Origin of the sequence: Nocardioides sp. Root140 (genome assembly GCF_001426745.1) — a bacterium.
Lineage (GTDB): Bacteria > Actinomycetota > Actinomycetes > Propionibacteriales > Nocardioidaceae > Nocardioides.
The window spans coordinates 227,236-319,203 of the sequence record NZ_LMFI01000011.1; the positions used below are offsets into that span (position 1 = coordinate 227,236).

82 protein-coding genes and 1 tRNA gene (1 of these 83 only partly in view) are annotated in these 91,968 nt (G+C 69.9%); 52 read left to right on the plus strand and 31 right to left on the minus strand.

Annotation, left to right across the window (positions count from 1 at the left end):
• On the plus strand, positions 1-509 hold the 3' portion of the coding sequence (locus tag ASD30_RS19645; protein WP_056685826.1) for an aldo/keto reductase. It extends 355 nt beyond the left edge of the window; the window shows 509 of its 864 coding nt (coding positions 356-864); its start codon lies off the left edge, out of view; its stop codon occupies positions 507-509.
• Positions 510-523: 14 nt separating this feature from the next.
• Here ASD30_RS19645 and ASD30_RS19650 read toward each other — a convergent pair whose 3' ends face one another.
• Positions 524-1,309: a hypothetical protein gene (locus ASD30_RS19650; protein WP_156393724.1), complete on the minus strand. Its 786-nt coding sequence runs from the start codon at positions 1,307-1,309 to the stop codon at positions 524-526.
• A 100-nt stretch (positions 1,310-1,409) separates the two neighbouring features.
• Between ASD30_RS19650 and ASD30_RS19655 the strand changes: the two genes are divergently transcribed.
• A complete protein-coding gene (locus ASD30_RS19655; RefSeq protein ID WP_156393725.1) occupies positions 1,410-2,741 on the plus strand; it encodes an ABC transporter substrate-binding protein in 1,332 nt (443 codons plus the stop codon).
• 60 nt (positions 2,742-2,801) lie between these two features.
• On the opposite strand, the gene ASD30_RS19660 is transcribed toward ASD30_RS19655, so the two are convergent.
• Together ASD30_RS19660 and ASD30_RS19665 are read right to left on the minus strand one after the other, a co-directional pair.
• Positions 2,802-4,139, minus strand: a complete 1,338-nt coding sequence (locus ASD30_RS19660) for an HRDC domain-containing protein (protein WP_056685835.1) — start codon at positions 4,137-4,139, stop codon at positions 2,802-2,804.
• Positions 4,136-4,762 (minus strand): DUF3000 domain-containing protein, encoded by a 627-nt coding sequence (locus ASD30_RS19665; RefSeq protein WP_056685838.1) that lies wholly within the window; start codon positions 4,760-4,762, stop codon positions 4,136-4,138. The genes ASD30_RS19660 and ASD30_RS19665 overlap by 4 nt, the downstream gene beginning before the upstream one ends.
• A gap of 71 nt (positions 4,763-4,833) precedes the next feature.
• On the opposite strand from ASD30_RS19665, the gene hemE reads away from it, so the two are divergent.
• Positions 4,834-5,871, plus strand: a complete 1,038-nt coding sequence (gene hemE, locus ASD30_RS19670) for a uroporphyrinogen decarboxylase (protein ID WP_235532638.1) — start codon at positions 4,834-4,836, stop codon at positions 5,869-5,871.
• Position 5,872: 1 nt separating this feature from the next.
• On the opposite strand, the gene ASD30_RS19675 is transcribed toward hemE, so the two are convergent.
• Positions 5,873-6,850: a DUF4349 domain-containing protein gene (locus ASD30_RS19675; RefSeq protein WP_082564014.1), complete on the minus strand. Its 978-nt coding sequence runs from the start codon at positions 6,848-6,850 to the stop codon at positions 5,873-5,875.
• Positions 6,851-6,900: 50 nt separating this feature from the next.
• Positions 6,901-7,809, minus strand: coding sequence for a LysR family transcriptional regulator (locus tag ASD30_RS19680; RefSeq protein ID WP_056685843.1), 909 nt, complete (start codon positions 7,807-7,809; stop codon positions 6,901-6,903).
• 158 nt (positions 7,810-7,967) lie between these two features.
• Here ASD30_RS19680 and ASD30_RS19685 point away from each other — a divergent pair, with 158 nt between their 5' ends.
• The 11 genes from ASD30_RS19685 to ASD30_RS26165 all read left to right on the plus strand — a co-directional run bounded on the left by ASD30_RS19685 (position 7,968) and on the right by ASD30_RS26165 (position 19,278).
• A complete protein-coding gene (locus tag ASD30_RS19685; protein WP_056685846.1) occupies positions 7,968-9,194 on the plus strand; it encodes an acyl-CoA dehydrogenase family protein in 1,227 nt (408 codons plus the stop codon).
• Between the two features lie 120 nt (positions 9,195-9,314).
• A complete protein-coding gene (locus tag ASD30_RS19690) occupies positions 9,315-10,580 on the plus strand; it encodes an acyl-CoA dehydrogenase family protein (RefSeq protein ID WP_082564015.1) in 1,266 nt (421 codons plus the stop codon).
• Between the two features lie 126 nt (positions 10,581-10,706).
• Complete coding sequence (sfnG, locus tag ASD30_RS19695) at positions 10,707-11,819, plus strand: dimethylsulfone monooxygenase SfnG (protein WP_056685849.1); 1,113 nt, start codon at positions 10,707-10,709, stop codon at positions 11,817-11,819.
• A gap of 38 nt (positions 11,820-11,857) precedes the next feature.
• The gene (locus tag ASD30_RS19700; RefSeq protein WP_056686108.1) at positions 11,858-13,081 is read left to right on the plus strand and encodes an SfnB family sulfur acquisition oxidoreductase; all 1,224 of its coding nucleotides are present in this window, start codon (positions 11,858-11,860) and stop codon (positions 13,079-13,081) included.
• Between the two features lie 16 nt (positions 13,082-13,097).
• The gene (locus ASD30_RS19705; protein ID WP_056685852.1) at positions 13,098-14,261 is read left to right on the plus strand and encodes an LLM class flavin-dependent oxidoreductase; all 1,164 of its coding nucleotides are present in this window, start codon (positions 13,098-13,100) and stop codon (positions 14,259-14,261) included.
• Positions 14,258-14,767, plus strand: a complete 510-nt coding sequence (locus ASD30_RS19710; protein WP_056685855.1) for an NAD(P)H-dependent oxidoreductase — start codon at positions 14,258-14,260, stop codon at positions 14,765-14,767. Before ASD30_RS19705 ends, ASD30_RS19710 begins: the two co-directional genes overlap by 4 nt.
• Positions 14,764-15,285, plus strand: coding sequence for a flavin reductase family protein (locus ASD30_RS19715; protein ID WP_056685858.1), 522 nt, complete (start codon positions 14,764-14,766; stop codon positions 15,283-15,285). Before ASD30_RS19710 ends, ASD30_RS19715 begins: the two co-directional genes overlap by 4 nt.
• 359 nt (positions 15,286-15,644) lie before the next feature.
• On the plus strand, positions 15,645-17,024 hold the full coding sequence (gene hemG / locus ASD30_RS19720) for a protoporphyrinogen oxidase (RefSeq protein ID WP_056685860.1): 1,380 nt from the start codon (positions 15,645-15,647) through the stop codon (positions 17,022-17,024).
• 123 nt (positions 17,025-17,147) lie between these two features.
• Positions 17,148-17,864 (plus strand): hydrogen peroxide-dependent heme synthase, encoded by a 717-nt coding sequence (gene hemQ, locus ASD30_RS19725; RefSeq protein WP_056685863.1) that lies wholly within the window; start codon positions 17,148-17,150, stop codon positions 17,862-17,864.
• 479 nt (positions 17,865-18,343) lie between these two features.
• Positions 18,344-18,823 carry a hypothetical protein gene (locus tag ASD30_RS19730; RefSeq protein ID WP_056685866.1) on the plus strand — a complete coding sequence of 160 codons (480 nt, stop codon included), beginning with the start codon at positions 18,344-18,346 and terminating at the stop codon, positions 18,821-18,823.
• The gene (locus ASD30_RS26165; protein WP_235530176.1) at positions 18,820-19,278 is read left to right on the plus strand and encodes a rhodanese-like domain-containing protein; all 459 of its coding nucleotides are present in this window, start codon (positions 18,820-18,822) and stop codon (positions 19,276-19,278) included. The genes ASD30_RS19730 and ASD30_RS26165 overlap by 4 nt, the downstream gene beginning before the upstream one ends.
• Before the next feature lie 1,298 nt (positions 19,279-20,576).
• On the opposite strand, the gene ASD30_RS19740 is transcribed toward ASD30_RS26165, so the two are convergent.
• A complete protein-coding gene (locus ASD30_RS19740) occupies positions 20,577-21,890 on the minus strand; it encodes a lipopolysaccharide biosynthesis protein (RefSeq protein WP_056685872.1) in 1,314 nt (437 codons plus the stop codon).
• Positions 21,891-21,957: 67 nt separating this feature from the next.
• Between ASD30_RS19740 and ASD30_RS26735 the strand changes: the two genes are divergently transcribed.
• Positions 21,958-23,676 carry a polysaccharide biosynthesis tyrosine autokinase gene (locus ASD30_RS26735; protein WP_162251025.1) on the plus strand — a complete coding sequence of 573 codons (1,719 nt, stop codon included), beginning with the start codon at positions 21,958-21,960 and terminating at the stop codon, positions 23,674-23,676.
• On the opposite strand, the gene ASD30_RS19750 is transcribed toward ASD30_RS26735, so the two are convergent.
• Positions 23,582-24,466 (minus strand): hypothetical protein, encoded by an 885-nt coding sequence (locus tag ASD30_RS19750; RefSeq protein ID WP_056685878.1) that lies wholly within the window; start codon positions 24,464-24,466, stop codon positions 23,582-23,584. The genes ASD30_RS26735 and ASD30_RS19750 overlap by 95 nt on opposite strands.
• Positions 24,467-24,603: 137 nt before the next feature.
• On the opposite strand from ASD30_RS19750, the gene ASD30_RS19755 reads away from it, so the two are divergent.
• From ASD30_RS19755 to ASD30_RS19765, 3 genes are all read left to right on the plus strand, one after another.
• The gene (locus tag ASD30_RS19755; protein WP_056685881.1) at positions 24,604-25,803 is read left to right on the plus strand and encodes a hypothetical protein; all 1,200 of its coding nucleotides are present in this window, start codon (positions 24,604-24,606) and stop codon (positions 25,801-25,803) included.
• 62 nt (positions 25,804-25,865) lie between these two features.
• The gene (locus tag ASD30_RS19760; RefSeq protein WP_162251027.1) at positions 25,866-26,804 is read left to right on the plus strand and encodes a sulfotransferase; all 939 of its coding nucleotides are present in this window, start codon (positions 25,866-25,868) and stop codon (positions 26,802-26,804) included.
• Positions 26,805-26,823: 19 nt separating this feature from the next.
• Positions 26,824-27,990 (plus strand): glycosyltransferase family 4 protein, encoded by a 1,167-nt coding sequence (locus tag ASD30_RS19765; protein WP_056685887.1) that lies wholly within the window; start codon positions 26,824-26,826, stop codon positions 27,988-27,990.
• Here ASD30_RS19765 and ASD30_RS19770 read toward each other — a convergent pair.
• From ASD30_RS19770 to msrB, 6 genes are all read right to left on the minus strand, one after another.
• The gene (locus tag ASD30_RS19770) at positions 27,973-28,896 is read right to left on the minus strand and encodes an NAD-dependent epimerase/dehydratase family protein (protein WP_056685890.1); all 924 of its coding nucleotides are present in this window, start codon (positions 28,894-28,896) and stop codon (positions 27,973-27,975) included. The two genes, ASD30_RS19765 and ASD30_RS19770, sit on opposite strands and share 18 nt — an antisense overlap.
• Entirely contained in the window at positions 28,896-29,891 is a 996-nt protein-coding gene (locus ASD30_RS19775) for a GDP-mannose 4,6-dehydratase (protein WP_056685893.1), read from the minus strand. Before ASD30_RS19775 ends, ASD30_RS19770 begins: the two co-directional genes overlap by 1 nt.
• Entirely contained in the window at positions 29,888-31,048 is a 1,161-nt protein-coding gene (locus ASD30_RS19780) for a glycosyltransferase (protein WP_056685896.1), read from the minus strand. The genes ASD30_RS19775 and ASD30_RS19780 overlap by 4 nt, the downstream gene beginning before the upstream one ends.
• Before the next feature lies 1 nt (position 31,049).
• On the minus strand, positions 31,050-31,964 hold the full coding sequence (locus ASD30_RS19785; RefSeq protein ID WP_162251028.1) for a sulfotransferase domain-containing protein: 915 nt from the start codon (positions 31,962-31,964) through the stop codon (positions 31,050-31,052).
• A 22-nt stretch (positions 31,965-31,986) separates the two neighbouring features.
• Positions 31,987-34,464 carry a malectin domain-containing carbohydrate-binding protein gene (locus tag ASD30_RS19790; RefSeq protein WP_056685902.1) on the minus strand — a complete coding sequence of 826 codons (2,478 nt, stop codon included), beginning with the start codon at positions 34,462-34,464 and terminating at the stop codon, positions 31,987-31,989.
• A 387-nt stretch (positions 34,465-34,851) separates the two neighbouring features.
• Positions 34,852-35,256 (minus strand): peptide-methionine (R)-S-oxide reductase MsrB, encoded by a 405-nt coding sequence (msrB, locus tag ASD30_RS19795; RefSeq protein ID WP_056685905.1) that lies wholly within the window; start codon positions 35,254-35,256, stop codon positions 34,852-34,854.
• A 52-nt stretch (positions 35,257-35,308) separates the two neighbouring features.
• Between msrB and ASD30_RS19800 the strand changes: the two genes are divergently transcribed.
• Positions 35,309-36,388, plus strand: coding sequence for a DNA polymerase domain-containing protein (locus ASD30_RS19800; RefSeq protein WP_056685908.1), 1,080 nt, complete (start codon positions 35,309-35,311; stop codon positions 36,386-36,388).
• 117 nt (positions 36,389-36,505) lie between these two features.
• Here the strand turns inward: ASD30_RS19800 and ASD30_RS19805 are convergent, their stop codons facing one another.
• From ASD30_RS19805 to ASD30_RS19815, 3 genes are all read right to left on the minus strand, one after another.
• Positions 36,506-36,766: a GlsB/YeaQ/YmgE family stress response membrane protein gene (locus ASD30_RS19805; protein ID WP_235530178.1), complete on the minus strand. Its 261-nt coding sequence runs from the start codon at positions 36,764-36,766 to the stop codon at positions 36,506-36,508.
• A 108-nt stretch (positions 36,767-36,874) separates the two neighbouring features.
• Positions 36,875-37,417: a hypothetical protein gene (locus tag ASD30_RS19810; RefSeq protein WP_056686115.1), complete on the minus strand. Its 543-nt coding sequence runs from the start codon at positions 37,415-37,417 to the stop codon at positions 36,875-36,877.
• Between the two features lie 18 nt (positions 37,418-37,435).
• Positions 37,436-38,521, minus strand: a complete 1,086-nt coding sequence (locus ASD30_RS19815) for an ATP-dependent DNA ligase (RefSeq protein ID WP_056685911.1) — start codon at positions 38,519-38,521, stop codon at positions 37,436-37,438.
• Positions 38,522-38,714: 193 nt separating this feature from the next.
• On the opposite strand from ASD30_RS19815, the gene ASD30_RS19820 reads away from it, so the two are divergent.
• Positions 38,715-38,793 (plus strand) — tRNA-Gln (locus ASD30_RS19820).
• Between the two features lie 45 nt (positions 38,794-38,838).
• Positions 38,839-39,540: a VOC family protein gene (locus ASD30_RS19825; RefSeq protein WP_056685915.1), complete on the plus strand. Its 702-nt coding sequence runs from the start codon at positions 38,839-38,841 to the stop codon at positions 39,538-39,540.
• On the opposite strand, the gene ASD30_RS19830 is transcribed toward ASD30_RS19825, so the two are convergent.
• Positions 39,537-40,046, minus strand: coding sequence for a polyketide cyclase (locus ASD30_RS19830; protein ID WP_056685917.1), 510 nt, complete (start codon positions 40,044-40,046; stop codon positions 39,537-39,539). The genes ASD30_RS19825 and ASD30_RS19830 overlap by 4 nt on opposite strands.
• Before the next feature lie 131 nt (positions 40,047-40,177).
• On the opposite strand from ASD30_RS19830, the gene glmU reads away from it, so the two are divergent.
• Positions 40,178-41,590 carry a bifunctional UDP-N-acetylglucosamine diphosphorylase/glucosamine-1-phosphate N-acetyltransferase GlmU gene (gene glmU, locus ASD30_RS19835; RefSeq protein ID WP_200950135.1) on the plus strand — a complete coding sequence of 471 codons (1,413 nt, stop codon included), beginning with the start codon at positions 40,178-40,180 and terminating at the stop codon, positions 41,588-41,590.
• Between the two features lie 90 nt (positions 41,591-41,680).
• A complete protein-coding gene (locus tag ASD30_RS19840; RefSeq protein ID WP_056685920.1) occupies positions 41,681-42,652 on the plus strand; it encodes a ribose-phosphate diphosphokinase in 972 nt (323 codons plus the stop codon).
• A gap of 270 nt (positions 42,653-42,922) precedes the next feature.
• Here the strand turns inward: ASD30_RS19840 and ASD30_RS19845 are convergent, their stop codons facing one another.
• Entirely contained in the window at positions 42,923-43,549 is a 627-nt protein-coding gene (locus ASD30_RS19845) for a maleylpyruvate isomerase family mycothiol-dependent enzyme (RefSeq protein WP_056685923.1), read from the minus strand.
• Between the two features lie 37 nt (positions 43,550-43,586).
• On the opposite strand from ASD30_RS19845, the gene ASD30_RS19850 reads away from it, so the two are divergent.
• The gene (locus tag ASD30_RS19850) at positions 43,587-44,081 is read left to right on the plus strand and encodes a MarR family winged helix-turn-helix transcriptional regulator (RefSeq protein WP_235530180.1); all 495 of its coding nucleotides are present in this window, start codon (positions 43,587-43,589) and stop codon (positions 44,079-44,081) included.
• 58 nt (positions 44,082-44,139) lie between these two features.
• Here the strand turns inward: ASD30_RS19850 and pepN are convergent, their stop codons facing one another.
• Positions 44,140-46,641 (minus strand): aminopeptidase N, encoded by a 2,502-nt coding sequence (pepN, locus tag ASD30_RS19855; RefSeq protein WP_056685929.1) that lies wholly within the window; start codon positions 46,639-46,641, stop codon positions 44,140-44,142.
• A 241-nt stretch (positions 46,642-46,882) separates the two neighbouring features.
• Here pepN and ASD30_RS19865 point away from each other — a divergent pair, with 241 nt between their 5' ends.
• The 5 genes from ASD30_RS19865 (at position 46,883) to ASD30_RS19885 (ending at position 54,884) form a co-directional block, all read left to right on the plus strand.
• Entirely contained in the window at positions 46,883-47,542 is a 660-nt protein-coding gene (locus ASD30_RS19865; RefSeq protein ID WP_056685935.1) for a 50S ribosomal protein L25/general stress protein Ctc, read from the plus strand.
• Between the two features lie 53 nt (positions 47,543-47,595).
• A complete protein-coding gene (pth, locus tag ASD30_RS19870) occupies positions 47,596-48,192 on the plus strand; it encodes an aminoacyl-tRNA hydrolase (protein ID WP_056685938.1) in 597 nt (198 codons plus the stop codon).
• A gap of 179 nt (positions 48,193-48,371) precedes the next feature.
• Complete coding sequence (locus ASD30_RS19875) at positions 48,372-51,878, plus strand: CBM96 family carbohydrate-binding protein (RefSeq protein WP_156409803.1); 3,507 nt, start codon at positions 48,372-48,374, stop codon at positions 51,876-51,878.
• A gap of 235 nt (positions 51,879-52,113) precedes the next feature.
• The gene (locus ASD30_RS19880) at positions 52,114-53,751 is read left to right on the plus strand and encodes a CBM96 family carbohydrate-binding protein (RefSeq protein WP_056685944.1); all 1,638 of its coding nucleotides are present in this window, start codon (positions 52,114-52,116) and stop codon (positions 53,749-53,751) included.
• A complete protein-coding gene (locus ASD30_RS19885) occupies positions 53,748-54,884 on the plus strand; it encodes a hypothetical protein (RefSeq protein ID WP_056685947.1) in 1,137 nt (378 codons plus the stop codon). The genes ASD30_RS19880 and ASD30_RS19885 overlap by 4 nt, the downstream gene beginning before the upstream one ends.
• A 13-nt stretch (positions 54,885-54,897) precedes the next feature.
• Here ASD30_RS19885 and ASD30_RS19890 read toward each other — a convergent pair whose 3' ends face one another.
• Positions 54,898-55,764 (minus strand): hypothetical protein, encoded by an 867-nt coding sequence (locus tag ASD30_RS19890; protein WP_056685950.1) that lies wholly within the window; start codon positions 55,762-55,764, stop codon positions 54,898-54,900.
• A gap of 209 nt (positions 55,765-55,973) precedes the next feature.
• On the opposite strand from ASD30_RS19890, the gene ASD30_RS19895 reads away from it, so the two are divergent.
• Both ASD30_RS19895 and ASD30_RS26740 read left to right on the plus strand, forming a co-directional pair.
• Complete coding sequence (locus ASD30_RS19895; protein WP_235530181.1) at positions 55,974-56,744, plus strand: 3'(2'),5'-bisphosphate nucleotidase CysQ; 771 nt, start codon at positions 55,974-55,976, stop codon at positions 56,742-56,744.
• A gap of 379 nt (positions 56,745-57,123) precedes the next feature.
• Positions 57,124-57,261: a hypothetical protein gene (locus tag ASD30_RS26740; RefSeq protein WP_156388819.1), complete on the plus strand. Its 138-nt coding sequence runs from the start codon at positions 57,124-57,126 to the stop codon at positions 57,259-57,261.
• Between the two features lie 44 nt (positions 57,262-57,305).
• Here the strand turns inward: ASD30_RS26740 and ASD30_RS19900 are convergent, their stop codons facing one another.
• Entirely contained in the window at positions 57,306-58,670 is a 1,365-nt protein-coding gene (locus ASD30_RS19900; protein WP_056685953.1) for a helix-turn-helix domain-containing protein, read from the minus strand.
• A gap of 164 nt (positions 58,671-58,834) precedes the next feature.
• Between ASD30_RS19900 and ASD30_RS19905 the strand changes: the two genes are divergently transcribed.
• Positions 58,835-59,233, plus strand: coding sequence for a VOC family protein (locus ASD30_RS19905; protein WP_056685956.1), 399 nt, complete (start codon positions 58,835-58,837; stop codon positions 59,231-59,233).
• A gap of 81 nt (positions 59,234-59,314) precedes the next feature.
• Here ASD30_RS19905 and ASD30_RS19910 read toward each other — a convergent pair whose 3' ends face one another.
• Both ASD30_RS19910 and ASD30_RS19915 read right to left on the minus strand, forming a co-directional pair.
• Entirely contained in the window at positions 59,315-61,930 is a 2,616-nt protein-coding gene (locus ASD30_RS19910; protein ID WP_082564021.1) for a DUF4153 domain-containing protein, read from the minus strand.
• Positions 61,927-62,622, minus strand: a complete 696-nt coding sequence (locus ASD30_RS19915; protein WP_056685959.1) for a response regulator transcription factor — start codon at positions 62,620-62,622, stop codon at positions 61,927-61,929. Before ASD30_RS19915 ends, ASD30_RS19910 begins: the two co-directional genes overlap by 4 nt.
• 166 nt (positions 62,623-62,788) lie before the next feature.
• On the opposite strand from ASD30_RS19915, the gene ASD30_RS19920 reads away from it, so the two are divergent.
• From ASD30_RS19920 to ASD30_RS19930, 3 genes are all read left to right on the plus strand, one after another.
• The gene (locus ASD30_RS19920; RefSeq protein ID WP_156388820.1) at positions 62,789-63,235 is read left to right on the plus strand and encodes a Zn-ribbon domain-containing OB-fold protein; all 447 of its coding nucleotides are present in this window, start codon (positions 62,789-62,791) and stop codon (positions 63,233-63,235) included.
• Between the two features lie 29 nt (positions 63,236-63,264).
• A partial coding sequence (locus ASD30_RS19925; protein ID WP_268788301.1) for a beta-ketoacyl synthase N-terminal-like domain-containing protein occupies positions 63,265-63,677 on the plus strand: 413 nt, incomplete at its 3' end.
• A 32-nt stretch (positions 63,678-63,709) separates the two neighbouring features.
• Positions 63,710-64,588, plus strand: coding sequence for a lipid-transfer protein (locus ASD30_RS19930; protein ID WP_268788302.1), 879 nt, complete (start codon positions 63,710-63,712; stop codon positions 64,586-64,588).
• Between the two features lie 156 nt (positions 64,589-64,744).
• Here ASD30_RS19930 and ASD30_RS19935 read toward each other — a convergent pair whose 3' ends face one another.
• Positions 64,745-65,656 (minus strand): EamA family transporter, encoded by a 912-nt coding sequence (locus ASD30_RS19935; RefSeq protein WP_056685965.1) that lies wholly within the window; start codon positions 65,654-65,656, stop codon positions 64,745-64,747.
• Between the two features lie 72 nt (positions 65,657-65,728).
• Between ASD30_RS19935 and ASD30_RS19940 the strand changes: the two genes are divergently transcribed.
• The 4 genes from ASD30_RS19940 to ASD30_RS19955 all read left to right on the plus strand — a co-directional run bounded on the left by ASD30_RS19940 (position 65,729) and on the right by ASD30_RS19955 (position 67,923).
• Positions 65,729-66,637: a LysR family transcriptional regulator gene (locus tag ASD30_RS19940; RefSeq protein ID WP_056685968.1), complete on the plus strand. Its 909-nt coding sequence runs from the start codon at positions 65,729-65,731 to the stop codon at positions 66,635-66,637.
• A gap of 93 nt (positions 66,638-66,730) precedes the next feature.
• Positions 66,731-66,937 carry a (2Fe-2S)-binding protein gene (locus ASD30_RS19945; protein ID WP_056685971.1) on the plus strand — a complete coding sequence of 69 codons (207 nt, stop codon included), beginning with the start codon at positions 66,731-66,733 and terminating at the stop codon, positions 66,935-66,937.
• Between the two features lie 10 nt (positions 66,938-66,947).
• On the plus strand, positions 66,948-67,406 hold the full coding sequence (gene bfr / locus ASD30_RS19950) for a bacterioferritin (protein WP_235532640.1): 459 nt from the start codon (positions 66,948-66,950) through the stop codon (positions 67,404-67,406).
• Between the two features lie 58 nt (positions 67,407-67,464).
• Entirely contained in the window at positions 67,465-67,923 is a 459-nt protein-coding gene (locus tag ASD30_RS19955; RefSeq protein ID WP_056685977.1) for a hypothetical protein, read from the plus strand.
• A gap of 12 nt (positions 67,924-67,935) precedes the next feature.
• Here the strand turns inward: ASD30_RS19955 and ASD30_RS19960 are convergent, their stop codons facing one another.
• Positions 67,936-68,502, minus strand: a complete 567-nt coding sequence (locus ASD30_RS19960) for a TerD family protein (protein ID WP_056685980.1) — start codon at positions 68,500-68,502, stop codon at positions 67,936-67,938.
• 136 nt (positions 68,503-68,638) lie between these two features.
• On the opposite strand from ASD30_RS19960, the gene lon reads away from it, so the two are divergent.
• The 7 genes from lon to ASD30_RS19995 all read left to right on the plus strand — a co-directional run bounded on the left by lon (position 68,639) and on the right by ASD30_RS19995 (position 79,504).
• Positions 68,639-70,975, plus strand: a complete 2,337-nt coding sequence (gene lon / locus ASD30_RS19965; RefSeq protein ID WP_056685983.1) for an endopeptidase La — start codon at positions 68,639-68,641, stop codon at positions 70,973-70,975.
• Between the two features lie 71 nt (positions 70,976-71,046).
• Positions 71,047-72,204, plus strand: coding sequence for a low temperature requirement protein A (locus ASD30_RS19970; protein ID WP_056685987.1), 1,158 nt, complete (start codon positions 71,047-71,049; stop codon positions 72,202-72,204).
• A 61-nt stretch (positions 72,205-72,265) separates the two neighbouring features.
• Positions 72,266-75,919, plus strand: a complete 3,654-nt coding sequence (mfd, locus tag ASD30_RS19975) for a transcription-repair coupling factor (protein ID WP_056685990.1) — start codon at positions 72,266-72,268, stop codon at positions 75,917-75,919.
• A 67-nt stretch (positions 75,920-75,986) separates the two neighbouring features.
• Positions 75,987-76,688, plus strand: coding sequence for a hypothetical protein (locus tag ASD30_RS19980; protein WP_156388821.1), 702 nt, complete (start codon positions 75,987-75,989; stop codon positions 76,686-76,688).
• A gap of 13 nt (positions 76,689-76,701) precedes the next feature.
• Positions 76,702-77,364 carry a MazG family protein gene (locus ASD30_RS19985; RefSeq protein ID WP_056685997.1) on the plus strand — a complete coding sequence of 221 codons (663 nt, stop codon included), beginning with the start codon at positions 76,702-76,704 and terminating at the stop codon, positions 77,362-77,364.
• Between the two features lie 74 nt (positions 77,365-77,438).
• Entirely contained in the window at positions 77,439-78,800 is a 1,362-nt protein-coding gene (locus ASD30_RS19990) for a TrpB-like pyridoxal phosphate-dependent enzyme (RefSeq protein WP_056685999.1), read from the plus strand.
• A 236-nt stretch (positions 78,801-79,036) separates the two neighbouring features.
• Positions 79,037-79,504 (plus strand): hypothetical protein, encoded by a 468-nt coding sequence (locus ASD30_RS19995; protein WP_156393727.1) that lies wholly within the window; start codon positions 79,037-79,039, stop codon positions 79,502-79,504.
• A gap of 77 nt (positions 79,505-79,581) precedes the next feature.
• Here the strand turns inward: ASD30_RS19995 and ASD30_RS20000 are convergent, their stop codons facing one another.
• The 6 genes from ASD30_RS20000 to ASD30_RS20025 form a co-directional block, all read right to left on the minus strand.
• Positions 79,582-80,859, minus strand: a complete 1,278-nt coding sequence (locus ASD30_RS20000; RefSeq protein WP_056686006.1) for a hypothetical protein — start codon at positions 80,857-80,859, stop codon at positions 79,582-79,584.
• A 232-nt stretch (positions 80,860-81,091) separates the two neighbouring features.
• Positions 81,092-82,141, minus strand: coding sequence for a FlgD immunoglobulin-like domain containing protein (locus tag ASD30_RS20005; protein ID WP_056686009.1), 1,050 nt, complete (start codon positions 82,139-82,141; stop codon positions 81,092-81,094).
• 161 nt (positions 82,142-82,302) lie between these two features.
• Positions 82,303-82,962, minus strand: coding sequence for a methionine ABC transporter permease (locus ASD30_RS20010; RefSeq protein WP_056686012.1), 660 nt, complete (start codon positions 82,960-82,962; stop codon positions 82,303-82,305).
• The gene (locus ASD30_RS20015; RefSeq protein ID WP_056686015.1) at positions 82,962-83,984 is read right to left on the minus strand and encodes a methionine ABC transporter ATP-binding protein; all 1,023 of its coding nucleotides are present in this window, start codon (positions 83,982-83,984) and stop codon (positions 82,962-82,964) included. The genes ASD30_RS20010 and ASD30_RS20015 overlap by 1 nt, the downstream gene beginning before the upstream one ends.
• 2 nt (positions 83,985-83,986) lie before the next feature.
• Positions 83,987-84,910, minus strand: coding sequence for a MetQ/NlpA family ABC transporter substrate-binding protein (locus ASD30_RS20020; protein ID WP_056686018.1), 924 nt, complete (start codon positions 84,908-84,910; stop codon positions 83,987-83,989).
• Positions 84,911-85,142: 232 nt separating this feature from the next.
• On the minus strand, positions 85,143-87,452 hold the full coding sequence (locus ASD30_RS20025) for an esterase-like activity of phytase family protein (RefSeq protein ID WP_056686021.1): 2,310 nt from the start codon (positions 87,450-87,452) through the stop codon (positions 85,143-85,145).
• A gap of 209 nt (positions 87,453-87,661) precedes the next feature.
• On the opposite strand from ASD30_RS20025, the gene eno reads away from it, so the two are divergent.
• From eno to ASD30_RS20055, 6 genes are all read left to right on the plus strand, one after another.
• The gene (eno, locus tag ASD30_RS20030) at positions 87,662-88,942 is read left to right on the plus strand and encodes a phosphopyruvate hydratase (RefSeq protein WP_056686024.1); all 1,281 of its coding nucleotides are present in this window, start codon (positions 87,662-87,664) and stop codon (positions 88,940-88,942) included.
• 7 nt (positions 88,943-88,949) lie between these two features.
• The gene (locus tag ASD30_RS20035) at positions 88,950-89,528 is read left to right on the plus strand and encodes an FtsB family cell division protein (RefSeq protein ID WP_056686027.1); all 579 of its coding nucleotides are present in this window, start codon (positions 88,950-88,952) and stop codon (positions 89,526-89,528) included.
• A complete protein-coding gene (locus ASD30_RS20040) occupies positions 89,525-90,046 on the plus strand; it encodes a DUF501 domain-containing protein (protein ID WP_056686030.1) in 522 nt (173 codons plus the stop codon). Before ASD30_RS20035 ends, ASD30_RS20040 begins: the two co-directional genes overlap by 4 nt.
• A gap of 211 nt (positions 90,047-90,257) precedes the next feature.
• Positions 90,258-90,494: a type II toxin-antitoxin system VapB family antitoxin gene (locus ASD30_RS20045; protein ID WP_056686033.1), complete on the plus strand. Its 237-nt coding sequence runs from the start codon at positions 90,258-90,260 to the stop codon at positions 90,492-90,494.
• Positions 90,491-90,925, plus strand: a complete 435-nt coding sequence (locus ASD30_RS20050; RefSeq protein WP_056686036.1) for a type II toxin-antitoxin system VapC family toxin — start codon at positions 90,491-90,493, stop codon at positions 90,923-90,925. The genes ASD30_RS20045 and ASD30_RS20050 overlap by 4 nt, the downstream gene beginning before the upstream one ends.
• A 19-nt stretch (positions 90,926-90,944) precedes the next feature.
• Positions 90,945-91,874, plus strand: a complete 930-nt coding sequence (locus tag ASD30_RS20055; protein WP_327152748.1) for a Ppx/GppA phosphatase family protein — start codon at positions 90,945-90,947, stop codon at positions 91,872-91,874.
• Positions 91,875-91,968: the final 94 nt, after the last annotated feature.

Below are 91,968 nucleotides of genomic sequence, written 5' to 3' on the forward strand. Positions count from 1 at the left end.
TCGGCGTCGAGTCGATCGACCTCTACCAGCACCACCGCCCCGACCCGGCGGTGCCGTACGCCGAGACCATCGGCGCCTTCAAGGAGTTGTACGACGACGGGCTGGTGCAGCGCGTCGGGCTGTCCAACGCCGACCCCGACCAGATCAGGGAGGCGCACGGCATCCTCGGTGACGCGCTGGTCAGCGTGCAGAACCAGTTCAGCCCCAGCTTCCGCAGCAGCGAGCCGGAGCTGGAGCTCTGCGAGGAGCTCGGGCTGGCGTTCCTGCCGTGGAGCCCGATGGGCGGCATGCGCCACGCGGCCGACCTGGCCGACGACTTCAAGGCCTTCGCCGAGGTGGGGGAGGCCCACGGCGTGAGCCCGCAGCAGGCCTGCATCGCCTGGCTGCTGGCCCGCTCGCCGAGCATCATCCCGATCCCCGGGGCCAGCCGCCCCGCGTCGATCCGCGACACGGCGGAGGCCACCCACCTCGAGCTCAGCGCCGACGAGCTGGCCCGCCTGAACGCCTGACCCGCTCGTGGACGTCAGCCGAGCTTCTCCGCGACCGCGCGGGCGGCCTGCTGGGCCGGCTCCTGGCCGGGCTCGTAGTTGTAGTCCTGGCCCTGGTTGTCGATCAGCACGATCGAGAGGCGTGAGCCGACCCGGTTCACCGCGACGCCGTTGAAGTGGTGGTCCTGGGCGTCCTTCTGACCGAACTGGAGCAGGTAGGTGAACGACTTGCCGGCCGACACCTGCGCGGCCTGCAGCGGGTTGACCTGCTCGACGTCGGCGTTCAGCTGGGCGGCGCAGTCACGGTGCCACCCGCGTAGCACCTGCTCCACCCGCCAGGCCGACTTGTCGTCGGCGAAGGTGGCGATCAGCTGGGCGGCGCGCTGGTTGCCGTCGGCCTCGAAGGTGCGGATCCAGGCCTCGTCGGCACCCGAGTCGACCAGCGAGAACTTCGCGCAGTCGCCGAACGGGTCACTGCCTTCGGGCTTCGTGCCGGCATCGGTCCAGACGGTGATGTCGTTGAGCCCGGGCATCTCGTCGGCGGTGAGGAACAGGTCGTCGACGGGAGAGGTCACCGGAGCCTCGGTCGTCGTACTCGGTGCGGACGACGCACTCGACGAGCTCGGAGGTGGGGAGGTCTCGGTCTCGGTCTCGGTCGGGGCACTCTCACTGGGCACGTCGGAGGCCTCGGCCGATGCGGTGTCGGAGGGATCCGCACCCGACGTGTCGTCGGGGCCCGATTCGCTGCCGCAGGCGGTCAGCACCAGCGCGGCGAAGAGACCGACTGCCATGCGCAAGAAGGGACGGGGAAGGGTTGCCATGCGGTCAGCGTAGGGGTGATTGCGTGTGCTGCAGGTCGACGCTTCGGTGTGTCCCGATATCGTGTCGGGACATGATGCAGCGAGGAAAGGGCGTTCGGGCGTGAAGACTCGTGCGGCAATGGTGTGTGGAGCGGTTCTGTTGGCGATGCTGGCGGGAGCGTGCGACACCGAGACGGGTGAGCCCCAGCAGGACCCGGTCGGGACCGTGAAGAACCCGGTCAAGCTGAGCTTCATGGCCTATGGAGCCGACGAAGAGGTCGAGGCGATGCAGTCGACCGTCGACCAGTTCAACGTCGACCACCCGACCATGAAGGTGACCCTGCAGCACGCCGCGGACGCCGACGAGGTCATCGACCGACTCAACGCGAAGAACCCTCCGGACGTCTACCTGCTCTCCCAGCGAGACCTGGCCGAGGTGGCCAAGCAGGGCCTCAACCAGCCCCTCGAGGAGCTGCTCGACTCGCGCGGCGTCGACTTCGGCGACTACTACAAGCGCGACGCGATCGACTCGTTCTCCCTCGACAGTCGCCTGCAGTGCATGCCGTACGGCGTCTCGCCGATGGTCATCTACTACAACACCAACCTGATCGACTGGGATGCGATGAAGGAGCAGGGCCTCGACTCCCCGGCCTCGCACGCCGCCTGGACCCTCGACCAGTTCAACGCCGCGGCCGAGTTCGCCGCCAGCCGCCCCGGCGCGAAGGGTGTCTACATCGACCCGACGCTCGAGGGCCTGGCCCCGTTCGTCTACTCCGGTGACGGCCAGCTGTTCGACGACCCGGCCGACCCCACCACGCTGACCCTCTCCGACGACGCGAGCCGTGACGCGCTGTCGCGCACGCTGCGGGTGCTGCGCCCGTCGAAGGTGAACCTGACCCCGCGCCAGCTGCGCAAGGAGTCGGCGCTCGACCGCTTCAAGACCGGCAAGCTCGGCATGATCGCCGGCTACCGCAACATGGTGCCCGAGCTGCGCAAGACGCCGAGCCTCAGCTTCGACGTGATGCCGATGCCGGTGCTCGACAGCCAGACCACGGTGGGCGATGTGAGCGGTCTCTGCATCAGCGCTGAACCCTCCAGCGTCTCCGCGGCGGCCGACTTCATCGTCGACATCATCTCGACCGAGGCGGTCGAGCGGGTCGCCGAGGCCGGCTACCTCGTGCCGTCGAACAACGAGGTCGCCGAGGGCGAGGCGTTCCTCCAGCCCGACCAGCTGCCGGCCCACGCCGCGGTCTTCAACCAGACCGTCCGCAACATCGTCCAGCCGCCGCTGCTCGACTCGTGGGACGACCTCGAAGAGGCCGTGCACGCCCCGATCTACAAGCTGTTCTTCAACCGGGTGCTCAACCTCGAGGAGCTGACCGAGGCGATCGACGAGGCCTCCAAGTCGATCCTGGAGAACCAGGACGAACCCTCCGAGACCGCCACCAACTGACCGACAGTCCCCAACGTCTGACCCCTCCCGGGAGCGATCCAGGGAGCCAGGCGTTGGGGACTATCCGTCGGAGGACGGGGCGTCGGATGGCGTGTCTGCGTCCTCGGGTTCCTCGTCGGCAGCCAGGATGGCGGCGGTGAGCACCGGCTCGACGAGCCCGATCTGCCACGGCCGCGCGCCGTGACCGGCGAGCTGTTCCTGCACGGCCTGCGCCAGCGCAGCCGGCTCGCGGGTCCCTGGCGGGGTCCAGAGCACGCGTCGCAGCGTGTCGGGGGTGAGCAGGTTCTCCACCGGCAGGTTGTTGGTCTCCGCCAGCGTGGCCATCCCGGCGCGTGCCGCGGTGAGCCGGCGTGCGGCCACCGGGTCCTTGTCGATCCAGGTGCGCGGCACCGGCGGCCCGTCGCCGCGCGGTCCGCGTTGCGGCAGCTCGCTCTCGGACAGCCCGCGGGCCTCGGCCAGCGCGGCCACCCACTGTGAGGAGTAGCGGTCGGCGCCGCGGCCGTGGAAGCCGCTGGTGCCCAGCAGGGCGGCCTTGTCGACGGGCAGTGCCAGCGCGGCGGCGATGATCGCCGAGTCGGGCAGGATGCGGCCGGGCGTGACGTCGCGCTGCTCGGCGATGCGGTTGCGGGTCTCCCAGAGCGCGCGTACGGCGGCCAGCGCGCGACGTCCACGCACCCGGTGCAGCTGCGACGTACGGCGCCAGGGTTCGGCGCGCACGGCCGGGGTGAAGTCGAGCAGGTGGTCGAACTCCTCGCGGGCCCAGCCGGCCTTGCCCGACTCGTCGAGCTCGGAGGCCATCACGGCCCGCAGCTCGATGAGCGGCTCGACGTCGAGTGCGGCGTACTCGAGCCACGACTCGGGCAGCGGGCGCCTCGACCAGTCGGCCGCGGAGTGCTCCTTGCGCAGGTGCATGCCGAGCGTGGTCTCGACGAGGGTGGCCAGCCCGACGCGGGGGTAGCCGAGCAGTCGGCCGGCGAGCTCGGTGTCGAAGAGCGACGATGGGCGCAGGCCGACCTCGGCCAGGCAGGCGAGGTCCTGTGTGGCGGCGTGCAGGATCCACTCCACGCCCTCGAGGGCTACCTGCAGGTCGTCGAGGTTGTCGAACGCGATCGGGTCGACCAGTGCGGTGCCCGAGCCCTCGCGCCGCAGCTGGATCAGGTAGGCGCGGGCGGAGTAGCGGTAGCCGGAGGCCCGCTCGGCGTCGATCGCCACCGGCCCGGTGCCTGCGGCGAAGCGGGCCACCACGTCGGCCAGCCCGGCGTCGGTGTCGATCACCGGAGGAAGTCCGTCACGCAGGGTCAGCAGGGGAGCCGGCTCGGGCTCCGGGGCCGCGTCGGTGGTGCCCTCCGGAGCCGCCTCGGCGGAGGCCTCGTCAGGTGTGTCGCCCGGATCGCTCACTGGGCGGGACCGCGCTGGCCGCGACGGCTCGGGATGGCGGTCACTCCCTCGGGCACGGGCTCGAGCCCGACCGCCGTGCAGAGCAGCTCGCCCCACGCCTCGACGTGGGCCGAGACGTCGAAGTTGCCGTTGTCGGGACCGGCCGGCGTCCATGAGGCGCGCACCTCGAGCTGTGCGGTGGCGTCCTCGTCGGCCATCGAGCCGAAGCTCTCGGTCGCGACGCGGGTGACGGTGCCGGAGGGGGCGAGGAACTCGGCGCCGTGGGCCTCGAGGGCCTCGGTCAGCCAGGACCAGCCGACTGCTCCGAGCATCGGGTCGGTGACCATCTCGGGGTCGATCTCGGCGCGGGCGTAGGCCACGAAGCGGAACGTGCCCGCCCAGGCGTCATTGCCGGCCGGGTCGTGCAACAAGATGATGCGCCCGGTGCCGATGTCGGCGTCGTCGACGGTGACGTCTGCGGAGAGTGCGCTGGCGTAGGGAGCGATGCGTTGGGGCGCGGGCATTGACTCACACAGCACCTCGGGACGCAGCCGGGCTGCTCGCATGCTCTCGACCGCAACCCGGAAATCCTCGGGGGGTAGGCCCGCACCCGACCCGGGGTGCGCCTCTTGACGGACCACCATGCCCTCCACAGTAGGGCGAGTCCGAAGGGTCCGTTGTGTGCCACGCCGCCTGACCTGCGAAGATTCGCGGTGTGACTGCCTCCACCGACCTGCACGACTCCGCCTTCCTCCGGGCCGCCCGCGGCGAGCCCGTTCCGCACACCCCGGTGTGGTTCATGCGGCAGGCCGGGCGCTCCCTGCCGGAGTACCTCAAGGTCCGCGAGGGCATCGGCATGCTCGAGTCGTGCATGGACGCCGACCTGGTCACCGAGATCACCCTCCAGCCGGTCCGCCGGTACGGCGTCGACGCGGCCATCTTCTTCTCCGACATCGTGCTGCCGCTCAAGGCGGTGGGTGTCGACCTCGACATCTTGCCCGGCATCGGCCCGGTGGTCGCGAAGCCGGTCGAGACGCTGGCCGACGTGGCCGCGATCCCCGACCTCACTCCCGAGCACGTCCCCTTCATCACCAAGGCCGTGCAGAACCTGGTCGCCGAGCTCGGCGCCACTCCACTGATCGGCTTCGCCGGCGCCCCGTTCACGGTGGCGTCCTACTTGGTCGAGGGCGGTCCGTCGAAGGAGCACGCGAAGACCAAGGCGATGATGTTCGGCGCCCCCGACGTGTGGGACGCGCTGATGCGCAAGATCGGTGGCATCGCCGCGGCCTACCTCGAGGTGCAGGTCGCGGCCGGTGCGTCCGCCGTACAGCTCTTCGACTCGTGGGCCGGCGCGCTCACCCCGGGCGACTACCGCGAGCACGTCATGCCGCACTCCGCGAAGGTGCTCGCCGCTGCCGGCGAGCTCGGCGTGCCGCGCATCCACTTCGGCGTCGGTACGTCGAACCTGCTGCCGCTGATGGGTGAGGCCGGCGCCGACGTGGTCGGTGTCGACTGGCGTACGCCGCTCGCGGACGGCATCAGGGCGGTCGGTGACCGGGCTGTCCAGGGCAACCTCGACCCGACCCTGGTCTTCGCACCGACCGACGTGATGACCGCGCGTGCCGCCGAGATCATCGAGGCCGGCCGGGCCGCCAAGGGCCACATCTTCAACCTCGGCCACGGGGTCATCCCCTCGACGAACCCCGACCAGCTGAAGGCGCTGACGGAGTTCGTCCAGGCGTACCCGCTCTGACCTACTCGGCGTTCGCGACCTGCGGGGCGACCCGCTGACGAGTGCGCAGCCGGCGTGCCAGCACCAGCACCGGGTAGCCCAGGATGCCGAGCACCACGGCGAAGGGCAGTAGCGCCCCGACCACCGTGGCGAGGCCGGCACCGACGCCGGTGAGCGCGTGCCACCCGTCGAGCAGGCCGCCGACGAACGCGTTGTGCTCGTCGTCCTTCTTCTCCTTGGCCGCCGCCGCGGTCTGGTGCTCGAGGTGGACCGTGATCGTGGAGAGGCTGGTCTGGTCCTCGAGGTAGGCCTGCTGTGACTTGAGGGAGTCGAGCTCGGCCTGGCGTGAGGTCAGCTGGGCCTCGATCGAGACGATGTCGGCGATGCTCTCGGCCCGGGCCAGCAACAGCTCGATGCGCTTGAGACTCTTCTCCTGGGCGCGGACCCGCACCTCGGTGTCGATCACCTGGGTGGTGACGTCCTCCGAGCCCTGGCTGGAACCGGTGAGCTCGGCGACCTTCTTCAACTCCTTCATTGCGTCGGCGAACTCCCTCGCCGGCACGCGAACGACCACGCGTGAGCGACGGATGGTGCCGTCGTCCTCGGTCGAGGTCTCCTCCTCGGCGATGGTGCCGCCATGGCTGTCGACCACCTTCTGGAGGTCGAAGCGCGCCTTCTCGGTGTCGGGGCTGACCAGCGAGACGGTGCCGGTGTTGATCATGGCCTTGGTGGCCGGCGCCGGTCGGTTGGCGCCGCCGTTGTCGCGGGTGCCGCCGGCGTCCGAGCCGGAATCGGACTGGGTCTTCAGGGTCGCCTCGCCGTCGCCCTCGCTCGGCGCGTCCTCGGCGGCCAGGCCATCGGCCGCGACCGCATTCCGGCTGGTGTCGCCGGAGGAGCCGGAGTCGTCGGAGGAGTCGGAGTCGCCCGAGGAGCACCCCGTGAGTGCAATCAGTCCGGCGGCCAGCAGGGCCACCGCAAACTTCGTGGGAGAGGTCTTCATGAGGATGGGACGCCCGCGGCGTACCACCGGTTCCCTCGGGCAGGGTGGGCTCAGCTGGCGCGGTGGTACCCGCGGGAGTGCGCGACCAGGCTGGCCTGCAGGTCGCGCACGGCCTGGGGCAGATGCTCGCCCCGGCGCTGCAGCATCATCAGGGCGACACCGGTGGAGTCGCCGGTGATCGGCCGGTGGGTGATCAGGCCGGCACGTTCCATCGGGTCGCCGATCACGCTGTAGTCGGGCAGCACGGTGACGCCGAGCCCCTCGGCGACCATCACCTTGCCCATCTCGGCCCCGTCGGTGCTGAACGCCACCGGCGGCATGTCGCTGCCGAAGAGCCGGTGCACGAACCGGTGCATCAGGTAACCGGCGCGCATCACGACGAACTGGTGCTCGCGCAGCTGGCCGACGGTGACTTCGTCGTACGCCGCCAACGGGTGGTCGTGGCGACAGATCAGGACCGGTCGGCCGTGGATCAGCCGGGTGCCGTCGAGGTCGACCGGAACGTCGTCGCCCTCGAGCACGTTGATCAGGCCGAGGTCGAGCGCGCCCTCGGCGAGGCCTTGGTGGATCTCGGCCTGTTGGGTGTTGACCACCTCGACGGTGGTGGTCGGGTTGGCCTGCTGGAAGTCGCGGACGGCCGGCACGAGCAGGGTGGACGTGGCGGCGTTGACCGTGCCCATGCGCACCATCCGGGTGGTGAGGTTCTGGTCGCCGGCGGCGGTGCGCAGGCGGCCGACCGCCTCGAGCACCTCGACCATGTTCTGCAGGAGGTCGCGTCCCTGGCGACTGATCTTCGAGCCCGAGCGGCGTCGGTCGAGGAGGGTGACGCCGAGCTCGCGTTCCAGCTTGCTCACGGCCTCGCTGAGGGCCGGCTGGGAGAGGTGCAATGACTCACTGGCCTTGCGGAGGGACCCGTGCTGGGTCACTGCCGCGATGTACTGCAGCTGTTCGATCCGCACCCTGTGACTCCTTCTGGACAACCGACCGGTGGAAGGCCGCGCCGCTCACCCCCTCGGAGATTCGCTGACCGGCCGTGCGTGCCTTTTCCTTGCATTCAGAATTGTAGACTAGTTCACTAGACATAATTCAAATTGCGTACCTTCTGAGAGGCGAACACATGTCGATCACCACACCGGCCACCGCCACCTGGGCCGACCCGCTGCCCAGCAGCCCCGCGGAGTGGGTGGCTCGTGCCGAAGCCGTGGCCACTCAACTGGCCATCGACGCCGTGGAGCGTGACCGCGCGAACGCCACGCCGCACGCCGAGGTCCAACTGCTGAAGGACTCGGGTCTGGTCACCCTCCTCGGACCGGTCGAGCACGGCGGAGGCGGGCAGGACTGGACCACGGCGAATCGGGTGATTCGGGCGATCTCCGCCGGGGACGGCTCCATCGGCCAGCTGATCGGGTACCACTACCTGTGGTTCTGGGCGGTCCGTCTGGTCGGCACCCCCGAGCAGGTCGCGGCCGTCGAGCAGCAGGCCGTCGAGAACCGGTGGTTCTTCGGTGGTGCGGTCAACCCGCGCGACAGTGACCTGGTCATCACGGAAGTCGACGGCGAGCTCGTCTACAACGGCAAGAAGTCCTTCTCGACCGGTGGGCAGGTCTCTGACGTCACCGTGCTCGAAGGCGTGCTGGACGGCACCGACAACCACGTCTTCGCGATCGTGCCCACCGACCAGGACGGCATCCGCTTCCTGGGCGACTGGGACAACCTCGGCCAACGCCTCACCGAGAGCGGCGGTGTCGAGATCGTCGACGTCCACGTGCCGTGGGAGGCCGCTGCGGGCTACGTCGACCGGGTGTTCCGGCCGAGGGTCTACAACACCTTGAACGTGCCGCTGATCCAGCTGATCTTCGCCAACATCTATGTCGGCATCGCCCAGGGCGCGTTGTCGACCGCGACGACCTACACCCGGGACAAGACTCGCGCCTGGCCCTACGCGACGGACGTGAAGGCCAGTGCTCACGAGGAGTTCTACATCCTCGAGACGTACGGCGACCTGCAGTCCAAGCTGTGGGCCGCGGAGGCGATCACCGAGCGTGCCGCCGTGCTGATCGAGCGGATCAACGCCCACGCCGACACGGTGACTGAGCAGGAGCGCGGTGAGGCGGCCGTCGTGATCGCCGCCGCGAAGCAGGTGGCGATCGACACCGGCCTCGAGGTCACGAACCGCATCTTCGAGGTCACCGGGGCCCGGGCGACCGCGAACTCGGTCGGCCTCGACGTGTTCTGGCGCAACATCCGCACCCACAGCCTCCACGACCCGGTCGCCCACAAGCGCGCCGAGGTCGGACGTCACGCGTTGCTCGGCGAGATCCCCGAGCCCACTTGGTACACGTGATCGGACCGTCCTCCTGAGCTGCGGCCGGACGATCGGCGGGTGCGCTCCCGGCGGTCGTCCGGCCGTTCTCCGTCTCCCGTCCCACCACTACTTCCCTTCACTACCTCCGAGGTGAACCGCATGACCCTGAATGAAACGGCCCTGAACGAAACGACTCCGCATGAAGGCGCGCTGAACGCGCCGGCGCTGAACACGAAGCTCGCCGAGGTGCGGACGTCGTACCAGCCGCTGTTCGAGAAGATCTCCGCCGGGGTGATCGAGCGCGAGCGCGACGGCACCTTGCCGAGCGAACAGGTCGACTGGCTGAAGGAGGCCGGGTACGGCGCACTGCGCGTGCCGGTCGAGCATGGCGGGGCCGGGTTGGGCTGGCCCGAGCTCACCCAGCTGTGGATCGACCTGGCCGCGGTCGACAACAACCTGCCGCAGGCCCTGCGAGGTCACTTCGCGTTGGCCGAGGACCGGCTCCACCAGCACGTGATCGGTGTCGACCAGACGACCTGGTTCGCCCGCTTCGTGGCCGGTGAGATCGGTGGGAATGCCTGGTCGGAGGTCGGGTCGACGGCGATCGACACCCAGCAGACCGTGCTCAGCGCCGACGGCGAGGGCTTCCGGCTGAACGGCACGAAGTACTACACGACCGGCACGATCTTCGCCGAGTGGGCCGATGTCTATGCCCTGCGCGAGGACGGCACCTTCGTGATCGCGCTGGTGCGCACCGACGAGCCGGGTTTCAGCGTCACTGACGACTGGGACGGCTTCGGGCAGCGGGGGACCGGCAGTGGCACGGCCACCTTCGACAACGTGTGGGTCGAGGCGGCAAACGTGCTGGTCTTCTCCGAGCGCTTCCCCTACCAGACCGCGGTCTATCAGCTGAACCTCCTTGCCACGCTGAGCGGCATCGGTCGGGCGGCGCTCCGCGACGCGGTCGCCGAGGTACGCCGACGCGAGCGCAACTACTCCCACGCGAACGCGGCCCGCGTGCGTGACGACGCCCAGGTGCTGGCCCGCATCGGTGAGATCTCTGCGGCGGTCTACGCCGCCGAGGCGACCACCCTGCGAGTGGCCGATGCGGTGCAGGCGGCCTTCGAGGCGGCGGGGGCCGAGCATGACCGGGTGCTGGCGATCAACGAGGCGGCCGAGATCGAGTCCGCTGCGGCCCAGGTCGTGGTGACCGACCTGATCCTCAAGGCCACCAGTGACCTCTTCGACACGCTGGGCGCCTCGGCCACCTCTCGGGCCAAGGCGCTCGATCGGCACTGGCGCAACGCTCGGACCGTGTCGTCGCACAACCCGCGCATCCTCAAGGCGCGTGTGGTCGGGGCCTACGAGGTCAACGGCACGCCGCCGCCGTACGCCTGGGCGATCGGGACGACCAAGCGCGACTGACCCACCCGTGCAAGGCGTGACCGATCACCACATAGCGAGACGCGTCCGCGTGGTGGGCGGCCCCGCCTTGATCTCGCCTCGTAAATCAAGCAATCTAATAGACATAAACATCATTAAGGAGTTTCGATGAGCGCGATCGCACCAAGCACCGACCCCCTCAAGTTCGCCTACTGGGTGCCCAACGTCAGTGGCGGCCTGGTCGTCAGCAAGATCGAGCAGCGCACCGACTGGGGTTTCGAGTACAACAAGAAGCTGGCCCAGCTGGCCGAGAACAACGGCTTCGACTACGCGCTCTCGCAGGTCCGCTACATGGCGTCGTACGGCGCGGCGTACCAGCACGAGTCGACCAGCTTCAGCCTGGCGCTGCTGTTGGCGACCGAGCGACTGAAGGTGATCGCGGCCGTCCATCCCGGCATGTGGCAGCCCGGCGTGCTGGCCAAGTACATCGCCACCGCCGACCACCTCTCCGGCGGCCGGGCCGCGATCAACGTGGTCAGCGGCTGGTTCAAGGACGAGTTCACCAAGATGGGCGAGCCGTGGCTCGAGCACGGTGAGCGCTACCGCCGCTCAGAGGAGTTCATCCGCTACGTGCGCGAGATCTGGACCTCCGAGCACGCCGAGTTCAACGGCGACTTCTACCGCCTGCACGACTTCGACCTGAAGCCGAAGCCGCTCGCCAGTGAGGGCCGCCCGCACCCCGAGATCTTCCAGGGCGGCAACTCCGCCGACGCCCGCAAGATGGCCGGCCGGGTCTCGGACTGGTACTTCTCCAACGGCAACAACCCCGACGGCATCTCGGAGCAGATCGCCGACGTCTCGGGTGAGGCCCGGGAGCACGGCCGCTCGGTGCGGTTCGGCCTCAACGGCTTCATGATCGCCCGCGACTCCGAGAAGGAGGCCCGCGAGACCCTGCGCGAGATCGTCGCCAAGGCCGACACCGAGGCCGTCGAGGGCTTCGGCTCCGCGGTCAAGCAGGCCGGGCAGTCGACGTCGGACAAGAAGGGCATGTGGCAGGACTCCTCCTTCGAGGACCTCGTGCAGTACAACGACGGCTTCCGCACCAACCTGATCGGCACCCCCGAGCAGATCGCCGAGCGGATGATCGAGTTCAAGCGCCGTGGGGTCAACCTGTTCCTCCTCGGCTACCTGCACTTCCATGAAGAGGTGGAGTACTTCGGCCAGCACGTGCTCCCGATCGTGCGCGAGATGGAGCAGGCCGAGGCGGAGCGTGCCGCATGACCACCTCGTCCGTCGCGCAGTCGCAAGGGCCCTGGTCGCTGGTTGAGGAAGGCGCGCCAGCGCCTGTCTCGAAACCAAGGGCGAAACCACCCGTCCTCACCGCCGACCGGGCCATCCCCGTGGCACGAGAGATCGGCATCGACCTCGCCGAGGGTGCGGCGCAGCGCGATGCCGAGCGCATCCTGCCGACCGCCGAGCTCGATCGGCTCTCGGCCAGCGGACTCCTGGCGATCACCGTTCCGGCGGAGTACGGCGGCGCGGACCTCTCCACCGAGACCGTCGTCGAGGTCTTCCGGGCGCTCGCCCAGGGCGACCCGTCGGTGGCCCAGATACCGCACAGCCACTTCGTCTACGTCAACGCACTGCGCCACCACGCGACGGCTTCGCAGAAGGAGTTCTTCTTCGGCGAGGTGTTGCGCGGCAAGCGCTTCGGCAACGCCCAGTCCGAGATCGGCACCAAGCACGTGCGCGACATCCGCACCACCCTCACGACGTACGACGGCGGCTACCGCCTCGACGGGAAGAAGGGCTACTGCACGGGCGCGCTGTTCGCCGACTGGATCCCGGTGCTGACCCATCTCGGCGTCGACGGCCCGCTCCATGTCGCGTGGGTGGAACGCCACGCACCCGGAGTCACCGTGACCGACGACTGGGACGGACTCGGCCAACGGACCACGGCCAGCGGCACTGTCGAGCTCGAGGGGGTCGACGTACGCCACGAGCGCATCACGCCGTTCCACCTCACCTTCGAGGCGCCCCAGACGTACGGCGCGTTCGCGCAGGTGCTCCATGCCGCCATCGACGCCGGCATCGCGCGGGCCGCACTGGTCGAGGCCGCCTCGTTCGTGCGCACCAAGAGCCGGCCCTACCCGGACGCCGGGGTCGAGCGCGCAGCCGACGACCCGTTGGTCGTGCACGCCTTCGGCGAGCTCGAGCTGCAGGTGCGCGGCGCGGAGGCGTTGGTCGCCGAGGCCGGTCGTGCGATCGACCGGGCGAACGCCGTACTCACCGCGGAGTCGGCGGGTGCGGCGAGTCTCGCCGTCGCTGCGGCCCGGGCCTCGACCACCGCGGCCTCCGTCGACGTGGCGAGCCGGCTCTTCGAGGTCTCCGGCACCCGCTCCGCGCTGGCCGGCCTCAACCTCGACCGGCACTGGCGCAACGCCCGCACGCACACGCTGCACGACCCCGCGGCGTGGAAGGTGCAGCACCTCGGCCACTTCGCGGTCGACGGCACCCTCCCGCCCAACCACGGACAGATCTAACCGACATAGGAGCGACATGACCGACCTCAAGTTCCACTGGTTCCTGCCGACCAACGGCGGCGACAGCCGCTACGTGCTCAGTGGTGGCCACGGCGTCTCGGCCGACGCGGGTCCGCAAGGGCGGCCGGCCTCGGTGCCGTACCTGGGCCAGATCGCGCGCAGTGCCGAGCAGCTCGGCTTCGAGGCGGCGCTGACCCCGACCGGCGCGTGGTGCGAGGACGCGTGGATCTCCACCGCGATGCTCGCGTCGCTGTCGGAGCGCCTGAAGTTCCTCGTCGCCTTCCGCCCGGGGCTGCTCTCGCCGACGCTGGCCGCGCAGATGGCCACCACCTTCACCAACATGTCCGGCGGACGCCTGCTGCTCAACGTGGTGACCGGGGGTGAGAGTGCGGAGCAGCGCGGGTTCGGTGACTTCCTCGACAAGGAGGCGCGCTACGCCAGGTGCGGTGAGTTCCTCGAGGTCGTCACCCGGCTCTGGACCGGTGAGACCGTCGACTTCGAGGGCGAGCACCTCAAGGTCGAGGGCGCCCAGCTGGCCGCGCTGCCGCACGAGACTCCGGAGATCTACTTCGGCGGATCCTCGCCGGCGGCGGGTGACGTGGCCGCGAAGTACGCCGACGTCTACCTGACCTGGGGCGAGCCGCCGGCCGCCGTGGCGGAGAAGATCGCCTGGATCCGTGGCCTGGCGCAGGCGCAGGGTCGCGAGATCCGCTTCGGCATCCGCATGCACGTGATCGCCCGCGACACCTCCGAGCTGGCCTGGGCCGAGGCGCAGCGCCTGCTCGACTCGATCGACGACGAGACCATCGAGCGCGTGCAGTCCGGGCTCAAGCAGAGCGAGTCCGAGGGGCAGCGCCGCATGCTCGAGCTCAACCAGGGCAACCGCGACGACCTCGAGATCCACCCCAACGTCTGGGCCGGCGTCGGCCTGGTTCGTGGTGGCGCCGGCACCGCCCTCGTCGGCAGTCACGCGGAGGTCGCCGACCGCATCGAGGAGTACGCCGACCTCGGCATCAGCGAGTTCGTGCTCTCCGGCTACCCGCACCTCGAGGAGGCCTACTCGTTCGGCGAGGGTGTGCTGCCGGTGCTGGCCGAACGCGGCCGCTGGACCAACCCGGCCCCCGCAGCGGTCTCGTCCGTGGCGAGTGTTCCGTTCGGTGCCCGCAGGGCCGCCTCATGACCCGCGTCGCCGTGGTCGTGGGCAATCCCAAGCCGCGTTCGCGCACGTACGACGCGGCGGTGCGCCTGGCCGGCGAGCTGGGCGCCGTCGACCTGCTGGTCGTCGACCTCGCCACGCTCGGGCCGGTGCTCCTCGACTGGTCGGACTCCACCGTCTCCGGCCTGGTCGACGAGGTGTCGTCCGCGGACGTGGTGGTCGTCGCCAGCCCGACGTACAAGGCGACCTACACCGGCCTGCTCAAGGTGTTCCTCGACCGCTTCGCGCCCGACGCGCTGCGGGGGACCGTCGCCGTACCCCTGATGCTCGGGGCCGGTCCCGGCCACGCGCTGGCGCCCGAGCTGACGCTGCGACCGGTGCTCGTCGAGATCGGCGCCTCGGTCCCCACCTCGGCGCTCTACCTGCTCGACGGTGCGTACGACGACCCCGACGCGTTCACCGACTGGCTCGCCGTGAACCGTCCGCTGGTCGCAGCCCTGCTCGCCTCCACGGAAGGAGCCTCCGCATGACCACGCTCACCACCAACCAGGACCTCGACCCCGCCGCGCTGCGCGAGGCGTTCGGCGTCTTCCCGAGCGGAGTCGTCGCCGTCGCCGCCGAGGTCGACGGACAGCTCACCGGCCTGGCCGCGAGCTCGTTCACCTCGGTCAGCCTCGACCCGCCGCTGGTGTCGTTCTCGATCGCGAACACGTCGAAGACCTGGCCCGACCTGCGACGTGCGCGACACCTGGGCGTGAGCATCCTCGCCGAGCACCACGGCTCCGTGTGCCGCCAGCTCGCCGGGCCCGTCGAGAGCCGCTTCGACGGCCTGTCGGTCTCGGTGACCGCCGACGAGGCGGCCACCCTCGACGACGGGCTGGCCCGCTTCGACTGCACGATCCACCGGGAGGTCGAGGCCGGCGACCACACCATCGTGCTGCTGCGCCTGCACGCCGTCGACGGCGCCGGCTTCGGTGACCCGCTGGTCTTCCACCGCAGCGGTTTCCGCCGGATGGAGATCGAGGCCCGCCTCCGCGCCGCCGTGTGACCCCTCCCGCGGCCAACGTGGTGGACTTGCCACCCGGTGACCGCCCTGCGGTGCACAAGTCCCGTGATGCCGCCTGACAACGTCCAGTGAGACGGCGTCTGCTCATTTCGACATACAGTTCACGCCACGGGTGCGCTTCTTGAGCGTGACGTGAGCGTGACGTGAGCGTCGCGGCGAGCGAACTGCATGTTGAAATGAGCGCCTTGGCCGGGTGGCCGGCATGTCGTACGGTCCGCCGGCTCCGTCGCGCTGATCCGTGAGGGCGTGTCGGAGGGTGCTGGCCTTGTGAAACCGCAACACCCACCAGGTGCAGGCGATCCACCACGTTGACGCGATCACGGATCTGGCAGGCTGGCCGGGTGACTCGAACCGTCGTTGTCGGCGCAGGCATTGCCGGCCTCACCGCAGCCCGCAGGCTGGCCGCCACCGGACGCGACGTGACCGTGCTCGAGTCGTCGCCGCAGGTGGGTGGCAAGCTCCGGCTGGCCGAGGTCGGGGGAGTGCAGGTCGACGTCGGTGCCGAGGCGATGCTGAACCGCCGGCCCGAGGCGACCGGCCTGGCCCGCGAGCTCGGACTCGACCTCGTGCACCCCGGCACTCTCTCCTCACGGCTCTGGACGCGTGACGCGCTGCGCCCCCTGCCGCGTTCGGTGATGGGGGTCCCGGCAGACCTCGAACAATTGGCCGCGTCCGGAGTGCTCTCCGACGACGGCGTGGCCCGGGCGCGTGCCGAGCAGGTCCTGGCGCCGGAGGCCGACGACGTGTCGGTGGCCGACTTCGTGGCCCGGCGCCTCGGCGTCGAGGTCGTCGATCGTCTGGTCGAGCCGCTGCTCGGCGGGGTCTACGCCGGACACGCCACCGAGCTCTCCGCGCGGGCCACGATCCCGCAGGTGGTGGGGCTCCTGGCTCGCTCGCCGTCGTTGCTCGAGGCCGCGCGGGCCACGCCGGCCCCGTCCGACGTGCCGGTCTTCGCCGGTCTCGTGGGCGGCGTGGGTCGGCTGCCGCTCGAGGTGGTCGCTGCAGGCGGCTTCGAGGTGCGTACGTCGACCACCGTGCGCGCACTACGCAGCCGGCCGGTGGGCGAGGCGCGAGGAGCCATCTCTCGCTTCGAGGTGACCGTCGGCCCGACGACACACCCGGAGCTGATCGAGGCGGACGAGGTGGTGCTCGCCCTCCCGGGCACCCCCGCTGGTCGGCTGCTCGGCGACCTTGCTCCGAACGCCGCGCGTGCCCTGGCCGAGATCGACTACGCGTCGATGGCGATCGTCACCCTCGCCTTCCGCGCCGCCGACCTGGCCGGCCTCGAGGGCTCCGGCTTCCTCGTGCCGCCGGTCGACGGGCGCCGGATCAAGGCGGCCACGTTCAGCTTCAACAAGTGGGACTGGGTCCGCGAGGCCGGCGACGACCTGTTGCTGCTGCGCACCTCGATCGGGCGTCACCACGAGGAGGCGGCGTTGCAGTTCCCCGACGAGGAGCTGGTCGAACAGTCACTGGCGGACCTGGCGCTGGCCACCGGGATCCGTGCCCGGCCGGTCGACTCCCTCGTGCAGCGCTGGGGCGGCGGCTTGCCGCAGTACACCGTCGGCCACCTCGACCGGGTCGCGCGGATCAGGGCCGCCGTGGCCGAGGTGCCCGGCCTGGCCGTGTGCGGTGCGGCGTACGACGGCATCGGGATCCCGGCCGTGATCGCCTCGGCCGAGCGCGCCGTGGCTGACCTCCTCCACCTGGATACTCCCTGACGTTCGCGCCCCGAATCGCCGTACCGAAGGACCGAAACGTCAGGGACTATCCCAACTGGAGGACCGAAACGTCAGGGACTACCCGGGGGAGGGGGCGGGGCAACGGCGCGGCACAATGGGGGCATGTCCAACCCTGCTCCCACGAACGCTGCGCAGATCCGCGAGCTGAACGACAAGATCCGCTACACGATGTGGTCGGTCTTCAGGCTCGACACGACCTTCGGCGACGCCACCGCTGAAGACCGGGCCGCCGAGGCGCAGGAGCTCGAGGCGTTCTACGAGAAGCTCGCCGCCGACGACGTGGTCGTGCGCGGCACCTACGACGTGTCCGGCTTCCGGGCCGACGCCGACGTGATGATCTGGTGGCACGCGGAGGAGTCCGAGAAGCTCCAGGCCGCCTACAACGCGTTCCGGCGTACGGCGTTCGGGCGGCGCGTCGCACCGGTCTGGTCGCAGATGGCGTTGCACCGTCCGGCCGAGTTCAACAAGAGCCACCTGCCGGCCTTCCTGTCCGAGGAGCCCCGCACGCACGTCGCGGTCTACCCGTTCGTGCGCTCCTTCGAGTGGTACCTCCTCGAGGACGCCGAGCGCCGCCGCCTGCTCGCCGAGCACGGCGGCATGGCCCGCGACTTCCCCGACGTGCGGGCCAACACGGTGCCGTCGTTCGCGCTCGGCGACTACGAGTGGATCCTCGCCTTCGAGGGTGACGAGATGTACCGCATCGTCGACCTGATGCGTCACCTGCGCGGCTCCGAGACCCGCCGCCACGTGCGCGAGGAGGTGCCGTTCTACACCGGCACCCGGGCCACCCCGACGGACCTGCTCGACCGCCTGCCCTGATCGCCGCGCCGTGGGCGCACCCCGGACGAGCAACGCAACCGATCCGGCCGCTCGTGCGTCTATAGGGGTATGAAGCTGTCGCTTGCCCGCTTCACGGGCTCGGCCAATGCCTGGCCGCTGCTGAGCGTCCTCGCCGTCCTGGCGCTCCTGCTGTTGTTCATGGGTCGCACCTGACCACACCGTGAGACCAGCCTTGATCCGCTGGGCCCCACCCCGCACACTTGATTCATGACCTCGGTACTCGACATTCACGGAATGCGCTGCGGCGCGTCCGTCGAGTGTTGTCGTTTCGCCTGACACTCGCTCAGCCGAAACCCCGCGCACCGTCTCCGTGCGCCCTCCGAGAGAAGTCCCCATGTCCTACCCGGCGTACCGCCGTCTGCACGTCGACCTGCTCCGCACGGCCAGTGACCTGTGTCCGTGGATGTCCTCCCGCGCCCCGACATCCACCCAGATCCACCTCCGACACAGGAGAAGCCATGACCGTCCTGACCGTCCTGCCCCTGCTGCAGACCCTGCGTGACTACGCAGACGACCCCGACCTGCTCCACCTGCACGACCCGAACGCGACCGAGCGCCAGTGGACCGAGCTGGTCTCCACCGACGACTTCCAGCTCTGGCTGATCTCGTGGCCACCCGGTTCCCGCACCGGCTGGCACGACCACGGTGACGCCTCCGGCGCCTTCACCACGATCTCCGGCGAACTCACCGAGCACAGCGTCATCGAGCACAGCGTCACCGAGCACAGCCTCGGCAAGAGCGGCCAGGAGGTACGGCGACTCGGCATCGGCGAGGCCTGGGCCTTCTCGGCCAACCACGTCCACGACGTCGTCAACCTCGGCGACCGTCCGGCGCTCTCGGTGCACGCCTACTCGCCCCGGTTGGCGGCGATGACCCGCTACGTCCTGGTCGACGGCCGACTCGAGGCCACCGGTGTGGAAGGACGTGAGCAGTGGTGACCGCCGAGGCAGTGACGGCCCCGCGCTTCGAGGAGATCTACTTCAACGGCATCGACGACATGCTCGCCGAGGCCCGTTCGCACCTGGACCGGGCCAGCGCGCGTGCGGCGTACCAGGAGCTGATCGGCGGTCGGGCGATCCTGGTCGACATCCGCCCCGACGCACAGCGCGCCGCCGAGGGCGAGGTCGAACCGCTCCCGGGTGTGCTGGTCATCGATCGCAACGTGCTCGAGTGGCGTCTCGACCCGCGTAGCGAGACCCGCCTGCCGCTGGCGTCGTACGACGCACGCGTGCTGGTGCTGTGCCAGGAGGGCTACACGTCGTCCTTGGCCGCCGACTCGTTGCGCCAGCTGGGAGTCCACCGGGCCACGGACGTGGTCGGTGGGTTCGCGGCCTGGCGCGCGGCGGGGATGCCGGTCACCAGGGACCTGCGGGCTCGTCGAGGGGCGATGTAGCGCGCGAGCACCCACATCGGCACCAACCAGATGATGAACTTCATCAGGGTCTGGTTGTCCCAGCCCAGGGGCAGCACGAACACGGCGGCGATCACCGCGACACCCGTGTTGAAGCCGCTCCTGGGCCGGCGCCGCTGGGCCGCGGCCACGAGACCGACGATCAACCCGGAGATGAGCCCACCCAACGGCAGGCCGAGCCACCCGAAGTTGAGGTACCACAGGGCGCCCGCGCCCATGGGCCAGCCGTTGATCTTGCGGGGCTCGTAGACCTGTCGGAACCACTTTCCGGGTGGGATGCCGACCGGCTTGTCGCGCCAGACCGCTCGTGGGACGACGCCGACCAGGCCCTTGTAGAAGTCGTCACCGCCGCGGAACTGCTGGCGGCTCGGCCAGTCCCGGAAGGACAGCATGGCGGCGTCGAAGTAGATCGAGTTGGTGCCGACCGAGGCCTGGCGCCAGGCGCTCGAGGAGGCGTAGCCGGCCTGCACCTCGCCGTGGGTCAGGGTGTCGCGGGCCATCCGCATCCCGCTCGCCCCGACGATCACCAGGACGACCGCGATCAGCAGCCGAACCAGCACGCGCTGCCGGTGGACCGGCCTGTCCCGGCGACGCCGGGCCTGCATGCCCAGCACAAGGGTCGCGCCGACCACGATCAGCGTGCTCCGGCCGCCCCAGATGAACACGAAGAACGCGTTCGCGAACGCGCAGACCAGGGGAACCGTCGTGAGCAGCCTCGAGCTGGAGCCCTGTCGGCGGAAGTCGATGAACGTCGTCGCGGCCACCACCGCACCGACCGCCGAGAACGAGCGGAGGACGTAGAGGCCGGCCAGCTCCTTGTCGTACTTGCCGGCGCGGATCACGCCGCCCACCCCGCCGTACCGTGCGACCAGGTACGCCGAGATGACCAGGCCGAGTGCGGTCAGGATCAGGGTGACGTTGAGCGAGCGGCGCAGGTCGACCTCGTGGTCGGCGAAGAACGGGCCCCAGCCACGCACCCCCGACCGGAGTACGGCGGCGATGCCGACGAGGACGAAGAAGAGATAGAGGGTCAGGCCCAGCAGCGTTCTGGTGAGGACGTGCGAGAACCCGGCCGGTGGGAACAGCTCTCCCGGGTGGGGACCGTCGAGTCCCAGGACGAAGAGGAGTGGGCGGAACCCGTAGAAGAGGCAGAACACCAGGACGAACAGCAGCACCACGTCGCTCGGCCCGGAGGTGAAGAGGGCGGCGCAGGTGACCAGCAGGCCGAAGAACAGGAACGTGGCCAGCAGCACGGACAGGGTGATCTCCACGTGTCCCTCCTAGCCCGGAGTCCTGCGGAGCAGGGACATCTCTGGACGAAGCGTGGCATGGGTGAACAAGCCGACCGCCTGGTGAGCCCGCCACCACATCACCGTGAACACGAAGATCGAGACGGCCAGGGCGGAGAGGGTGAGGCCCATCAGACCGCCGAACAGGGCCGCCGGCACCCCGAGCCCGATCCGGAGCAGCGCGCCCGACCACTGGACCTGTGCCGACACCCCCTCGCGTCCGAGCATCGACAAGGTGGTGCCCGCCGTACCCGTGGCCACGTTCCCGATGGACCCCAGGGCCAGCAGCAACAGCACGGGGACGGACTCCTCGAAACCGGACCCGTAGACGAGGTCGACCACGCGGCCCGGGGCGACCAGGAACGGCAGCGCGAGCACGACGCTCAACCCGGTGGCCACGGTGGCGGCGGTGCGGAGCAGGGGCTCGAGGGACTGGTCCTCACGCCCGGCGTTGGCGGCGCGGGCGATCACCGGAGCCAGCACGACCTGGAGTGCGGTCAGCGGCAGCACGAGGAGCAGGGCCAGGCGTTGACCGGCGGAGAACATCGAGGCGTCGACCTTGGCGAGCAGCAGCGCCCCGATCCAGATCTCGGTGCTGACATTGAGGTACGTCGCCACCTGGGCGCTGAGGAACCGCCAGTCCCGGCGGATGGTCAGTCGGAGGTCACGCCACAGCTGGGGTTGCGGATCGGTCACCCCGCGCCACCGCCGATGGACGGTCCACCGGGCCGCGACGACGGGGATGAGGAATCCTGCGGCGACCGCCATCAGCGCGCCGGCCAGGCCGGCCCCCGACCAGAGCAGCCACGCGATGAGCACGAAGACGGCCTGCAGTGCCGCGACGAGTGCGCCGCCGGATCGTCCCTCCAGCAGGCTGGCGAAGCGGACGTGGCCGAGCCCGCGCACGTAGTTCGCCCACAGCTGCTGCTGGCCGCACAGGACGACGAGGGCGACGACGGTGAAGGCCAGCAGGGCACGCGTGGTCGCACTCTCGTCGGAGGCGAGGACCCAGGTCGCTGCTCCACCGAGCAGCCCGAGGGCGGGCAACGTGGTCAGGTTCACCGCGCGGACGCCGTTGCGCAGGGCGCCCATGGCCAGGGGGTCATCGACGTCCCGGAGCCGGGCCACCTCGCGCAGGCCCGACCGGTGGGAACCCACGAGTCCGATCTGTCCGAGCAGTCCGGTCGCCGCGATGGCCGCCACGAACAGGCCGAAGTCGGCAGGTCCGAGCCACCGTGCGGCGACCGCATTCACACCCAGGAATCCGAGCACCGCGCCGGCGTAGGAGACAGCGAACCAGACCATGGCTCCGCTGACAGACATTCCCGACCCAGATTGCTTCACTCGCTCTAGACTGCATGAAAAAGGACCGATGGGGGCCGTTTTGCTGATGACCGAAGATGTCGCGGACGTGCCGGACCGAAAGAACTTCAGCGACTACGCCCGGGCACTGCGCCGGCGGTGGCGTCTGGTGCTGGTCGTTCTCGTGGCCGCGGTGGCGCTGGCCCTCGCCTATTCGCTGGCCGCGACTCCGCAGTACGTCTCCACCGCCGACGTCCTCATCGAACCCTCGGGCACCGAGCTGGCCACTGACATCGCCGCCGAGGAGGTGGCCACGCAGACTCAGGTGGTCACCTCGCTGCCCGTCGCACGCCTGGTGCAGACACAGCTCTCCCTGGACAAGACGCCTGACCTGACGAAGCTGGTGACCGTGCAGGCGCTCAACACGAGCCGCATCCTGCGGGTCACCGCCGAGGACACCTCTCCCGACCGGGCCGCCGACACCGCGAACACCGTGGCCACGGCCTACCTGCAGTTCCGCCAGCAGGAGTCGATCTCCCGCTACGAACGCGCCCGGGACCGCCTCACGCAGGAGGAGACGGAGGTCGACCGCCGGCTCAAGGAGATCGACCGGCTGCTCGCCAAGGACGGCTCGGGCAAGGCGGAGCTCCAGGCGGAGCGGCGCAACGTGCTCACCAAGCTCGGCCAGATCGCCACCCAGATGGAGTCCCTGACCGACCAGTTGACCTCGGTCGGATCGGGTGGCGAGCTGCTGCGCTCCGCCGAGGCCGACCACGATCCGGTCTCACCGCAGACCCTGCTCAACGTGATCCTCGGAGCCCTCTTCGGGCTGCTGCTGGGCATGGGTGCGGCCATCCTGCGGGACCGGTTCGACGACGCCGTGCACGGTGAGGAGTCGGTCCGCCAGGCGGTCGGCTCGGTGGTCGTCGGCAGAGTCCCGGCCTGGCCCGAGCGTGCCTACCGCAATGCCCTCGTGACGGTGGAGAACCCGCACGCGCCACCGAGCGAGGAGTACCAACGCCTCGCCGTCAACGTGCGGTTCATGGCCGCGACCTCGCGCGCCGACGACACCCACGGAGCGGTCGTGCTGATCACGTCGGGGCAGGAGGGCGAGGGCAAGACCATCACGAGCTGCAACCTCGCGGTCGCCGCGGCCCGCCTCGGACTCCGCGTGGTCATGGTCGACGGCGACCTGCGCCGAGGAGCCGTGGCGGGGCGCTTCGGCCTCGAGGACCCGCCCGGCCTGTCCGACCTGCTGGTCAGCGAGGACAAGGCCTCGTCCTACCTGATCGACGTCGGGGTGGACAACCTCGACGTGCTCGCCGCCGGAACGGCGCCGCCGAACCCCGCGGCGCTGCTCAGCTCCGTCCGGATGCGCGTGGTGCTGTCGGAGCTCGCCGCCGAGGCCGACCTGGTCATCCTTGACAGCCCCCCGGTGCTGACCGGGGCCGACTCGCTCGAGCTGGCGACCCTGGCCGACGTGGTGATCGTGGTGACCCGTGACCGGGTGTCCCGACGCCGGCAGCTGGTCGCCGTGCGGGAGACCCTGCGCCACCTCAAGGTCGGTGCCGTGGGCATCGTGTGCAACGCACTCGGTGACTCGCCGCGCGCGGCGTACGCCCATGACGTGCGCGAGCGCGCGGTCAGGGAACCGGCCGAGAAGGCTGAGGAGTCGGCCGTCGCCGACCCGGCGGTCAGCTCGGCAGGGTCGGAACCGTCAACCGGAGGATCTGGCTCTGCGGCCCCTCGCTCCCCAGGAGCACGTGGGCGCCGTCAGCCTCGAAGGTGATCGCCTCGCCCTGGGGTTGCTTCGGCAGGGTGACGCCCACCGGTTGGCCCTCGAAGCCGCGGTAGAAGTACGCGCGACCCTGGGTGCGCAGGACCAGCATCGAGCCGTCCGGGGAGAAGTCGCCGGCCGTCACGTTCGCGGGGGCCTCGGCCAACGGCTCGAGGACGTTGACGCCTTCCGGGTCGAGCTCACTCGGCGCCACGAAGACCGTGCCTCCGACGGGGTCCTTCGTCACGAGGTAGAGGCGGTGCGTGGTCGGGTGGACGAGGAGCGCCTCCGCGTTGTGCGACCCGTCCGGGTAGGTGAAGCGGTACGTCGTGGTGGCCAGCGTGCTGCTGGTGAGCACGGACGGCTCGGTCACGACGTACACCGCGATCGACGAGCGAGCGCCGTCGTTGTCACCGGTGTCGGCCACCCAGACCCGACCGTCGGGTGTGCTGGCGATGTCCTCCCAGTCGACCGCCGGTGCCTCGAGAGTGAGGACGGCGCGGGTGCCACTGGCGTCGATGGCGAAGATCTGGGGCGCCGACGTGCTCCGGTCGTTGTGCGTGTAGAGCACACCGGGGTGGAGGTAGCTGCGGGCCAGGCCGCTCGACTGAGCCACGCGCGGGTCGTCGATCGAGGTGGCCTCTTGGCTGGCGTCGGGCGGGTGTGTCTGCGAGGTGGTCGACGAGGCCGAGGACGTGTCGTTCATCTCGAGTGGATGCTTCGCCGGCTCCGCGTCCTGACAGGCCGTCGTCACGCCGAGCACCAGCAGGCCGACTGCACATGAGAGCCGGATCCTGACCATTCATCCAGCATCGCACAGGCTCGGCGGTCCCCGTTTCGGATTGGAGAATGTCCCCAGTTCTGGTGTCGAGCGACCTGCGATCACCTAGCCTGCCAAGGAAGCCGACGGCCAGACCGAGTCTCCGGGAGGGGTGCCTGATGGGGCGAGCGTCCGAGTCCGCGCTCCTGCTGGACACGGCCAGGGCGATCTGGCCGGACGCCGTGCGCATCGACCTCACCCGGGCGATGCGTGCCGATCCCGGACAGAGGTTGTACGCCGTGCTGCCGCACGTGCGCTCTCCCCACTGGCTGCTGCCCACCGACGCGCCGTCGACCGCGGTCGCGCTGGGAGCCGGGGAGTCCCGTGGGCTCACGTCCGCCGGACGACGTCTCCTGGCCCTGGCGCACACCTCCGGCCTCACCCGTCTGGTGCCGGTGCCGCGCCTCCGGGTCGAGCCGGGGGAGGCCGAGTCGCTGATCACCGTGCTCGAAGGTGTGGTCGGGCGGGAGACCGGCATCGCGATCAGGATCGGCAACTGGACACACGCCCGCAGCTTCGTCGTCCGGGTCCTCGACCGTCGTGGCACCACCGTGGCCTTCGGCAAGGTCGGGATCGACGCCCACGGTCGCGCAGCCGTGCACGCCGAGTCTGCCGCGTTGGAGCGGGTGTCGCGGTTCGGCCTGCAGGAGGTCGTCCTGCCGGGGCTGCTGCACCAGGGTTCCTGGCACGGCCTGGAGATGCTGCTGGTCTCACCGCTGGTCGCGCCGGCGCGATCGTCGTCGGGGGTGGGGATGCCGCTGACCGCCATGGCGGAGCTCGCCCACGCCGACTCGCCTCGTGTCGACCGGCTGGCCGACAGCCGCTGGATGGACAGCGTCCGGCAACGGGTCGGTGAGGTCGACGACGCCGGTCGGCGGTCGCGTCTCGGAGCGAGCCTGCACACCCTGGAGGCCCGTGCCGGCGACGTCAGCCTGCCGCTGGGATGCTGGCACGGAGACTGGACCGCCTGGAACATGGCGTGGGACGGCGGTCGCGTCCTGCTGTGGGACTGGGAGCACTTCGCCGAGGACGTCCCGGTGGGCTTCGACCAGATCCACTACCTCGCCCAGCAGCTCCGGGTGGAGTCTGGCGTCGGTCGGGCCGAGGAGCAAGCCTGGCAGGCGCAAGCGGCCGCCCTGCTCTCCGGCGAGATCGGGCTCGGCCGGGCCCAGGCCGACGCGGTGGCCGTGGCCTACCTGCTCGAGGTCAACCTGCGGTTCGTCCTGGACCGGCAGGCCACCCCGGCGAGCGCGACCGAGCGTTCCGGCTGGGGGCTGGACCTGCTCGCCCGGGCCACGGAGGCTCTGCCGGTCCCGTGACCCGCATCCTTTGACCAATTGAGGTGATGAAACCGGTCGGGCACCGGGAGAGCATCGACCACATGACCCCAACCGGCCCTGACTTCGTTGTCGCGGGTTCGGCACGGGCAGGGACCACCGCCCTGATCGAGGGACTGCGCGCCCATCCTCGGGTCTTCGTCACCGATCCCAAGGAACCCCACTACTTCGCGATGCACGGCACCCGGCCCGACTTCCGTGGGCCGGGCGACCAGCTCTCCATCAACCGGGCCGCGGTCACGGACCGTGACGACTACCTTGCGCTCTACCCGCGGGACTCGGGTCTCGCCCTGGGCGAGGGCTCCGTGTCGACGTTGTACTACTACCAGCACGCCCTGCCCGAGCTGCTGCGGATGAACCCGGACGTCCGGGTCGTCGTCCTCCTGCGCGACCCGGTCGCGCGGGCGTACTCGAGCTTCCAGTACCTGCGCTCCCAGGGCCGTGAGCCGGAGGAGGACTTCCTCGCGGCGGTCCGGGCCGAGCCCGAGCGACGGGCCGCGAACTGGCACCACCTGTGGCATTACACCGCGATGAGCATGTACGCCGACGCGATCGGCGCCTTCCGGGAGCTGCTGCCGCGCGACAACCTGGGGATCTGGTTCTACGACGACCTCGAACGCGACTACGCCGCGACGCTGGCCGAGGTGCTCCGCTTCCTCGAGCTCCCCGAGGTGCCCGGGCTGGGGGAGCGGATGCCGCGGGTGAACATCTCCGGGACACCGCGCTTCCGACACGTCCAGCAGGCACTCTGGAAGGCATCGGCCAGTCCCGGACTCCGTCGTACCGCCCGACTTCTGACCAGCTGGCGGTTCCGGGAAGCGGTCAAGAGCCGGATCATCCGCCGGGACCCGTTGCCCGCCGAGATCACGCGCAGCCTGGCCCCGCTCTTCGAAGCGGATCTCCTGCGCCTGCACGACTTCCTCGCCGACGACGTCGACCTGCCCGCGTGGCTGGAGCCGAGGAGCCGGGCCCACCTCCGTTGAGGACGCGGACCGGGGGGCGATGACGATGCGACTGGCGATCAACGGACGATTCCTGCTGCAGGACGTCACCGGCGTGCAGAAGGTGGCCATCGAGTTCGTGCAGGCTCTGGACGCCATGCTGGACGAGGGTCTCCTCCCCGGCCTGGAGGTGGAGCTGCTGGCGCCGGCGAGGGGGTCGCTCGTGACCACGCCGGACTTCAAGGCGATCCGGCTCCGGAGAGCGGGAAGGTTGAACTCGCACGCCTGGGAGCAGCTGGAGCTGCCCCGGCTGGCGGGTTCGGATCCCTTGCTCTGCCTGGGAAATCTCGCCCCGCTCGCCCTGTTGCTGCGTCGTCGGCGCCGGGTCCACACGATGGTCCACGACCTGTCCTACAAGTACTTCCCCAGCGCCTACAGCCGCGGCTTCCGGCTCCTCTACAGCCTCGTCATCCCGGTCGTGCTGGCCCGGTCCGAGCGGGTCTACACCGTGTCCCGGAGCGAGGCCGCGGCCATCCGCCACCACTACCGGCGCCTCGTCCCCGCTCATCGCCTGGTCGCCGTGCAGAACGGCGGCGGCGAGGGCGCCGTCGAGGCCCACCCCAGTGACCGGCCGGCTTCCCTGGAGCCCGGGGCGCCGGAGGTGCCGACCCTCCGGGCACGCGAGCGTCGCTGCCTGTACGTCGGCTCGCTGACCAAGCGCAAGAACGCCGAGGGGCTGGCCCGTGTCGCCGTCGACCTGGTCCGCACCACCGACCTGGACTTCGTGTTCGTCGGGGCCGGCGGAGCGAGCTTCGAGCAGATCGGCTTCGCGATCCCACCCGAGCTCGAGGGGCGCATCCACTTCCTCGGCCAGATCAACCAGCCCGAGCTGATCGAGGCCGAGTACAGGCGCGCCAGCGTCTTCGTGTTCCCGTCCTTCTACGAGGCGTCGCCGCTCCCTCCGGTCGAGGCAATGCGGTTCGGCACTCCGGTCGTGGCGGCCGACATCCCGAGTCTTCGCGAACGCTGCGGCGAAGCGGTGCTCTACTGCGACCCGGCCGACGTCGGCTCGATCAGCGCCCAGGTGCGACGCGTGGTCGAGGACGACGCACTGTGGGCCGAGCTCCAGGCCGCCGGTCTGGACAACGCAGCGCGGTTCTCGTGGCGGGCACAAGTACAGGGCGTGCTCGAGCACGTCCTGGCCCAGTCGTCATCCGTCCGACCGTGAGACCAGGATGTCGGCGAGGGTCGACTCCAGCGAGCGCGTCGCCGTCCAGCCGGTGGCCCGGCGCAGGGCCGAGGGATCGCCCTCGACCAGCGGCGGATCGTTGGGACGGACCCGGTCGGTGTCGAGCTCGACGCGCACCGAGGGGCTGCCCAGCAGCTCGGTGACCAGCTTGAGCAGGATCTCGCCCGACACTGCCCGGCCACTGCAGACGTTGAAGACGCTGCCCGGCTCGACGTCGGCCTCCAGGAGCAGGCGGTACGCCGCGGCGACGTCCCGGACGTCGGTGTAGTCACGGCTCGTGGCGAGGTTGCCCACAGGCACCGCGGCTCCCGTGTCCCTGGCGTGTGCGACCGCGGTGAACAGGTCCGGCACCAGGAAGCCACTGCCTTGTCCCGGACCGACGTGGTTGAACGGGCGGCCGACGACCGTGGAGAGCCCACGGCGGGCGTAGTACGCCGCGATCGACTCGACGGCCAGCTTGCTCACGACGTACGGCGACGTCGGGGTGGTGCGGCCACGTTCATCGATCGGCATCGACTGTGCGGGGTCGTAGACGGCCCCGGTGCTCACGACCAGCACGCGGGCCCGGCTGCCACGCTCCTGCAGTGCGGCGCACAGTGACGTGGTCATCGCGGTGTTGGCCGTGATGTAGCCCTGCGGATCCTCGAAGGACGGCCCCACGGCGGACAGGCCCGCGAGGTGCACGACGGCGTCGACGTCCGGCAGCGACGGCGGGCCCGCGACCAGGTCGACGGCAAGGTAGTCGGCGAGGTCCGTCGCGAGCTCTGTCCGGGGCCCGGGCTCCTGCGACAGGCCGACGACGTCGTAGCCGTGCGCGCGCAGCTCGCGCACGAGGTGGGGCCCGACGAATCCGTTGACCCCGGTGACCAGCGCCGTGTCGTTCATCAGGCGCGCGGTGCGGTCAGCCTGATGTCGTGCTGCACCATGCGGCTGACCAGCGCGGGGAAGTCCACCTCGCGCTTCCAGCCGAGGACCTCCTCGGCCTTCGAGGGGTCGCCGAGGAGGATGTCGACCTCGGCAGGCCGCATGAACTCAGGGTCCTGACGGACGTAGGGCCGCCAGTCCTCGATGCCGATCTCGAGGAAGGCCAACGCGAGGAAGTCCTCGATCGAGTGGGTCTCGCCGGTGGCGAGGACGAAGTCGTCCGGCGCGTCGTGCTGGAGCATCTGCCACATGCCGCGCACGTAGTCGCCGGCGTAGCCCCAGTCCCGCTTCGGCCAGAGGTCGCCGAGCACGATGTCGGCCTGCAGTCCGTGATGGATCCTCGCGACGCCGTCGCTGATCTTGCGGGTGACGAACTCACGCCCACGCCGCTCGCCCTCGTGGTTGAAGAGGATCCCGCAGGTCACGAACATGCCGTAGCTCTCGCGGTACGTCTTCGCGATCCAGTGGGCGTAGAGCTTGGCGACGCCGTACGGGCTGCGCGGGTGGAACAGCGAGTTCTCGTTGTAGCCGGTGCCCGGACGGTTGTAGTCCAGTCCGCCGAACATCTCCGAGGTGGAGGCCTGGTAGATGCGGATCTCGTCCGCACGCCCCGAGGTGCGCACCGCCTCGAGGAGGTTGAGCACGCCCTTGGCCGTCACGTCGGCGGTCAGCTGCGGGTTGCGGAACGAGTAGCCCACGTGGCTGATTGCGCCCAGGTTGTAGATCTCGTCCGCCTCGGAGGTGAGGACCGACGCGAGCATCGAGGTCGGATCGATCAGGTCGGCCTCGAGCAGCCGGACGTAGGGGAACTCGGCCACGAACTCCTCCCGCCGGGCGTTCCGCTGGCCGCGGATCAGCCCGAACACCTCGTAGCCCTGGTCGTGCAGGTGCTCCGAGAGGTGTTGCCCGTCCTGGCCGGTGATGCCGGTGATGAGTGCCTTCCGCGGCTCGGTCATGCGATCCCCCTGATGTGTCGACCCGCGGTGCGGGTGTGCTCTGCCGGTCGTGCGAGGTCGAGCACGTGCTGCTCGATGGTGGAGAGGAACTCCGACTCCGAGAACCGCTCGCCGTGGGCCATGATCTCGCCGGTCGACCACGTGCGTGCGAACAGCCGCCGGATGCCGTCGGCGATCCTGGCCGGCTCGGGGGCGTCGAAGAAGACCGCCGTCCGGTCCTCGACCATGGTGTCCAGGAAGCCTCCCGCGGCCAGCACGACGCTCGGCTTGCCGAACGCCGCGGCCTCCAGCGGGGTGAGCCCGAAGTCCTCGTGGCTGGCCGCGACCAGGGCCGCGGACCGCTCGTAGACCGTGCGCATCTGGCCGTCGGTGAGGTCGCGGAGGAAGGTGACGTTGGCGGGCAGGTCGCGGGTGAGGTTGTCCCACTCCGGACCGCGCCCGACCACGACGAGGTGGCGGTCGGGGAGCTCCCGGAAGGCCGCCACCACCTTGTCGACGTTCTTGTAGGGCAGCAGCCGGGACACGCACAGGACGTAGCTGCCCCGGTCGACCGCCGGTTCGTCGATCGCCTCGGCGGCGACGTCGAGCAGGGGCGCGCACGAGGGCGCCGGGACGATGGTCGAGTCGAGTCCGTAGGCGTCGCGGATCCGCGCCTGCACGACGGTGGAGATCGCGAGGTACCGGTCCGCGGCGCGTGCGTGGCGCCGGTCCCACTCCCTCAGCGGCGTGGAGACCGCGCGCAGCCCCAGCCGGGTGAGCACGGCCGACTCGCCCGAGAGGTAGACGCCGGACTGGTAGAGCCAACGTGCGGGGGAGTAGCAGTAGACCAGCTTCTTGTGGTCGCCACCGACCCCGTGGGCCCACCCGCTGCTGCTGGCGATCACGACGTCCGCGTCGATGGTCATCTGGGACATCGCATGGGCCAGGAACGGCAGCGCCTTGCGGTGGTCGGAGCGGAAGGCCCTGACCCGGTTCAGCGACGAGGTGCGGATGTCCAGTCCCTTGAACTCGGGGAAGGTGGTCTCCGGCTCGTAGAGCGACGTGTAGATCGGCGCGTCCGGGAACCCCTTGGCCAGGGAGAGCACGACGCGCTCGGCGCCGCCCCGCTGGGTGAGGTAGTCGTGGGCGATCGCCACCCGAGGTCTGGTGATTCGCATGTCAGCTCCAGTGCAGGTCGCGGCCGAGCCGCTCGTAGAGGGCCTGGTTCCAGGGCCGGTAGTACTCCCGCAACCGGTCGCGGGTGCGTGGGTCGATCGGCGGCTTGGAACGCTCGTTGTAGGTCTTGAGATCGATGTCCGGGCACACCCGCAGGCCCAGGAACTCCTGGACCCGGGCGAAGACGCCTGCCGGGTCGTCGTACATGTCCTCGGCCCGCAGGACCAGGGTCTGCTCCTCCGGATACACGTCGAGCCAGGTCGGCAGGTGCTCGACGTACCGGCCCCGGGCCAGGTAGGTGAACTGGTCGTGCTCGAGGGAGTAGTACGCCGGGTCGCCCCGCAGGCGATCGTGGTCGACCCCGGCCAGGCGGCCCTCCTCCGCGTCGATCGCCGCCTCGAACGTGGGCAGGGTCTCGGTGCCGGCCGCGACCCTGTCCCAGTAGTTCGAGTAGGCCCGGCTCACCGGGTTGCGCAGGACGGCGATGATCTTCGCGTCCGGCACGACCGAGTGGGCCCGGCCCGCTGCCGCGGGGTGGAACATGTAGTAGGGACTGGCCTCGCCCACGACGGCCCCGGGGTGCCCGGCCCGGAACCGTTCGGTCGGGAAGTGGCCCCGGTACCAGTCGACGCCCTCGTGGAAGCTGATGTCGAAGAAGTGGGCGCTCTTCAACGGCTGGAAGGAGGGGAACATCCTGAGGTTGTCGGGGTGCTGGATGAGCCAGTTCGTCAACGACGACGTTCCCCCCTTCTTGGACCCGATGATCAGGTAGTCCGGCAGCGGACGGCGAGCAGCGGTCTGCTCGCCGTACCGCCGGACCAGGGAACGAACAGCCAGTTGGGCGGGCCGAGGAGTCCTGCGGCGCAGGACCTGGAGAGCCCGAGGCATCTCCACGCCGCGTACGGGTTGTGACGTCATGGTCATGACCGTGTGCGTCCTCTCACGGAGCCCTGAGGAACAGGGCCCCAGTGCTCCAGTCGTGGCCGTCGACGGAAGGACCGCTGAGGGTCTGGACCGTTCCCGGCACCGCCCCGCTCTGCCACTGCACGGTCTGCAGCGTTCCGTCGCTGTTGCTGAAGTGGAGCTTGCCGTTGGCCAGGAATCCGCCCCTGACGGTGCTCCAGTTGATGCCCGATCCGGTGTTCGGTGCGGTGAACCGCACACCTCCGACGACCAGGCTCTCCGGGGTGAAGTACCGGTAGTAGAGCGTGTTCTGGCCGTTGAGCGTGAAGTAGAGACGGCCGGTGGTCCGGTCGAACCACATCGCCCGCATCTGCGTCAGCTCGGAGGCGAACGCGGTCAGCCCGTTGAGGTTGATGTCCCTCGGCGTGCCGAACGTGGTGCCGTTGAACGGGCGCCAGGTGAAGGTGCCGTCGGTCCAGCCGTTGTAGAGCCTGCCGTCGGCCATGAACGCACCGTGCGCGCTGCTCCAGTCGACGTTGCCGTTGCCGACCTGGGTGGTCGTGCCGGCCGCGGTCTCGGTCAGTCCCGTCCGGTAGACGTCGTCGTCACCCACGGGAGGCGGCGGGACGATGTCGGGCCGGACGATCTCGATGGCACTGATCAGCGGGTTCTCCACCACGTGGCCCAGGTCGATGTCGACGTTGCCGTCGTTGGCCGCGGCAGAGATGTTGAAGGACTTCATCGTCCCCGTCGAGTGGCCGACGTCGGCCGCGATGTCGTAGTTGTCGAGCACCGTCTGGCCCTCGACGCTGACGTCGAAGACCCGCTGTCCCGGGAACTGCGTGCCGTCGTACCCGTTGGCGAAGTAGAGGCGCACCTGCAGCGGCACACCCGTGGTGACCGGGAAGTTCCACTGCATCTCCGGGTCCCCGTTGGGGTCCCAGCGCTCGTCCGCGAAGACCTCGGTCGGCGTGGCCGTGGGAACGCTGGCGTTGCGGCCGAAGCCCTGCGTCCAGCTGGCCGCGTTGCTGCCACTGTTGCGGTACGCCGAGTTGGCGTCCTGGTCGGCTGCCCAGTTGGCGTAGCCGTCCGTGGAGGGAACCTCGGGGCCGCCCGCGTTGACGCGGTAGACGATCGGACTGGGACCGGTGGGTGCGACGACCCGGCCCAGCTGGAAGGCATCACCGGGAAGGCTGCCGGTGTCGTCGTCGGGGAGGATCTTCCCGTCGACGAGCGGCATCAGCCCGACTCGGCCGGCCGGCTGTCCACCGAGGGTGGTGCCGTCGTGGCCGATCCAGAGGCCTTCGGCTGTGGAGTTGAAGCGCATGACTCCCCAGCGGAGCGGCAGCTTGCCGGCGTTCCAGGTCAGCGGGAGCCCGTTGCGCACGTCGAGTGCGGCCATGCCCGAGCGCTTGACCGTGCCGGGACCGATGCAGTCACCGCAGTAGGCGTTGTTCGTCCACCGGAAGTGGCCGCCGATGTAGACCGCGGAGCCGGTGATGTGGACGGCCGTGCCGGAGTCACCGCCGAGGTAGTCGACCCAGGTCGGCTGCTGGCCGGCGCCGCTGCGGGCGGTCTCCCATCGTGCGATCGAGTCGCAGAGGGTGCCGGAGTTCGCCCCGCCGTTGAAGGCACCGCCCGTGGAGATGGCGAAGTAGCTGCCGTCCGGGGAGGTGTCGACGCCGGTCGTGTACGTCGGGAAGTTGCCGGAGCACGTCGTCGAGTAGCGCGTGGTCGACCAGTCGGTCAGCGCCGCCGTGGCGCCGCTGGTGTCGACCATCGCGACCTGGATCCGGCTCTGGCCGTTGACGTTGCGGAAGTTGCCGACCGCGATCAGCCGCGAGCCGTCCGGAGTCATCGCGAAGCGCTCGATGCCGACGCCGGAGAAGCCGGACGGGATGGTCGCCGTCGTGGAGCTCCGGAAGACGTCCGTGAAGGTCAGGTCGACGTGGTTGGTGAGGGCGCCGGTGTTGGGGTCGAGGGCGACCAGCGCCGTGTGCGGCTGGCCTCCGACCACGCTGAAGTAGCCACCGACGTAGAGCCGGCCGTTCTTCAGCTCCACGTCCATGACCTTGCCGTCGAACCCGGGCGACCGGAAGGTGGTCATCACCGCGCCGGTGTTGACGTTGATGCGGGCGATCCGGTTGGTCCGGGAGACCCGGTTCACCGAGCCGAACTGGCCGGCGACGAACACGCTCACCCCGTCGCCGGCGGGGACGATGTCCCAGACCCGGGAGCCGATGGTCGGCACGAAGGTGTTGCTGATGGTGCCGTTGGAGTTGAAGGCGAAGATGTTGTTGCGGGTGACGGCGTTTGCCGCGCCCCGTGCCCGGACCCTGGTGAAGGATCCACCGACGACCGTGACGTTGCCTACCGTGGCCGTTCCCCACACTCCACCACCGTCCTCGACGATGGGAGTCCAGGTCGCGGGCACCCTGGCGACCACCCTGTCGTGGTCCTCACCCGCCGTACTCGGGCTCGTGGCGGACAACGCCGTGAGCACGAGGGCAGCCACCCCCAACCCCACACCAAACCTTGCAGACCTTCGCATCTCTACACCCCTTGGCTCGAGGGGGTACGAGATGCACCCCCCATGACGTAAGCCCGCCTGTAGCCGCGTCCCTGAGCCGTCGGCGTCTACGGATGAGTGCAACTCTGCTGAGATCTGGGCGTCGGCGCCTGCCCAACGTTGATGAAAATTGGGCCGGCGCGCTGAGATCGGCCCGTGGCCGAGCGGTCCCTCGGCGTGGTCGGGCGCGCAGGTGGCCCGTTCGGGGGGTGTGGGTGTGGCGCCGTGGGGGATGCGGAACGCCTCGCAGGACGAGTATGCCGTGCGAGTGGGTGCGGTCAGGCCCGGCCAGGCCCGGCCTCGGGCTGGGTCAGACCTGGGCCTCGGGCTGGGTCAGGCCTGGGCCTTGGGCTCCAGCGTGAGGGAGATCGAGTTGATGCAGTAGCGGTCACCCGTGGGGGTGCCGAACCCGTCGGGGAAGACGTGGCCGAGGTGCGAGCCGCAGTTGGCGCAGCGCACCTCGGTGCGCTTCATGCCGAGGGAGGAGTCGTCGATGTATTCCACCGTGTCGGTCATCGGCTGGTAGAACGACGGCCAGCCGCAGCCGGAGTGGAACTTGGTGTCGCTGGTGAACAGCTCGGCCCGGCACGCCTTGCAGCGGTAGACACCGGTGTCCTCGGTGTCGGTGTACTTGCCGACGAACGGGCGCTCGGTGCCGGCCTGCCGGAGCACGGCGTACTCCTCGGGGGTCAGCTCTTCACGCCACTGCTCGTCCGTCTTCTCGACCTGGTAACCCATGGCGCCGAGTCTATTCCGGTGCCTCAACTCCCCGGGCGGTAGCGTGACGGCCATGGCGAAGGCAACAGCCGCAGAGGTCGACGTGGACGGGCGCGCGGTGCGCGTCTCGAGCCCGGACCGGGTGATCTACGAGGCCACCGAGCACACCCCCGAGGTCACCAAGCTGATGGTCGCGGAGTTCTTCGCGTCCGCCGGAGACGGGCTGATGCGGGCGTTGCGGGACCGGCCGACCGCGCTGGAGCGCTGGCCCTCCGGCGTGCGTGAGGGCATGAAGCTGGCGACCGGTCCGCAGGACAGGAACGCCGACGCGTTCTACCAGAAGCGGGTGCCCAAGGGGGCTCCCGACTACCTCGAGACCGTGCAGGTCACGTTCCCGTCCGGCCGCACCGCCGACGAGATCTGCCCGACCGAGCCGGCGGTCCCGGTCTGGTGTGCGCACATGGGCACGCTGACCTTCCACCCCTGGCCGGTTCGCCGCACCGACGTCGACCACCCCGACGAGCTGCGCATCGACCTCGACCCCCAGCCCGGTACGACGTTCGCCGACGCCGTGCGAGTCGCGGGGGTGGCCCGCGAGCTGCTCGAGGACGTCGGCATCACGGGCTTCGTGAAGACCAGCGGCAACCGTGGCGTGCACATCTTCGTGCGCATCGAGCCGCGCTGGGACTTCGTCGACGTACGCCATGCCGCGATCGGCTTCGGGCGCGAGCTGGAGAAGCGCGACGACGGCGTCACCACCGCGTGGTGGAAGGAGGAGCGGGGCGAGCGGATCTTCGTCGACTTCAACCAGAACTGTCGCGACCGCACGATCGCCTCGGCGTACTCCCTGCGGCCGTTGCCCGGTGCAACCGTCTCGACACCGGTGACCTGGTCGGAGCTGGCCGACCTGAGGGACCCGCGGGCGTTCAACCTGTTCACCGTGCCGGACCGGCTCGCCGACGGTGACCCCTGGGCGACGATCGACGACGTGCACCACGACCTGACCCCGCTGATCGACTTCTACGAGAGCTCGGGGCTGGGCGAGATGAACTATCCGCCCGACCACCCGAAGATGCCGGGAGAGCCGCCGCGGGTGCAGCCGTCGAAGAAGGTCGCCGAGCACTGGGACGAGGACGGCAACCGCATCGAGTGACCGTGCGCCTCCCTCGTCGGTTTCCCCGGTGCACCGGGGAAACATGAACTCCCCGGCCGAAATTTCGCCCGGGGAGTTCATGTTTCGGCCGGGAGGTCCTCCCGGCAAGGTCGTTGCTCAGACCTTCTTCTTGCCCATCGTTCCTTCGGCCACGCCGATCAGCACGATGGCCGCGATGACGCCGACGATGGTGCCGATCACGTTCAGCTCGAAGATCTCTCCGGTGCCGATCAGCGAGGCGATGATGCCGCCGATCAGGGCGCCGGCGATGCCGAGCACGAAGGTCATCACGAGGCTGATGTTCTGCCGGCCGGGCTTGAGAAGGCGGGCCACGACGCCGATGATGATGCCGATGACGATGAGTCCGAGGATCTGCATGCTCACTCCTACCGGTTCATGCCGCGCGACGTTGCACGGCGTACCACTCGAATGTAGACGCAACCGGGCCGAAATGGTGGGACGCTGTGGCCGGTCAGCTCGTTCGGCTCAGACGCCCGTGATGCCCTCGCCGTAGCCCTCGGCCTGCTCGTCGAAGGTCTCGCGCTCGAGCAGGTGGAGCACCGGAACGCCGATCTTGCGGCGGGCACGTGAGGTCCAGTCGACGTGGAAGAACTCGGCCACCACGTGCGGCCGGGTCAGGATGATCGCCTCGCGACCGTCGTGCTCGGTGACCGCCGCGGAGAGCGCGTCGATCGGGTGCTCGTGGACGACCTTGCCGTCGGCCGTGGCTCCGGCCTTCTTCAGCGCAGCCAGGGTGAGGGCGAGCTCGCGCTCGGAGTGGTCGAGGCACTCCTTGCGGACCTCGGCCAGGTCGACCTCGCCGATTGCCATCGCCGGGGCAGCCATCACCTCGCCCGCGGCCAGTGAGCCCATCGCCGCTTCGACCCGGGCCGCGGCGTCCTCGACGGGCATCAGCACGTGGTAGACGACCGGCTCCTCGAGCTCGTTGTGCAGTGAGGTGACCTGCGTTGCGTCTTCGTCGGAGAGCGCCTGTTCGCACAGGAGAACGACGTCGTAATGAGTAGCCATGATCATGCCTCCGGATCGTCAGCTGATAGAGAGAATTCTACCCAGGTCGTAGGAAACCGGCTCCTCGAGCTGGTCATATCCGCACGACTCCGGATCACGGTCCGGACGCCATCTCTTGAACTGTGCCGTGTGCCGGAAACGACGGCCCTCCATGTGGTCGTAGCCGACCTCCAGGACCCGCTCCGGACGCAGGGGAGTGAAGGACAGGTCCTTGCCTGCACTCCATCTCGACTGGGTGCCCGGCACCCGATCCGGGTTGGCGGTGAGGAACTCGTTCCAGCGCCCCCACGGGTGGTCGGCGATGTCGCAGACCAGCGGCTGCAGCTCGGCGATCAGCTGGGCGCGACGGGCCGCGGTGAACGAGGCGGAGACCCCGATGTGCTGCAGCTCGCCGTCGGCGTACAGCCCGAGGAGGAGGGAGCCGAGCAGCGGTGCCTCGGGGGTCGACGTCTTGTGCTCGCGGTAGCCGGCCAGCACCACGTCGGCGGTGCGGGAGTGCTTGATCTTGAGCATGGCGCGCGCGTTCGGCTGGTACGTCGCACCGAGTGGCTTGGCGATCACGCCGTCGAGTCCGGCACCCTCGAACTGCTCGAACCAGTCTTCGGCCTCGGTCGGATCGGTCGTGGTGCGGGTGAGGTAGCACGGCCCGGCCAGGCCGACGAGTGCTTCCTCGAGGGCGGTACGTCGCTCGGCGAACGCGCGGTCGACGTACGACGTGTCGCCGAGGGCAAGCAGGTCGAAGGCGACGAAGCCGGCCGGTGTCTTCTCCGACAGCATCTCGATGCGCGAGGCGGCTGGATGGATGCGTTCCTGGAGGACCTCGAACTCCAGCCGGTCGCCCACCGCGACGAAGAGCTCGCCGTCGAGCACGCAGCGGTCGGGCAGCTGCTGGCGCGCGGCGGCCACCACCTCGGGGAAGTAGCGGGTCAGCGGCTTCGTGTTGCGTGAGGCGAGCTCGACCTCGTCGCCGTCCTTGAAGACCAGGCAGCGGAAGCCGTCCCACTTGGGCTCGAACGAGAGGCCGTCGTGCTTCGCCGGGTCGGGGATGCCCTTGACCGGCTTGGCCAGCATCGGTTGCACGGGTGGCATGACGGGCAGGTCCATGGCTCGACACTAGGGCAGATTGTCGCCCGCCCGCAGGAGGCCAGTAACCTGTGGCCACACCTCGCCCAGAGCGAGGGCGTTCCCCGGTTGGTCTGCCGGGCGTGGCTGCCAGCCCCGCCAGGCGGGACGGGGATCGATCCCCGGTTGGTCTGCCGGGCGTGGCCTCCAGCCCCGCCAGGCGGGACGGGGGCATTCCCCGGTTGGTCTGCCGGCAGGGCCCGCCTGACTTTGAATCAGGACTAGCGACGTAGGTTCGACTCCTACCCGGGGAGCAAATTCCGTTGCGGCGCAACGGTCACCGTCCTAGCGTCGGTGCAATGACCGCACGTCTGCACGCGCTGACCTTCGATGCCAACGACCCCGTCGGGCTGGCCCGCTTCTGGGGCGAAGTCCTGGGCTGGGAGAGTGTCGACGGCGGGCTCACCCTGTTGCCGGACGACGAGCCGGGAGTCAGGCTCCGGTTCGTCGCGACGGAGGAGAAGAAGGTCGGCCAGGGCCGGATCCACTTCGACCTGACCAGCGCTTCTGACGACGCCATGCAGCAGACGGTGGCCCGGGCCCTCGAGCTGGGCGGGCAGCACATCGACATCGGCCAGACCCCCGACGACGGGCACGTCGTGCTCGCCGATCCCGAGGGCAACGAGTTCTGCGTCATCGAGCCGGGCAACAACTTCCTGGCCGACACCGGTTTCATCGGCGCGATCAACTGCGACGGCTCGCAGCAGGTCGGCTACTTCTGGAGCGAGGCGCTGGGCTGGCCGCTGGTCTGGGACCAGGACGAGGAGACCGCGATCCAGTCGCCCCGAGGTGGCTCGAAGGTGACGTGGAGCGGTCCGCCACTGATGCCCAGGCACGGCCGGGACCGCATGCGCTTCGAGCTCGTGGCCGACGGTGACCAGCGGGCCGAGGTCGACCGCCTGGTCGCCCTCGGTGCTGCCCGGGGCGCAGATGTCGGTGATGGCTCCGTGGCGATGACCGACCCCGACGGCAACGAGTTCGCCGTCATCGCAGCGCCCTAGACGCGACCTCGTCGCTTGACGGTGCGGGCCAGGATGCCGAGCGTCCCCTTCAGGTTCGCCTCGGAGATCACCGGGAAGATCGCCTTCCACTCAGGTAGCGCGGTCGACCAGTCGTAGTAGCTGGTCACCAGCGTGCGCACGGTGCCGTCCTCGGCCGGCTCGGTGGGGTCGAGCCGGTAGCCGTAGACGTGGCCGATCGGCGGCTTGATCGTGCCGACGATGCTCCACCCGATCTCACGGCCCGCGTCGAAGCGCTCGATGACCACCTCGACGTCGTACTCACCCATCGGGACGTCGCCCAGCGCCTCACGGTCCATGTGTACGACGAACCGGTCGCCGACGCTCGTCACCGGATCGCCGGTGGCGTCCATCAACATGCCGGAGGAGTCGATGTCGACGTGGCCGAGCGGGTCGCACAGCACGGCGAAGATGTCTTCCGGCGTGGCTGCGACGGTGCGCTGCACCTCGATGCGTTCGTCCGTCCGGGTTCCCGAATCTGAGGGCATGTCGCGAGAGTAGCGAGTCCTCGAAGGGCCGGCGAAGCGATTTCCCGGGGCGGCCCGAGCGCGCCTGACATGGCACACTCGGAGGCCGACGCTGCCCAGCGCACCAGCAGTCACACAACGGAGGAGCACCTGTGCCGCACAACCTGACCGTCGTCGTCCTCGCTGCCGGCGGGGGCACCCGCATGAAGTCGAAGACCATGAAGGTGCTCCACGAGGTGGGCGGGCGCAGCATGATCGGCCACGTGCTCAACGCCGTACAGGCGATGGAGCCGCAGCGGATCGTCGCGGTCATCGGCACCCAGCGTGAGCAGGTCGGGCCGCACATCCAGCAGCTGGTGCCGGAGGCGATCCTCGCCGTCCAGGAGTCCCAGGACGGCACCGGCCACGCGGTGCGCGTGGCGATCGACGCCCTCGACGGCCCGCTCGAGGGCACCGTCGTGGTGGTCACCGGCGACACCCCGCTGCTGCGCGGCGACAGCCTCCGCGCCTTCGCCGAGGAGCACGAAGCCGCGGAGCGCGCGGTCAGCATCCTGTCCGGCATCGTGCCCAACCCCTTCGGCTACGGCCGCATCGTGCGCAACAAGGAAGGCGACGTCGAGGCGATCGTCGAGGAGAAGGACGCGACGCCGCTTCAGCGCGACATCGGCGAGATCAACTCCGGCATCCTGGCCTTCGACGCGTCCTTCCTGGCGGAGGCGCTGACCAAGATCGGCAACAACAACGCGAACGCCGAGTTCTACCTGACCGACACGGTCGGCATCGCGCGTGAGGCCGGCCTGACCGTCGGCGCCTACGCGATCGACGACGTCAGCCAGACCGAGGGCGCCAACGACCGCGCCCAGCTGGCCGCCCTGGGCCGCGAGCTCAACCGGCGCATCGTCACGCAGTGGATGAAGGACGGCGTGACGGTGATGGACCCCGAGACCACGTGGATCGACGCCGACGTGGTGCTCAACCGCGACGTGACGATCCTGCCCGGCACCCAGCTGCTGGGTGCCACCGTGATCGGTGAGGACGCCGTCGTCGGTCCGGACACGACCCTCAAGGACTGCGAGATCGGCCAGGGTGCCCGCGTCGTACGCACGCACGGCGAGCTCGCCGTCATCGGCGACGAGGCCAATGTCGGCCCGTTCTCCTACCTGCGTCCCGGCACCAACCTCGGCGCGCGCGGCAAGATCGGGGCGTTCGTCGAGACCAAGAACGCGCAGATCGGCAACGGGTCGAAGGTGCCGCACCTGTCGTACGTCGGGGACGCCGAGATCGGCGAGGAGTCCAACATCGGGGCCGGCACGATCTTCGCCAACTACGACGGCACCAACAAGCACCGCACCAAGATCGGCAACCGCACCAAGACCGGTTCCAACAACACGTTCGTGGCTCCGATCGAGATCGGCGACGACGCGATGACGGGCGGCGGGACCACCGTGCGACGTGATGTTCCTGACGGTGCCCTGGCGGTGTCGGCGGGTCCGCAGCGCAATCTGGAGCGGTGGAAGGAACGTCGCGCCGCCGTACAGGACGCCGCGGGGTCATCCGAGGACTGAGCCGGATTAGCGGCGAGTGAAATCTGGGGGCAGAATCAGGAACACCGGCGCACAACCACGCGAACTTGAGGAGCCCCCGGCGTGAGCGGAATGAAGCGGACCACCGAGAAGAACCTGATGGTGTTCAGCGGAAGGGCCCACCCGGATCTCGCGCAGGCGGTCGCCGAGCACCTCGGCACCGGCCTCGTGCCGACCCAGGCGTACGAGTTCGCCAACTCCGAGATCTACGTCCGCTACGAGGAGTCCGTCCGCGGGTGTGACGCCTTCGTGATCCAGAGCCACACGGCTCCGATCAACGAGTGGATCATGGAGCACCTGATCATGGTCGACGCGCTCAAGCGCGCCTCCGCCAAGCGCATCACGGTGGTCATGCCGTTCTACGGCTACAGCCGCCAGGACAAGAAGCACCGCGGCCGCGAGCCGATCTCGGCCCGCCTGATCGCCGACCTCTTCAAGACCGCCGGCGCCGACCGCCTCATCACCGTCGACCTGCACGCCGACCAGCTGCAGGGCTTCTTCGACGGCCCGGTCGACCACCTGATGGCGCTGCCGATCCTGGCCGACTACGTCAAGGAGAAGTACGGCGACCAGCCGCTCGCCGTGGTCTCGCCCGACGCCGGCCGGATCAAGGTCGCCGAGCGCTGGTCCGCCCGCCTCGGCGGTGTGCCGCTGGCCTTCATCCACAAGACCCGCCGCACCGACCGGCCCAACGAGACCGTCGCCAACCGCGTCGTCGGTGACGTCAAGGGCCGCTACTGCGTGCTGACCGACGACATCATCGACACCGGCGGCACGATCGTGAAGGCCGCCGAGGCCCTCATGGAGGAGGGCGCGGCCGGCGTGATCATCGCGGCCACCCACCCGATCCTCTCCGGCCCGGCGGTCGACCGGCTGAAGAACTGCTCGGCGACCGAGGTCGTGGTGACCAACACGCTGCCGCTCTCCGACGAGCAGAAGTTCGACAAGCTGACCGAGCTCTCGATCGCCCCGCTGCTCTCCAGTGCGATCCGCGCGGTCTTCGAGGATGGTTCCGTCACCTCCATGTTCGACGGTCACGCGTAGGAGCCTGGCGAGGAACGAGCCAGGGTCCGTGACGCGGGAGGTCGAGCAGGCCCGCCGCTGAGCTTGCGAAGCGGCGTCGGCCGTGTCGAGACCCACGTCATGCGGGGAGGTCGAGCAGTGTCGACGCCCGCGTGAACGAGAACCGCCCGGCACGCACGCCCGGCACGCACGCTGGCGGACCGTAGAACATGCAGTTCGGCTCATGGTCGCGACGGTTCACGCTCAGCGTCCGGGCCGTCGGCGCGAACTGCATGTCGAACGGTCCGCTCGTCACCCCACCAGCGCCAGCCCCTCGCCGCTGAGCCCGGTCGCGACGCGGGCCCGCCCGGCGCAGACCATCAGCAGCTCCTGCATCGGGCCGCGCACCGTCGGCCCGGACCCGCGCACCCAGTCGACGTCGGTCGCCTCCATTCGCACGCTGCGGACCACCTTGCGGGTGCCCATCAGGAAGGCCAGTCTGCGGACCCGGTCGGCCGCGAGCGACGCGGCCTCGGGGTCCATTGTGTGGGAGAGGCCCAGCGGACGCACGATGTCCTGGTGGTGCACAAGTGCGTCGATCAGCGGCTCGACGGTCGTCGTGACCGGCACGTGCCGGCGTGAGTCGGCGTACGTCGTGAAGTCGGCGAGCACCTCGTCGGGGGACCGGGCGGCGGAGAGCCTCCTGACCTCGCGGAAGATCATCGCGTTGTAGCCGCGGCCGAGGTTGCGCAGCGTCATGCCCGGCATGGCGCGCCAGCCGATCTGTGGGTTCGAGATGACATGGGCGGCGACGTCCTTGACGGTCCAGCCCGGGCACAGTGACTCGGTCTGCCACTCGGCGGCGGAGAGACCGGCCAAGGTCGCCGCGAGTGAGCGGCGTTCCGCGTGGATGTGGCTCCACAACGTGTCGAGGTCCATCACGCCCACCGATAAGTAGTAAGATTGCCTGACCAATATGGTCAGCCTGCCTGACCAGTTCTGTCAAGGGTCAATCCTCAAGGGGGAGCAGATGGTCGACGAGGAGCCGATGAACCCGGCGCTGCTGATGTTCGTGTCGTCCCGGTACGCCGAGACGCGCATCCTCGAGCACCTGGCCGCAGAGGGGTTCGGCGACCTGACCCTGGCGCAGGCGAGGGTGGCCGCCCGCATCGGTCCGGACGGGACCCGCCTCACCGACCTCGCCGAGCAGGCGCAGGTCACCAAGCAGAGCGCCGGGTCGCTGGTCGACCAGCTCGAGAAGGCCGGCTATGTCACTCGCGAACCCGACCCGACCGACGCCCGGGCCCGGCTGGTCAGCCTGGCCGAGCGAGGTCGGCGTGCGCAGCAGGCTGCCCGCGAGACGGAGCACCTGATCGAGTCGGAGTGGGAGCAGCACCTGGGCGCCGCGAAGATGCGCCAGCTACGCCGGGCGCTCGAGGACCTGCGCGAGATCACCGACCCCTGGGCGTGAGCACAGACCGGGGCGCAAAAATCCCCGGTTCGCGCATCGAAAGCACGCGGTTCGCGCATCAAGAATCCACGGTTCGCGACCTGACGTGGAGGGCGAGGGTGAGGTCGTCGAGGCGGTCGGACCACTCGCGGTGCAGCACGGTCGGGACGCCGGCAGCGGTGGGGACGCCGGCAGCGGTGGGGACACCGTCGGTGGAGTCGGCCAAGGCGCCCGTCACGCCGTCGCGCAGGCGCTCCATCGCCGGCAGCGGCAGCGGCAGCACGGGGAACGAGTGGCCGACGCCCTTCGAGAAGGCCTGGCCCCGACGGCGGGCCACCTTGGGCCCGGCTTCCACGTAGCGGTCGAGGTAGGCGTCGACGAGATCGTGCTGCCCGGCGGTCCAGAAGCCGTCGTTGACCGCGCGGAACTCGCGGTTCGACGGCTCGCCCTCGTAGGCCAGCGCCCAGGCCGCGGCCTTCGCCTCGGGCGTGGGTACGGCGGCGCGGGCTCGGAGCGCACCGATCTCCCCGCTCGCCGAGGAGTCCTGCTCCAGCGTGTGGTCGATCACCGAGGGGTCGGCGCCGAGCTCGACGAGTCGGCGTACGGCGGACCACCGCAGGTCGGGGTCGAGCGGGTGGCCCGGAGCTGTCTGGCCGGAGGACAACCACTCCTCGAGCAGGGCGACGTCGGTCGTCGTGGCGGCCAGGGCCTGAGCGGCGGCGACCGCACGGGGCCCGTCCCAGCCGTCGGCCAGCACCAGGGTCGCGACCGCGGAGACGACCCCGGCCGCCTCCTCCAGTTGCGCGGGTGCGACGAGACGCGCGAGCACCTGCTCGCGCACGAGAACCAGCGCGCCCTCGAAGACCATCGGGTGCGGCTCCGCGGCCAGGTGGGCCGCGACCAGGGCGAACAGGTCGGGCACCCGGAGGTCGCCCGTGCGCGTCATGTCGACCGCGGTGTGCCAGAGCACGGCCCGGGTCAGCGGGTCCTCGAGATGGCTCAGCCGGTCGACCACGAACGCCCACGACTGCGGGTCGGGCCGCACCCGGGCGAAGGTCTCGTCGCCGCTGTTGGCGACCACGGCCAGACCGGCGAACTCGGGCAGCGGTACGGGCTCGTCGGCGAGATCGACGAGTCGCGAGCCGACCACCTCGCCGGAGTCGGCGTACCCGGTGACGGTGAGGCGGTGCGGCCGCCCGCCCTCACAGGTGAGCACCGGCACGCCGCCGTCGCGGCTGACGAGGATCGTGTCGAACCCGCTCTGCCGCAGCCACACCTGCGCCCAGGCTCGGACGTCGCGATCGCTGACCGAGTCCAGGGCCTCGAGGAAGTCGGCGAGCTCCGCGTTCCCGAAGCCGTGGCGGGTCAGGTAGGCGTTGGCCCCGGCCACGAACGTGTCCTCGCCGAGCCAGGTGACCAGCTGGCGCAGCACGGCGTTGCCCTTGGCGTAGGTGATCATGTCGAAGTTCCCGAAGGCGGTGTCGACGTCGACCATCGCCTCGGCGTCCTCGGCCACCGGGTGGGTGGAACGACGCTCGTCGGCGCGGTAGCCGCTCGGCTTGCTGTTGACCGCACACGCGATCCAGCCGTCGGTGAAGCCGGCGGCGGCACCGGCCACCTGGTAGCCCATGTAGTCGGCGAACGACTCGGAGAGCCAGGAGTCCTCCCACCACTTCATGGTGACCAGGTCGCCGAACCACATGTGTGCCATCTCGTGCGCGATCACCATGGCGCGGTGCTGCGCCTGCATGGCGCTCGGAGTGCCGCGGAAGAGCAGTCCGTCGTCGAAGGTGATGCAGCCGGGCATCTCCATGGCGCCCCAGTTCAGGCCCGGGACCATCACCTGGTCGTAGGAGTCGAACGCGTAGGGCTCGTCGAAGGTCGCGGTGAGGTGGTCGAAGCAGGAGGTGGTGATCCGGCGCAGCTCGTCGGCGTCCCGCTCGAGCTCGGTGGCCAGCGACTGGCGCGCGTGCCAGCCGAAGGGCAGGCCGCGGTGCTCGAACGTCACCGAGTGCCAGGGGCCGGCGCACACCACGAAGAGGTACGGCGAGATGGGCGGCGTGGTGGCGAAGGACCAGTGGCCCTCGCCCGAGAGCGTGCACTGACCGTTGGCCAGCACGGTCCACCGCGGGTCGGCGTCCACGGTCAGCGTGACCGTCGCCTTCAGGTCGGGCTGGTCGAAGCAGGCGAAGACCCGCGAGGCGATGTCCATCCCGCAGTACGCCGACACGTAGGTCTCCCCGTCGGCCGGGTCGACGAACCGGTGCATGCCGTCGCCGTTGGTGACGTAGGGCAGCGTCGCGTCGACCACCAGCTCGTTGTGCTCGGCGAGATCCGTGAGTGTGATGCGGCCGTCGGCCCACGCGCCCGCCGGCAGCTCCACGCCGTTGAGGGTGGCCCGCACCGAGAGTGCGTCGGCGATCTCGACGAACGTCTCCGCCCCGGTCTCCCGTGCGGCGAACCGGATCGTGGAGCGTGAGCCGAAGTGCTCCACGCCGGTCAGGTCGAGGTGTACGTCGTACGACGTGACGTCGAGGACGGTGGCGCGCTGACGGGAGTCGGAGAGCGAGAGGGAGGTCACGCGTCGACGTTACTGGGCGGCGGGAAGGCGTGAATTGGTCAACCGGGGGGACCCGGCCGTAAGATCGTACAGTTGCCTCGGCGAGGGAGCGCTGCACATCCGCAGGGACTCCGTGATCGACAGGGCCGGTAGATCCATCACGCCGCGCTTTCCGATCCGGAAGACGCGGCGTTTCTCGTCTCCGGCATCCACTGCCCTCATCTGAGAAGCACGCATCCGCGAACCACGCCAGGAGAAGAACATGTCAGCCGAGAAGATCAAGGCCGAGACCCGCACCGAGTTCGGCAAGGGCGCCGCCCGTCGGGCCCGTCGTGCCAACCAGATCCCCGCGGTCATCTACGGCCACGGCAACGACCCGATCCACGTGACCGTGCCGACGCACGCCACCACCATGGCGCTGCGCCACGGTGGCGCCAACGCGCTGCTCGAGCTCGACATCGACGGCAAGACCCAGCTCGCGCTGACCAAGGCCGTCCAGGTCGACTCGGTCCGCCGCCTGATCGAGCACATCGACTTCGTCGCCGTCCGCAAGGGCGAGAAGGTCACCGTCGACGTCCCCGTGCACCTGGTCGGCGAGGCCGCCAAGGAGACCCTGGTGATGACCGAGAACACCACCCTCCAGGTCGAGGCCGAGGCGACGCACATCCCCGAGTACTTCGAGGTCTCCATCGAGGGACTCGAGGCGGGCACCCAGATCCTGGCCAACGCGATCACGCTCCCCTCGGGCAGCACGCTGCTCTCCGACGACGAGCTCCTCATCGTCAACATCGTCGAGGCGCCCACGACCGAAGAGGTCGAGGCCGAGCTCGAAGAGGCCGAGGCCGAGGCCGGCATCGAGAAGGACGAGCCCGAGGTGCCCGAGGTCGGCGAAGAGGCTGCCGAGGGTTCCTCCGAGGAGTGATCTTCCGCCGAACCCGTTTGATCGTTTCGCGCAAGGACCGGGATACTTCAGGCATGACCGAACCACAGGACGTGTGGCTCGTCGTCGGCCTGGGGAATCCCGGTCCTTCGTATTCCGGGCACCGGCACAACGTCGGCTACCTCGTCACGGACGAGCTGGCCGCGCGGATGAGTGCGTCCTGGCGTGCGCACAAGACCGGGCGCGCCGACGTGGTCGAGGGCAGGCTGACCCCTGCCGGCACGCCCGGACCCCGCGTCGTGCTGATGCGCGGGCGCGGCTACATGAACGAGTCCGGCGGGCCGGTCTCGGCAGTGGCCAAGTTCTACAAGGTGCCGCCCGAGCGCATCATCGCCGTGCACGACGAGCTCGACATCGGCTTCGGAACCCTGCGGGTCAAGCTCGGCGGTGGCGACAACGGTCACAACGGCCTGCGCTCGATGCGCTCCTCGCTCGGCACCGGCGACTTCTACCGGGTGCGGGCCGGCATCGGCCGCCCCCCGGGCCGCCAGGACGTCGCCGACTTCGTGCTCTCGAACTACTCCGCGAAGGAGAAGAAGGAGCTCCCGTTCCAGGTCTTCGACGCCGCAGACGCGATCGAGTGCCTGACCACCGAGGGCCTCGCGAAGACGCAGTCGCGCTTCAACAGCTGAGCGTCGTACGACGGCTCGCCGGGACCATCTCCACGGACCATCTCCGCGGACCATCTCCAAAATGGGCGATAGACCCACTCGACCCGGGTCCGCGCGCGTTCTGGTGGCACGATGGGCGGGTCTGCTCAGTTCGTCCCGGGGAGGGGCATCCCGGGATGAGCGGTCAGGTGGGTGGCGTGATGAGGAGCGACAGCGGGAACTGTCCAGGGCTCGTGCGGTTGCTGCTGGCCGCGCTCGTCGGCCTGGCGCTGAGCCTGGCGGGCCAGGGTGTCCTGGCCCCGGTCATGGCGGACGTCCACGTCGACGACACCCCGGCGCCCTCCTGGCGGCTGAACGGACGCACCTACGCCACCAAGATCGTGGGCGACACAGTCTTCGTCGGAGGCACGTTCACTGCCGCCGTCAGCCCCACCGGACAGTCCGTGCCACGACGCAACCTGGCCGCCTTCGACCTGACCACTGGTGCCCTCCTGACCGACTGGCGGGCCGACGTCGATTCCACGGTGCAGGCCCTCGACTCCGACGGCTCCTGGCTGTACGTGGGCGGCTCCTTCACCAACGTGGACGGACAGACCCGGCGGCGTCTGGCCAAGGTGGGCGTCGGGAGCGGTGACCTGGACCCGGGCTTCGCGCCGAACGTCAACTCGACCGTCCGCGCGCTGGTCCTCGACGGGTCGTCGCTCTACGCCGGTGGCCACTTCACCAGCGTGGACGGGGCCTCCCGGCTCCGGGTGGCGCGCCTGTCGACGACCGGTCAGCTGGACGGCCAGTTCACGCCGGAGGCCAACGGCAACGTCTTCGGCATCACCAAGGCGCCTTCGTCCCCCGTGGTCTACGTGTCAGGCCCGTTCGGCCAGCTGAACGGCGTCAACCGCAACGGTGTGGGTGGCCTGAACGCCGTCACAGGCGCCACCACGGGTCCGTCGTTCGGCTCCTCGGCCCGCCCCACCCTCGGCCTGACGGTCAACGAGGACGGGACGATGCTGTACGGCGCTGGTGGCAGCGGGCTCAACGCCGTCTCCGCATGGAACTCGAGCACGGGCGTCCGGGTCTGGACCCATCGCGCCATGGGGGACATCCAGGCGATCGAGCACTACGATGGCACGGTCTACTTCGGCTTCCACGAGGGGTTTCAGGGCAACACCGGGCTGAGGATCCTCGCGGCCGACGACCTGACCGGGGCCCTCGACCCCGACTTCCGCCCGACGTTCAACCTCTTCTGGGGCGTGGACGCCATCGACGTGACCGCCGACGGCGTGGTGGTCGGCGGTGACTTCACCCAGGTCTCCGGGGTCGCGGCGCAGGGGTGGGCCAGGTTCCCGGGCTCGGGGACGCCCGACGAGACGGCACCGTCGCCTCCGACCGGCCTGCACACGACGTCCGTCCAGCCGACCTCGGTCGCCCTGTCCTGGAGCGCCGCGAGCGACGATCGGGGCGTCGCGGGCTACGACGTGACTCGCGACGGTGTGCCCGTCGCTGCGGTGGGTGGCACCACCCTCACGTTCAACGACACGGCACTCCAGCCGGAGAGCACCTACCGGTACGCCGTCCGAGCGCGCGACGCCGCCGGCAACGAGTCGGCGTACTCCGCGGAGCTGTTGGTCACCACGCCGGAGCTGGGGCCTGAGCCCGAGGAGCTGGTCTTCGGCCCGTCCGACGACGCCACGGTCCGGCAGGACCAACCGCAGGGGAACTTCGGCGGCACCCAGCGGCTGTCGGTCGACCTCAGCCCCGCCGTCCAGCACAGCCTGATCCGTTTCGAGGTCGACGGAGTCGCCGGCCGTGACGTGGAGCGGGCGGTGCTGTCGCTGGCCGCCGTCGACCAGTCCGAGGCGGGCGGCACCGTGGCGCCCACGGGCGAGGCCTCCTGGGACGAGGACACCGTCACCTGGAACACGGCCCCTGCTGCCGCGGCACCTGTCGCCACGCTGCCCCGGGTCAACGCTGGGGTGCGCTACGACGTGGACGTGACCAGCCTGGTCACGGCGGACGGTGACGTGAGTCTGCGCCTCCAGCCGCAGTCCGCGAACGGCGCCGACTACGGGTCCAAGGAGGCCGGTGCTGCCCTTGCGCCTCGTCTCGAGGTGACCGTCGCCGGGGAGCCGGATCCGCCCGACCCGCCGACCGACGACCCGGTGCTGGTGGGTGCCGGGGACATCGCCGCGTGCGAGACCACGGACGACGAAGCCACTGCTGCGTTGCTCGATGACGTCGAAGGGACGGTCATGGCGCTCGGCGACACCGTCTACCCCGACGCCACGGCACAGCAGTTCGCCGATTGCTACGGCCCCAGCTGGGGTCGGCACCTGGACCGCACCAGACCCGCCGTCGGCAACCACGAGTACCAGTCGCCCGACGCGGCGCCCTACTTCGCGTACTTCGGGTCGGCGGCAGGCCAGCCGGACCAGGGCTGGTACAGCTACGACGTCGGGACCTGGCACATCGTGGTGCTCAACAGCAACTGTGCCCGCGTCGGTGGCTGCGGGACAGGGTCGCCGCAGGAGCAGTGGCTGCGTGCCGACCTGGAGCAGACCACCCGGGACAACATCGCCGCCTATTGGCATCATCCCTGGCAGGTCTCGGGAACGCGCCAGGACGGGACTGAGATGGGAGACCTCTGGGGCGTCCTCCACCAGCACGGCGCGGAGTTCGTGGTGGCCGGGCACGAGCATTTCTATGAACGGTTCGCGCCCCTCGACGCACTCGCCCAACCGGACCCGTCGTTCGGAATGCGCAGCTTCGTGGTCGGCACCGGCGGGCGAAGCCTGTATCCGCTCCCGACGCCGGCCACCCACAGCGTGGTCCAGGGCCAGGCCTTCGGTGTCCTGAAGGTGACCCTGCACGAGGACAGCTATGAATGGGAGTTCCTCCCGGTGCCGGGATCGGGCTTCACCGACTCGGGCATCAGCGCGGTGCACCCGGCGCCACCGGAAGACACCGAGCCGCCGACCGCCCCCACGGGCCTGATCGCCACGCAGGCGGGCCAGGACCGGATCGACCTGGCATGGGCCGCGGCGAGCGACAACCAGGCCGTGCTCGGCTACCAGATCGAGCGGGACGCCACGGCTGTCGCGACGGTGGGCGACCTGCTGGCCTACAGCGACACGGGGCTGGTCGCTGGTCGCGCCTACACGTATCGCGTGCGGGCCCGCGATGGCGGAGGCAACTGGTCGGCCTGGAGCGAACCGGCGACCGCCACGACGTCGGTGCCCTCCGACACGATCGTCATCCCGCTCGAGCAGGACTCCACCGCCCGTGCAGACCTGCCGACACGCAACTTCGGCGCCGCCGCAACCTGGCTGGTCGACGGCAACACCGTCAAGGACGGGCTCCTCCGGGTCGACGTGGCCGGGGTCGGCGATCGCCAGGTGCTCTCCGCGACCCTCCACGTCCACTGCGTCGACCCCTCCAACAACGGCGGGTCCTTCTTCGCCATGGGCACCGGATGGGACGAGGGTTCGGTCACCTGGAACACCGCGCCGCCTGCCACCGGTCCGGCGCTGGACACGCTCGGCAGGGTGACGGTGGGTCAGGACTACGACGTCGACCTCACCGGCTACGTCACGGGTGACGGCAGCTACGCGTTGAGGGTGGCGTCGTCGGCACCCGACGGCGCGGACTACGCATCATCGGAGTCCACGACCGCACCCGGCCCCGTCCTCGAGCTCACGCTCGGTCCGCCGTGAGACGGGGTGCCGGGCGAACAGTCGGCCGCGAGGTTCACCAAGTTGCGGTATATCCCGGCGCACTCGGCCATCGCCGACCCTCCTGCGTCCAGAGTTGAGGGGAAGTTCTCGGGGGCCGCCCGGTCGAGCGTGCTCGACCAGTGGGGCGCCTTGGGGGGCAGTGGCGACGACCTCGCCTGCCGCGACCCCTCGAACCGAGTCAATGGCAACGGACGCGGATGCAGGGGAGCAGGACATGAAGGGGAAGGTGTGGTCCCTCGGCGGTGCACGGCGCCTGCTGGTGGGTGGCCTGCTCGGCGCCTCCTTGAGCATCGTGGCGCAGGGAAGCTTGTCCACCGCGTCGGCGGACGTGTTCGTGGACCAGAGGCCAGCGGCGTCATGGCGGGTCAACGGAGTCGTGCGGGCCACGGTCATCGTCGGAGACACGGTGGTCGTGGGCGGGTCGTTCACCACGGCGGTCAGCCCCAACGGCCAGTCGGTGGCGAGGCGGAACCTGGCCGCCTTCAGCCTGACCACGGGAGCCCTGCGCACGGACTGGCGGGCTGACGCGAGCGCTGACGTCCGGGCCCTCGAGACGGACGGCAGTTCCATCTATGTGGGTGGAAGCTTCACCACGATCGCCGGGCAGGCCCGTCAGCGGATCGCGAAACTCGGTGTGGCCACCGGCGCCGTGGACGCGCAGTTCCGGCCCAATCTCAACAGCACGGTCAGGGCGATCGAGACCGACGCGTCCGCCGTCTACGTGGGCGGTCAGTTCACCACCGTGAACGGCGCGACCAGGCAGCGCATCGCCAAGCTCACCTTCAACGGGGCACTCGACCCGGACTTCCGTCCCAACGCCAACGGCTACGTGTGGGGGATCGTGAAGACGCCGACCTCGTCGGTGGTGTACGTGTCCGGCCTGTTCACCCAGCTGAACGGGGTGAACCGGAACGGGGTGGGCGCCCTGAGCGCCACCAACGGGTCGACCACCGGACCGTCGTTCGGGTCCTCCGCCCGGCCCACCCTGGGTCTGGCGATCAATCCTGACGGGACCCGGCTGTACGGCGCCGGCGCCAACAACACGGCAGCGGCGTGGAGCACGACGACCGGGACCCGGGTGTGGCGTGTCGTCACGATGGGCGACATCCAGGCGATCGTGTACTACCAGGGCACCGTGTACTTCGGCTTCCACGACGGCTACCAGACCGACCAGGGGATCAAGCTGCTCGCCGCCGATGCGGTGACCGGCGCGCTCGATCCGGACTTCCGGCCCCGGTTCAACCGGTTCATGGGCGTGATGGCGCTCGACATCTCGCCCCTCGGCCTGGTGGCCGGCGGAGACTTCACCAGCGTCACCGGAGTGGCCGCCCAGGGGTGGGTCAGGTTTCCACCGGAGGGCCCGCCCGACCCGGGCACCGAGGAGGTGACGTTCGCAGCCACGGACGACGCCACCATCCACCAGGGCCAGCCGACGACGAACTTCGGCGGGGCCGACCGGCTCCTGGTCGACTCGTCACCTGCCGTGCTCAACAGCCTGGTGCGGTTCTCGGTCACGGGCGTCGCAGGTCGCCAGGTGCAGCGGGCGACGCTTCGCCTCTACGTTCTGGACCCGACCGAGATGGGTGGCGCGGTGTCCGGGACGAGTGACACGACGTGGAGCGAGCAGACAGTCACCTGGAACACCGCGCCGGCGGCCGGACCCACGGTCGGCACTCTGCCCGGCGTCCAGGCGGGCAGCTGGTACGAGGTGGACGTGACCGATCTCGTCACCGGCGACGGTGCGGTGAGCCTACGCATCACGCCGATGTCGACGAACGGCGCCGACTACGCGTCCTCGGAGTACCCCGGCGGTCTCGGACCCGCACTCGTGCTCCGTGTGGAGGACCAGTGACCGGGTGCAGGGCCGTGATCCGGCTGCTCGTGGCCGGTGCGGTCGCAGCGGCGATCAGCCTGGTGTCGGTGGGCAGCCCGGCAGTCGCGTCGGCCGAAGCGGTGCCGTACCGGGTTCCCGAGGGCTCGTGGCAGGTGAACGGTCCCGTGTTCGCCACTGCCATCGTCGGTGACACCGTCATCGTCGGAGGAGCCTTCCGCACGGCGATCAGCCCCACGGGTGCGGTGTATCCCCGCCGCAACCTTGCCGGGTTCAGCATGACCACCGGTGCCCTGCGGATGAACTGGTCCGCCGACACGGTGGGCACCGTGCGCGCCCTCGAGGCCGACGGAAGCTACGTCTACGTGGGTGGCTCCTTCACCCAGGTCGCGGGCCGTGCCCGGCTGCGGATGGCCAAGGTCTCGGTCACCTCGGGACGGCTGGACTCCGGCTTCCGGCCCCGTTTCAACAACACCGTCAGGGCCATCGCGGTGGACCGCACCTCGGTGTACGTCGGTGGCAAGTTCACCGACGTCAACGGGAAGACCCGGTGGCGCCTCGCCAAGTTCTCGAGGCGAGGCGCCCTCGACGGTCGCTTCCGGCCCCGCGTCAACAATGTCGTCTGGGGACTGGCCAAGGCCCGCTCCTCGTCGACGGTCTACGTGGCCGGCCCGTTCAGCAAGGTCAACCGTGCGTGGCGCAACGGTGTCGGTGCGGTGCGGTCGACCACCGGTGCCACGACCGGGCCGGCCTTCGCCCGCGCCACCAAGCCCACGCTCGGCCTCGCGGTCAACGCCACCGGCTCGCGGCTGTACGGCGCCGGAGGGTCCGGGGCGAACACTGCCTCGGCGTGGAGCACCCGCTCCGGAACTAGGCTCTGGCGCGTCGCCGCGATGGGCGACATCCAGGCGATCGAGTACTACCGGGGCCGGGTCTACTTCGGCTTCCACGACGGGTTCCGGGGCAACAAGCGGATCAAGATGCTGGCGGCGTCGGCGGTCACCGGGGCCCTCGACCGCAACTTCCGCCCCCGGTTCGACGGGTTCTGGGGGGTGAAGGCGATCTCCGTGTCGCGTCTGGGTGTGGTCGCCGGCGGTGACTTCAACACCGTCGACGGTGAGCAGGTCAGGGGCTGGGTCAGGTTCCGCCCCTGAGCCTTGTCGCGCGCTAGCGCACCGCGACCTGGTAGACGGGGCTCCGGACGCCTTCGCTCCCGGCGAACAGGCGTCCGCCGGCGCGGTTGAACTCGATCGACTCGCCCTGCTGGCGCGAGGGCAGCAACACCCGGTGGGCCCCGGCACTGAGCGAGGAATAGGTGTACGCCGACCCGTAGGTGCCGAGCACGTAGCCCCACCCGCCGGGCCGGAACGACGCACTCGTCACCGTCGACGGTGCGCCGCGCAGCTTCCGCAGCCGGTTCACCGACGTGGCGGAGAGGGTCCGGGGGCCGACGTACACGGCGCCCCTCACCTGCTTGGACACGATGAACACGCGACCCGTGCGGGGGTTGACCATCATCCCCTCGGAGTCGTGGGCACCGTCGGGGTAGGCGAAGGTGAACCTGGTCGCCCTCACCGTGCGGCTGTAGAGCCGTGCGGGCTCCCGGAACCGGTAGACCTGGATGCGCGAGCGGGACCGGCTGTTGTCGCCCGTGTCGCCGACCCAGAGCGTGTGGTTCGGGCCCGACGACATGTCCTCCCAGTCGTAGGACTTGGCACCGCGCAGGGTCAGGACGGCGCGGGTCCTGCCGTTCGCGCCGACGGCGAACACCCGGGGGCGGTCGCCGCTGTCGTTGTGGGTGAACAGCGTGTCGCGGGCGTAGGTGCTGCGGGCCAGCCCGCTCGACTCCGTGACGCGGGTGTCGAGGATGTGCCGGTTCACGGGGGTCAGGGCGGTGGCGGTGGTGGCCGTGGTCGCGCTCGAGGCGAGGGGGACCGGCGATCCCGAGGCGGGGGACCAGGCCATGGTGGTGGCCGCGAGGGCCAGCCCGGTCGTGGCCGCGGTCAGGGCGAGGCGCGTGCGGACGTGTGACATGAGGAGCTCTCTCCGGTTGTCGAGACTGGGCCGGCTTGCTTCCCGAGGCCGCCGCAACGCTACGGCGATTTTCTTGACGAGTGTCCAGCTCATCCCCAGATTTGGGGATGAGCTGGGGCGTGTGAGAACCAGAGTGGCGGATGGGCACCGAAAAGTCAGCCACTAGGACAAGCAATGTTGACCGCCTGTGACTTCAGTAGGCTCTGCCCGTGACTACAGAGATCCCCGCCGCAGCGGCCACCGACGACCACATCTTCGCCACCTGGCTGGCCACCGTTGCCGGTGAGCGACTCCTCGAGGTGCGCACCCAAGGCCTCGAGGGCCGCGAGCTCAAGGACGCCGGTGACGCGGCCGCCCAGGCGTTGATCGCCGAGCTGCTCGCCGAGCACCGGCCCGACGACGCGGTGCTCTCCGAGGAGGCCGCAGACGACAAGTCCCGCCTCGACGCCTCGCGGGTCTGGATCATCGACCCGCTCGACGGCACCCGCGAGTTCTCCGAGCCCCCGCGCGACGACTGGGCGGTCCATGTCGCGCTCTGGCAGGACGGCGACCTCACCGTCGGTGCGGTCGCGCAGCCCGCCCTTGGCGAGACCTTCAACACCGGCACTCCTTCCGTGGTTCCGGCCCGTACGTCGACCCGGCCCCGCATCGCCGTCTCGCGCACCCGTCCGCCGGCGTTCGTGCAGGCACTGGCCGAGGAGATCGACGCCGAGCTCGTGCCGATGGGCTCGGCCGGCGTGAAGGTGATGTCCGTCGTACGCGACCTCGCCGACGCCTACGTGCACGCCGGCGGACAGTACGAATGGGACAACGCGGCACCGGTCGCCGTGGCGCGGGCAGCCGGCCTCTTCTGCTCGCGGGTCGACGGGTCCGAGCTGGCCTACAACCAGGACGACGTCTCCCTGCCCGACCTGATCGTCTGCCGCCCCGAGCTTGCCTCGCAGATCGTCGACTTCGTCAAGCGCCACGGCACCGAGTGACATCGGCCCTCCGGGGCGGATGAGCGGCCGGAAATGAAGAAACCCCCCGACGGGAATCGGGGGGTTTCGCAGCGCAGGGGGGGACCTGAACGCTATTTCCGCCGAGCCCGTGGGGGTGGGCCGGGGTGTTCCTTCCAGTTGGCGCCGGGGGGATTGTTGCCAACTGGACTTGACTGAAATTTACCCATAAGTCCCCGAAGTTGTCTTCCTTTTGCGAGAATTCGAAGGAAGTCGTGCTGAGAACGTCACGCACGACGAATTCGGGAGCAAGATCAGGCTCAAAGAGCCGGATCTCGCCGGCGCTGGTCTGGACCAGTGGCGGCTCAGTCTTCGGGGGAGACTGATCAATCAGGGAATCACTTCTGGGAGGAAGAGCATCATGAAGAAGGCACTCATCACACTGGTCGTCACCGCTGTCGCAGCACTCGGCGTGGCAGGTCCGTCGATGGCCAAGTCCGACAACGACGCAAGGGGCGGCAACACCACCATGCGCATCGGCGACGGTTGGTGCTGCTGAACGCTCTCCGCCTCGGGTGAGCCAGGGCGCGGCGTTCACGTAGGTCAGGAATCCACGCGGACCTTGACCTGGACGCTGCGTGCCCGGCTGCGCAAGCCCGTGGATGCCGCCGCACTCCGGTAGGCATCGCGGGCTGCATCCGTGTCCCCGATGTCCTCCAGCTGACAGGCCAGCTCGAACCAGAGCTGGGCTGCGCTGCGGTCTGCACCGAGGCCGGTCAGGATCTGCACGGCCTCGAGGTAGCGTGCCTTGGCGGCCTCGGGCTCACCCAGTGCTGCCATCGCCTGTCCTTCGACGGACTTCGCGTCGGCTGCGATGAGCGGTGCGGTCTCGAGCGCCGTCGCGTGGACGTGCGCGCTCAGCTGTCGCGCCTCGGTGACGTCGCCGGCCAGCAGCAGGGCGCGCGCCATGGTGAGGTCGTTGCGGGCCAGGTCGACCGGGGCCGCACTCGACCACGAGAACTCCAGGGCGGCCTGCTCGAGGTTCAGCCGGACCTTCTCCAGGTCGGGACTTTCCTCGGTCAACCGCATGGACTCCAGCTGCGTACGCAGCCGCGCCAGGTTGCGGGTGTCCTGCCCTTCTCCGAGCAGGGCGAGGGCGCGTTCGGCCAGCGGGATGGCCGAGCTCACGTTGCCGCGGTGCGCCTCCATCATCGAGGCGTTCCAGTACGCCGACGCGCGGGCGGTCGGCGAACCGAGCAGCTCGGCCTTCGACACGGCGGTGCGGCAGACCCGGATCGCGTGACCGGTGTCGCCGCGCTCGAAGTACGCCGAGGCGAGGGTCACCGCCAGCTGCACGGCCTCGTCGGACTTGTCGAGCCCGGCTTCGGTGATCTGGTCGAGCAGGCCCTGGCCGGTCTCGATCGCGGTGGTGAGGTCGCCCGAGTCGCGGTAGCCGCGGGTCAGCGCGATGCCGGCCTTGATGCGCAGTAGGGTGCCGCCGTCCTGGGCGACCAGTGACTCGAGCTCGAGGATCGAGTCGTCGAGCTCGCCGGTCGCCTCGAGTGCCCGGGCCCGCAGGTAGCGAGCCCGCTCGGCGTGCTCGGCGAGCGAGTTCGCCTCCGCCCGGGCGAGGGCGTTCTCGGCCTGGTCGCGGGCCTCGCTGGCCTGGCCCGACTCCAGTGACAGCTCAGCGAAGTCGAGGGTCAGCCGGATCTCGTCGTACTCCGCGGGTGCGACCCCCCCGAGCAGCTGCTCGAGGCCGATGCCCATGCGGGCGGCCAGATCGGTCAGGACCGAGCCGTTGGGACGCCGCTGACCCGATTCGATGCGCGAGATGTAGCCGGTCGAGACGTTGCCACCGGCCAGATCGGACTGGGTCATTCCCTTCGCCACCCGAGCGGCGCGGAGCCGCTTCCCGAGGACGTGGGGGTCGAGTCGTCCGAGAAGCGCGGCCTGGTGAGCGTCCATCTGATGATTGTGACTCGTCGGAGGCAATCGCGGGCAACTTTCACGGCATTCCTCGGGATGAAGGCACGTTCTCAGGAAAATTTCTCCGGAATCCGCCGGAGGGCCTCCTGCCGGGCGGCCCAAAACGGGTCGACCGGCGGGTGCGCGAGCGCGAGACTGCCCCCATGACGTCCTACATCTCGCACACGACGATCGACTGCCACAACGCCTACGAGCTCTCCGAGTGGTGGAAACCCCTCCTCGGGTACGTCGACCTGGACGGCGACCCCAACCTGCCCGGTCACGAGGAGTGCATGATCCGGCACCCCGAGACCGGTCACCTGCTGCTGTTCATCGAGGTGCCCGACGAGAAGCAGGTCAAGAACCGGATCCACTTCGACCTGCGGCCGGTCGAGGGCACCCGCGACGACGAGGTCGTGCGGGTGCTGGGCCTCGGCGCCACGCAGGTCGACGACCAGCGTGGGAAGTACGGCCCCGGCACCGGATGGGTCGTCCTGGCCGATCCCGAGGGGAACGAGTTCTGCATCCTCCGATCGGAGGCCGAGGCCGCCTCCGACAGCTGATCAGCGCCGAACTCACGACGGGTCAGCCAGAACTGGCGACGGGTCAACGAGAACTGGCGACGGGTCGGCATCCACGATGGATCAGTCGGGTTGGGCGCTGCGGCAGAGCGCGTCGTCGTAGGACCAGTCGGCCTCGGCCTCGTGCCACACCGGCGCCGCGCGGTGACGGCCGAGGTTCCACTCCAGCCAGTCGTCGTCGCTCCCGAAGCCGTGACCCATCAGTGCGCACTCGACGACGTCGTCGGGGAGCGTGGCGAGCACGGGTACGGCGTCGTCCGAGAGCCCCTCCAGGTAGAACCAGTCGACCTTGCCGGTCTCCTCGTAGCGGTCGATGTTCTGCTGCGCGATCCACGCGTCGGGGTTGATCGCTGCGAGGCCGAGAATCAGCGTGGCGCCGCTGAGCAGCGCCGCCCGCGGCAGCCAGGTGGCCCGGAGCGTCACGCCGGCGACCATCACGCCGAGGACCAGAAGGCCGAGCCAGCCCTCGAAGACGTCGACCAGCAGGCGGAGCTCGGTGAAGCCGTAGGCCTCCTGGTAGACGTGCATCCGGTAGAGCGCGGAGGCGACCACGACCAGGGTCAGCGCACAGAGCAGTCCGAGTGATCCGCGTAGCCAGGCCAGGTCCGCGGTCGTCGTACGACGTGCCTTTCGCGCGGCGGCCCACACCACCAACAGCGTCAGGGCAGTGGCGACGGTGAGCTGGCCGAAGCCCTGGTGGACGTAGTCGGCGTAGGTCAGGCCGGTGGTGCGCTCGAGGTAGTCGTGGCCGCCGAAGATGACGGTGGCCTGCGCGACCAGGAAGGCGACGAACACGGCGTCGACGAGGAGGACCGGCGCCAGCCACTCGTAGCGGTTCGCGACCGGGCGGGCCGGGGCACCGCTCGCGGCGACGTCGGGAGGGTTGAGGCCGAGGTACGTCGCCGCCAGCACCACGCCGCCGACGGCCACGGTGAGGAACGCGCGCAGCACGAACGAGTCGAGCTCGAGGTCGGGCACCAGCGCGCCGACCCACTCCGCGAACAGCGCATCGGCGGAGGCGAAGAGCAGTCCGAAGACCAGCACGCCGGCCAGGGACAGGACGACCGTGCGGATCGCCGCGGCACTGGTGGCTCGACCGGTGATGCCGCGGGCCGAACGGCCCAGCCAGGGCAGGCCGCGCAGCCCGGCCAGCGGCCACGCGAGACCGGCGATCACGAACGCGGGCAGCGTGCGTCCGTTGACCAGTCCGGCCACGCACAGGGCGCCGCCGGTGAGGAGGCTCAGGACGGCGATCCACTCCGCGTCGCGGAGGACGACGGTGCTGGCGAGCAGCGCGCAGAGGGCCGCGCAGGCCAGGGTGAACGGTGAGCGGCGGTTGACGCTGAACCCGAGGATCACCCCGCCGGCGGCCAGCAGCACCACGAACGTGCCCAGGCCGAGGTCGCGGAACGGGAGCACGATCGCGGCGAGGAGGCCGACCCCCAGGCAGGCCAGCAGGGCACGGAGGTTGCCGGGCAGGTCGTCGGGCCAGAACCTGCCGAACAGGCCGTCGAGCACCGGCTCGGGAGTGACAGTCGGTGCCGCCTTCGGCACGGGGTACGGCGTGGGCGGTGTCGGCACGGTGTTCTCCTGGCTGGTCGCGGTCGCGGTCGCGGTCGTGGAGGTGTCGGCCGGGGCGGCCACGGGTCGGGTGGGCAGTGGCGGTGGGACGGTGGTCCCCGGACTGCGGGGAAGCTCGACGCGCACCCGCGCGCCGCGGGTGCCCGGCTCGGGATCGACGAAGGCGATCCGGCCGCCGTGGAGGTCGGTCACCCAGCGGGCGATGGCGAGCCCGAGCCCGGTGCCGCCACCTCCCTCGGTCTCGGTGAGCGTGCCGAATCGTTCGAAGACGCGCTCCCGGTCGGCGGCCGGGATGCCCGGGCCGCGGTCGGCCACCTCGAGGCGCCAACCGCTGGTCGTCGACCTCGCCGAGATGTCGACGACTCCGCCTGCCGGGCTGTGTCGCGAGGCGTTGTCGAGCAGGTTGGCCACGAGCTGCTGGAGCCGCGCGGGGTCGGCCTCGACCGTGAGCGCTCGGTCGACCGAGACGTCGTACGAGACCTGACGGCCGGTGGCGCCGGCCTCGGCGACTGAGCGTTCGAGGAGGTCCCGCACGTCGACCCGCGTGGTGGAGAGGCTGGCCTCCCCAGCGTCGACGCGGGCCAGGTCGAGCAGGTCCGTGGCGAGGGCAGACAGTCGTTCTGCCTGGGCCAACGCGCTGCGCAACGTCGACGGGTCGGGCTCGGCGACCCCGTCGACCAGGTTCTCGAGCACGGCGCACAGTGCGGCCAGCGGCGTACGTATCTCGTGGCTGACGTTGGCGACCAGGTCGCGACGCTCGCGGTCGACGCCGGCGAGATCCTGGGCCATGGTGTTGAACGCGCGGCCCAGCTCGCCGACCTCGTCGCGGGAGGTGGCGGTGACCCGCATGGTGTAGTCGCCGGTGGCCATCCGTCGTGCGGCGGCGGTCATCTCGCGCAGGGGAGAGGTCATGCCGGAGGCGAGCAGCTGGGTCACGCCCAGGGCGAGGGCGACGGTGACCGGGATGCCGAGCCAGAGCGGGACGCCGCCGCCGGAGCCGATGGAGGCGACCACCGCGGCGACGATCGCGCTGGCCGCGACCAGCAGGCCGAGCTTGACCTTGATCGACGGGACGACGTCGAGCAGCGGGCTGCTCACGGCGTCGCGACCGGTTCGAGCGCGTAGCCGACGCCGTGCACGGTGCGCACCCGGTCGGCGCCGATCTTGGCGCGCAGTGCCTTCACATGGCTGTCGACCGTGCGGGTCCCCGAGGCGCCGGACCAGCCCCACACGTCGGCGTACAGCGTCTCGCGGGTGAGTACGACGCCCGGGCTGCCGGCCAGGCGCATCAGGAGGTCGAACTCGGTGGGCGTCAGGTGGACCTCGGCGTCGGAGACCCAGGCCCGGCGTGCGTCGGAGTCGATGCGCAGGTCGCCGAGGTCGGGCTTGGTGTGGCGGGCCAGCTCGGCCGCCCGCTCCACCCGTCGCAGCAGGGCGGCCACCCGGGCCACCAGCTCGCGCATGCGGAACGGCTTGGTGAGGTAGTCGTCGGCGCCGACGCCGAGCCCGACCAGCACGTCGGCCTCGTCGTCGCGCGCGGTCAGCATCAGCACCGGCACCGGCCGTTCGGCCTGGATCCGCCGGCACACCTCGTGGCCGTCGAAGCCCGGCAGCATCACGTCGAGCAGCACCAGGTCGGGTGCCGACTCGCGGAACAGTGCGACGGCACCGGGGCCGTCGTACGCCTGGACGACGTCGTAACCGGTGCCGCGCAGGCGGTCGGTGACGGCCTGGTTGATGACCGGTTCGTCCTCGACGACAAGGATCCGGGGCGTTGGGCTCTCGGGCATGGAACGAGCGTAGGAGCCGACATGGTCGGGAGTCGCGGACGACTCGTGAAGGTTCTGTGCAGGTCTGCTCAGACTGGCCGTGCCTCGCTCCTCAACCATCGGACCGGGCCTCGGTGCCGGTCATGCATAATGGAACACGTTCTAATTCTGGGCGATGGGCGGAGACATGACCACACCTGCGATCGAGGGCTGGTTCACCACCGGCCACGAGCCCTCGCTGCTGGGCAGCACGTGCACCGAGTGCGGGAACATCGCGTTCCCACCCGAGCGCGACTTCTGCCGGAACCCCGCTTGTGCCGGTGAGACGTTCGAGCTGAGTGAGCTGTCGAGGCGCGGAACCGTGTGGTCCTACACGGACGCGCAGTACCAGCCGCCGTCGCCGTACATTCCAGCGAGTGAGCCGTACGTGCCGTTCGCGTTGGCGGCGGTGGAGCTGCCGGAAGGCCTCGTGGTGCTCGGGCAGCTCGCGTCCGGCTTCGGGGTCGCGGACGTGCGGGTCGGGTCGCCGGTGGAGCTGGTCGTGGAGACGGTCTACTCGGATGAGGTCGGGGAGCGGTCGATGTGGAAGTGGCGTCCCGTGGTCGAGGCTGAGGTCGAGGGGGAGGGCGCATGAGCACCGAGGTCGCGATCGCCGGTGTCGGCATGCATCCGTGGGGGAAGTGGGGTCGTTCGTTCGTGTCGTACGGCGTCGCCGCAGCCCGTGCTGCGTTGGCCGATGCGGGCATCCCGTGGGCTGACGTGCAGCTGATCGTGGGTGGTGAGACGGTCCGCAACGGGTACGGCGGCTATGTCGCGGGTGCGACGTTCGCGCAGGCGTTGGGCTGGAACGGTGCGAAGGTGGCCACCTCCTACGCCGCATGTGCGACCGGTGCGCAGGCGTTGGACACTGCCCGTGCGCAGATATTGGCCGGCCAGGTCGAGGTGGCGCTCGTGGTGGGCGCGGACACGACGCCGAAGGGGTTCCTGGCGCCGAATGCGGGGGAGCGGTGGGATGACCCGGACTGGTTGCGGTTCCGGTTGCTCGGCATGACCAACCCGGCGTACTTCGCGCTCTANGGAGGCCGTCGGGGCCGTAGTACAGGTCGAGGTGGCGCTCGTGGTGGGTGCGGACACGACGCCGAAGGGGTTCCTGGCGCCGAATGCGGGGGAGCGGTGGGATGACCCGGACTGGTTGCGGTTCCGGTTGCTCGGCATGACCAACCCGGCGTACTTCGCGCTCTACGCCCGTCGTCGGATGGACCTGTACGGCGCCACGGCGGAGGACTTCGCGGCCGTCAAGGTCAAGAACGCACGGCACGGGTTGGCGAACCCGAACGCCAGGTATCGCAAGGAGGTCAGCGCTGAGGACGTGTTGAACTCTGCGGTGGTGGCGGATCCGTTGCACCTGTTGGACATCTGCGCGACCAGCGACGGCGGTGCGGCCGTCGTACTGACCTCGGTGGAGTACGCCCGCAAGCACGGGCTCACCGACCCGGTCACGGTCAAGGCGATCTCGACGGTGACGCCGGTGTTCCCGCAGACGGTGATCGACATGCCGTTGTTCTCGACCGAGTCCACCCGGGTGACGGGTGCGCCGGAGCGGACGTTCAAGGAGTCGCTGGCCGACGCCGCGTACGACGAGGCCGGGCTCGGTCCCGATGAGGTGGACGTGGCGGAGGTCTATGACCTCTCGACCGCGCTCGAGCTGGACTGGATGGAGGACCTGGGGCTGTGCAAGCGCGGGGAGGCCGAGCAGCTCCTACGCGCCGGGGACACCACGATCGGTGGCCGCATCCCGGTGAATCCCTCGGGTGGGTTGGCCTGCTTCGGTGAGGCGGTCCCGGCGCAGGCGTTGGCCCAGGTCTGTGAGCTGACGTGGCAGCTGCGTGGGCAGGCCGAGGGTCGTCAGGTCGAGGGCGCCCGGGTCGGGATCACCGCCAACCAGGGCCTGTTCGGCCACGGCTCCTCGGTCATCCTCGCCCGCTGACCCGTTCCGGCGGCGGTGATCGCAGTGCCGGGAGGAGCCTCCCGCTGGCATGGCCTCGAGAGTTGCAGTTCGTACGCGTACTCGACCGTGAGTGGTACGAACTGCAGCTCTCGGTGCGCTCGGGTGGGTGCCGGTGGCGGACCAGATGGAGCCGCGTCACGCACTGGCCGGCTGGGTGACGGCTTCGGGAGGCGCGACCCGGGCGCGCGGAAGGCGACTGCCCAGGAGGACGCCGCCCACCACCAGAGCCGCGCCGGCCAGCTCGCCGGGACTGACGGACTCGCCGAGCATCACCCAGGCGGCACTCATGCCCACGACCGGCACCAGCATCGAGAACGGCGCGACGACGCCGGCCGGGTGCCGGGCCATCAGCCACGACCACACGCCCGACCCGGCGATCGTCCCGATCAGCACGGTGTAGGCCAGGCCCAGCAGTGCCGGTCCGGCCGTGGGGTCACCCAGCCCGGTCAACGAGTCGGCGATCCGGTCGGGGCCCTCGACGACGAGCGCCAGGGCGAGCATCGGCACCGGCGGCACCACCGACATCCACAGCGTGAAGTGCAGCGGGTTGGAGGCGCGAGCTCGGGCGTTGCAGATGTTGCCGATCGCCCAGCCGAACGCTCCGGCCAGCACCAGCAGGAACGGGAGGAGTGCGGCCGACTCGGCGCGTTGCCAGCCGACGACGGCCAGTCCGGCGACGGCCACCAGGATCCCGGCCAGCCTGCGTCCACTGACCCGGTCGCGGGCGACGGTCGCGCCGAGCAGCACGGTGAACGGGGCGGAGGCCTGCAGCACCAGCGAGGCCAGGCCGGTGGGCATCCCGACGGCCATGCCCCAGTAGAGGAACAGGAACTGCAAGGTTCCGAACCCGATGCCGTAGCCGACCAGCCAGCGCAGCTCCACGTCAGGGCGCGGCACCAGCAGCAAGGTGGGGACGGCGATCAGGGCGAATCGCAGCGCCACCAGGAACATCGGCGGGAAGTGCTCCAGCGACGCATGGATGGCGACGAAGTTGAGACCCCACATCACTGCCACGGAGACGGCGAGAAGGCGGTGGTTCAATGGCATGTGCCTCATCGTTTCCCGAACGAGGATGAAGGACAAGCGAATAGTTCTTCACTGTCTCTGTAGGCTGCCTTCATGGACGTCCGACACCTCGAGCTGCTTCGCGAGCTCGCCGTCAGGGGCAGCGTCACGGGCGTGGCCAAGGCCACGCACCGCACACCGTCGGCGGTCAGCCAACAGCTGCGCACGGCCCAGCGCGAGCTCGGTGCGGTGCTCGTCGAACCCTCCGGTCGGGGTCTCCGGCTCACGCCGGCCGGTCGCCTGCTCGCGGAGGGAGGTGAGGACGTCGCCCAGGTGGTCGAGCGCGTTCGGGCCAGGTGGGATGCGTTCCGCGGCCAGCCGTCCGGCACCGTCACCGTGGCCGGCCTGCCCAGCGCCGCGACGTACCTCCTGCCGCGGGTCTTCGCCGATCTCGACGGCAGTGCGATCGAGCTGGTCTTCACCGACGAGGACGTCGCCGAGCGGGCGTACGCCGGCCTGGTCGTCGAGCACGACATCGTCATCGCGCACAGCCTGACCCGTCACGCGCCGGAGGGCACCGAGGACCTGGTCACCGTCGAGCTGGTCCGCGAACCACTCGACGTGGCGATGGCGTCGGACCATCCACTGGCCGCCCGTGACGACGTACGCCCCGCCGACCTGGTCGACCAGGAGTGGGTCGGGGTGCCGGTCGGGTTCCCGTTCGACACCGTCCGTCTCGCCGTCGAGGAGAAGACCGGCCGGCCGCTGCGCGTGGTCCAGAGGATGCGTGACAACCGGCTGATCGAGGCGGTCGTCGCCAGCAGTCGGAAGGTCGCCATCCTGCCTCGGTTCACCTCGCCGCAGGGGAGTGGTGTGGTCCTGCGGCCACTGCGCGGCATCTCGACCGCCCGCCACATCTTCGCGGTGATGCGACCCGACCGGGCCGAACGCCTGGCCGTCCAGCACGTGCTCGCCGCCCTGCAGCAGGCCTCGCTCGACGCGCAGGGCGGGCGCGGGCGCTGAGGGCGGCGTCTCGCCCAGTGGGCGGCCGCGGTGACAGCACCGGAGACTCTAGGTTAGCCTTGCCTAACTCTCCCACCCGACCGAGGACCACCGATGATCGTCTGCCACTGCGCCGCCGTCAATGACGGAGCGGTTCGGCGTGCCTACGACGAGGGCGCACGCACCGTGTCGCAGGTGTGCCGCTCCACCGGAGCCGGTCAGGACTGCGGATCCTGCATCTTCACAGTGAAGCGTGTGGTGTGCCAGCATGAGGCGTTGGCCCCGACGTCACCTGTGGAGGTGGAAGGTGCAGCCAGTTAGCCCTCGAGTCGTGGAGTTGCTGAACTCGGCGCTCACCTTCGAGCTCTCCGTCACGAACACCTACTTCCTGCATGCGCGCATGCTCGACAACTGGGGACTCTCCAACCTCGGCAAGGTCTTCTACGACCTCTCCATCGACGAGATGAAGGACGCCGACGAGCTGATCAACCGCATCCTGCTCTTCGACGGCCACCCCAACGTGCAGAAGCTCAACGCGATCCAGATCGGCGAGACCGCCGAGGAGATGCTGACCCTGGCGCTGGCCAGCGAGCGCGCGGCGGTCGCAGAGTTCAATGCCGGTGCCCAGGAGTGCCACGACCTGGGCGACCACGGCACGGCCGCGGTCTTCGAGGACATGGTGCGTGACGAGGAGAAGCACGCCGACTGGTTCGAGGGCCAGCTCGACGCGATCGAGCGGGTCGGCCTCCAGCAGTACCTCGCCCAACAGATCGCGATCGGCGGTCCCTGAGTAGGGTCACCCCGATGCGCCGACCATTCAGGTGGGCGATCTTCGGAAGGAACCTGCCTTGAGCACGATGGCCAACTCGTCCCTGCCGCCCTCGGTGTCGCTGGGTCAGAAGCTGATCTACGGCCTGGTCGGCTTCATGGTGCTGCGCACGCTGCTCACGATCGTCTTCAAGGACGACATCATCGATCACTACCTCGCGGCCCGGAACTCATCCCTGCCCCGCGAGGTGGCCGAGGACGGCGCCCCGGCGTACGTCGCCATCTCGATCATCTCGCTGGTGATCTTCGGCGGACTGCTCGCGTTCAGCGCCTACATGTTCAAGTCCGGCGCCGGCTGGGCGCGCATCGTGGCCGTCGTGATGGCGGTGCTGACGGTGATCGGTGGCCTGAGCGCGTTCGCCCAGGACGCACCCGGCTGGTTCGTGATCCTCAACGTGCTGGCTGCGCTGATCGCTCTCGCCGTGATCGTCGTGCTGTTCCGCCCGGACGCGAGCGAGTGGTTCCGCAAGACCGCCTGACTCGTACGCCGCTCAGACGAAGGGGCGCAGCGCCTCGACGGACTCAGAGGGGACCTTGACCGCGATGCCCTGACCGATCGCCTTCAGCTTCCACTGGGGGCCGTCGCGCGTGATGCGGGCCATCACGGCACCGGTCTCCTTCACCCCGTTGGTCAGGGTGATGCGGGCCAGTTCGGTGTCGTGCTCGTCGACCAGACGGCAGTAGGCGTTGCGCACCCACTCGAGCGTGTGGCCCTGGTAGCTGCTGACCTGGAAGAGGATCGTGTCGATCTTCGGGTGCACGCGGGCCAGGTCGACGGTGATGACCTCGTCGTCCCCTTCGCCGCGCCCGCTCTGGTTGTCGCCGAGATGTACGACGGACTCGTCGCGGGTCTGCAGGTTGTTGTAGAAGACCATGTCGGCGTACTGCCCACCGGCGAAGGCGACTGCCGAGGCGTCGAGGTCGACGTCGGGGGCGCCGGAGCCGATGAAGCCGGCGGACTTCTCCTTGTCCCAACCCAGGCCCATCAGCACCTTGGCCAGCGGGGTGCCGTCCGCGCTGGTGAGCGCGAGCTCCTCGCCCTTGGTCAGCTCGATCATCCGGGACCCTCCTGTCGACGGCCGATCTGTTCCTCTCCGGCCGAACCTACTCCCGACCCGGAAAGCCGCGCTGTGTTCCCGAGTTCGCTGGCCGCGAACGCCGGAACACCACCGACCGGGAACGCCTTGTACCGGCATGACGAACCCCATTCAGCTTCCGGTGCTGTTCCTCTCCGACGTCGTGGTGCTCCCCGGGATGGTGGTGCGGGTCGAGCTCGACGAGCCCGCCCGTGCCGCCATCGACGCCGCACAGATCGCCTCCCGCGAGAGCGGTGGGCCCGCGCAGGTCCTCGTCGCACCACGCCTCGAGGACCGCTACGCGTCGTACGGTGTGGTGGCCAGTGTCGAGAAGGTCGGACGGTTCTCGGGCGGCGAGCCCGCGGCCGTGCTCAAGGCCGGCGGGCGGGCCCGCATCGGCAGCGGGGTGACCGGCCCGGGTGCGGCCCTGTGGGTCGAGGTCGAGCAGGTCGACGCCGAGGCCGTGGACGACGACGTCCGCGCGCTCGCCGAGGAGTACCGCCAGCTCGTGGTAGGCCTGCTGCAGCGACGCGAGGCGTGGCAGGTCGCCGACCAGGTGACCCGCATCGAGGACCCGTCGGTGCTCGCCGACACCGCCGGCTACGCGCCGTACCTCTCCGACGACCGCAAGTGGCAGCTCCTGGAGACGCCGCTCGTCGGCGAGCGGCTGCGACTGCTGGTCGGCTGGATGCGGGACTTCGTGGCGGAGTCGGAGGTCAGCGACAAGATCGAGTCCGACGTCCGCGAGTCCCTGGAGAAGTCGCAGCGCGAGTTCCTGCTGCGCCAGCAGCTGAGCGCGATCCGCAAGGAGCTCGGTGAGGGCGACGCCGACGGAGGCGACGACTACCGGGCCCGGATCGACGCGGCCGACGTGCCCGAGGCGGTGCGGGAGGCGCTGCTGCGCGAGGTCGACAAGCTCGAGCGCGCCAGCGACCAGAACCCGGAGGCCGGCTGGATCCGGACCTGGCTGGACACCGTGCTCGACCTGCCCTGGTCGGTGCGGACCGAGGACGACACCGACGTCGCCGCCGCCCGGGCGGTGCTCGACGCCGACCACCACGGGCTCGACGAGGTCAAGGACCGGATCACCGAGTACCTCGCGGTGCGCGCACGTCGCGCCGAGCGTGGTCTCGACGTCGTGGGAGGCCGGGGCTCCGGTGCGGTGATCCTGCTCGCCGGCCCTCCCGGGGTCGGCAAGACGTCGCTCGGCGAGTCGGTGGCGCGCACCCTGGGCCGCAAGTTCGTCCGCGTCGCACTCGGCGGGGTCCGCGACGAGGCCGAGATCCGCGGCCACCGGCGGACGTACGTCGGCGCCCTGCCCGGCCGCATCGTGCGCGCCGTCAAGGAGGCCGGCTCGATGAACCCGGTCGTGCTGCTCGACGAGGTCGACAAGGTGGGCTCCGACTACAGGGGTGACCCGGCTGCGGCATTGCTGGAGGTGCTGGACCCCGCGCAGAACCACACGTTCCGCGACCACTACCTCGAGCTGGACCTGGACCTCTCCGACGTGCTGTTCATCGCGACCGCCAACGAGGTCGGCCAGATCCCGGCCGCGCTGCTGGACCGGATGGAGCTGGTCTCGATCGACGGCTACACCGAGGAGGACAAGGTCGCCATCGCCCGCGACTTCCTCGTCCCGCGGCAGCTCGAGCGGGCCGGGCTGGGCATCGACGAGGTCACCATCGACGACGAGGCGCTGCGGGAGATCGCGGCCAACTACACCCGCGAGGCCGGCGTACGGCAGGTCGAGCGGCTGCTGGCCAAGGCGTTCCGCAAGGCCACCGCCCGGATCGCGTCGGGCGAGGTCGAGCGCCTCGACATCGGTGTGGAGCAGCTGACCGCCCTTCTGGGGCGGCCCCGGTTCACGCCGGACCTCGAGGAGCGCACGTCGGTGCCCGGGGTCGCGACCGGCCTGGCCGTCACCGGCATGGGCGGCGACGTCCTCTACGTCGAGACGTCGGCCGCAGACGGGGAGGCCGGGCTCACGGTCACCGGGCAGCTCGGCGACGTGATGAAGGAGTCGGCCCACATCGCCCTGTCCTGGGTGCGCTCGCACGCGGCCGAGCTCGGCATCCCGGCGAGCGCCTTCGAGCAGTCCCTGCACGTGCACTTCCCGGCGGGGGCGACACCGAAGGACGGACCGTCCGCGGGGGTCACGATGGTGACCGCACTGGTGTCGCTGCTCAGGGGCCGGGCGGTGCGCTCCGACATCGCGATGACCGGCGAGGTCACGCTCTCGGGTCGGGTGCTGCCGATCGGCGGGGTGAAGCAGAAGCTGCTCGCGGCGCAACGGGCGGGGGTCACCGAGGTGTTCATCCCGGAGCGCAACCGCGCCGACCTCGACGACGTACCGGCCGAGATCCTGGCGGCGCTGACCGTGACCCCGGTCGGTCGGGTCACCGAGATCCTCGAGCGGGCCCTGGTGCCCGAGGCCGAGCAGGTCGTCGCGGCCTGATCGGGCGGGCGCGTCCGCATCACCACGCGGGCGCGCCCGATTCCGGCCGGGAACGTGGAAAACTCTGCGCCATGGTCTCGCCGCGACTCGCCCTGCGCCCCCGTGATCCCCAGGAAGAGCATCGGGCGGCGACGCCGCTCGAGCTCTTCACCGATCTCTGTTACGTCGTCGCGATCGCGCAGGCGGCGCTGCAGCTGCACCACGCGATCAGCGAGGACCACGTGGCCCACGGGGTGCTGTTCTTCGGCATCGCCTTCTTCGCGATCTGGTGGGCGTGGCTGAACTTCGCCTGGTTCAACTCCGCCTTCGACAGCGACGACCCGCTCAACCGGGTGCTGACGCTGCTGCAGATCTCGGGCTCGCTGGTGGTCGCCGCCGGTGTGCCCCGGCTCTTCGAGGAGGACTTCACCCTCATCGTCGTCGGCTACGTGATCATGCGGATAGGCCTCGTCTCAATGTGGCTGCGTGCCGCGAAGGGCCACACGGGAGGTCGGGCCACCTGCCGCCGCTACGTGCTGGGCCTGGTCGCCGTACAGCTCGGCTGGGTGGCGTTCCTGTGGGTTCCGCACGACCTGCTCGTGCCGGCCTTCCTGGTGCTCGCCCTGGCCGACCTGGCCGTGCCGTTCTGGGCCGAGCAGTCCGGGCCGACGCCCTGGCACCCGCACCACATCGCCGAGCGCTACTCGCTGATGTTCATCATCGTGCTCGGCGAGACGGTGCTGTCGACGACGGTGGCGATCCAGGTCGCCATCGACGACGAGACGATCGGCTGGCGGGCCGGCCTGGTGGTCGTCGGGGGACTCCTGGTGGTCTTCAGCACCTGGTGGCTCTACTTCTCGCGCGACACCGGCGACGTGCTCTCCGGCGACAACGACGTGAACCCCTTCGCGTGGGGCTTCGGCCACTACTTCATCTTCGCCTCGGGTGCTGCCCTCGGAGCCGGTCTTGCGGCGCGGATCGACTTCTACTCCCACCACTCCGAGATCAGCGACGTGGTCAGCTCGGCGTTCGTCACCGGACCGGCGGCGGTGTTCCTGATGGCCCTGTGGGCGGTCCACCTGCGGCTGCACGACTCGTCGGTGCGCACGTGGGGGCCGCTGGTCCTGGTGATCGTCGGCCTGGTCGCGGTCACGTTCGTTCCTTGGTCCGAGCTGTGGGCGGGTGTGCTGTGCTGCGCCCTGCTGGTCCTCGAGCTCCGCCCACAGAAACCTGTCGCCTGGGCCCCGTAGGATGGCCACGTTCACCCCCTGTCATTCCTGACCGGGGGCTGTCGTCGTGTGGAGGAACGCAATGCGCCTGCAAGGGCTCGCCGATGTCGTGCTGGCCGACAAGACCCTGGCCGGGGCGCTGGCCGACGTCGGCACCGTCAACGCGCTCGACCTGACCGGGCCGGCCGGCGTACGCCCGTTCGTCGTGGCCGGGCTGGTCCGCGAGGGCCGCACCGTGCTGGTCGTGACCGCCACCCAGCGCGAGGCCGAGGACCTCGTCGACACGCTCTCCGACCTGATCGAGCCGAGCCTGGTCGCCTACTTCCCGAGCTGGGAGACCCTTCCCCACGAGCGGCTCAGCCCGCGCAGTGACACGGTCGGCCGGCGCCTGGCGGTGCTGCGTCGCATCGTGCACCCAGAGGAGGGCGAGCTCAAGGTCATCGTGGCACCGGTGCGCAGCGTGCTGCAGCCCCAGGTCAAGGGCCTCGGCGACCTCGCCCCGGTCGAGCTGGTCAAGGGCGACACCGTCGACCTCGACGACGTGGCCCGCCGGCTCAGCGACGCGGCGTACTCCCGTGTCGACCTGGTCGAGAGGCGCGGCGAGTACGCCGTCCGAGGTGGCATCGTCGACGTCTTCCCGCCGACCGAGGAGCACCCCCTGCGCGTGGAGTTCTGGGGCGACGACGTCGAGGAGATCCGCAGCTTCGCGGTCGCCGACCAGCGCACCCTCGACACCGTCGAGCGGCTCTGGGCGCCGCCGTGTCGCGAGCTGCTGATGACCGACGACGTACGCCGACGCGCGGCCGAGCTCGGTGCCGCCCACCCGCAGCTGCTCGAGCTGACCGACAAGATCGCCCACGGCATCGCGGTCGAGGGCATGGAGTCGCTGACTCCCGTGCTGGTCGACGAGATGGAGCTGCTGGTCGACCTGATGCCGGCGGCCACCAACGTGCTGGTGCTCGACCCCGAGCGGGTGCGCTCGCGGGCCCACGACCTGGTCGCCACGAGCGAGGAGTTCCTCGGGGCCTCGTGGGCCGCCGCCGCCAGTGGCGGTGTGGCGCCGATCGACCTCGGCGCCGCGTCCTACAAGGAGCTCGGCGACGTGCGCGAGCACGCGATCGCCAGCGGCCTGTCGTGGTGGTCGGTGAGCCCGTTCGGACTTGACGAGGATGGCCTGGACGGCCCGGGCTCACCGCTCGACCCCGACGTACCCGCCACCCGGGTGATCGCGCTGAACCCGGCCGAGGCCTACCGCGGCGACGTCGCCCAGGCCGTGCAGGACATCAAGGGCTGGCTCGATGCCGGCAGGCAGGTCTTCGTGGTCCGCGAGGGCCACGGCCCGGCCGAGCGCACCGTCGAGGTGCTGGGCGAGAACGAGGTCGCCGCCCGGCTGGTCGAGTCGCCCGGTCTCGATACGGGCGCAGAGCGCCCTACTCGACCACCGAAAGACCTGGATACGGGCGCAGAGCGCCCTACTCGACCACCGAAAGACCTCGATACGGGCGCAGAGCGCCCTACTCGACCACCGAAAGACGTCGACGGCGTGGTCAACGTGCTGCAGGCACAGCTGATCGCGGGCATGGTCGGCGAGCACTTCGCCGTCCTCACCGGTGAGGACATCTCCGGGCAGAAGTCCAGCACCCGCGACATGCGCAAGCTGCCCGCGCGACGCAAGAAGCAGATCGACCCGCTCGAGCTGAAGCCCGGCGACTACGTGGTGCACGAGCAGCACGGCGTCGGCCGCTACGTCGAGATGAAGCAGCGCGAGGTGCAGGGCGCGACCCGCGAGTACCTCGTGCTCGAGTACGGCGCGGCCAAGCGTGGCGCGGCCCCCGACCGCCTCTACGTGCCGGCCGACACCCTCGACCAGGTCACCCGCTACGTCGGCGGCGAGGCGCCCAGCCTCGACCGGCTCGGCGGCGCCGACTGGGCCAAGCGCAAGGGCAAGGCCCGCAAGGCGGTGCGCGAGATCGCCTCCGAGCTGATCAAGCTGTACGCCGCACGCCAGGCCACCAAGGGCCACGCGTTCGGACCCGACACCCCGTGGCAGCGTGAGCTCGAGGACGCCTTCCCGTTCCAGGAGACCGCCGACCAGCTGAGCACGGTCGACGAGGTCAAGAGCGACATGATGCAGCAGGTGCCGATGGACCGCCTGGTCTGCGGCGACGTCGGCTACGGCAAGACCGAGATCGCCGTCCGTGCCGCGTTCAAGGCGGTGCAGGACGGCAAGCAGGTCGCCGTCCTCGTGCCGACCACGCTGCTGGTGACCCAGCACTTCTCGACGTTCGCCGAGCGGATGAGCGGCTTCCCGGTCAACCTGCGCGCCCTGTCGCGGTTCCAGAGCGACAAGGAGGCCAAGGAGGTCATGGAGGGCCTGTCCGACGGCACCGTCGACATCGTCATCGGCACCCACCGGCTCTTCAACGCCGAGGTGCGGTTCAAGGACCTCGGCCTGATCGTCGTCGACGAGGAGCAGCGCTTCGGCGTCGAGCACAAGGAGAAGATGAAGACGCTGCGCACCAGCGTCGACGTGCTCTCCATGTCGGCCACCCCGATCCCGCGCACGCTCGAGATGACGATCACCGGCATCCGCGAGATGTCGACGATCGCCACCCCGCCGGAGGAGCGGCACCCCGTGCTGACCTACGTCGGCGGCTACGAGGACCGCCAGGTGACCGCCGCGATCCGCCGTGAGCTGTTGCGCGAGGGCCAGGTCTTCTACATCCACAACCGGGTGCAGTCGATCGAGAAGGCCGCGCAGAAGATCAAGGAGCTCGTGCCCGAGGCCCGTGTCGCCACGGCGCACGGCCAGATGAACGAGCGCCAGCTCGAGCAGGTGATGCTCGACTTCTGGGAGAAGCGCTTCGACGTGCTGGTCTGTACGACGCTCGTCGAGTCGGGCCTCGACGTGTCCAACGCGAACACGATGATCATCGAGCGCTCCGACACCCTCGGCCTCTCGCAGCTGCACCAGCTGCGTGGCCGCGTCGGGCGTTCCCGTGAGCGCGCCTACGCCTACTTCCTCTACCCGAGCGAGAAGCCGCTGACCGAGACCGCCCACGAGCGGCTGGCCACGCTGGCCCAGCACTCCGACCTCGGCGGCGGCATGGCGATCGCGATGAAGGACCTCGAGATCCGCGGCGCCGGCAACCTGCTCGGCGGCGAACAGTCCGGACACATCGCCGACGTCGGGTTCGACCTCTACGTGCGACTCGTCGGCGAAGCGGTCACCGAGTTCCGCGGTGACAAGGAGCCCGAGCTGGCCGAGGTGCGCATCGAGCTGCCGATCGACGCCCACCTGCCCCACGACTACATCCCCTCCGAGCGGTTGCGCCTGGAGATGTACAAGCGGTTGGCCGAGGTGCGCTCCGACGCCGACGTCGAGCTGCTCCGCGAGGAGATGCTCGACCGCTACGGCAACCCGCCGAAGTCGGTGGCCTCGCTGCTCGAGGTAGCCCGGTTCCGCGCGCGGGCCCGGCAGGCCGGCATCAGCGAGGTGACCCTGGCCGGAAAGAACGTGCGCTTCGCACCCGTCGAGCTGCCCGAGTCACGCACCCTGAAGCTGCAACGGGTCTACCCGAAGTCGCTGGTGAAGACGACCAGCAAGACCGTGCTCGTGCCGCGGCCGACCGTGCCCGGTGGCCACATCCGTGACGAGGACCTGCTCGCGTGGGCACGCCAGGTGATCGACGGTGTGATCGACCCGCCGGCGGTCGCCGTACAACCCGGGGCGTGAGCGGCGTCACGCCGCCTGCTTGAATGTGGGTGGACGCAAGATCAGCAAACCTCGAAGGAGTCCGACCGTGAGGATCCGCCTCGCCGTAGCCCTGAGCGCAGTGTCGATGGGCACAGTGTCGATGCTGGCGCTCTCCGGATGCGGGTCCGACCTCGGCCCCGACGTGCACCCCGGTGCGGCCGCCGTGGTCGGCGACCACGAGATCTCGATCGACCAGGTCGACGCGCGCGCCAGGGAGTTCTGCGACTTCAACCTCGAGAGCCTGCACGCCCAGAAGCTCGAGGTGCCGATGGCGCTGGCCCGGTCCGCCGCGATCGAGGACCTCGCCACCGAGCAGGTGGCGGAGCAGTACGCCGAGGCGCACGACCTCGACCTCTCCGAGGCGAAGGCGACCCTGCTGCCGGTGCTGCGCAAGCAGGCCGAGGACGCGCTGAATCCCAAGGACGCGGGTGCTCCGCCGGCGAGCGAGGAGTCCATCGACGAGTACGTCGACCTGAGCCTCAAGCCCACCGCGAGCGTGATCTACCTGGCCGCCGGCATGGACACCGGCCTGCCCGCCGGCCAGAAGGCCCTCGATCGGGGCCGTTCCGTCGTCCAGGCCTGGGGCCAGGAGCTCGAGATCACCACGGACCCACGCTTCACGGGCGACTCCGGGCAGCTCTCCGTCGCGGTCAGTGACCTCACCGCCGAGGCGTTGAAGTTCGCCAACGGCAAGTCCGAGGGCAAGGCCTACCTCGCGTCGTTGCCGGACTCCCAGAAGTGCGGCTGAGCGAGGCCCTCTCATGACCGGTTCGTCGGACGCGGCGTCGGGCGCGGCGTCGGACTCGTTCCCGGACACGGTGCCGGGGGAGCGGCTGGTCGAGCTGACCGCGGTGATGACCCGGATGCGCACCGAGTGCGCCTGGAAGGCCGGGCAGACGCACCGGTCGTTGGCCCGCTTCCTCCTCGAGGAGACGCACGAGACTCTCGAGGCGATCGAGCTCGGCGACCGGGAGCACCTGCGTGAAGAGCTGGGCGACCTGCTCCTGCAGGTCTGGTTCCACGCCGAGATCGCGGCCGAGACCGGCGCCTTCACGATCGACGACGTCGCCGCCGACCTGATCGCCAAGATGGTGCGCCGCAACCCGCACGTCTTCGGTGACGCCGCCTCCTCCGACGATCCCGCCGAGATCAACGAGATCTGGCAGGCGATCAAGGCCGACGAGAAGCAACGCACCTCGGTCTTCGACGGTCTGCCCCCGACACTGCCGGCGCTGCTGCTGGCCGACAAGGTGCTCGACCGGCAGGCTCGCGAGGGACGCACCGTGCCGGCCCTGGTCGACGTCTCCGATGCCGACGCCGACCTCGGTGACCGCCTCCTGGCCCTCGTCGACGAGGCCCGCCGCGACGGCGTCGATCCCGAGCAGGCGCTGCGTGACGCCGTACGCCGCACTGCCGGGACGTGAACCTCTGCGGCCGTTCGCCTGAGCGGGCTCCGATCCGGCGGTAGGTTGGCGCCAACCAACCCGGAGGAGCCGTGATGACTGAGCCGCGCAAGTACCTGCTGGACGAGTCGGAGATGCCGACGCACTGGTACAACATCGTCGCCGACCTGCCCACGCCTCCTCCGCCGCCACTGCACCCCGGCACCCACCAGCCGGTCGGTCCCGACGACCTCGCGCCGCTCTTCCCGCCGGAGCTGATCGCCCAGGAGGTCAGTGCCGAGCGGTTCATCGAGATCCCGGAGGCGGTGCGCGAGGTCTACGCGCAGTACCGACCCTCGCCGCTGTTCAGGGCCCGGTCGCTGGAGCGGAAGCTCGGCACGCCGGCGCGGATCTACTACAAGTACGAAGGCGTCTCGCCGGCCGGTTCGCACAAGGTCAACACGGCCGTGCCGCAGGCCTACTACAACAAGATCAACGGAATCAACCGGCTCACCACCGAGACCGGTGCCGGGCAGTGGGGCACCGCCCTGTCCTACGCCTGCTCCCTGTTCGACATGACCTGCGAGGTCTGGCAGGTCGGGGCGTCGTACGACACCAAGCCGCAGCGCCGCACGCTGATCGAGGTCTTCGGCGGCAAGGTGCACCGCTCACCCAGCCGGATGACCGAGTCGGGCAAGGCGTTCCCGGAGGGCCACCCCGGCTCGCTCGGCATCGCGATCTCCGAGGCCGTCGAGCTGGCCGGCCAGGACCCGAACGCGAAGTACGCCCTCGGGTCGGTGCTCAACCACGTGCTCTTGCACCAGACGATCAGCGGCGAGGAGACCCTGCTCCAGCTGGCCAAGGCCGGCGAGTCCGGTGCCGACCTCGTCGTCGGCTGCGCCGGAGGTGGTTCCAACTTCGCCGGGCTGGCGTTCCCGTTCCTGCGCGAGAAGCTGGCCGGCAACCAGAGCCCGCGGATCCTGGCTGTCGAGCCCACGTCGTGCCCGACGCTGACCCGTGGTGAGTACCGCTACGACTTCGGCGACACCGCCGGCCTCACCCCGCTGATGAAGATGTACACCCTCGGCCACGACTTCGTGCCGTCCACGATCCACGCCGGGGGCCTCCGCTACCACGGCATGGCGCCGCTGGTCAGCCACGCCGTGCACGAGGGCCTGATCGAGGCCACCGCGCTGCACCAGAGCGAGTGCTTCGAGGCCGCTGTCGAGTTCGCCCGCACCGAGGGCATCGTGCCGGCACCCGAGTCCGCCCATGCCCTGGCCCAGGCCCGCCGCGAGGCGCTGGAGGCCAAGGAGTCGGGCCAGGAGAAGGTGATCGTGATCCTGCTGTCCGGCCACGGGCTGCTCGAGCTCGGCGCCTACGACTCGTTCCTCGCGGGGCATCTCGAGGACGACCCGCTCTCCGAGGCCGACCTCACCGCCGCGCTCGCCGGCGTACCCGAGGTTGCCGGAGTCTGAGCGCCGCCGACGCCGTACGTCGTCTCGCCGTCTCGAAGACACGTCGGACGTCGGGCGCGGCTCCAGCGGTAGCCCAGCGTCGGCATGAGCCTCGCCATGAGCCCTGGGCTACCGCGGAACGCCATCTCGGTGGTCGAGCCGACTGAGCGAAGTCGACCGAGGGCTTGAGTGGTGCGTTCGGAAGCGTCCCGTTGACCTCGGTTTCTCAGGGTCCGGGACGGGGAAGACGCTTCGTCATGAGATATCAGCTCGAGAAGAGCATGGGCCTGATGTCCGTCTCGCGCGCGGACGGCACGACGATCGCCGAGCTCGACAAGTCGTTCTGGTCGGAGCGGGCGACCGTGGTCATCGAGGGCCGCCCGTGGTCGTTCGGCAAGGACGGCGGTGCCCGCACGGGCATCTGCGAGTCCGACCCGGCCCTGCGCCTCAGCGCCACCCGGCCCAGTTTCTGGCGCCAGGGCTGGCAGGTCACGTCCGGCAGCACGACGTACGAGATCAAGCCGGCCGGCGTGTTCATCAGCGCGTACGACGTGTTCCGTGACGGCACCGCGATCGGGGCCAGCGGCAAGGGCAGCTTCTGGACCAACAAGCCGTGGGTCGACGTGCCCGACGACGTGCCTGCCGCCGACGCGGTGTTCCTGCTGTGGATCGCGTTCCTGATGCGCGCCCGCGCCGCCCAGTCCGCCGCCTCCGCCTCCACCTGACAGATTCTCCCCAACGTCTGGCGCCTCGATCGGACGTGAGGAGGAGCCAGACGTTGGGGAGTATCGAGAGGCTGGGCTCAGATCTGGCGGCGCGCCGTGTAGCGGAGACGCACCCTTTCGACCACGAACGAGCGCCAGTAGGTCACCTTCACGCGGACCATGAAGCGAGTCGGGGACACTCGGGTCCCGGTGCGAATGAGGCGGCCGCTGTCACAGCACAGGCTGTAGCCGCCGACTGCCCAGCGGATGTTTCGGGCGTTCGCCGGGATGGCGAAGTTGTAGCTGGCCTGGGCGTAGGCGCCACCCCAGCAGTCGAGGTGGTTGCCCGGGTCGTAGTCGCGGGTGTAGCAGTTTCCGCGGGTCTGGTCCCGGGAGTCGTACCACCCGTCCTTGACCTTGGAGATCGTGAAGGTCTTGTATCCCGTCGCGACCTGGACGACGACGTGGGCAGTCGCCGATCGGCCGCCCAACGTGGACTTGACGATGGCGGTGTAGCGACCGACGGGTACCTTGCTGCCCGCAGCGTTCAGGCCGTTCCACGCGAGCGTGCGTCGCCCGTAGTAGTCGGCCCAGGAATTGGCCGATGACTTGAGGGTTCGCACGACTCGACCCGTCGCGTTCCGGCGGATGCTCACGGTGATGGCCGAGTCAAGTCGGCTCCCGAAGGTGAAGCCCGTCTTGTCGAGGTACCCGTCGCGAACCCTGGGATAGAACGTGCTCCGGCTGGCGCTCAGGTTGCGGACCTCGGGTGCGGGCAGGGCGACGGTGAAGTCGCTGTACGTCGACATGCCCGTGTCGTAGTTGTAGACCTCCAGACGACAGTCCTCACCCGCGTTCGCCGGGCCCAGGGATCCGCTGAACTGCTGACCGGCGTACGAACTGGAGTGGGACACGTAGTCGTAGGTGTCGTCGCAGGTCAGCTCCACGTAGTAGGAGGCCGCGTCGCCGGCAACGAACGTGTAGCTCACATTGCCGGCAGGGACGTTGGCGCCGTTCGCCGGCGCCAGGATCCTGTCGGCGTACGCTGCCGCTGCGGACGGTGCCTCAGACGCCGTGATCCCCGGGGTCGTCTTCGCGCCCTCAGTGGATTCTGGCTGGGGTGTGGCCGCGTCGTCATCCGCCGGCCCGGCTGGCGCGACGGGTTCCGAGGGGGTCTCGGTCTCGTCTGCCGGCACCTCCGACGACGACTCGGCCGGCGAGTCGGATGGCTCCGGGTCGCCCGAGACCGACGTCTCGACCTGTGCCGAGTCGTTGGTCAGCGACGAGTCATCGGCCGTCGCAGGTCCGGTGGCGACGAGAGCGCTGAGTGGAACGGCCAGCACAGCTGCCGTGAGTGCCGAGATTGCGAGACGCATGCATGTTCCTGTCCGAGGCGTGGCTTGGAGGACATGCGCGTGCCGGTTTGTGTCCGTCGTCGTGGCTCACCTGACCGCGCGGGCCCCCGGTCCGGGGCAGAAGACCGCGGACGCACCCGAGCGTAGGGCCAGACACCCTTGCACCGTGGGGGAACGGATGAACATGGCCTACTTGGGTCCCTCGGTGTGCATTTCGGACCATGGGGCCATGGTTCGATCCGACTACAAGCGCTCAGATCTGGCGGCGCACCGTGTAGCGGATCAGGGCCCGGCGGACGACGTACGACCTGTGATCGGTCACCCGGACCCGGATGCGGAAGCGAGTCGGTGCGAACCGGGTGCCGGCGCGGACGAGTCGGCCGCTGCCGCAGCACACGCTGGAGCCACGGACGGCCCAGGCGATGTTGCGGGCGTGGCTCGGGACGGTGAACGTGTAGGTCGCCTGGGCGTAGGTGCCGCCGCGGCACTCCAGGCGGTTGCCGGGATGGGCATCCCGGGTGCGGCAGTTGCCCCGCGTGGTGTTGCTGGCGCCGCGCCGCCCGTCCTTCACCCGGGTGACGCTGACGTTGCGGTGGCCGGTCGCGATCCAGACCGGGACGTGCTCCGTGCTCGAGTGACCGTCCAGCGTCGAGGTGACGAACGCGGTGTAGCGTCCGACAGGGAGCATCGCGCCGCCGGCGGTGAGCCCGTCCCACGTGAGGGTTCGCCGGCCGTAGTGCAGTGACCAGATGTCCTCGGGGGACTGGAGGGTCCGGACTGTCCGGCCCGTCGAGTCCTCTCGGATCCTCACCGTGATGGCGGAGTCGAGGCGGCTCTGGAAGGTCAGGGCCACGTGGTCCTGGTAGCCGTCACGCACCCGCGGGTAGAACGTGCTGGGTCCGGCCGTCAGGTCGACGACCGTGGGCATCGGGGGAGACACGTTGAAGTAGGACCACGTGGTCACCGCCGTGCCCGAGTTGTAGACGCCGAGGTTGCAGTAGCCCCCGGCCACGCTGGGGAAGGTCCCGGTGTGCAGGCTCCCCGGAGCGTCGCTGCGGAAGGAGGACTCGCTCACCGGGTCGTCGTTGCACGTGAGGGTCACCTCGAAGTAGCCGACGTCTCCGGCCGTGACGCTCCAGCTCACCGGGCCGGCGGGGATCATCGAGTCGTCGGCCGGCGTCACGATCTGGTCGGGGCCAGCCGCTGTCGGGGTCTCGTCGGCAGTCACTGGACCGGCCGGGGTCAGGAGCGCGAGCGGAACGGCGGCCAGGCCTGCAGCCAGTTTCACGAGCGTGCGCCGCATGGTCCCCCCCGGGTTCCCTGATGGACCCTCGGGGTCGCACGGCCGTGCGACCCCCAGTCATGTCTCGGAACTCGAACGTATGACGGCGGGTGCGCGGTGCGCGTCGTACCGCGTGGAGATACCCGAATCCGATGACGTGGCGAGGGCCGGGCAACCCGGGGTCAGCGGCGCATGACCTTGCGGGCCAGGGTGTTGCCGAGGAACTGCGCGAGCTGCACGATCAGGATGATCATGAGTACGGCGGCCCACGTGACGACCTCGTCGAACTGGCGGTAGCCGTAGACGATCGCGAAGTTGCCGAGGCCACCACCGCCGACCACGCCGGCCACCGCCGACATGTCGACCAGGGCCACCAGGGCGAACGTGTAGCCCAGGATCAGCGGGCCCAGGGCCTCGGGCAGCAGCACCGTGAACACGATGCGGGTGCGGCTGGCGCCCATCGCGCGGGCCGCCTCGATCACGCCGGGGTCGACGGTGAGCAGGTTCTGCTCGACGATCCGGCTGATGCCGAACGTGGCCGCGATCGCCATCACGAAGATCACCGGCTTGTTGCCGATGCCGGTGCCGGTCACCGCGCGGGCCAGTGGTTGGGCCGCGGCGATGAAGATGATGAACGGGATCGGCCGGAAGACGTTGACCACGATGTTGGCGACCAACGAGACCGGGGCGTTGGGCTTGATGCCGCCACCGCGGGTCACGTAGAGCAGGATGCCGAGGAGGAGCCCGCCGAGTCCGCCGAGCACGAGCACCGCGAAGACGATGTAGAGGGTCTCGCCGGTGGCCGCCCAGAACAGGTCCTGCAGTTCGCTGAGCCGCTCCATCACGGCACCTCCGTCGTCTCGACCATGGCGGAGACCGCGGTCACGGCCTCGTCGACGCGGTCGCCGGTCAGCGAGAGCGTGAGGTGCCCGAAGGTGCGGCCGTTGACGTCCTCGATGCCGCCGTGGATCAGCTCGAAGCGCACGCCGCGCTCGATGAGCTGGGCGAACACGTCGGACGGCGTCACCGAGTCGTCACGCAGCGAGAGGGTGATGAACCGGCCCTCGTGTCGCTCACGCAACCGGGCCCGCGCGTGCTCGGGCGGGCCCTGCTCGACCAGCGTGCTGACGAACCGCTTCGTCGCCACGTGCTGCGGGTTGGCGAACAGGTCGAAGACGGGACCCTGCTCGACGATGCGCCCTTCCTCCATCACCGCGACGGTGTGGGCCAAGGTGCGCACGACCTCCATCTCGTGGGTGATCAACACGATCGTGATGCCGAGCTCCTCGTTGACCCGGCGCAGCAGCGCCAGCACCTCGTCGGTGGTCTGCGGGTCGAGTGCGCTGGTCGGCTCGTCGGCCAGCAGGATCTTCGGGTTCGTCGCCAGTGCGCGGGCGATGCCGACGCGCTGCTTCTGACCGCCCGAGAGCTCGTTCGGGTAGGCGTGCGCCTTGTCGGCGAGGCCGACGAAGTGCAGAAGCTCCGAGATGCGCCCCTGGTGCTCGGCCTTCGGCACCTTGGCAACCTGCAGCGGGTAGGCGACGTTGCCCCACACGGTGCGGCTGGAGAGCAGGTTGAACTGCTGGAAGATCATCCCGATCTCGGCCCGCACCGGCAGCAGCTGGCGCTCCTTGAGCGTGCTCACCACCGAGCCGTCGACCGTGACCGTGCCGGACGTCGGCTGGTCGAGGGCGTTGATCAACCGCAGCAGCGTCGACTTGCCGGCCCCGGAGTAGCCGACGATCCCGAGGATCTCCGACTCCTGCACGTCGAGGTCGACCCGGTCCAGCGCAAGCACCGGCGTACTGCCGCGGCCGCGCCCCGGGAACTCCCGGGACGCGGCGCGGATCTCGATGAGGGCCACGACTACTTCTTCTGTGCCTCGGTGTCGGCTTCGACCTTCTCGAGCGACGACGCCAGGTCCTTGACCGGGGTCTTCACCGAGACCCCGGTGCCGGCGGAGGCCTCGATGAGCTCCTTCTGCACGGCGTCGCTGTCCTGGAAGATCTTCACGAGCTTCTTGTACGTCGCGGCGTCGGCGTCGCCCGCGCGGGCCACGAACACGTTGACGTAGGGCACGGCGTTCGGGTCGGACGGGTCGTCCTGGGCGATGGCGTCCTCGGGCTTGAGGCCGGCGTCCGCGACGAAGTCGTTGTTGACGATCGCGGCGGCCAGGTCCTCCAGCGAGGTGACGGTCAGCTCGGCACTCAGTGCCTTGACCTTCACCTTCGAGTTGGCCTCGTCGACGTCGGAGAGGTCGGAGAAGATCGAGCCGCCCGACTTCAGCGTGATCAGGCCGGCCGACTGCAGCACGAGCAGGCCGCGGGCCTGGTTGCTCGGGTCGTTCGGCACGGCAACGGTCTCGCCGTCCTCGATGTCGGCGACGTCGTCGTACTTCTTGGAGTAGAGCGCAAGCGGGTAGATCGCGGTCGAGCCGATCGGCGTCAGGTCCTGGTCGTTGGCGACGTTGTAGTCAGCCAGGTAGACGATGTGCTGGAAGACGTTGAGGTCGATGTCTTTGTTGGTCAGCGCCGGGTTGGGCTGGGTGTACTCGGTGAAGTTGACCAGCTCGACGTCGATGCCTTCCTTCTTCGCCTCGTCGACGTACGTCTGCCAGTAGGCCTCGCTGGAGTCGACGACGCCGATGGTCACCTTCTCGTTCTTGTCGCCGCGCAGGAACACGGCGTACACGAGACCGGCGATCAGCGCGAGGGCGACGAGGCCGCCCAGGATCAGGAACAGCGGGTTCTTCTTGGGGGCCTCGATCAGAGGTACGTCGGGCGTCGACATCGTCGTCCTTTCCGGTCCGTCCCGGGGGTGGTGGGGCGGAGGTGCATGAGTGGTGACGTGACCTTAAGTCCACTCGCTCGCTCGACATTCCCCGATCTCACGATTTTGGGGTGTGCGTTCCCTCACGGTTGATCTTTCAACGGGATAGTCCATGACGTTTCGGCCCCAGAATTGCGATACTCCCTGACGTTTCGGCCCCAAGGAGGACCGGAACGTCAGGGAGTATCGAGGCTCAACGGCGGAAGAGGGACTTCGCGGAGCCGAGCTCGAGCAGCTGCGTCTCGCCGGTGGCGTCCTTGAGCCCGTCGTTGTCGGTGACTGCGAAGACCCGGCCGTCCCCGGTGATGCCGAGACCCTCGAGCTTCTCCTGGGTCCAGCCGTTCAGCGCCTGCATCGCGGGCAGTACGTCGACCGCGAGCCGCTTCCTCACCGGTCGTACGGCGACCTTGTGCGACATCGGCAGGTCGACCGTGTAGACCGCCTTCAACGCGGCGCGCGGACCGTTGAGCTTGTCGCGCTCGATGACCGCGACGGTGTCGGCGTCGATCGCGGTGATCTCGGACAGGCCGACCCAGTCACCCTCGACGTCGGTCTTCTCGAGCGTGTAGCCGAACCAGGTCCAGCGACCGGCGCGCACGTCGTACCGACCGATCCGGGCGAACGACTCACCGGCGACCGCCCGCTGCAGCGCGACGTAGACGTACTCGTTCACGCCGTTCCGGACCGCCGAGACGCCCTCGAGGCCCCACTTGCCGAGGCCGTCGGCGACCGTCGCCGGCAGTGCCAGGGTCTGGACGACACGACCGGTGCGGTCGAGGCGGAGCACCTTGTTCTGCGGCCCGGTCGCACCCTCGGAGGCGACCCAGAAGCCGCCGCCCCGGCGGGCACTGATGCCCTCGATGTCGACCTTGGCCCGGGCGCCGTCGGCATCGGTGACCTCGAGGACGCTCTCGATCCGGGCCGGGCTCGCGCTCACGTCGAGGTGGTAGATCCGGCCGGTGGCGTACGCCGAGTCGCTGGCCGCCCACAGCTTGTCGGCGTCGGCCGGGTCCTCGCTCAGCGCGCCGAGGGCGCCCCAACCGATCGGCTGCCCGTCGACGTCGCCGGACACCACCGAGGGGAACGCCGGGGCGCCGTCCTCGAGCTTGAAGATCCCGACAGACGCCCGCACCCCGGCCTCCGCGTCGTCCTCCTCGGAGGAGACCACCAGCAGGTCACGCGACGGGATCGGCAGCAGGCCCTCGGGTCCGTTGGTGGTGGCGAGCGCCTGCGTGTAGACCGGCGCGGTCGGGTCGGTCATGTCGTAGACCGCGACGAAGTTGCTGCGCTCCGAGCCGACGAACGCGTACGGCGTACCGCCGATGGTCTCGAACGCCAGGCCCTCGGGCTCGGCGCCCTTCTTCGCGGCCCGGTCGTTGTTGTGCAGGCCGAGGCGGGTGGCGATCTGCTCGAAGGTGTTGCCGGCGTCCCAGACCACGTTGCCGGTCGCCGTGTCGAAGACCGTCCAGCCGCGGGTGCCGCCCAACCAGTCGCCCTCGTTGGCGGTGGCGACCAGACCGTCGCCGACCCACTGGATCGCGTCGGGCTCGCGCGGTGCGTCGATCGAACCGGTCGGGTCGAAGAGGCCGTTCTTGGAGGTGTCGACGCCCTCGACCCGCGCGTTCCCGGCGCTGAAGGCGTGGTCGATCGTGGCGGTGGCGAGGTCGATCACCACGACGCCGTTGTTCTCCTGCAGGGTCAACGCCAGCTTGTTGTCGTCGTTGATGTCGACGTACTCCGGCTCGGCGTCCTCGGGGGTGTCGAGCCCGGCCAGGGCTTCAGCGGGCAGGTCGACGCGACGGGGCTCCCACGTGGTGGCGTCGGGGTTCGAGAGGTCGATGATCTGGACGAACCCGCTCGGGAGCTGGGGCAGGTCGCCCTCGTCGCCGCCCTCGGGGGTGACCGCCTCGTTGCGCTGGTTCTCCATCGCGATCGCGGCGTACCTGCCGTCGGGGGAGATGGCGATCGAGTCGGGCTGGCCGCCCAGGTCGATCGAGGCGATCGCGTCGTGCGGCGCAGCCAGGCCCACCACGTCGAGGCGTCCTTCGCGGACGCCGGGCGCCGGGTCCTCGTCCTCCCACGGGGTGTCCTCGAGACCGGGGTAGGTGCTCTCGTCGACCACGACGAGCGCGACCTCGCCGGCACTGGAGTCGGTCACCGCGACCGACGTCGGCTGCCCGCCCTTGCTGCTCCCCGACACGTCATGGCTGCCGAGGCCCTTCGGCGCCGACGGGTCGGCGATGTCGAGGAACCCGATCCGGCCGCCGAGCGCGTCGGTGTAGGCCAGGGTCCGGCCGTCCGCGCTGACCGACGAGATCTCCGCGACCGTCGGGTCGGCGGGGTCCACGCCGTCCGGCACGTTCTGGAAGACCGGGTACGTCGCGAGGCGGTGGAAGGAGGTCTCGTCGGGCGGTACGGCGGAGGCGGTCGTGTCGACGAGCGACAGGAGCGAGAACGGCAACGCGGCGACGGCGGCGAGCGCCAGTCCACGGCGTACGAGCATGAGTGTGCCTTTCGAGGGACGGTCCCGAGACGAGACGTGGGCATGCTCGTGGGGTCGTCTGGCGTGCAGGTAGCCGTCAGGTGAACCACCGACAGTGCTGCGGTGACCGTTGCACACCCGTCCCACACGCGCGGGTGCTGCCGGAATGCCGGAGTCGTCCCGGTTAGGCTGGGGCCGCTCGATCCATCGACCCCCAGGAGCATTCCCAAGTGGCTTCCATTGCTGCAGTCGGCGCCCGCGAGATCCTTGATTCGCGCGGCAACCCCACGGTTGAGGTCGAGGTCCAGCTCGACGACGGCACGTTCTCCCGGGCGGCGGTGCCCTCCGGTGCCTCCACCGGCGCCTTCGAGGCGGTCGAGCTGCGCGACGGCGGCGACCGCTACGCCGGCAAGGGCGTCGAGAAGGCGGTCAAGGCCGTCCTCGACCAGATCGCCCCCGCCATCGAGGGCCTCGAGGCCGACGACCAGCGCCTGGTCGACCAGACGATGCTCGACCTCGACGGCACCCCCAACAAGGCCAACATCGGCGCCAACGCGATCCTCGGCGTCTCGCTGGCCGTGGCCCGTGCCGCCGCCGACTCGGCCGCGCTGCCGCTCTACCGGTACGTCGGCGGCCCCAACGCCCACCTGCTGCCGGTGCCGATGATGAACATCCTCAACGGTGGCTCCCACGCCGACTCCAACGTCGACATCCAGGAGTTCATGATCGCGCCGATCGGTGCGAGCACCTTCCGTGAGGCCCTCCGCCAGGGCACCGAGGTCTACCACGCCCTCAAGTCCGTGCTGAAGGAGAAGGGCCTGGCCACCGGCCTCGGCGACGAGGGCGGCTTCGCGCCCAACCTCGACAGCAACCGGGCCGCGCTCGACCTGATCGCCACCGCGGTCGAGAAGGCCGGCTTCACGCTCGGCAAGGACATCGCCCTGGCGCTCGACGTCGCGGCGAGCGAGTTCTGCACCGACGGCACCTACACGTTCGAGGGTGCCTCGAAGACGGCCGCCGAGATGACCGCCTACTACGCCGAGCTCGTGGCGGCGTACCCCATCGTCTCGATCGAGGACCCCCTCGACGAGGACGACTGGGAGGGCTGGAAGACCATCACCGACGAGCTCGGCGCCAAGACCCAGCTGGTCGGCGACGACCTGTTCGTCACCAACGTCGAGCGGCTGCAGCGCGGCATCGACGGTGGCCAGGCCAACGCCCTGCTGGTCAAGGTGAACCAGATCGGCTCGCTCACCGAGACCCTCGACTCCGTCGACCTCGCGCACCGCAGCGGCTTCCGCTGCATGATGAGCCACCGCTCCGGCGAGACCGAGGACACCACGATCGCCGACCTCGCCGTGGCCACCAACTGCGGCCAGATCAAGACCGGTGCCCCGGCCCGTTCCGAGCGAGTCGCGAAGTACAACCAGCTCCTGCGCATCGAGGAAGAGCTCGGCGAGGCGGCCCGCTATGCCGGTGCCGCCGCGTTCCCGCGCTACGTCCGGAGCTGACTGACCCATGGCTGAGCGTCGACCGAACCGGGGCAGCGGTCCCCGAGGCACCCGGAGGCCCACGAGCCCCCGGGGGTCGCGGCCGCGCCCCGGTGCGGTCGCGACGCCCGGTACGTCGCCACGCCGTCCGGCCGCGCGCCGTACGCCGGTCCGCCCGAAGCTGACCGGTCGCGGCACCGTGCTGGTGCTCGTGCTCGCGGTGCTGACGGTGTCGTTCGCCTCGTCGATGCGGGCCTACCTCGAGCAGCAGAGCCACATCTCCGACCTGCACGCGCAGATCGACGAGACGACACAAGACATCGGCCAGCTCGAGCGCGAGAAGCGCCGCTGGGACGACGAGGCCTACGTGAAGGCCCAGGCCCGGGAGCGGCTGAACTACATCATGCCCGGCGAGACCGGCTACATGGTGCTCGACGAGAACGGCGACCCGCTCGACTCCAAGGACCAGCTCACCGACGCCAGTGACCTGCCCGAGGAAGAGCCGCCGGCCTGGTGGGACACCGCCTGGGGCTCGGTCGAGGCCGCCGGGTTCCCCAACAAGGACAAGCCCGACACCCCGGTGAACAAGATCGCCCCGCCGAAATGATCGAACCCGCTGACGTCGACGCGATCGCCGCCCAGCTCGGCCGCGAACCCCGCTCGATCCACGAGATCGGCCACCGTTGCCCGTGCGGCAACCCTGACGTCGTGACCACCGAGCCGCGCCTCGACAACGGCACACCGTTCCCCACGACCTACTACCTCACCTGCCCGCGCGCCGCTTCGCGCATCGGCACCCTCGAGGCCTCCGGGCTGATGAAGGAGATGCAGCAGCGTCTCTCCGAGGACCCCGCCCTCGCCGAGCAGTACGCCGCCGCGCACGAGGCCTACCTCGCCGCGCGTGAGGCGATCGCCGAGTCGACCGGTCAGCAGGTCCCCGAGATCGCCGGCATCTCCGCCGGCGGCATGCCCAACCGGGTCAAGTGCCTCCACGTGCTGGCCGGCCAGTCGCTGGCCCAGGGCCCGGGCGTGAACCCGCTCGGTGACGAGGTGCTCGAGACCCTGGGCGACTGGTGGAAGTCGGGCCCCTGCGTCTCGGCCTCCTCGACCTCGGCCTCCGACTGATCCTGCGTCGCGCTGACTCGTCGTACTGGCGCCCGCCGCGCGCCGCGTGCGCAACGCGCCCACCTGATTACTGCGTTGAGTGCACGATTTCTGTCGAGAGTCGGCCCGACCGCGACACAAATCGTGCACTCAACGCCAACGAGCGGTCTGACGGAGTGAACCGGATCGCACGGAAGTACGGGAGTATGGGTCCACTGGTATGGTGAGCAGTATGAAGACGACGATCGAGATTCCCGACGAGCTTGCGGCGGAGGCCAAGGCGCTCTCCCGCACTCAGCGGACCACGTTGCGCGAGTTGATCGTTGCCGGGCTGCGAGCCGAGCTGCAGCGCCGCAGCGAGAGCGGCCCGCGTGTTGACTTCGTCTTTCCGACCGTCAAGGGCGAAGGGCTGCTTGCTGGCATCACACCCGCTGACGCGATCGCCCGGTCCTACGACCTGCCCGCATGATCGCGGTCGACACGAACGTCCTGGTCTACGCGCACCGAGAGGACAGCCCCCATCACGCTCCGGCGGCTGCGGCCCTCCACGGACTCGCGACGGGCCGGGCCGCTTGGGCGATTCCCTGGCCGTGCGTCCATGAGTTCCTGGCAGTCGTCACGCATCCGCGCATCTATCGGCCCGCCACAGCGCCCGACGTCGCCTTGGCAGCTGTCCGGCAGTTGGTGGATCTGCCCAACCTTCACCTGATCTCCGAGTCGCGCGACCACGCCACCATCCTCGCCGATCTCTTGGGCAACACCTCGGTCGTCGGCCCCAAGGTGCACGATGCGCGCATCGCTGCCATCTGCCTGGGCCACGGTGTCGAGACCCTGTTGAGCGCGGACCGGGACTTCTCGTGGTTCCCGGCGCTGAACGTGGCCAATCCGCTTGTGACCTGACCCGCCTACGATGGCGCGCGTGACGAACCAGGGCGAGCAGACCAGCGGCGAGACCAACACCGTGGCGGCGATCGACTGCGGCACCAACACCATCAAGCTGATGATCGCGAACCTGCCCGACGTGCTGGTCCGCGAGACCCGCATGGTGCGCCTGGGCCAGGACGTCGACCGCACCGGCCGGCTGGCCGACGAGGCCCTGGCCCGCACGTTCGCCGCGATCGACGAGTACGCCGCACTCATCGCGCAGCACCCGGTCAAGAGGCTCCGGTTCTGCGCGACCTCGGCCAGCCGCGACGCGTCCAACTCCGACGTGTTCGTCGCCGGGGTGCGTGAGCGCCTCGGCATCGAGCCCGAGGTGGTCGCCGGCCACGAGGAGGCCCGGCTCGCCTTCGACGGTGCGGTCCGCAACCTGCGAGAGGCCCCCAAGACGCCCGTGCTGGTGGTCGACATCGGTGGTGGGTCGACCGAGCTGATCCTCGGCACCGACCGGCCCGAGCAGGAGTTCAGCATGGACATGGGCTCGGTGCGCATGCACGAGCGTCACCTCCACTCGGACCCGCCGGCGGCCGCCGAGATCGCCGCCGCCACGGAAGACATCGACGCGCATCTCGACCGGTGCCCTGTCCCTGCAGGTGACGCGGCCACCGTCGTCGGGGTCGCGGGCACGATCATCACCCTCGCCGCCGGCGTGCTCGACCTGCCGACGTACGACCGCGAGCGCATCGACCAGTCGGTGATCCCGGTGGCCGGGCTGCACGAGTTCACCGAGCGGCTGCTCGCGATGACTCATGAGCAGCGGCTCGCGCTGCCCTACATGCACCCGGGCCGCGCCGACGTCATCGGCGCCGGGGCGCTGGTGCTCGACCGGGTGCTGCGGCGTACGACGGTCGAGACGCTCGTGGTCTCCGAGGCGGACATCCTCGACGGCATTGCCTGGTCGATCAGCTGATATGTAGCTGCTTCCTGTCAAGAGGCAGGGTGAGGCGCCCGTCCCGGTGGTCCCGGGGCGGGCGCCTCTGGTTTCGTCGAGGTGTTGGTGGTGA

Coding starts and splice junctions, on each gene's coding strand:
- lon (WP_056685983.1), top strand. CDS start 68,639: ATGACGAACCCCATTCAGCTTCCGGTGCTGTTCCTCTCCGACGTCGTG.
- ASD30_RS26740 (WP_156388819.1), top strand. CDS start 57,124: ATGAAGAAGGCACTCATCACACTGGTCGTCACCGCTGTCGCAGCACTC.
- ASD30_RS20040 (WP_056686030.1), top strand. CDS start 89,525: ATGATCGAACCCGCTGACGTCGACGCGATCGCCGCCCAGCTCGGCCGC.
- sfnG (WP_056685849.1), top strand. CDS start 10,707: ATGAGCGCGATCGCACCAAGCACCGACCCCCTCAAGTTCGCCTACTGG.
- ASD30_RS19760 (WP_162251027.1), top strand. CDS start 25,866: ATGACCCCAACCGGCCCTGACTTCGTTGTCGCGGGTTCGGCACGGGCA.
- ASD30_RS19685 (WP_056685846.1), top strand. CDS start 7,968: ATGTCGATCACCACACCGGCCACCGCCACCTGGGCCGACCCGCTGCCC.
- ASD30_RS19730 (WP_056685866.1), top strand. CDS start 18,344: ATGACCGTCCTGACCGTCCTGCCCCTGCTGCAGACCCTGCGTGACTAC.
- ASD30_RS26735 (WP_162251025.1), top strand. CDS start 21,958: ATGGGGGCCGTTTTGCTGATGACCGAAGATGTCGCGGACGTGCCGGAC.
- ASD30_RS20005 (WP_056686009.1), bottom strand. CDS start 82,141: ATGCGGCGCACGCTCGTGAAACTGGCTGCAGGCCTGGCCGCCGTTCCG.
- ASD30_RS19785 (WP_162251028.1), bottom strand. CDS start 31,964: ATGACGTCACAACCCGTACGCGGCGTGGAGATGCCTCGGGCTCTCCAG.
- ASD30_RS19840 (WP_056685920.1), top strand. CDS start 41,681: ATGAAGCGGACCACCGAGAAGAACCTGATGGTGTTCAGCGGAAGGGCC.
- ASD30_RS19705 (WP_056685852.1), top strand. CDS start 13,098: ATGACCGACCTCAAGTTCCACTGGTTCCTGCCGACCAACGGCGGCGAC.
- pth (WP_056685938.1), top strand. CDS start 47,596: ATGACCGAACCACAGGACGTGTGGCTCGTCGTCGGCCTGGGGAATCCC.
- ASD30_RS20020 (WP_056686018.1), bottom strand. CDS start 84,910: ATGTCGACGCCCGACGTACCTCTGATCGAGGCCCCCAAGAAGAACCCG.
- ASD30_RS19740 (WP_056685872.1), bottom strand. CDS start 21,890: ATGGTCTGGTTCGCTGTCTCCTACGCCGGCGCGGTGCTCGGATTCCTG.
- ASD30_RS19900 (WP_056685953.1), bottom strand. CDS start 58,670: ATGGACGCTCACCAGGCCGCGCTTCTCGGACGACTCGACCCCCACGTC.
- ASD30_RS19770 (WP_056685890.1), bottom strand. CDS start 28,896: ATGAACGACACGGCGCTGGTCACCGGGGTCAACGGATTCGTCGGGCCC.
- ASD30_RS19845 (WP_056685923.1), bottom strand. CDS start 43,549: ATGGACCTCGACACGTTGTGGAGCCACATCCACGCGGAACGCCGCTCA.
- ASD30_RS20000 (WP_056686006.1), bottom strand. CDS start 80,859: ATGCGTCTCGCAATCTCGGCACTCACGGCAGCTGTGCTGGCCGTTCCA.
- ASD30_RS19710 (WP_056685855.1), top strand. CDS start 14,258: ATGACCCGCGTCGCCGTGGTCGTGGGCAATCCCAAGCCGCGTTCGCGC.
- ASD30_RS19875 (WP_156409803.1), top strand. CDS start 48,372: ATGAGGAGCGACAGCGGGAACTGTCCAGGGCTCGTGCGGTTGCTGCTG.
- ASD30_RS20045 (WP_056686033.1), top strand. CDS start 90,258: ATGAAGACGACGATCGAGATTCCCGACGAGCTTGCGGCGGAGGCCAAG.
- ASD30_RS20050 (WP_056686036.1), top strand. CDS start 90,491: ATGATCGCGGTCGACACGAACGTCCTGGTCTACGCGCACCGAGAGGAC.
- ASD30_RS19960 (WP_056685980.1), bottom strand. CDS start 68,502: ATGATCGAGCTGACCAAGGGCGAGGAGCTCGCGCTCACCAGCGCGGAC.
- ASD30_RS19830 (WP_056685917.1), bottom strand. CDS start 40,046: ATGCCCTCAGATTCGGGAACCCGGACGGACGAACGCATCGAGGTGCAG.
- ASD30_RS19970 (WP_056685987.1), top strand. CDS start 71,047: ATGGTCTCGCCGCGACTCGCCCTGCGCCCCCGTGATCCCCAGGAAGAG.
- ASD30_RS19715 (WP_056685858.1), top strand. CDS start 14,764: ATGACCACGCTCACCACCAACCAGGACCTCGACCCCGCCGCGCTGCGC.
- hemQ (WP_056685863.1), top strand. CDS start 17,148: ATGTCCAACCCTGCTCCCACGAACGCTGCGCAGATCCGCGAGCTGAAC.
- mfd (WP_056685990.1), top strand. CDS start 72,266: ATGCGCCTGCAAGGGCTCGCCGATGTCGTGCTGGCCGACAAGACCCTG.
- ASD30_RS19815 (WP_056685911.1), bottom strand. CDS start 38,521: ATGGACCTGCCCGTCATGCCACCCGTGCAACCGATGCTGGCCAAGCCG.
- ASD30_RS19985 (WP_056685997.1), top strand. CDS start 76,702: ATGACCGGTTCGTCGGACGCGGCGTCGGGCGCGGCGTCGGACTCGTTC.
- ASD30_RS19865 (WP_056685935.1), top strand. CDS start 46,883: ATGTCAGCCGAGAAGATCAAGGCCGAGACCCGCACCGAGTTCGGCAAG.
- ASD30_RS19765 (WP_056685887.1), top strand. CDS start 26,824: ATGACGATGCGACTGGCGATCAACGGACGATTCCTGCTGCAGGACGTC.
- ASD30_RS19920 (WP_156388820.1), top strand. CDS start 62,789: ATGACCACACCTGCGATCGAGGGCTGGTTCACCACCGGCCACGAGCCC.
- ASD30_RS20025 (WP_056686021.1), bottom strand. CDS start 87,452: ATGCTCGTACGCCGTGGACTGGCGCTCGCCGCCGTCGCCGCGTTGCCG.
- ASD30_RS19665 (WP_056685838.1), bottom strand. CDS start 4,762: ATGGTGGTCCGTCAAGAGGCGCACCCCGGGTCGGGTGCGGGCCTACCC.
- msrB (WP_056685905.1), bottom strand. CDS start 35,256: ATGGGTTACCAGGTCGAGAAGACGGACGAGCAGTGGCGTGAAGAGCTG.
- ASD30_RS19905 (WP_056685956.1), top strand. CDS start 58,835: ATGACGTCCTACATCTCGCACACGACGATCGACTGCCACAACGCCTAC.
- ASD30_RS19915 (WP_056685959.1), bottom strand. CDS start 62,622: ATGCCCGAGAGCCCAACGCCCCGGATCCTTGTCGTCGAGGACGAACCG.
- ASD30_RS20010 (WP_056686012.1), bottom strand. CDS start 82,962: ATGGAGCGGCTCAGCGAACTGCAGGACCTGTTCTGGGCGGCCACCGGC.
- ASD30_RS19650 (WP_156393724.1), bottom strand. CDS start 1,309: ATGGCAACCCTTCCCCGTCCCTTCTTGCGCATGGCAGTCGGTCTCTTC.
- ASD30_RS20035 (WP_056686027.1), top strand. CDS start 88,950: ATGGCTGAGCGTCGACCGAACCGGGGCAGCGGTCCCCGAGGCACCCGG.
- ASD30_RS19825 (WP_056685915.1), top strand. CDS start 38,839: ATGACCGCACGTCTGCACGCGCTGACCTTCGATGCCAACGACCCCGTC.
- ASD30_RS19995 (WP_156393727.1), top strand. CDS start 79,037: ATGAGATATCAGCTCGAGAAGAGCATGGGCCTGATGTCCGTCTCGCGC.
- ASD30_RS19805 (WP_235530178.1), bottom strand. CDS start 36,766: ATGCAGATCCTCGGACTCATCGTCATCGGCATCATCATCGGCGTCGTG.
- ASD30_RS19990 (WP_056685999.1), top strand. CDS start 77,439: ATGACTGAGCCGCGCAAGTACCTGCTGGACGAGTCGGAGATGCCGACG.
- ASD30_RS19940 (WP_056685968.1), top strand. CDS start 65,729: ATGGACGTCCGACACCTCGAGCTGCTTCGCGAGCTCGCCGTCAGGGGC.
- ASD30_RS19675 (WP_082564014.1), bottom strand. CDS start 6,850: ATGAAGACCTCTCCCACGAAGTTTGCGGTGGCCCTGCTGGCCGCCGGA.
- ASD30_RS19800 (WP_056685908.1), top strand. CDS start 35,309: ATGGCGAAGGCAACAGCCGCAGAGGTCGACGTGGACGGGCGCGCGGTG.
- ASD30_RS19880 (WP_056685944.1), top strand. CDS start 52,114: ATGAAGGGGAAGGTGTGGTCCCTCGGCGGTGCACGGCGCCTGCTGGTG.
- ASD30_RS19945 (WP_056685971.1), top strand. CDS start 66,731: ATGATCGTCTGCCACTGCGCCGCCGTCAATGACGGAGCGGTTCGGCGT.
- ASD30_RS19750 (WP_056685878.1), bottom strand. CDS start 24,466: ATGGTCAGGATCCGGCTCTCATGTGCAGTCGGCCTGCTGGTGCTCGGC.
- ASD30_RS19890 (WP_056685950.1), bottom strand. CDS start 55,764: ATGTCACACGTCCGCACGCGCCTCGCCCTGACCGCGGCCACGACCGGG.
- ASD30_RS19775 (WP_056685893.1), bottom strand. CDS start 29,891: ATGACCGAGCCGCGGAAGGCACTCATCACCGGCATCACCGGCCAGGAC.
- ASD30_RS19935 (WP_056685965.1), bottom strand. CDS start 65,656: ATGCCATTGAACCACCGCCTTCTCGCCGTCTCCGTGGCAGTGATGTGG.
- ASD30_RS19780 (WP_056685896.1), bottom strand. CDS start 31,048: ATGCGAATCACCAGACCTCGGGTGGCGATCGCCCACGACTACCTCACC.
- ASD30_RS19690 (WP_082564015.1), top strand. CDS start 9,315: ATGACCCTGAATGAAACGGCCCTGAACGAAACGACTCCGCATGAAGGC.
- ASD30_RS19850 (WP_235530180.1), top strand. CDS start 43,587: ATGGTCAGCCTGCCTGACCAGTTCTGTCAAGGGTCAATCCTCAAGGGG.
- ASD30_RS19755 (WP_056685881.1), top strand. CDS start 24,604: ATGGGGCGAGCGTCCGAGTCCGCGCTCCTGCTGGACACGGCCAGGGCG.
- ASD30_RS19810 (WP_056686115.1), bottom strand. CDS start 37,417: ATGGCTACTCATTACGACGTCGTTCTCCTGTGCGAACAGGCGCTCTCC.